This is a genomic window from Streptomyces sp. NBC_00820 (assembly GCF_036347055.1).
In the GTDB taxonomy this organism is placed as follows: domain Bacteria; phylum Actinomycetota; class Actinomycetes; order Streptomycetales; family Streptomycetaceae; genus Streptomyces.
In genome coordinates, this window is sequence record NZ_CP108882.1 from 452,667 (window position 1) to 566,474 (window position 113,808).

Annotated in this window: 98 protein-coding genes and 6 pseudogenes (2 of these 104 running past the window's edge); 58 read left to right on the forward strand and 46 right to left on the reverse strand. The window is 71.7% G+C overall.

What is annotated here, in order from left to right; translation table 11 throughout:
• Positions 1-141 (forward strand): annotated as a pseudogene (locus OIB37_RS02145) (aldo/keto reductase) (its annotated part extends 216 nt beyond the left edge of the window); the annotation flags it as partial.
• Here OIB37_RS02145 and OIB37_RS02150 read toward each other — a convergent pair.
• Positions 89-1,058: pseudogene (locus OIB37_RS02150) on the reverse strand (ABC transporter); the annotation flags it as partial. The pseudogenes OIB37_RS02145 and OIB37_RS02150 overlap by 53 nt on opposite strands.
• A 140-nt stretch (positions 1,059-1,198) precedes the next feature.
• The gene (locus OIB37_RS02155; protein ID WP_330455772.1) at positions 1,199-2,188 is read right to left on the reverse strand and encodes an ArsR/SmtB family transcription factor; all 990 of its coding nucleotides are present in this window, start codon (positions 2,186-2,188) and stop codon (positions 1,199-1,201) included.
• A gap of 56 nt (positions 2,189-2,244) precedes the next feature.
• On the opposite strand from OIB37_RS02155, the gene OIB37_RS02160 reads away from it, so the two are divergent.
• Positions 2,245-3,558, forward strand: a complete 1,314-nt coding sequence (locus tag OIB37_RS02160) for an MFS transporter (RefSeq protein WP_330455773.1) — start codon at positions 2,245-2,247, stop codon at positions 3,556-3,558.
• A 490-nt stretch (positions 3,559-4,048) separates the two neighbouring features.
• Complete coding sequence (locus tag OIB37_RS02165) at positions 4,049-4,567, forward strand: SUKH-4 family immunity protein (RefSeq protein ID WP_330455774.1); 519 nt, start codon at positions 4,049-4,051, stop codon at positions 4,565-4,567.
• A gap of 6 nt (positions 4,568-4,573) precedes the next feature.
• On the opposite strand, the gene OIB37_RS36230 is transcribed toward OIB37_RS02165, so the two are convergent.
• Together OIB37_RS36230 and OIB37_RS02180 are read right to left on the reverse strand one after the other, a co-directional pair.
• Positions 4,574-5,643 (reverse strand): IS630 family transposase gene (locus OIB37_RS36230; RefSeq protein ID WP_443058248.1). Its coding sequence is split into 2 segments (ribosomal slippage): positions 4,574-5,190 and positions 5,190-5,643, totalling 1,071 coding nucleotides; the frame shifts between segments, so codons are not numbered across the junction.
• Positions 5,644-5,751: 108 nt separating this feature from the next.
• On the reverse strand, positions 5,752-5,889 hold the full coding sequence (locus tag OIB37_RS02180) for a hypothetical protein (RefSeq protein WP_330455776.1): 138 nt from the start codon (positions 5,887-5,889) through the stop codon (positions 5,752-5,754).
• 410 nt (positions 5,890-6,299) lie between these two features.
• On the opposite strand from OIB37_RS02180, the gene OIB37_RS02185 reads away from it, so the two are divergent.
• The 3 genes and pseudogenes from OIB37_RS02185 (at position 6,300) to OIB37_RS02195 (ending at position 9,398) form a co-directional block, all read left to right on the forward strand.
• On the forward strand, positions 6,300-6,467 hold the full coding sequence (locus OIB37_RS02185) for a hypothetical protein (RefSeq protein WP_330455777.1): 168 nt from the start codon (positions 6,300-6,302) through the stop codon (positions 6,465-6,467).
• A gap of 114 nt (positions 6,468-6,581) precedes the next feature.
• Positions 6,582-6,869: pseudogene (locus tag OIB37_RS02190) on the forward strand (D-sedoheptulose-7-phosphate isomerase); the annotation flags it as partial.
• Between the two features lie 2,082 nt (positions 6,870-8,951).
• A complete protein-coding gene (locus OIB37_RS02195; protein WP_330462093.1) occupies positions 8,952-9,398 on the forward strand; it encodes a hypothetical protein in 447 nt (148 codons plus the stop codon).
• Positions 9,399-9,410: 12 nt separating this feature from the next.
• Here OIB37_RS02195 and OIB37_RS02200 read toward each other — a convergent pair.
• Positions 9,411-9,536 (reverse strand): annotated as a pseudogene (locus OIB37_RS02200) (IS256 family transposase); the annotation flags it as partial.
• A gap of 88 nt (positions 9,537-9,624) precedes the next feature.
• Positions 9,625-9,924, reverse strand: a pseudogene (locus tag OIB37_RS02205) (recombinase family protein); the annotation flags it as partial.
• Between the two features lie 259 nt (positions 9,925-10,183).
• Here OIB37_RS02205 and OIB37_RS02210 point away from each other — a divergent pair.
• A complete protein-coding gene (locus OIB37_RS02210; protein ID WP_330455778.1) occupies positions 10,184-10,792 on the forward strand; it encodes a flavin reductase family protein in 609 nt (202 codons plus the stop codon).
• On the opposite strand, the gene OIB37_RS02215 is transcribed toward OIB37_RS02210, so the two are convergent.
• Positions 10,771-11,592, reverse strand: a complete 822-nt coding sequence (locus OIB37_RS02215) for a glycoside hydrolase family 16 protein (RefSeq protein WP_330455779.1) — start codon at positions 11,590-11,592, stop codon at positions 10,771-10,773. The genes OIB37_RS02210 and OIB37_RS02215 overlap by 22 nt on opposite strands.
• Before the next feature lie 275 nt (positions 11,593-11,867).
• Between OIB37_RS02215 and OIB37_RS02220 the strand changes: the two genes are divergently transcribed.
• Complete coding sequence (locus tag OIB37_RS02220; RefSeq protein ID WP_330455780.1) at positions 11,868-12,722, forward strand: class I SAM-dependent methyltransferase; 855 nt, start codon at positions 11,868-11,870, stop codon at positions 12,720-12,722.
• Between the two features lie 242 nt (positions 12,723-12,964).
• Here OIB37_RS02220 and OIB37_RS02225 read toward each other — a convergent pair whose 3' ends face one another.
• Both OIB37_RS02225 and OIB37_RS02230 read right to left on the reverse strand, forming a co-directional pair.
• Positions 12,965-13,747 carry a cache domain-containing protein gene (locus OIB37_RS02225; RefSeq protein ID WP_330455781.1) on the reverse strand — a complete coding sequence of 261 codons (783 nt, stop codon included), beginning with the start codon at positions 13,745-13,747 and terminating at the stop codon, positions 12,965-12,967.
• 37 nt (positions 13,748-13,784) lie between these two features.
• Positions 13,785-14,525, reverse strand: coding sequence for a FadR/GntR family transcriptional regulator (locus OIB37_RS02230; protein ID WP_330455782.1), 741 nt, complete (start codon positions 14,523-14,525; stop codon positions 13,785-13,787).
• A gap of 110 nt (positions 14,526-14,635) precedes the next feature.
• Between OIB37_RS02230 and OIB37_RS02235 the strand changes: the two genes are divergently transcribed.
• The 6 genes from OIB37_RS02235 (at position 14,636) to OIB37_RS02260 (ending at position 20,428) form a co-directional block, all read left to right on the forward strand.
• Positions 14,636-15,667 carry an ABC transporter ATP-binding protein gene (locus OIB37_RS02235; RefSeq protein WP_330455783.1) on the forward strand — a complete coding sequence of 344 codons (1,032 nt, stop codon included), beginning with the start codon at positions 14,636-14,638 and terminating at the stop codon, positions 15,665-15,667.
• A 109-nt stretch (positions 15,668-15,776) separates the two neighbouring features.
• Complete coding sequence (locus OIB37_RS02240) at positions 15,777-16,976, forward strand: ABC transporter substrate-binding protein (RefSeq protein WP_330455784.1); 1,200 nt, start codon at positions 15,777-15,779, stop codon at positions 16,974-16,976.
• A 3-nt stretch (positions 16,977-16,979) separates the two neighbouring features.
• Complete coding sequence (locus OIB37_RS02245; protein WP_330455785.1) at positions 16,980-17,873, forward strand: ABC transporter permease; 894 nt, start codon at positions 16,980-16,982, stop codon at positions 17,871-17,873.
• Positions 17,874-17,882: 9 nt separating this feature from the next.
• The gene (locus tag OIB37_RS02250; protein ID WP_330455786.1) at positions 17,883-18,698 is read left to right on the forward strand and encodes an ABC transporter permease; all 816 of its coding nucleotides are present in this window, start codon (positions 17,883-17,885) and stop codon (positions 18,696-18,698) included.
• Between the two features lie 88 nt (positions 18,699-18,786).
• Positions 18,787-19,293 (forward strand): hypothetical protein, encoded by a 507-nt coding sequence (locus OIB37_RS02255; RefSeq protein WP_330455787.1) that lies wholly within the window; start codon positions 18,787-18,789, stop codon positions 19,291-19,293.
• A 211-nt stretch (positions 19,294-19,504) separates the two neighbouring features.
• Positions 19,505-20,428 carry a DMT family transporter gene (locus tag OIB37_RS02260; RefSeq protein ID WP_330455788.1) on the forward strand — a complete coding sequence of 308 codons (924 nt, stop codon included), beginning with the start codon at positions 19,505-19,507 and terminating at the stop codon, positions 20,426-20,428.
• A gap of 284 nt (positions 20,429-20,712) precedes the next feature.
• On the opposite strand, the gene snpA is transcribed toward OIB37_RS02260, so the two are convergent.
• A complete protein-coding gene (gene snpA / locus OIB37_RS02265) occupies positions 20,713-21,381 on the reverse strand; it encodes a snapalysin (RefSeq protein WP_330455789.1) in 669 nt (222 codons plus the stop codon).
• Positions 21,382-21,567: 186 nt separating this feature from the next.
• Between snpA and OIB37_RS02270 the strand changes: the two genes are divergently transcribed.
• Together OIB37_RS02270 and OIB37_RS02275 are read left to right on the forward strand one after the other, a co-directional pair.
• On the forward strand, positions 21,568-22,530 hold the full coding sequence (locus OIB37_RS02270; RefSeq protein WP_330455790.1) for a LysR family transcriptional regulator: 963 nt from the start codon (positions 21,568-21,570) through the stop codon (positions 22,528-22,530).
• A gap of 284 nt (positions 22,531-22,814) precedes the next feature.
• Positions 22,815-23,348 (forward strand): hypothetical protein, encoded by a 534-nt coding sequence (locus OIB37_RS02275; protein WP_330455791.1) that lies wholly within the window; start codon positions 22,815-22,817, stop codon positions 23,346-23,348.
• Positions 23,349-23,916: 568 nt separating this feature from the next.
• Here the strand turns inward: OIB37_RS02275 and OIB37_RS02280 are convergent.
• The 3 genes from OIB37_RS02280 to OIB37_RS02290 all read right to left on the reverse strand — a co-directional run bounded on the left by OIB37_RS02280 (position 23,917) and on the right by OIB37_RS02290 (position 26,320).
• Positions 23,917-25,038, reverse strand: coding sequence for an FUSC family protein (locus OIB37_RS02280; protein WP_330455792.1), 1,122 nt, complete (start codon positions 25,036-25,038; stop codon positions 23,917-23,919).
• A 263-nt stretch (positions 25,039-25,301) separates the two neighbouring features.
• Positions 25,302-25,718, reverse strand: a complete 417-nt coding sequence (locus OIB37_RS02285; RefSeq protein ID WP_330455793.1) for an SsgA family sporulation/cell division regulator — start codon at positions 25,716-25,718, stop codon at positions 25,302-25,304.
• A gap of 329 nt (positions 25,719-26,047) precedes the next feature.
• Positions 26,048-26,320: a hypothetical protein gene (locus OIB37_RS02290; protein WP_330455794.1), complete on the reverse strand. Its 273-nt coding sequence runs from the start codon at positions 26,318-26,320 to the stop codon at positions 26,048-26,050.
• Between the two features lie 293 nt (positions 26,321-26,613).
• Here OIB37_RS02290 and OIB37_RS02295 point away from each other — a divergent pair, with 293 nt between their 5' ends.
• Positions 26,614-27,930: a hypothetical protein gene (locus OIB37_RS02295; RefSeq protein ID WP_330455795.1), complete on the forward strand. Its 1,317-nt coding sequence runs from the start codon at positions 26,614-26,616 to the stop codon at positions 27,928-27,930.
• 79 nt (positions 27,931-28,009) lie between these two features.
• Here the strand turns inward: OIB37_RS02295 and OIB37_RS02300 are convergent, their stop codons facing one another.
• Together OIB37_RS02300 and OIB37_RS02305 are read right to left on the reverse strand one after the other, a co-directional pair.
• Complete coding sequence (locus OIB37_RS02300) at positions 28,010-29,575, reverse strand: hypothetical protein (RefSeq protein WP_330455796.1); 1,566 nt, start codon at positions 29,573-29,575, stop codon at positions 28,010-28,012.
• 167 nt (positions 29,576-29,742) lie between these two features.
• Entirely contained in the window at positions 29,743-31,221 is a 1,479-nt protein-coding gene (locus OIB37_RS02305) for an FGGY-family carbohydrate kinase (protein ID WP_330455797.1), read from the reverse strand.
• A gap of 223 nt (positions 31,222-31,444) precedes the next feature.
• Here OIB37_RS02305 and OIB37_RS02310 point away from each other — a divergent pair, with 223 nt between their 5' ends.
• From OIB37_RS02310 to OIB37_RS02370, 13 genes are all read left to right on the forward strand, one after another.
• Positions 31,445-32,098 (forward strand): DedA family protein, encoded by a 654-nt coding sequence (locus tag OIB37_RS02310; RefSeq protein WP_330455798.1) that lies wholly within the window; start codon positions 31,445-31,447, stop codon positions 32,096-32,098.
• Positions 32,099-32,810: 712 nt separating this feature from the next.
• Positions 32,811-33,506 (forward strand): heparin lyase I family protein, encoded by a 696-nt coding sequence (locus tag OIB37_RS02315; protein ID WP_330455799.1) that lies wholly within the window; start codon positions 32,811-32,813, stop codon positions 33,504-33,506.
• A 36-nt stretch (positions 33,507-33,542) separates the two neighbouring features.
• The gene (locus OIB37_RS02320; protein WP_330455800.1) at positions 33,543-35,564 is read left to right on the forward strand and encodes an outer membrane protein assembly factor BamB family protein; all 2,022 of its coding nucleotides are present in this window, start codon (positions 33,543-33,545) and stop codon (positions 35,562-35,564) included.
• Between the two features lie 117 nt (positions 35,565-35,681).
• Entirely contained in the window at positions 35,682-36,782 is a 1,101-nt protein-coding gene (locus OIB37_RS02325) for a substrate-binding domain-containing protein (protein WP_330455801.1), read from the forward strand.
• A gap of 174 nt (positions 36,783-36,956) precedes the next feature.
• Positions 36,957-38,210 carry an ABC transporter substrate-binding protein gene (locus tag OIB37_RS02330; RefSeq protein WP_330455802.1) on the forward strand — a complete coding sequence of 418 codons (1,254 nt, stop codon included), beginning with the start codon at positions 36,957-36,959 and terminating at the stop codon, positions 38,208-38,210.
• A gap of 97 nt (positions 38,211-38,307) precedes the next feature.
• A complete protein-coding gene (locus tag OIB37_RS02335; protein ID WP_330455803.1) occupies positions 38,308-39,204 on the forward strand; it encodes a carbohydrate ABC transporter permease in 897 nt (298 codons plus the stop codon).
• Positions 39,201-40,154: a carbohydrate ABC transporter permease gene (locus OIB37_RS02340; protein WP_330455804.1), complete on the forward strand. Its 954-nt coding sequence runs from the start codon at positions 39,201-39,203 to the stop codon at positions 40,152-40,154. The genes OIB37_RS02335 and OIB37_RS02340 overlap by 4 nt, the downstream gene beginning before the upstream one ends.
• A gap of 145 nt (positions 40,155-40,299) precedes the next feature.
• Complete coding sequence (locus OIB37_RS02345) at positions 40,300-41,271, forward strand: hydroxyacid dehydrogenase (RefSeq protein WP_330455805.1); 972 nt, start codon at positions 40,300-40,302, stop codon at positions 41,269-41,271.
• 28 nt (positions 41,272-41,299) lie between these two features.
• Entirely contained in the window at positions 41,300-41,980 is a 681-nt protein-coding gene (locus tag OIB37_RS02350; RefSeq protein ID WP_330455806.1) for a ThuA domain-containing protein, read from the forward strand.
• A gap of 181 nt (positions 41,981-42,161) precedes the next feature.
• Entirely contained in the window at positions 42,162-43,316 is a 1,155-nt protein-coding gene (locus tag OIB37_RS02355) for a Gfo/Idh/MocA family protein (RefSeq protein WP_330455807.1), read from the forward strand.
• Positions 43,313-44,461: a dihydrodipicolinate synthase family protein gene (locus OIB37_RS02360; RefSeq protein WP_330455808.1), complete on the forward strand. Its 1,149-nt coding sequence runs from the start codon at positions 43,313-43,315 to the stop codon at positions 44,459-44,461. Before OIB37_RS02355 ends, OIB37_RS02360 begins: the two co-directional genes overlap by 4 nt.
• A 158-nt stretch (positions 44,462-44,619) precedes the next feature.
• Positions 44,620-45,456 carry a sugar phosphate isomerase/epimerase family protein gene (locus OIB37_RS02365; protein WP_330455809.1) on the forward strand — a complete coding sequence of 279 codons (837 nt, stop codon included), beginning with the start codon at positions 44,620-44,622 and terminating at the stop codon, positions 45,454-45,456.
• A 327-nt stretch (positions 45,457-45,783) separates the two neighbouring features.
• Positions 45,784-47,010: an AI-2E family transporter gene (locus tag OIB37_RS02370; RefSeq protein ID WP_443058249.1), complete on the forward strand. Its 1,227-nt coding sequence runs from the start codon at positions 45,784-45,786 to the stop codon at positions 47,008-47,010.
• A 196-nt stretch (positions 47,011-47,206) separates the two neighbouring features.
• Here OIB37_RS02370 and nadE read toward each other — a convergent pair whose 3' ends face one another.
• On the reverse strand, positions 47,207-48,037 hold the full coding sequence (gene nadE / locus OIB37_RS02375) for an ammonia-dependent NAD(+) synthetase (RefSeq protein WP_330455811.1): 831 nt from the start codon (positions 48,035-48,037) through the stop codon (positions 47,207-47,209).
• Between the two features lie 206 nt (positions 48,038-48,243).
• Between nadE and OIB37_RS02380 the strand changes: the two genes are divergently transcribed.
• Positions 48,244-48,984 carry a peptidase E gene (locus OIB37_RS02380; protein WP_330455812.1) on the forward strand — a complete coding sequence of 247 codons (741 nt, stop codon included), beginning with the start codon at positions 48,244-48,246 and terminating at the stop codon, positions 48,982-48,984.
• A gap of 79 nt (positions 48,985-49,063) precedes the next feature.
• Positions 49,064-49,822 (forward strand): hypothetical protein, encoded by a 759-nt coding sequence (locus OIB37_RS02385; RefSeq protein WP_330455813.1) that lies wholly within the window; start codon positions 49,064-49,066, stop codon positions 49,820-49,822.
• Positions 49,823-49,890: 68 nt separating this feature from the next.
• Here the strand turns inward: OIB37_RS02385 and OIB37_RS02390 are convergent, their stop codons facing one another.
• The 11 genes from OIB37_RS02390 to OIB37_RS02440 form a co-directional block, all read right to left on the reverse strand.
• Positions 49,891-50,736, reverse strand: a complete 846-nt coding sequence (locus OIB37_RS02390) for a lysozyme (protein WP_330455814.1) — start codon at positions 50,734-50,736, stop codon at positions 49,891-49,893.
• A 151-nt stretch (positions 50,737-50,887) separates the two neighbouring features.
• Positions 50,888-52,750 carry a M1 family aminopeptidase gene (locus tag OIB37_RS02395; protein ID WP_330455815.1) on the reverse strand — a complete coding sequence of 621 codons (1,863 nt, stop codon included), beginning with the start codon at positions 52,748-52,750 and terminating at the stop codon, positions 50,888-50,890.
• A 417-nt stretch (positions 52,751-53,167) separates the two neighbouring features.
• Entirely contained in the window at positions 53,168-53,824 is a 657-nt protein-coding gene (locus tag OIB37_RS02400) for a maltokinase N-terminal cap-like domain-containing protein (protein WP_330455816.1), read from the reverse strand.
• 64 nt (positions 53,825-53,888) lie between these two features.
• Positions 53,889-54,551, reverse strand: a complete 663-nt coding sequence (locus OIB37_RS02405; protein ID WP_330455817.1) for a spherulation-specific family 4 protein — start codon at positions 54,549-54,551, stop codon at positions 53,889-53,891.
• On the reverse strand, positions 54,548-55,453 hold the full coding sequence (locus OIB37_RS02410; protein ID WP_330455818.1) for an NAD-dependent epimerase/dehydratase family protein: 906 nt from the start codon (positions 55,451-55,453) through the stop codon (positions 54,548-54,550). The genes OIB37_RS02405 and OIB37_RS02410 overlap by 4 nt, the downstream gene beginning before the upstream one ends.
• Positions 55,454-55,460: 7 nt before the next feature.
• Positions 55,461-56,174 (reverse strand): nucleotidyltransferase family protein, encoded by a 714-nt coding sequence (locus OIB37_RS02415; protein ID WP_330455819.1) that lies wholly within the window; start codon positions 56,172-56,174, stop codon positions 55,461-55,463.
• Positions 56,175-56,224: 50 nt separating this feature from the next.
• Positions 56,225-57,226, reverse strand: a complete 1,002-nt coding sequence (locus tag OIB37_RS02420; protein ID WP_330455820.1) for a GDP-mannose 4,6-dehydratase — start codon at positions 57,224-57,226, stop codon at positions 56,225-56,227.
• 217 nt (positions 57,227-57,443) lie between these two features.
• Positions 57,444-58,919 (reverse strand): hypothetical protein, encoded by a 1,476-nt coding sequence (locus OIB37_RS02425; protein WP_330455821.1) that lies wholly within the window; start codon positions 58,917-58,919, stop codon positions 57,444-57,446.
• A complete protein-coding gene (gene pelF, locus OIB37_RS02430) occupies positions 58,916-60,436 on the reverse strand; it encodes a GT4 family glycosyltransferase PelF (RefSeq protein WP_330455822.1) in 1,521 nt (506 codons plus the stop codon). The genes OIB37_RS02425 and pelF overlap by 4 nt, the downstream gene beginning before the upstream one ends.
• Before the next feature lie 85 nt (positions 60,437-60,521).
• Positions 60,522-62,654, reverse strand: coding sequence for a hypothetical protein (locus tag OIB37_RS02435; protein ID WP_330455823.1), 2,133 nt, complete (start codon positions 62,652-62,654; stop codon positions 60,522-60,524).
• Positions 62,655-63,067: 413 nt separating this feature from the next.
• Positions 63,068-63,595 carry a hypothetical protein gene (locus tag OIB37_RS02440; RefSeq protein ID WP_330455824.1) on the reverse strand — a complete coding sequence of 176 codons (528 nt, stop codon included), beginning with the start codon at positions 63,593-63,595 and terminating at the stop codon, positions 63,068-63,070.
• 535 nt (positions 63,596-64,130) lie between these two features.
• On the opposite strand from OIB37_RS02440, the gene OIB37_RS02445 reads away from it, so the two are divergent.
• Positions 64,131-65,054, forward strand: a complete 924-nt coding sequence (locus OIB37_RS02445; RefSeq protein ID WP_330455825.1) for an SGNH/GDSL hydrolase family protein — start codon at positions 64,131-64,133, stop codon at positions 65,052-65,054.
• Positions 65,055-65,227: 173 nt separating this feature from the next.
• On the opposite strand, the gene pgm is transcribed toward OIB37_RS02445, so the two are convergent.
• Positions 65,228-66,868, reverse strand: a complete 1,641-nt coding sequence (pgm, locus tag OIB37_RS02450) for a phosphoglucomutase (alpha-D-glucose-1,6-bisphosphate-dependent) (RefSeq protein ID WP_330455826.1) — start codon at positions 66,866-66,868, stop codon at positions 65,228-65,230.
• Between the two features lie 297 nt (positions 66,869-67,165).
• On the opposite strand from pgm, the gene OIB37_RS02455 reads away from it, so the two are divergent.
• From OIB37_RS02455 to OIB37_RS02475, 5 genes are all read left to right on the forward strand, one after another.
• Positions 67,166-67,777, forward strand: a complete 612-nt coding sequence (locus OIB37_RS02455; RefSeq protein WP_330455827.1) for a DUF4328 domain-containing protein — start codon at positions 67,166-67,168, stop codon at positions 67,775-67,777.
• Positions 67,778-68,092: 315 nt separating this feature from the next.
• A complete protein-coding gene (locus tag OIB37_RS02460) occupies positions 68,093-68,635 on the forward strand; it encodes a GNAT family N-acetyltransferase (protein WP_330455828.1) in 543 nt (180 codons plus the stop codon).
• 333 nt (positions 68,636-68,968) lie between these two features.
• Positions 68,969-72,871 carry a type IV secretory system conjugative DNA transfer family protein gene (locus OIB37_RS02465; protein WP_330455829.1) on the forward strand — a complete coding sequence of 1,301 codons (3,903 nt, stop codon included), beginning with the start codon at positions 68,969-68,971 and terminating at the stop codon, positions 72,869-72,871.
• On the forward strand, positions 72,858-73,415 hold the full coding sequence (locus OIB37_RS02470; RefSeq protein ID WP_330455830.1) for a DUF5663 domain-containing protein: 558 nt from the start codon (positions 72,858-72,860) through the stop codon (positions 73,413-73,415). The genes OIB37_RS02465 and OIB37_RS02470 overlap by 14 nt, the downstream gene beginning before the upstream one ends.
• A complete protein-coding gene (locus OIB37_RS02475) occupies positions 73,412-73,846 on the forward strand; it encodes a DUF4760 domain-containing protein (protein ID WP_330455831.1) in 435 nt (144 codons plus the stop codon). The genes OIB37_RS02470 and OIB37_RS02475 overlap by 4 nt, the downstream gene beginning before the upstream one ends.
• Positions 73,847-73,907: 61 nt before the next feature.
• On the opposite strand, the gene OIB37_RS02480 is transcribed toward OIB37_RS02475, so the two are convergent.
• Positions 73,908-74,774, reverse strand: coding sequence for a chitosanase (locus OIB37_RS02480; RefSeq protein WP_330455832.1), 867 nt, complete (start codon positions 74,772-74,774; stop codon positions 73,908-73,910).
• 327 nt (positions 74,775-75,101) lie between these two features.
• Between OIB37_RS02480 and mgrA the strand changes: the two genes are divergently transcribed.
• Both mgrA and OIB37_RS02490 read left to right on the forward strand, forming a co-directional pair.
• A complete protein-coding gene (mgrA, locus tag OIB37_RS02485; RefSeq protein WP_330455833.1) occupies positions 75,102-76,148 on the forward strand; it encodes an L-glyceraldehyde 3-phosphate reductase in 1,047 nt (348 codons plus the stop codon).
• Between the two features lie 193 nt (positions 76,149-76,341).
• A complete protein-coding gene (locus OIB37_RS02490; protein ID WP_330455834.1) occupies positions 76,342-76,962 on the forward strand; it encodes a DedA family protein in 621 nt (206 codons plus the stop codon).
• Between the two features lie 42 nt (positions 76,963-77,004).
• Here the strand turns inward: OIB37_RS02490 and OIB37_RS02495 are convergent, their stop codons facing one another.
• The 5 genes and pseudogenes from OIB37_RS02495 to OIB37_RS02510 all read right to left on the reverse strand — a co-directional run bounded on the left by OIB37_RS02495 (position 77,005) and on the right by OIB37_RS02510 (position 82,279).
• Entirely contained in the window at positions 77,005-78,735 is a 1,731-nt protein-coding gene (locus OIB37_RS02495) for an MFS transporter (RefSeq protein ID WP_443058250.1), read from the reverse strand.
• 155 nt (positions 78,736-78,890) lie between these two features.
• Positions 78,891-79,496: a MarR family winged helix-turn-helix transcriptional regulator gene (locus OIB37_RS02500; RefSeq protein WP_330455835.1), complete on the reverse strand. Its 606-nt coding sequence runs from the start codon at positions 79,494-79,496 to the stop codon at positions 78,891-78,893.
• Positions 79,497-79,695: 199 nt separating this feature from the next.
• Positions 79,696-79,866 (reverse strand): annotated as a pseudogene (locus OIB37_RS36235) (MASE1 domain-containing protein); the annotation flags it as partial.
• Between the two features lie 223 nt (positions 79,867-80,089).
• Positions 80,090-80,920, reverse strand: coding sequence for a PP2C family protein-serine/threonine phosphatase (locus OIB37_RS02505; protein ID WP_330455836.1), 831 nt, complete (start codon positions 80,918-80,920; stop codon positions 80,090-80,092).
• A gap of 126 nt (positions 80,921-81,046) precedes the next feature.
• Complete coding sequence (locus tag OIB37_RS02510; protein ID WP_330455837.1) at positions 81,047-82,279, reverse strand: hypothetical protein; 1,233 nt, start codon at positions 82,277-82,279, stop codon at positions 81,047-81,049.
• Positions 82,280-82,564: 285 nt separating this feature from the next.
• Here OIB37_RS02510 and OIB37_RS02515 point away from each other — a divergent pair, with 285 nt between their 5' ends.
• Complete coding sequence (locus tag OIB37_RS02515; RefSeq protein ID WP_330455838.1) at positions 82,565-84,019, forward strand: glyceraldehyde-3-phosphate dehydrogenase; 1,455 nt, start codon at positions 82,565-82,567, stop codon at positions 84,017-84,019.
• 152 nt (positions 84,020-84,171) lie between these two features.
• Here the strand turns inward: OIB37_RS02515 and OIB37_RS02520 are convergent, their stop codons facing one another.
• Positions 84,172-85,125, reverse strand: a complete 954-nt coding sequence (locus tag OIB37_RS02520; protein WP_330455839.1) for a LysR family transcriptional regulator — start codon at positions 85,123-85,125, stop codon at positions 84,172-84,174.
• A gap of 149 nt (positions 85,126-85,274) precedes the next feature.
• Between OIB37_RS02520 and OIB37_RS02525 the strand changes: the two genes are divergently transcribed.
• Together OIB37_RS02525 and OIB37_RS02530 are read left to right on the forward strand one after the other, a co-directional pair.
• The gene (locus tag OIB37_RS02525) at positions 85,275-85,844 is read left to right on the forward strand and encodes a TetR/AcrR family transcriptional regulator (protein WP_330455840.1); all 570 of its coding nucleotides are present in this window, start codon (positions 85,275-85,277) and stop codon (positions 85,842-85,844) included.
• Positions 85,845-85,909: 65 nt separating this feature from the next.
• A complete protein-coding gene (locus OIB37_RS02530) occupies positions 85,910-87,112 on the forward strand; it encodes a GDSL-type esterase/lipase family protein (RefSeq protein ID WP_330455841.1) in 1,203 nt (400 codons plus the stop codon).
• Positions 87,113-87,197: 85 nt separating this feature from the next.
• Here the strand turns inward: OIB37_RS02530 and OIB37_RS02535 are convergent, their stop codons facing one another.
• Both OIB37_RS02535 and OIB37_RS02540 read right to left on the reverse strand, forming a co-directional pair.
• Complete coding sequence (locus OIB37_RS02535) at positions 87,198-87,857, reverse strand: class F sortase (protein WP_330455842.1); 660 nt, start codon at positions 87,855-87,857, stop codon at positions 87,198-87,200.
• A 118-nt stretch (positions 87,858-87,975) separates the two neighbouring features.
• Entirely contained in the window at positions 87,976-88,569 is a 594-nt protein-coding gene (locus tag OIB37_RS02540; RefSeq protein WP_330455843.1) for a hypothetical protein, read from the reverse strand.
• Between the two features lie 487 nt (positions 88,570-89,056).
• Between OIB37_RS02540 and OIB37_RS02545 the strand changes: the two genes are divergently transcribed.
• The 5 genes from OIB37_RS02545 to OIB37_RS02565 all read left to right on the forward strand — a co-directional run bounded on the left by OIB37_RS02545 (position 89,057) and on the right by OIB37_RS02565 (position 93,362).
• Positions 89,057-89,932: an SCO6745 family protein gene (locus tag OIB37_RS02545; RefSeq protein WP_330455844.1), complete on the forward strand. Its 876-nt coding sequence runs from the start codon at positions 89,057-89,059 to the stop codon at positions 89,930-89,932.
• 266 nt (positions 89,933-90,198) lie between these two features.
• Entirely contained in the window at positions 90,199-91,035 is an 837-nt protein-coding gene (locus tag OIB37_RS02550) for a fructosamine kinase family protein (RefSeq protein ID WP_443058251.1), read from the forward strand.
• A gap of 202 nt (positions 91,036-91,237) precedes the next feature.
• Positions 91,238-91,429: a putative ATP-grasp-modified RiPP gene (tgmA, locus tag OIB37_RS02555; RefSeq protein ID WP_330455846.1), complete on the forward strand. Its 192-nt coding sequence runs from the start codon at positions 91,238-91,240 to the stop codon at positions 91,427-91,429.
• Between the two features lie 17 nt (positions 91,430-91,446).
• Entirely contained in the window at positions 91,447-92,430 is a 984-nt protein-coding gene (gene tgmB, locus OIB37_RS02560; protein WP_330455847.1) for an ATP-grasp ribosomal peptide maturase, read from the forward strand.
• 35 nt (positions 92,431-92,465) lie between these two features.
• On the forward strand, positions 92,466-93,362 hold the full coding sequence (locus OIB37_RS02565) for a Gfo/Idh/MocA family protein (RefSeq protein ID WP_330455848.1): 897 nt from the start codon (positions 92,466-92,468) through the stop codon (positions 93,360-93,362).
• A 21-nt stretch (positions 93,363-93,383) separates the two neighbouring features.
• On the opposite strand, the gene OIB37_RS02570 is transcribed toward OIB37_RS02565, so the two are convergent.
• Complete coding sequence (locus OIB37_RS02570; protein ID WP_330455849.1) at positions 93,384-93,713, reverse strand: hypothetical protein; 330 nt, start codon at positions 93,711-93,713, stop codon at positions 93,384-93,386.
• Between the two features lie 45 nt (positions 93,714-93,758).
• Positions 93,759-94,667 carry a GNAT family N-acetyltransferase gene (locus OIB37_RS02575; RefSeq protein ID WP_330455850.1) on the reverse strand — a complete coding sequence of 303 codons (909 nt, stop codon included), beginning with the start codon at positions 94,665-94,667 and terminating at the stop codon, positions 93,759-93,761.
• A gap of 354 nt (positions 94,668-95,021) precedes the next feature.
• On the opposite strand from OIB37_RS02575, the gene OIB37_RS02580 reads away from it, so the two are divergent.
• Positions 95,022-96,140 carry a PP2C family protein-serine/threonine phosphatase gene (locus OIB37_RS02580; protein WP_330455851.1) on the forward strand — a complete coding sequence of 373 codons (1,119 nt, stop codon included), beginning with the start codon at positions 95,022-95,024 and terminating at the stop codon, positions 96,138-96,140.
• 45 nt (positions 96,141-96,185) lie between these two features.
• Here OIB37_RS02580 and OIB37_RS02585 read toward each other — a convergent pair whose 3' ends face one another.
• The gene (locus OIB37_RS02585; protein WP_330455852.1) at positions 96,186-96,626 is read right to left on the reverse strand and encodes an Lrp/AsnC family transcriptional regulator; all 441 of its coding nucleotides are present in this window, start codon (positions 96,624-96,626) and stop codon (positions 96,186-96,188) included.
• A gap of 4 nt (positions 96,627-96,630) precedes the next feature.
• Entirely contained in the window at positions 96,631-97,980 is a 1,350-nt protein-coding gene (locus OIB37_RS02590) for a transaminase (RefSeq protein WP_330455853.1), read from the reverse strand.
• Between the two features lie 345 nt (positions 97,981-98,325).
• Between OIB37_RS02590 and OIB37_RS02595 the strand changes: the two genes are divergently transcribed.
• Positions 98,326-98,793, forward strand: a complete 468-nt coding sequence (locus OIB37_RS02595) for a hypothetical protein (RefSeq protein ID WP_330455854.1) — start codon at positions 98,326-98,328, stop codon at positions 98,791-98,793.
• Between the two features lie 4 nt (positions 98,794-98,797).
• Here the strand turns inward: OIB37_RS02595 and OIB37_RS02600 are convergent, their stop codons facing one another.
• Complete coding sequence (locus OIB37_RS02600; RefSeq protein WP_330455855.1) at positions 98,798-99,193, reverse strand: hypothetical protein; 396 nt, start codon at positions 99,191-99,193, stop codon at positions 98,798-98,800.
• Between the two features lie 307 nt (positions 99,194-99,500).
• On the opposite strand from OIB37_RS02600, the gene OIB37_RS02605 reads away from it, so the two are divergent.
• The gene (locus OIB37_RS02605; protein ID WP_330461754.1) at positions 99,501-100,799 is read left to right on the forward strand and encodes a serine hydrolase domain-containing protein; all 1,299 of its coding nucleotides are present in this window, start codon (positions 99,501-99,503) and stop codon (positions 100,797-100,799) included.
• Between the two features lie 141 nt (positions 100,800-100,940).
• Here the strand turns inward: OIB37_RS02605 and OIB37_RS02610 are convergent, their stop codons facing one another.
• The gene (locus OIB37_RS02610; RefSeq protein ID WP_330455856.1) at positions 100,941-102,503 is read right to left on the reverse strand and encodes a helix-turn-helix domain-containing protein; all 1,563 of its coding nucleotides are present in this window, start codon (positions 102,501-102,503) and stop codon (positions 100,941-100,943) included.
• 125 nt (positions 102,504-102,628) lie between these two features.
• On the opposite strand from OIB37_RS02610, the gene OIB37_RS02615 reads away from it, so the two are divergent.
• From OIB37_RS02615 to OIB37_RS02625, 3 genes are all read left to right on the forward strand, one after another.
• Positions 102,629-103,249 carry an L-threonylcarbamoyladenylate synthase gene (locus tag OIB37_RS02615; protein ID WP_330455857.1) on the forward strand — a complete coding sequence of 207 codons (621 nt, stop codon included), beginning with the start codon at positions 102,629-102,631 and terminating at the stop codon, positions 103,247-103,249.
• Positions 103,250-103,530: 281 nt separating this feature from the next.
• Positions 103,531-104,286, forward strand: a complete 756-nt coding sequence (locus OIB37_RS02620) for a dienelactone hydrolase family protein (protein ID WP_330455858.1) — start codon at positions 103,531-103,533, stop codon at positions 104,284-104,286.
• Between the two features lie 202 nt (positions 104,287-104,488).
• Complete coding sequence (locus tag OIB37_RS02625; protein ID WP_330461755.1) at positions 104,489-105,655, forward strand: glycoside hydrolase family 64 protein; 1,167 nt, start codon at positions 104,489-104,491, stop codon at positions 105,653-105,655.
• Between the two features lie 78 nt (positions 105,656-105,733).
• On the opposite strand, the gene OIB37_RS02630 is transcribed toward OIB37_RS02625, so the two are convergent.
• On the reverse strand, positions 105,734-108,139 hold the full coding sequence (locus OIB37_RS02630; RefSeq protein ID WP_330455859.1) for a M4 family metallopeptidase: 2,406 nt from the start codon (positions 108,137-108,139) through the stop codon (positions 105,734-105,736).
• Between the two features lie 535 nt (positions 108,140-108,674).
• Between OIB37_RS02630 and OIB37_RS02640 the strand changes: the two genes are divergently transcribed.
• From OIB37_RS02640 to OIB37_RS02650, 3 genes are all read left to right on the forward strand, one after another.
• Positions 108,675-108,818 carry a hypothetical protein gene (locus tag OIB37_RS02640; RefSeq protein ID WP_330455860.1) on the forward strand — a complete coding sequence of 48 codons (144 nt, stop codon included), beginning with the start codon at positions 108,675-108,677 and terminating at the stop codon, positions 108,816-108,818.
• Positions 108,819-108,870: 52 nt separating this feature from the next.
• Positions 108,871-110,373 (forward strand): metallophosphoesterase family protein, encoded by a 1,503-nt coding sequence (locus OIB37_RS02645; protein WP_330455861.1) that lies wholly within the window; start codon positions 108,871-108,873, stop codon positions 110,371-110,373.
• A 92-nt stretch (positions 110,374-110,465) separates the two neighbouring features.
• A complete protein-coding gene (locus OIB37_RS02650) occupies positions 110,466-111,494 on the forward strand; it encodes an LLM class flavin-dependent oxidoreductase (RefSeq protein ID WP_330455862.1) in 1,029 nt (342 codons plus the stop codon).
• Positions 111,495-111,533: 39 nt separating this feature from the next.
• On the opposite strand, the gene OIB37_RS02655 is transcribed toward OIB37_RS02650, so the two are convergent.
• Positions 111,534-112,451 (reverse strand): TauD/TfdA dioxygenase family protein, encoded by a 918-nt coding sequence (locus tag OIB37_RS02655; RefSeq protein ID WP_330461756.1) that lies wholly within the window; start codon positions 112,449-112,451, stop codon positions 111,534-111,536.
• A 321-nt stretch (positions 112,452-112,772) separates the two neighbouring features.
• Between OIB37_RS02655 and OIB37_RS02660 the strand changes: the two genes are divergently transcribed.
• Positions 112,773-113,381 (forward strand): DNA polymerase ligase N-terminal domain-containing protein, encoded by a 609-nt coding sequence (locus OIB37_RS02660; RefSeq protein WP_330455863.1) that lies wholly within the window; start codon positions 112,773-112,775, stop codon positions 113,379-113,381.
• A gap of 78 nt (positions 113,382-113,459) precedes the next feature.
• On the opposite strand, the gene OIB37_RS02665 is transcribed toward OIB37_RS02660, so the two are convergent.
• Positions 113,460-113,808: the 3' portion of a peroxiredoxin gene (locus OIB37_RS02665; RefSeq protein WP_330455864.1), read on the reverse strand. Its footprint extends 119 nt past the window's final position; 349 of the gene's 468 nt are visible here — the last part of the coding sequence; its start codon lies off the right edge, out of view — the gene reads right to left on this strand; it ends in the stop codon at positions 113,460-113,462.

Genomic DNA, 113,808 nt, shown 5'->3' on the forward strand with positions numbered 1-113,808 from the left:
GGACGCCGGGAGGAGGTCTTCCTCGTCAGCAAGGTGCTGCCCGGCCACGCCGACCGGAAGGGCACCGTCGCCGCCTGCGAGGGCAGCCTGCGGCGGCTCCGTGCGGAACGGCCAGCACTTCCGCGATGTTCTTGCCGCGGTAGGTGACTTCCAGCGTTTCGGCGTTGTACCGGGCGCCCTCGCAGGTCGGGCACGGCGCGTAGGTGGCGGGCAGGAACAGCAGTTCCACCGCGACGAATCCTTCGCCCTGGCAGGTCTCGCACCGTCCTTCGGGCACGTTGAAGGAGAACCGCCCGGCCGAGTAGCCGCGCGCCCTGGCCTCGTCCGTCGCCGCGTACAGCTTTCGCACCGCGTCGAACATCCCCGTGTACGTGGCCAGGTTGGACCGGGGAGTCCGCCCGATGGGCCGTTGGTCGACCAGGACCAGCCGGTCGAACGACTCGACCCCCGACGCGTCCTGGACGTCGACCTCCAGCCGCGCCTCGCGGCTCCTCGAGTGCGAGTCCCAGGTGGCCGCGGACGACCTCGGCGAGCACCTGCGTCACCAGCGTCGACTTTCCGGAACCGGACACGCCCGTCACCGCCGTCAGCACGCAGAGCGGTACGGCGACGGACACGTCGCGCAGATTGTGGCGGGAGACGCCGCTCAGGTGCAGCCAGCCGTCCGGTGTGCGCGGGCGGTGATCGAGCGGCTGGGCGCGCCCGAACAGGTACTGGCTCGTGGCCGACTCCCGGACCCGCTCAAGACCGGCGACCGGGCCGCTGTACAGCACGCGTCCTCCGCCCTCGCCGGCGCCTGGGCCGATGTCGACCACCCAGTCAGCCCGCCGTACGACGTCCATGTCGTGCTCCACGACGAACAGCGAGTTGCCCGCCGCCTTGAGGCGGTCCAGCACGTCCAGCAGCGGTTCCGCGTCGGCCGGGTGCAGGCCCGCGGAGGGTTCGTCGAGGACGTAGACGACGCCGAACAGCCCCGAGCGCAGCTGGGTGGCGATCCGCAGGCGCTGCGCCTCGCCGGGCGACAAGGTCGTCGAGCGGCGCCCGAGGCTGGAGCGGCCCTTTTCGGCAGGCTCAAGGATCGCAACGCACTCCACATGATGCGTCATCGAAATCACGTCACGTTCAGCGAACGATGAAGAAACCCCAGGCCGCCCGCTACCTGCCCGTATGCCCCGCTGACAACCCATTCAGACGCCCTCTAATGGCACAGTTCGCCGCCCAGTCGGGTCCGGGCGTACCGGACGGTGCGGCCGCTGCGGGTGCGGCTGAGCAGGCCGGCGTCGTAGAGGACGGCGAGGTGCTGGCTGACGGCGCCGGGGGTGACGTCGAGGCGGTGGGCGAGTTCCGTGGTGGACGCGGGTTCCGCCAGCAGGAGCAATAGCCGGGCGCGGGGGCGGCCGAGGAGCCGTACGAGGGCCTGGTCGGTGACCGGGGGCGGTTCCTCGGAGAGGGTGGCGCGGCCGCGGGCCGGGTAGAAGAGCATCGGCGGCCGCGTGGAGTCGATCAGCGCCTGGGCACCCCGGGCGAACAACGTGGGCAGCAGCACCATGCCGCGCCCGGCGATACTGATCCCCGTTCCGTGGCGCGGAGCCTGCGCATTGGGGCGCCCGGTGCGCAGCCGCAGATGGCCGCCGGTCCAGGTGAGCCGTGAATCGATCCCGGACAGCATCGCACCGGCGCCTTGTTCCGCCAACGTCCGTCCCTGATAGGCGAGATCGGCCTCCATAATGCTCTGCACGCGTGGCCACCAGTCGGTGACCAGACAGGTGTGCCAATAGGTGTCGAGCGCGTCGGCGGTCCGGGCGAGGAGTGCGGCGGGATCGGCGAGGCCATGGGCGACGACCGGCGGCAGCGCGCCCTCGGTGCGATAGGTGGCGCGGAAGTCGGCGGCGACGACGCCGGGCGGAGTGGCGCACACCTGCTCCAACTCGTCGGCGAAGACCGGGCGGACCCGGACGGGTCGCGGGGTGAGAAAGTCCGGCACCGACCGCCAAGGGGCGACCAAAGCGCTGAGCACCTCGTGATCGAGGGAGTCCAGGCAGCCGCGGATGCGGCGCAGCCAGGGCCGGTGGTGCGGATAGCGCGCGGGGTCGTTCAGAGAGCGCAGCGAGAACACCGCCTCCTGGAACGGGGAGTAGGAGAAGGCGGTGGTGGCGAGGTCGTCAACGCCGAAGCGAAACTCGATCATTGAGTAGGAGGCTAAATGATTGTCGGTACCGCGTGACCGGCGGTTCGCTGATCGGCATGACGACGACATCACCCTCCTCGGCCTCCTCGGACTTTGATCCATCGGGGGCGTCGCCACCTGAGCGCGCCACCCGGGCCGCAGGACTGCTGCCCGCCGACCCGACGCTGCGCCGCGCCACGCTGTTCACCCTGATCGACTCCGTCGGCGCGGGTCTCTACTTCCCGCTGGGTGTCCTGTACTTCACGCGTATCGTCGGCCTCGACGCGACCGCGGTCGGGCTCGGCCTGTCGGTCGCGGGACTGATAGGGGTGGTCGCCGGCATCCCCGCGGGCCGGGCTGCCGACCGGTGGGGTGCCCGGGAGGTGGGGGCGCTGTTGTGGGGCGGCGCCGCGGTGGCCACGGCGGGCTACGTCGTGGTGGACTCGTACGCCGGATTCCTCGTCGCGGTGGTGTGCGCGACCGTGCTGCGGATGGCCAGTCACGGGGTGCAGAGCGCGATCTACGCGGACGTGCTGCCCACGGCCACGCGCGTGGAGGCGCGGGCCTATCTGCGGGCGGTCACGAACGTGGCGATGGGGGTGGGCGGCCTGTTCGGCGCGATCATCCTTCAACTCGACACGCGAGCCGCGTATGTGACGGCGATCCTGCTGAACGCGCTCACGTTCCTCGCACCGGCCCTGATGGTGCGCCGCCTGCCGCTGGCCGCGCATGCGCGGGACCGGGCCCGGCTCGCGGACGATGCCCCGGCCGCCGACCGCTGGCGTGCGGTGCGCGATCTGCCGTACCTGACGGTGACCGTGCTGAACGCGCTGCTCTGCGTGCAGTTCGCCCTGATGGAGGTCGGGCTGCCGCTGTGGGTCGTCGAGCGGACCGAGGCACCTCGCTGGACGGCTGCTCTGCTGCTGATCACGAACTGCGTGCTGGTGGCGCTGTTCCAGGTCCGGGTGGCCCGGCGGGCCGCCCAAGTCCCCAGCGCTGTGCGGGCGATGTACTGGTCGGGGCCGCTGCTCGCGGTGTCCTGCGGGGTGTACGCGCTGTCGTCCGGGTTGTCGCCGGCGTGGGCGGTGCTCGTGCTGGGCTTCGGCAGCGTGGTGCAGGTCCTCGCCGAGCTGCTGTCGGCCGCGGGCGGCTGGACTCTCGGCTACGAACTGGCCGACGCCCGTGCCCACGGCGTCTACCAGGGCGTGTTCCAGGCGGGCATGTCGACGGGCGTCATGGCGGGCCCGGCGCTGGTGACGGCGACCGCGATCCAGCACGGCACGGCGGGCTGGGCGGTGCTGGGCGTACTGTTCGCGCTGGCGGGCTTCACGGTGCGCCCGGCGGTGCGGTGGGCGTTCCGGGACGGAGCGTGGCGGGGCGAAGCCGCGTGACCCGTGACGACGACAGTCCGCGAACCCGCATGCCCGGTCACGGCGACCGCCCGCGGACCGGCACCCCCGGTGACGTCGCTCCGCGGACGGCTGGCCAGGGGATCCGGCTCCGAGGAGTGATCCTGCCGTGGCCTCCACCTAGAAAGCGTCTGGAAAGCCTGTCAGCGGGTCATACGGGCAGATAACGGGGATGTGGCACACATTCGGGGGCTGGGGTGGGCGAGCCGCACGCCCGTTACTCGTCCGCGTGACGCGCACGATTCCAAGCACTCTTGCACCATCGACTGAATCGGCAGTCCACCTGACCAGCGGTGCAGGTCGTCTGGCACATCATCAGAACGAGCGCCGGATGATCGTCAAGATGACTCTGTGAGCGTCAATTCGGCGTCAAGCTACTGAACTTGATTGAGTGATGTCGGGGCCCGCCGCAGGGTGGCAGGGGCCAGCTCGCGCCTTCCCGGTGTGGCCGGAGCACGAGGATGATGTTCGCGTGATCCGAGACTTCCCGCCGTTGCCGTTGCCATTGCCCCAGTACGCCGTGGTCCGTATCGGCTGCTCACCAGGGGTGCCTGCCGAGATCGCCGCCGATCTGCGGGAAGTCGGCGTCCCAGCAGGGCTGATCGGATATGAGTACCAACCGCTGACTGAGGCGACGCTCCTGGACGGGAACGGTGAGAGCGGGTTGGTCGTCTTTGGGTCCAGTGGCCTGTTCGGTCGGCTTGGCGTCGATGTGGCTTCGCGTCGCGTCGTGCAGATCCCCAAGATCGGGTCCGCGACCGCCTGGCATGTGAACAGGGACCTCGAAGCCTTCCACCGGTGCGTCGCGGGCATCATCGCCCGCTTCCCGTTCTACGAGGAAGACGAGGAGGACAGGTTCCAGGAGGTGGCGGACGAGCTTCGTCGGCTCCTCGCTGCTCTCGATGCCACCGCACTCGCAGACAACGGGTTGTGGGAGACCTTGTGTGATGACGTGGCGATGGGCGACTACGCGAACTGGGAGGAGGAATGAGTCGCGTCAGTCCTCCAGGGTCAGGCCGGTGGTTGCGAGGCAGCCGTCGACGAGTTCTGGACGGTACTGGATCCTCTTGAGCCGACGTTTCACGGCTCGGGTGATCTGAGTGAGGTCCGCGGCGGGGAGGTTGCCGATCTCGCGTTTGACCAGTGACCAGATGCCCTCCTGTGGGTTGAGGTCCGGGGCGTAGGCGGGCAGGTGGAACACGGTGAGCCACTCGGCGTTCGTCTCGATGAACGCACGCATGCCAGCGGTCAGGTGCAGGCGGAGGTTGTCCCAGACCAGGACGATCGGGCCGCCGAGCTGGATGCGGACGCGGACGATCAGGTCGCGGAAGTCGCGCCAGCCGAAGCCCTTCGGTTCGTCCTTGCGGCCGTGATACTCGCGGATCGCGTAGATCAGCCGGGACCGCTCGCCCGGCTTATAGCAGGTCATGCCCGCCATCGACACCCGCCCGGAGCCGCGGCCCCTCACCCTCACGACCGGGGTCTGGCCGATCCGGACCCAGGTTCTGGCGCGCGGCGGAGTCATCGACTGCCCGGCCTCGTCTTCGAAAACGATCCAGGCCCCGCGCTCCGCCGCGATGCTCTTACCCGCGGCCAGGTCTCCTTCTTCCATATTTCGACCGCGTCGTCATCGCGCTCGATCGCCCGCCGAGTGGGCTGCTGCCAGCTCCAGCCGTGCCGCTTCAGCAGCCGCCAGGTGCCCTCGACCGTGTAGGAGACGTGGAACAGCCGGCCGATGAGCGTCTTGATCCGTGCCAGCGTCCACCGCTGGTCCGTCCAGCCGTGAGCCAGCGGACCACGCTCCAACTCCCGCTCCAGCCTGGCGACCTGGACTTCGTTGAGCCGAGGTCTTCCCGGCGACCCCTTCGACAGAACCCCGGCCTCACCGCCCTCGCGCCAGGCCCGACGCCACCGCTCAACCGACCGCACACTGATCCGCAGGGCAGCGGCAACCTCCGCGTTCTTCTGCCCGCTCTCGAAACGCTCCACGGCCTGGAGCCGCAGCCACTCCCGCGTAGTTCTCTCGGCGTCGGTCAGTCCGCCGCCCTGAGCTTGAGTAAGCCCCAGCGCGGCACGGCTGCGGCGCAGAGCACAGGCCAGCCGGCCCACGGCGGTGCCAGCGTCCGGCACCTTCTTGAGGCGCCGGACCTTCCGAACGGTAGTCAAGGCGCGGGGTCAGATCGGGGTGGCCCGCAGCACGACCAACGCCGCGCGCAACAGCGAGGTCGGCCTGCTGGTGGTACAGGCCCACGTCACAACAGCGCCGAGGAGGCCGGCGCAGCCGACGCCGAGGACGGCGTTGGTGGGCTCCATCCCCGTTTAGGACAGAGAGGCGGCGCAGGGGCCTCTTCACCCAGTAGGTGAGGGAGAGCCGGCCAACGGAGGCGAGGCGGACGTCCTCACTCTCGGGGTCGTCGGCGTTCCATTGGCGGAAGCCCCACGGATCACCCGCGGCGGCGTTCAGGACGTCCCACACAGTGTCTTTGACGTGCTCGGGCGGGGTGTCGAGAACCTTCGCGGCCGGCGAGGAGAAGCGGACCGCTTACGGCTGTCCGGTCATCGGCGCCTTGCCCGCAGCTCCGCTAGGTCGACGAACTCGCTGTCGTCGTAGCCGGAGGCGACGAACGCGTCGACCGCCGGGGTGGACCCCGTTCACGGCGATCGCCCGCCAGCTCGTCCCTGCAGCCACCACGGACGAGTTGGACAGCCTGTGGAGCGATGGGGTGCACCTGACCGAGCTGGGCGACACTGTGCTGCTCCGGCAGGCCGAACGGATCCTCGCCGAGCACCGGATCGTGGAGAAGCTCTTCGACTACCCGCTCTTGGAGCGCGACGCCGCTCTTGCCGCGTACGGGCCGATGTTGGCCCGGTACCGACCGACCGGCTCCTGAAGACTCCGGGCCGCCCGGCGCTGGTCGGCCACCGCCGGCGCCCCGACCCATCGCCTCTGCCCGTTTCGTGACCTTCGAGGGAGCTGACCCGTGACCCTGCCGGGACGCGCACACATACAGGCGCTCTCCGCCGCGTTACCCCTACTCGACACCACCCGCCTCCAAGCCTGGGGCCACCTCCTGGCCAAGCGGCTCCCCGCAGGCGGGCGGCTGTTGGTCGCGGGCAACGGCGGCTCGGCCGCCGAAGCACAGCACCTGACCTCCGAACTCGTCGGCCGCTTCCGCGCCGAGCGGGCACCGCTGTCCGCGATCGCACTGCACGCCGACACCTCCTCGGTCACCGCCATCACCAACGACTACGGACCTGACGAGGTCTTCGCCCGGCAGGTCCGCGCCCCAGGAATGAAGCTGCGTGTGGCCATCTCACGTGGCGTGCTCAGCATCGGTCAGGGCGGTTGGTGGGGATATGAACTGAACCCGGTGAGCAGAATTCTGAACTCTCAGCCCCTCGGCTCCCCCCAGCGTGTAGCTGCCGACCGGTGGCGTTAGTTCGGAGAAGCCACGTCGAATACCAGGTCGGCTCTCCGGCCGGGCCGGTCCACACGAGCGTCTCGCGGCGAAACCCGACCCGCAGCATCGCCGGACCGCCGGCCAGCAGGGTGCAGTGGCTGCAGGACCAGAGTTCCCTGTCAAGGAGTATGTTCAGCTTGGAAGTCTCGTGGCGGGCGCGCCCGCCACGAGACAACGCGCTGGGGCGCCCGGGAGAATGAAGTGGCCGTCTTTCCCTTCAATGCATTGCTCTTCTCACGCATAGCACACGAAGCCTCTGGCGGAGGTGGTTCTTCTTGGCCGAAAACCCATCCGCCAGGGCTTCACCACGCTGTCAGGCCAACTGCCGCACCATCTCCGCAGGTTGAAAAAGCTCACGGCTTAGACACAACACAGCTTGAACTTACTGGCCACGTTGAACGTCACCCATGTTTGATCGGGCCTGTTATACAACGTCAAGACAAAGTTGCGAGGCTGAGAGGTGACCTGACTAAACGGAAGCCCCTTCTGCTTCTCAAGGGGGGCGGTGCTGCAGCGAGTTCCCTCAAAGAGGCGTAGGAGCGCCTTCGCCTCAATTGTGCCAGAAGTGGTGCGTCGCACCGTGAATCGCACCCATCCCCTGGTGTCACCGCCTGCACACGCCTCGGTTGACCAGCTTTTCGCTACGTGCTCTCCGGCCCTCATGGCGAACACATGCGAGAAGTCTTGGTAGTGGGCGTAAGCGGTTCCAAAAGGAAACTCCAAACCGCTGTACACCTTGAGCTTTCCCTGAACGGTGATGTTGGAGCCAGCGCTAGGCGGCAAGGCGGCAGCCTGCATCACGTCGGCGAACGGGATGGGGGTGAGCAGCACTGCCGCTGCGAGGGCGCGTCCAAGCATTTCGAACCTCGCGGATTGGACTTGGCGCGATAGGCATTGATACGGATTGTTTGGAGCAGTCGCCGCATGAGTGCGTTGCCTAGCGTGTCGCCCCAGGGAGCCGCTATCGGGGGCCACATGCATCATTGCATGCCGCCGCAGTGGCGATCCCTTGCATCATCGTCTCGGCCTTATCGCTGCGGGGTGAAGGATCCCGCAACTCCAGATTGCACCCCTTGGCCAAAGGATGCCACTCGCTGGAGAAGCGCACCGAAAACCCCTAGGACGACCGGAGCGAGCTGGACACCGCGCTCGCAGCCCTCCAGGCCATCCGTGAATGCCTGGCCGGCGCCTTAAGGACTCGTACGCGATCTTGCTGACGTGCAGCGGCTCATACGAGGGTGCTGTTGAGCAGGTTGCCGCTCCCGGCACCAAGGTCGGCCACAGGCTTCGCCGGAGTCATGCCGGTATGAAGCTCGGCCACCAGGGTGGAACGTTGCCCGGACACAGCGGGGCGGGGTGCGAGCCCGGCATGCCGAGCCATGTGACAAGGAACCAGGCGAACCACGGGGTGAAGACGAACCCTGCAGTCAGGGATTTCCCGCGATGACGTTTCCCGAGGGTGCTGTGCAGGCTGGCTCGCGAGCAGGAGGCGTACGAACAGGCGCAGGTGGAGTTCAGCCCAGACGCTTCGGAAGGCCGTCTGTGAACCCACACCCCGGCCGGTTTCAGCCGGCTACACGTGCACAGCCCATGGAGGCTCTGCGGCGGCAGGGCTCAGCCTTATCCTTCCGTCGCCCGGACAGCGAGCTGGGATCCCTGGAGTAGCTGGGGCCTCGCCGCGGTCTGGCGGGATGCAAAGGCGAACGGCGCTACGTCCCTCAGGGGTTGCTGCGGCTCCCCGAGATGCAGTGGAGGAGATCCAGAGCGAACCTGGTAACAGGGGACTCCATGAGACGTTCACGCCAGGGGTGCGACAATTCCACAGCCTGACTCCAGGCATTGCGAGGCATCGGCATGCAACTCGGACGCTTCCTAGCAACTGCCCTCCTGTTGGCTCCCATCCCTTTTGCAGGCATGACGGAGCCCGCTTCAGCAGCTGCACAACACATCATCGTTCTCCAAGGAAAGATCGGGGCACGTGACGGGGCCGATGTCTGGGGAGGTCACTCGGTTACGAAGGAAAGTCCCTTCCGGGAAACATTCGTTCTCACGCACAACGACCGACAATGGAAAAAGACCTTCAAAGTGTGTGCAGGCAATGAAGCCAGAGCGGTACTGTACGTGCGGGCATATCTGCGTGATGACGAGCAGGTGTACGTGCGGCCGAATGTGTGGCTGTATGAGGGCCATGACTGTGACTCCAGTGATCTCGATGCGAACGTTTGGCCCGCGAGTCAAGTGATGCCCGGAGGTCGAGGCAGCCGCTCGTGGCAGATATGGCTGCCATCTGAAGAGGAGAATCTCGGTGTGCGGGATGCTGCCTACGCGGACGTCACGTTCACCCATGCCCTTTTCCCGTGATGGCTTGCGATAGACCTTGGGGTGGACACCGTCGGCCCACACGTACACGTAGTCGGATCCGGACAGGTCCCGGTCCTGGAAGGCGACGTGGTCGTCGCTCCACTGCTTGGTCAGCCGGGTCACCGTGGCCGGCGAGAGCCAGCTGGAGCTCGAACTGGACCTGGGACCAGGTCTTGGAGCTGACGATGGCTGTCCAGCACCCTGCGAGGGTGTGCTCGACAATGTCGATCAAGTCTTCGAGGTCCCGCGGCTGGCGGACCAGGCGGTCGAGGTCGTAGAAGATGACGCCGCCGATGACACCGCCGGCCAGGTCGGCGAGCAGGCGGCGGAACTCGGGGCGGACGACGACCCGGTCGACGCTGCCGTCGGCGCGGGTGATCTTGCGCTTCTTGAACGCCGAGGTGTCGTTCTCCTTGTAGATCTTTGCGAACGGTCCCCACGCCAGACGACAGCGTGTGTCCTCGGCATCCTCCTGCTGGCGGTCCACGCCCGCTTCGAGGCCGAAGTGGTCGGACGAGATGCGCAGGTGGGCGCCGGGGGACGAACTTGGACAGCTCGTCGTACAGGTTGAGGGTGACGCGGCCGCCGCGCGCGTGTGCGGGGATCTCGAAGTCGTCCCAGTCGAACGAGGGGGCGTGCGAAGGGATCGGTTGGGTCATGACGGTGGTGCTCCAGGGCTCGTGCCTGCCGGCATCGGGCGCTTTCCGTCGGAACCAGGGGCTCGGCGGTGCTGCGATCCGGGTCTACGATCCGCCGCCCACGTGCTGACCTGGATACTTACAGGCATGCGCGTCGACTTCGCCCCTGAGAACATGCCCACCCGCGACTTCTACCAGCTGCTCACCTCCGTGGTCGTACCGCGGCCGATCGCCTGGGTCTCGACCCTCACGGCGGACGGCGAGACGGCGAACCTCGCTCCGCACTCGTTCTTCACCGTCTCCTGCGTCGATCCGCCCATCGTCCAGTTCACCTCGGTGGGCCGGAAGGACTCCCTGCGCAACGTGGAGGAGACCGGGGAGTTCGTCGTCAACCTGACTCCCGAGCCGCTCTTCACGGAGATCAACGCGACGGCGACCGACTTCCCCCGACACGAAGGGGAGTTCGACGCGGTGGGCATCGCCCGCGAGCCCTCGCTGCGGGTGCGGCCGCCGCGCGTGGCCGACTCTCCGGCCGCGCTGGAATGCACCCTGCACGCGACGCTGCGGCTGGGCGATTCGACGGTGGTGTTCGGCCGGGTCGTGCACGCCGTGGTCAGCGAGGACGCCCTGGTGGACGGCCGGCCGGACATCCGGCTGCTGCGCCCGCTGGCGCGGTTGGGTGGCAACGAGTGGAGCACGATCGGCGAGGTACGCGATCTGGCGCGCCCGCGGTATCAGGACCGGCCGCGCGACTGAGGCCGGGCCGGCCGCTCGTCGCCTCCTTCCGGTCCTTCCGGGCCCGCCGTCTCCCGGTCCTCGGCGGCGGGGCGGTCGTACGGCTCTCCCCCGCCCGGTGACGGACGCCGGACGACGAGTCCGCTCACCTGGAACGACATCTCGGTCGTCCCCGGATCGGGCGCCGGGTGCCAACGCCCGCCGCACACAGACAGGTTGACGATGAGATAGGCGCGCCAGGAGCGTCCCGTGCCCCGGTGGTCGGCGAAGACCCGCTCGCCGTTCACCCACCAGACGACGGACCGCGCGCCGAACTCGGTGCGCAGGTCGATCCAGGCGCCGGGGGCCACGGCGCGGCCGCGGAAGTAGCGCTCGCCGCCGCGCACGTGGTTGGTGAACTCCAGGAGGTCGGGGTTGTCGGGGTGGTACTCGAAGACGTCGATCTCCTGGCCGCCGTCCCGCCAGGTCCAGATGGCCGGCCAGGCACCGGTCTCCCGGGGCAGTCGTACGCGGGTCTCCAGTACGTCTCCCGGCCGGAGCATGAACCCGTCTTCGCTGCCCTCCGTGGTCAGCAGGCCCGTGTTCCACATGCCGTCGGGACGGCGGGTCGCCCTGAAGAAACCTCTGCGGCTGTGGTCCGCGTCGGCGACGAGGTGATCCAGCTTGTCGTCGCCCCGGTTCTCCGGGCCGCCGTCGGGGTACGCCCACGAACGGCCCGCGACCCACTGCCGCCGGGACGCGAAGTCGGCCGTGAACACCACGTCCGGGCCGGACGGGACGCGCGGAGGCGGGACCGGGGCACCCGCTGTCGGTTCGTGCATGTCCCATGTCTCACCGCCTCACGGCCGGACATGCGCCCGGCCCGGGACATCGCCACCGGAATGACCCGTCCGGGTGAACCGGACCCGCCCTGGGCGCGCCGGTCGGCCCGGGGCACGCGTCGCGCCTGGACCTACGCTGGACCAGACGGTCGGTGACCGGGCCGGTGGTCGGTGACCACCGGCCGGTGTGGCGACCGGTGTTCGAACGACCATGGATCAGCGCTCAGCAATCAGTGATCAGTGATCAGTGATCAGCGATCAGTGAGGAAGCCGAGATGGACCACGCCGGGCAGGGCGTCGTGTGGAAGGGCGTGCCCGAGACACTGCTGTGGAACCTCTACCAGCGTGCCTTCGAGGCGCGGCAGCCGGACACGGTGCTGGAGGACCCGAAGGCGGTCGAGCTCGTCGAGCGCCTCGACTACCCCTTCGAGGAGAACTTCGGCGCGCCCTCGCCGCTCCTCGCCCAGGGGCAGGTCCTGCGCGTGCGCACCTTCGACGACGCCGTCAGGGCCTTCCTCCGGGAACACCCCGACGGCACCGTCGTCAACCTGGCCGAAGGGCTGGAGACCCAGTTCTGGCGGGTGAACAACGGCCGTGCGCGCTGGCTGGGCGTCGAGCTGCCGGAGACGGCGGAGGTGCGCCGCGCGCTGCTGCCGGACGAGGAGCGCCGTCGGACCCTGGGGCGGTCGGCGCTCGACCTGTCCTGGCGGGACGGGGTGGACGCGTCCCGCGGTGTGCTCGTCACCGCGCAGGGCCTGCTGATGTATCTGCGTCCCGCCGAGGTGCGGGAGCTGATCGACGGATGTGCCGAGGGGTTCCCCGGCGGGGCCCTGGTCTTCGACGCGGTGCCGCGCTGGTTCGGCGAACGGACGATGCGCGGCGAGATGAAGACGGCGCAGGGGTACGTCACTCCCCCCATGCCGTGGGCGCTCGACGCAGGCGAACTGGGTGAGGTGCGCACGGCCCACCCGGCCGTCGCCGAGGTACGTGAGCCGCCCCTGCCGCGCGGGCGCGGCACGTACTACGGCGCCGTGTGGCCCCTGCTGCGGCGGCTGCCGGGCGTGCGCAACATCCGGCCGACCATGACGGTCATGGCCCGCTTCGCACCGGCCGCTCAGGGCGCGCCCTGATCCGAGGTGCCGACGCGTACTGCCGGCCGTGAGCCGCGGCGCCGGCGCGTACCGCCGGGCGTGAGCCTCGCCCGCGGCCGGCATCCGCCGCGGTGACGGTCCCTGGGCTCCGGGCCGTTCGGCCCCGGACCGGTCCGCGGCCGAACGGTTCAGGCCCCGGCCCGCACATGGACGAGCCGTTCAGCCCGTGGCCTGCACGAGGACGATCCGTTCAGCATGTGGCCCGCGCATGGACGAGCCGTTCAGCCCGTGGCCTGCACGAGGACGAGCGGGATGCCGTGGCAGGGCACCAGGCGCAGGCCGGCGTGCTCGCCGGGCACGGTCCCCGTGAGCAGCCGGCCGAAGTCGGGGCCCTTGGTGAGCGAGCCGGCCAGGTGGGCGGGGTCGGCGGAGGCGGCGACCCGGCCGCGGGCGTTGACCAGGTACGCGGGCCGGGGCAGCCGTCGCAGCAGGGGCAGGACGGCCGCTTCGAAGTGCCGCAGATACACATCGGCGGCCGCCACTCCGGCGAACCGCCCCTCGACCTCGACCGGCGCGGACAGCGTGAGGCTGTACTCGTCGGAGCAGAGGTAGTCGACGTAGGGTCCGGCCACGGCGCGGCGCCCGGTGTCGCGGGGCAGCGCGAACCAGTCCCAGTGCGTGTAGTCCGCGTATGCCGACTGCCCGGGGTCGAGGTCGGGCAGCAGGGGCCGTACGGTGCCGTCGGCGCCGGACTGCCACCACTCCAGCCAGGCCGGGACGTCGGCGAGCAGGCCAGGTGCGGCCACGAAGCCGACGCCGGAGACGAGTTCCTGGCGGGCCAGGCGGGCGTGCAGACCGGGACGCAGGGCCGCGAGGTCCGCGCTCGTGGGGCGGCGGCCTCCGGCGGTCACCCTGGCGAGCAGGGCCGCCGTGTCGGCGAGGGTGGCGGTGACGGTCTCGAACACGGCCTCCAGCGCGCCGCCCACCCGCGCGGCCACCCATGCCCCGGTGTCCGTGTCGAGTGTCGCGGCCGCGGAGCGGTCCGGCCCGGTGCTCCAGGCCATGGTGTCCTCCAGCGGACGGGAACCGGACGCGGCGCGGTCAGAGGGTGAGGCGTACGGCGACCAGTCGTGCCGTCGACTCCCGGACGCACCGCTCGGCCAGGGTGCCGGCCGTTTCGTGGGCCCCATCTTGCACGGCCGAGATCACGGAGCGGTGACGGTCCGACACTTCTTCACGATATTCGTCCGTCGCCAGGACGAGGCAGAGCAGGGCGCCCACTTCGCTCTGCAGCTCGACCTGTTCGCGGGTGAGCCGGGCGGACTGGGCGGCGGCCGCGAGTTCGACGTGGAAGCGGCCGTACAGGCGGCTGCGGGCGGACACCTCTTCGGCGTGCGTCAGCTCGTCCGCCGTGCGGCGCAGTGGGCGCAGGTCGGCGGGTTCGGTGCGCTGGGCGGAGAGGCGGGCGGCGGCGCCGGACAGGGCGGCCCAGTGGTCGCCGAGGTCGCGCAGTTCCTCGGTGCTCCATCCGGACAGGCGTGCCCTGAGCCGGTCTTCGGCGGGGGCCTCGGGCACGGTGACGAAGCTGCCTCCGCCGCGGCCCCTGCGGGTGGTGACCAGACCCTGCTGGCGCAGGGCCATGAGGGCCTCGCGCAGGGTCACGGTCGAGACGCCCAGCTGGGCGGCCAGTTCGCTCTCGCCGGGCAGTTGCTCGCCGTCGGCGAGGAGGCCCAGTTCGATGGCGTCGCCGATGCGCCGGACGACCGCGTCCACGCGCGCCCCGTTCTCCACCGGACTGAACACGGCTCTGCGGGCGCCGCCGTCCACCTCGTGCTGTCTCACGGTCACCACCTCGTACGTTGACTCAAGCTTTACCCTAAGGGGATCTTGAGCTTTGAACTATGACTTCATATGTTTACGCGCAACGTTGAACGCGCCAGAAAGGTTCCCGCATGGAGGGAATAGCGATCCGGCTCCAGGATGTGCGGAAGTCCTTCGGGGACACGACCGCCGTTGCCGGGGTCGACCTGGAGATCCGGGACGGGGAGTTCTTCTCCATGCTCGGCCCGTCCGGTTCCGGCAAGACCACTGTCCTGCGGCTCATCGCCGGGTTCGAGAGCCCCACCGGGGGCCGGATCGAACTCGCCGGGCAGGAGGTCACGGGGCTCGCCCCGTTCGAGCGGGACGTGCACACCGTCTTCCAGGACTACGCCCTGTTCCCGCACATGACGCTCGAACAGAACGTCGCCTACGGCCTCAAGGTCCGCAAGGTGCCGAAGGCAGAACGTCTCGCCCGCGCCCGCCAGGCGCTCGCCGAGGTACGCCTGGAGGGGTACGGCGGCCGCCGGCCCGCCCAGCTCTCCGGTGGCCAGCGCCAGCGCGTCGCGCTCGCCCGCGCTCTCGTCGGCCGCCCCCGTGTCCTGCTGCTCGACGAGCCGCTGGGCGCGCTCGACCTGAAGCTGCGCGAGCAGATGCAGGTCGAACTCAAGGCGATCCAGCGGGAGGTGGGCATCACCTTCGTGTTCGTGACGCACGACCAGGAGGAGGCCCTGACGATGAGCGACCGCATCGCCGTCTTCGACCAGGGCCGCATCGCGCAGGTCGGCACGCCGGCCGAGATCTACGAACGCCCCGCGACCGCGTTCGTCGCCTCCTTCGTCGGCACCTCGAACCTGCTAGACGGGGAGGCGGCCGAGCGGATCGTGGGCACGGCGGCCATGCACAACATCCGGCCGGAGAAGATCCGCGTGCTCAAGGAGTCCGACGGGGCCGACGAACCCGGGCACGACAGCGTCGCCGGCACGGTCGCCGAGGCGGTCTACCTGGGCGACGCCACGCGCTTCCTCGTCGACCTCGACGGAGGCGGGCGGCTCACGGCCCTGCAGCAGAACCTGGAGACGTCCTCCGAGGACGCCGCCGCCTACCGCGGCACCCGGGTCCGCCTCCAGTGGCACCGACGGCACGCCGTCCGCATCCCCTCCTGACCCGCCGCTCCCCCGCACCCCCGCGCCTCTGGCACCACCCGCTCCACCCGCTCCCCCGCTCCTGGCACCACCCGCTCCACGCGAGATCCCCTCACCCCTGGAGAACGTCGTGCGTCTCACCCGTACCCTGCGCGCCACGGCCGGCTGTGCCGTGCTGCTGCTCGCCGCCGCCTGTGGCTCCTCCGGCTCCGGCGGCGGTTCCTCCGCCACCGGCCTCAACCCGCCCGACCTCAAGGCCCCGGCCAAGCTGGGCAAGACGGAGGGCGCGGTCAACCTGATCGCCTGGGCCGGCTACGTCGAGGACGGCTCCAACGACCCCAAGGTCGACTGGGTCAGCGACTTCCAGAAGCAGACCGGCTGCCAGGTCCACTCCAAGGTCGCCACCAGCTCCGACGAGATGGTCAAGCTGATGAAGACCGGCGAGTACGACGCCGTCTCCGCCTCCGGCGACGCCTCTCTGCGCCTGATCGCCTCCGGTGACGCGGCTCCGGTCAACACCGCTCTCGTCCCCAACTACAAGGACATCTACAGCGGGTTGAAGAACGGCGCCTGGAACTCCGTACGCGGGAAGATGTACGGCATCCCGCACGGCCGGGGCGCCAACCTGCTGATGTACAACACCGAGAAGGTGACGCCGGCACCGACCTCGTGGTCGGCCGTCTTCGGCGACGCCGCGGCACACAAGGGACACGTCACCGCGTACGACTCCCCGATCTACATCGCCGACGCGGCCCTCTATCTGAAGGCCACCAAGCCCGAGTTGAAGATCAAGGACCCGTACGCGCTGGACCAGAAGCAGTTCGACGCCGCCGTGGACCTGCTGAAGAAGCAGAACGCGGACATCGGCGAGTACTGGGGCGACTATCTCAAGGAGGTCTCGGCCTTCAAGAGCGGCGACTCGGTCGTGGGCACCACCTGGCAGGTCATCGCCAACCTCGCCGCCTCCGAGGGCGCGAAGGTCAAGGCGTTCGTGCCGAAGGAGGGCTCGACCGGCTGGTCGGACACCTGGATGGTCTCCGCCAAGGCCAAGCACCCCAACTGCGCCTACAAGTGGCTCGACTGGATCGTCTCCCCGAAGGTCAACGCCGAGGTCGCCGAGTACTTCGGCGAGGCCCCGGCCAACTCCAAGGCCTGCGCCGAGACCAGCGACAAGAACTTCTGCACGGTCTACCACGCCGCCGACGAGAACTACTGGAAGCGGATCGCCTTCTGGAACACGCCCATCGAGCAGTGCCTCGACGGCCGCGAGGACGTCCGGTGCGTGCCCTACGCCAAGTGGGTGCAGGCCTGGACCGAGATCAAGGGCTGAGGCGTGACGACCGACGTGACGTCAGCCGCCGGACGGGGCACCGTCCGGCGGCTCGCCGGGACCCTGCACCGCAGGCCCCGGCTCCGGCTGACCCTGCTGCTCACAGCCCCGCTGCTGTGGCTCGCGGTCCTCTACCTCGGCTCGCTGGCCGTGCTGTTCGTCTCGGCCTTCTGGACGACGGACTCCTTCACCTCCCAGGTGGTGAAGGTCTGGTCGACGGACAACTTCCACGAGCTGTTCACCACGCCGGTCTACCGCCAGGTCGTACTGCGCAGCGTCGGCGTGGCGCTCGCGGTCACCGCCCTGTGCGCCGTGATCGCGTTCCCGGTCGCCTTCTACACCGCGCGGGTGGCCCGGCCGAAGTGGCGTCCGCTGCTCGTGGTGGCCATCCTGACGCCGCTGTGGGCGAGTTACCTCGTCAAGGTGTACGCGTGGCGGCTCATCCTCTCCGAGGGCGGCCTGGCCGACTGGACGCTCGCGCCCCTCGGGCTGAGCGGCCCCGGATTCGGCCTGCCGGCCACCGTCCTCGCGCTCACGTACCTGTGGCTGCCGTACATGATCCTGCCGATCCACACGGCGCTGGAGCAGCTGCCGGACAGTCTGCTCGACGCTTCGGCGGACCTCGGCGCGCGGGCGGGCCGCACCTTCCGGTCCGTGGTGCTGCCCATGGTGCTGCCGTCCGTCGCGGCGGGTTCCGTGTTCACCTTCTCGCTCAGCCTCGGCGACTACATCACGGTGCAGATCGTCGGCGGCAAAACGCAGTTGATCGGGAACCTCGTGTATTCCAACATCGAACTCAACCTGCCCATGGCGGCCGCGCTGGGCACCGTGCCCGTGGTCGTGATCGTCCTGTACCTGCTGGCGATCCGCCGTACGGGCGCCCTGAACAGCCTGTAGGAGCGCACCATGCATCTCAGCCGCACCGCGCGCGCCGCCCTGCGCGTCGGCGCCGGACTCGGCTTCGCGGTGATCTACGTGCCGCTGCTGCTCGTCCTCGTCAACTCCCTCAACCCCGACCGCAGCGCGAGCTGGCCACCGCCGGGACTGACCCTGCGCTGGTGGTCGGTGGCCGCCCACAACTCCGGTGCGCGGGAGGCTCTTTGGACATCGGTGAAGGCGGGTCTGGGCGCCACGGCCATCGCGCTGGTGCTCGGCACGCTCATCGCGTTCGCCGTCGCCCGGCACCGCTTCTTCGGCCGCGGCACGGTCTCCTTCATCGTGGTCCTGCCGATCGCCCTCCCTGGCATCGTCACGGGCATCGCCCTCAACTCCGCGTTCAGTACGGTGCTCGCGCCGCTGGGTGTGGGGCTCGGTCTGTTCACCGTGATCGCCGGCCACGCCACCTTCTGCATCGTCGTGGTCTTCAACAACGTGGTGGCCCGGCTGCGGCGCACGTCCTCGTCGTACGAGGAGGCCGCGATGGACCTCGGCGCGACCACCTTCCGGGCCTTCGTCGACGTCACCTTCCCGCTGATCCGCTCCGCGCTGCTGGCCGGCGGTCTGCTCGCCTTCGCGCTGTCCTTCGACGAGATCGTCGTGACGACCTTCACCGCGGGCCCCGGTGTCGAGACCCTCCCCATCTGGATCTTCGGCAACATGACGCGCCCCCAGCAGGCGCCCGTGGTGAACGTCGTCGCCGCCGTGCTCGTCCTGCTCTCGGTGCTCCCGATCTACGCCGCCCAGCGGCTGTCCGGGGACACGGCGACGTCGAGCAGGGTGTGAGGGGTCTCTTGGCGACGCCATGGGTTTCGTGGCGACGCCATGGGTGAGGAGTGCCGGGTGGAGTAGCAACCGGACGGAGGAGTGCCCGATGATCGCGGAAGAGGGCCCGGCTCCGGCCCGGCTGCTACGGTCCGCCTACGAGGCCGTCTCGGCAGTCGTGGCGGACCTGGGCTCGGCGAACGGCCGGCGCTGGGTACGGGTCAACGCCGGCATGTTCCTGGACTTGGGCCGGCTGCGCGGCCTCTTCCTGGAGACCCTGGCGGCCGCCGTGCACGCGGGTGCCTCGGCGGACCCGGACCGGCGGGTGGCCACACAGGGGCATGTGCTGACGGCCGGCGACCTGATGACCACCCTCGCGGTCGAGGCGACCGTCCACCACCTCGACCTGACGGTCCGGCTGCCCCTGGCCCCGGGCCCCTCCTCCGAAGGTCTGACCGCCGTGCGCGCCACACTCGACTGCCTTCTGGGCCGGCCCGCGCTGCCGGGCTGGAGCGACCGCCACTACGCCCGCGTCGGCACCGGCCGCACCCCGCTCACCGACGCCGAACGCACCGCCCTGGGCGCGGCGGCGGACCGGTTCCCGCTCTTCGGGTGACGACCGTCCGGCTCCCCCTGCCCTGCCCTGCCCTGCACGGTGTGGCCGGGTACGCCGTTCGGGCAGGGGGGCCGCCGCGGCCGGGTGGCGGCCGGCCGCTCGTCCGGCCGCGGTCGGGGAAGGCGGCCCGGCGGCGGGATGGCGGGGGCTTTCGTAGGCTGAGGGTGCCCGAAGCTCCTCCGGGAGGTGTGCCCCGAGGCGGGAGACAGTCGTGATCGAACTGGCCGCGGCGTTCGCCGTCGCGGGAGCGGCGAGCAACGCCGTGGGGACGGCGTTCCAGCGCAAGGCCGCCTCCGTGAGCCGCCACAGCGGTCTGCGGCTGCTGGCGGAACTCGTACGGCAGCCCGCGTGGCTGTTGGGCATGGCCGGGGTGATCGGCGCGGCGGTGTGCCAGAGCCTGGCCCTGGTCAACGGGCCGCTGGCCCTGGTCCAGCCGCTCTTCATCCTGGAGCTGCCGTTCGCGTTGCTCGCCATGGGCTGGATCATGCACCGGCACCTTCCCGCCTACGGCTGGTGGGGCGTGGCGGCCGTCGTGGCCGGCCTGGCCGTCCTGCTCGTCGCCGCGGCGCCGCACGGAGCCACCGACCAGGCCGCGCTCGTCCGCTGGATCCCTGCCGTGATCCTGTGCGTCGGCGCGATCGCCGCGGCCGTGGTCCTGGCCAGGCACGGGCACTCTCCCGCCCGCCGTGCCGCCTTGCTGGCGGCGGGCTCCGCGATCGCCAACGCCCTCACGGCCGCGCTGCTGAAGTCGGCCACGGGCACCTTCGCCGACCACGGGTTCCAGGCGTTCCTGCGGTCCTGGCAGACGTACGGTTTCGCGCTGGCCGGCGCGGGGGCCGTGCTCCTGCTGGAGAACGCACTCCAGGCCGGCCCCCTGGCCGCGGCACAGCCCGCGCTGACCATCGGTGACGCCGTGGTCAGTCTGGTCCTCGGCGTCACCCTGTTCGGGGAGACCATCCGGACGGGCTGGTGGCTGGTGCCCGAGGCGTGCGGAGCGGCGGCCATCGTCGTGGGTGTGCTGATCCTGAGCCGGGCCGTCCAGAACCTCATCGAGCGGCCACCGGGCGGCACGCTCTCCAAGTCCCGGCCGGCCAGGTCCGACCAGGGCCGCCGAACGGGCGACGACAGCAGGTGAGTACCCCGAACGGCCGCTCCTCGGCGCACTGATCCCGGCGCCACCGTCTCGCCCGTGCGAACAGGTCTGTGATCCGCCCGGCCACCGGGCCCCGACCCGAGTGAGGACCCGGCCCCCGACCGCACGCCGCCCGCCCCGGCGCAGGGCCGGGGCGGGCGGTCGAGGCGCGGGTCCTTGCCCGCCGTCCCTGCGCGGTAGGGGCCGCCGCGCGCGGCGGGCGATCCGTACCGTCGGGGAAGGGCGGCGCAGCCGGTGGGGGGTGGCGGCGGGCCGGGGACCGTCGGTCAGTGCACCTTGTTCAGCTTGTCCAGGGCCTTCGCGAGCCCGGCGGCCCACAGCTGGTTCACCCGGGAGCGCTCGGTGGCGTTCGGGTAGCGGTTGGTGCAGGACGGGCCGGGGCCGCCGCCCGACATCAGCTCGCTGCACGGCCCGCTGTAGTGGTCGGGCAGCCCGAGGACGTGTCCGGTCTCGTGCGCGGTGACGCGGATCGAGTCGTACTGCTGGTTCTGCGCGTAGTCGAGGAAGATGTAGCCGCTGCCGTGGCCGTCCGTGGAGGCGTACGAGCCCTGCGGGTCGCTGCCCTCGTAGTAGGCGAAGTCGGCGCCCCCCGAGGTCGCCTGGAGCTTGACGTTCGTCACCGAGCTGTTCCAGATCGAGGCGGAGCTCGCTATCTGCGAGCTGAAGCTCGGCGCCTGGGAGGCGTTGTAGTAGACGGTGACCGACTTCAGGTTCGGGTGGGCGGCCTGCTTCTCGGCGACCGACTTGAGCACGGCCTCGAAGAACGCCTTGTTGTCGGCGGCGTCCCCGGCCGAGCGGGTGTACCCGGCGTGCGGGGCGGCGGGCGCCGTGGCGGTGGTCTGGGCGCCGGCCGGGGTCGCGGTGCCCAGCGCCGCGCAGGCCAGGCCGAGGCCCAGCGCGATCAGGCTTCTGGTGGTCGTACGGGAAGACGACATGTGGGGGGACTCCTTCTCGTTCGTGTGGGGTGGTGAACGATCGGTTGCCCACGAGTCTCGGACACCTCAACAGCCGACGGATGATGGCAACTTGGGATAGCACGAAGCTATCGCGGGCAACTCGCGTGCTTCCGTCGGGATTTGATCGTCTGGCGTCGGACCGGCCACCGCCATACGCTCCCCCGCATGGAGCTAGAGGTCAGACACTTCCGCGTCCTCTGCGCCATCGCCGACGCCGGCAGCCTTCACCAGGCGGCACGTGAACTCGGCCTGGCGCAGCCGTCGTTGAGTACCCAGTTGCGCCGTATCGAACAGGAGCTGGGCGGCCGGCTCTTCACCCGCTGCCGTACCGGCTGCCGCCCCACACCTCTCGGGCACCTCGTGCTCAGCCGCGCCCGGCCCCTGGTCACCGAACTCGCCGCGCTCGTCGCCGAGACGAGGGCCGCGGCCGCCCGCGCCGCCGGCGGACCCCGGCCCCGCATCGGCGCGACCGCCAGCCGCGCCCTGCCGGGCTGGCTGCGCCGGCTGCGCTCGCGGACACCACCGGCCGAGCCCACGCTCCAGATGGACGCGTCCGCCAACGCCCTGCTGCGCATGGTCGCGGAGGGCCGGCTCGACCTGGCCTTCGTGCACGAGATCGAGGGCAGTCCGCTGCGCATCCCGGACGGGCTCCGTCTGCGCGTCCTGATGGAACGGGAACCGCAGTTCGTCTCCCTCGCCGCCGACCACCCCGCCGCCACCGGGGACGAGGTGCGGCTCGCCGATCTCGCCGCCGACCGCTGGATGGTCGACTCCACCGCCGACGGCGAATGGGACGGGCTGTGCCGTGTGCTGCGCGGGGCCGGGCTCGAACCGGAGATGCTGCACGGCGACTACCTCACCGCCTACTCCCTGGCCGCCATCGGCGAGGTGGTGACGGTCAGCCAGCCCACCGCGCACCCCCGCTCCGACCTGGCCATCCGCCCCCTCCAGGGCGACCCCATCGGCGTACGGCTGCTGCTCGCGGCCCGCACGGAGGCGCAACTGGACAACGGCTACTCCGAACTGGAGGAGGCCTACTGGGAGGCCGCCCACCAGGCCCCGGCGTACCGGGAGTGGCTGGAGCGGGCGGACGGCGCGGCGCACCCTTGCCGGATGGCGCGGGCCTGAGGGCGCGAGGGGCACGAGGGGCCGCCGTGGCCGGCCGGCAAGTTCCGTGGGGCGCCGGTACCGATGGGCACCCGGGGCCCGTGGGCGTCGAGACCGGTGGGCGACGGGGCCGGTGGGCGACGTTTGCGATGAAGCGGGCATGAGGGGCATGACGTACATCACGGGCCATTTGGTTTACCGTTCAACCACATCGGGCGTAGGTTCACCAGTGCCCCACACCAAGGGGCACACCCCGCCCGACTCCGTTGACGAGAGGGGCGGGGCCGAGCAAGGAGGAAAAGATCATGAGTCGCACCTTCGTGCGCAGGGCCGTCGTCGCAGCCGCATCGCTCGCTGTCGCCACCGGCTCCCTTCTCGCGGCGGGCGGTACCGCCTCGGCCGCGACCGAACAGGTCGGCCACCGTACGGCCGTCGTCACCCATGACGGCGGCAGCCACGGCGACCACGACGGCCGCCGTCACGGTCACGACGACAGCCGGGACGACCGCCGTGCCGACGACTACCGCGGCGACCACCGCGGCGACCACCACGGACGGGACTCGTACCGCGAGGACACCCGCCGAGGCGACGGACAGCGCGGCCACAGCGCCGCGTACGACCGTCACCGGGACCGGCACCACGGGGACGACCGCCGCTGGGACGACCGCCGTTGGGACGGCCACCGCTCCTGGGAGCGCAGCGGCCGTGGCTGGTACACCCAGGACCACGGGGACCGGTACCGGTACGACGGCCACCGCTTCTACCGCTGGGACCAGGTCCAGGACTCCTGGGCACCCTGGCACACGGGCGGCGACTTCGACCGGGGCGTCTTCGGCTGACCGTCACCGACTCCTCGTGCGGCAGGGTGGGGCACGCTGACGCACGAGAGGCCCGGCCCCTCGGGACGAGGACCGGGCTGCCCGCACGGACACCGGGGAACGTGTCCGTGCGGGCGCGGGGTGGCATCCGCGGCAACGTCCGGGAGACCGGACGGACACCGTCCACGGATGCCACCCTGTCGGCTTTCCGCAAAGACCCCCGTGCGTCCGGCACGGGGGTCGCGCCGCGGTCCGACTCCGCCACCGGGGAGGGAACTTCACGGAGGACTCCGCGCATACGGCCACGGGCGCAGGGAGCTTGGGTCGCGGTGCGACGAAGTCGGTTCGGACACCGCGCCGGCGCCGGGCCCGCATCCGGGAAACCGGGATCCACGCACCGCCTTCGACCACGGAGGCTCGGCCAGCACCCACTACCCCCACCCCCACCACGACCACGACCACGACCACGACCCGCTGTCCGGAAGGCCCGGTGGCCCGCTGGAGCCGGCCCGAACCGCGGAAGAGGTCCTGCCCCACACCGCCGGCCCCACCGTCACGTCCGCCGCAAGGGCCGCGGGCGTGCGGTCGTTCAGGCGGCGGAAGCAGCCCCCGACCGGGGACGCGCGGAGGCCGCGGTGAGCCGGTCGGCGTGGTCCAGGTCGGCCAACAGGCGTTCGACGTCGGTCATCAGCGATCCGTACACATGCCAGGCGCCCGGCTCGGGGAGGGCGCCGTGGGCGATCAGGTCGGTCATCGCCTGGTGCCAGACGGCGGCTTCGCCGATGCCCTGACGCAGCCTGTCACGGGCGGCGTCGACACGACCGGGCTCGGCGGTCGAGCTCAGGGCGGCGAACGAGGTCACCGCCTGTCCGGCCGCCTCCAGGGTCGCCGCGTACCGCTCCAGGAAGAGTCTGCCCAGGTGGTGGTCGGTGTGCCGGTCGTCGACGTTGTCGGCCAGCGTCCGGGCGATGCCGCGGACCTGGAAGGAGACACGGTGCAGGGCGTGGAGCGCCTCGCGGTGGGCGGGCACCTTCCCCCGCCCGTGCACGGCGCACCGCGTGTTCCAGCGCAGGCTCTCCTGGCCCCGGTGGACGTCCTCGTGTGCCTGGACCACCAGTTCCTCCAGGTGCCTTCCCTGCTCCAGCCAGGTGTGCGCACGGTCACCGTGCTGCCGTTCGCGCAGTCCGCGGGCCATGTCACCCAGCAACGTCCCCATGGAAGCCGCGAGTTCGCGCACCGAGGCGTCGGACGCCTCCAGGTGCAACGGCGGCAGGACGAGCGCGTTCACCACGATCCCCACCACCGCTCCGGCCAGTGTCGCCAGGACCAGTGCGACCACGTGCCCCATCGGGGCGGCCGCGGCCACGGTCAGGGCGAGGACCGCCGTCGAGACGACCTGGAGCCGGCTGTCGGTGCTCCGGTGGCCGCCGGCACCGGCGAACAGCGCGATCGCCAGAACCGCCGCGACGCTGCCCGCGGTCGAGCCGAGCAGCCATACGACCGCCGCGGCCAGGGACAGCCCGGCCGCCCGCGTGCCCACGCTCCGGGCGGCCTGCGTCACCGAGCGGTGGACCGTCGGCGCGCTGACCATGAGCAGCGCCGTGGCCACGGCGGTGTACTCCTGCTGCCCCGGCAGCCACCACGAGGTGATCTCCCATGCAAGGAGCGCCGCGATCAGGCCCTTGACGCCCTGAATCAGCACTGCGGCCACCCGTCCGCGGTGCGGCGTCCGGGCGGCTCGCAGCGACCGCGCGACACCGCATGCCGAGAGCCCTCGCCGCAGACGGTTGGTTGAAAGTTGCATAACTGAAATAATGGCACGTTTTGTACGTTTTGCACCAGTGTTCTGGGCCACTCCCGAGCGCCCGCGAGGCAACACGGCCGCACGAACACGCCTGAGGCCCCGACGAGATGAGGGGGCCTCAGGCGAGATACAGGCGCGGGAGCGGATGCGGATGCGGGTACGGGCGCGAGTCACGCGGCTCCGTGCAGCAGCCGCGACAGCGCGGCGTCCAGGCGGAGTTCGTCGCTCTCCCCACCCGCGGGCACGAGAAGATACGTGCGCTCCAGCCACTCGGCCATGGCCGGGAGCGAGGCCCTGAGGCGGGCGCTTCCATGGGGCGACGACAGGGTCAGGTTCAGCACGGCGTCGGGGCCGCTTCCCTGCGGCCAGACTCGGACGTCTCCCAGCCCGCTCCGCTCCCGCATGCCCAGCGCCAACAGGTCGCGGGCGAACACCCAGGAGACCGGGGCGTGAACTCCGGTATGGAAGGTGATGTGCACGGCGAACGGGTCGCGTCGCCGGTACGCCAGACGGGTACGCAGCGCGACCGGCTCCTCCGGCGCGAGCAGGAGCTCCATGGGCAGTGTGTGTTCTATGCGGTCGGCCATGGCTCGACTCTCCGATTCGACATCAGCGGGTGGGAACAAGATGCCGGTCCCGGTGCGAGACCCGTGCACGAAGTGCTATTGGTCGACCGGGACGGCTCACCGGGGCTCGCGCGGTCCGCGACCCCGGGGAGTGGACGTCGCCCGCGGCCGGCCCACCCCCTCACCGACGACTGCCCGCCCCGCACGGGTCACGGCCTCGGCCGCCGGGAAAAGGGGCGGCATCCCGTTTCGCGATCGCCGCTGTCCCTTGAACGATCAGGGATGCCGCCCCGGCTGTGGGGCACGGCGTGCTCGCCGTGCCGTGGTGGTCGTCCGCGCGCTCCCCGGCGCTAGCGACCCTGGACGAGCAGGCCGTGATCGTGGGCCCACCGGACCTGATCAAGGACCCAGGCGCGATGGACGTCGTAGCCCCGGTCATGACCGATGCGGCCGCCGTGAACCGCCTCACCGACGCGACCGTCGGAGACCCGGACGAGGCCGGAGTGCGCACTGCCCGGAAGCTCCGCCGCCGAGGCGGCGCCTCCCACGGCGAGGATTCCCGCCATGGCGACGGTCACGGAGACAGCCACACCGGCAGCGCGACGCGCGATCCTGGACGTCATTGTCTTTCCTCCTTGCTGGCCCCATGCCCACGAAGGATCATGGCGGTTTCGCCCTTTTTCACCCGGGCACTGGAGACAGTACGCCATATTGGTTGAACAGTGAACTATCTCGGTTGTGAGGTCCGCCATGCCCCGGGAAGCCGCCGCGTCGGAATGCGGCCGCCCGGACGGGAATCCCGTACACGACCCCCACTTCCGTACAACCCTTCTCCGGAAACGGAGGTCTCCCTGCACGAACACACGTTTCCCGGAACTTCAGCCGTCCGTAGCCGCCGCTTCACGCAGAGGAACCCATGGCACCCATCCTTCCTGGCCCCCACCCGCTCCGGCGGGCCGCCGGAGCCGTCGGCACCGTCGCTCTCCTCGCCCTGGGTGCCGCGCCCGCCGCTGCCGCCGGACCGGCACCCGGTCTGGTGCTGGGCAAGATGCCCTCCGTCGACGGGCTGAAGCCGGGCGACGGCTTCCCGGTGCAGCCGACCTTCACCAACACGGGCGGTACCGCACTCGACAAGGTCTGGGTGACGTACACCGTCACGCACGGACTCTCCTGGACCGAAGTGCCGTCCAACTGCGATTCATGGGAGGTGCCCCCCTTCGACGAGGGACTCGCCGCCGAGGTCGTGAGCTGCGAGTTCGACCAGGCGGTGGACCCCGGGGTCGTCTACGCGCCCGAGGCGCCGCTGGCGGGCAAGGCCCTCCCCCACGCCATGGAGGACAACCTCTCGGTGCTGGTCAGCACCTACGAAGCGGGGCCCGGGGACTCCGGTGCCACGCCCGTGCACGGCACGGGCCCGGCGGTGAAGCTCGTCCGGCGTCCCGACGACACCCCGCCCGCCCCGGGTTCCGCCCAGCAAGCCGACTGGGACCGTGCGAGCGTGAAGGTGCGGACGCGGAACACGGCCGACTTCCAGGTGACCGGCGGGCAGTTGAAGGGGCACGTGGGTGACACGGTGCCGCTCGGCGTGAAGTTCACCAACGCCGGGCCCGCCTGGGTGTACGGGGACATGGACACCACCCCGACGCGGGTGATGGTCAAGATGCCCGCCGGTACGTCGGTGACGAAGACCGACGGGCGCTGCAGAAGCGTCGGTTCGGGGACGTACGAGTGCGGCACCGGCAATTTCTGGGTGGACGAGAACAGCACCGCGACGTACGACTTCAGCGTGCGGATCGGCAAGGCGGGGGCGAAGGGGTCCGTGACGCTGGCCGGGCCGTCCCGGCCGTTCGATCCCGACAAGGCCAATGACGCGGCCGACATCACCGTCGACGCGGCGGGTGCCGGCTCCACGGGCGGCGGCACCGGTGACAGCGGCTCGACGTCCTCCACCGGTGGTTCCGGCACCGACTCCACCGGCGGATCCGGCTCGGGCTCCTCGGCCGGCTCCACGACCTCCGGGTCCACCTCCGGGTCCACCGGCGGCTCGTCCGCGTCGGGCGGCTCGGCATCCTCGGCGACCGGCGGCACCTCGGGTTCCTCCACCACCGGCGGGGGCCTGGCGGCCACCGGCTCCGGTTCGGTCCTGCCGCTCACGGCCGCCGCGGGCGCCGCCGTGGCCCTCGGCGCGGGGACCGTCCTGATGGTGCGGCGCCGCGCCGCCCGTCAGCGCTGACGGCCCCCGCACATGCCAGGCCCCTCCGGCGTACGACGCCACGCGGGAGGGGCCGGGCACGGCCGGAAGGGTGTCCGGGTCAGGTGCCGGACCCGAACGTCCGTGTCGTGTAGGCACATTCCGTGTAGATGTAGCCGGACCGGAGCCTGGCTGTGTCCGAGGCGGGTGCGGCGGTGCTGCCGCCGTGCGGCTTGTGCACGAAGTACGTGGTGCCGACGGGAAGGCTGAGCGTGCGCTGCGGGTAGTGCCTGCCGCTGTCGCTGCACGGCTTGAAGCCGATCGTGATCGTACTGGCGAGGGAGTACGACGTGCAGCCGCCGCACCCCTTCAGCGTGAAGCTGCCGGTGACCGGGCCGGTGTAGAGAACGGTGACCTCGTCCGGACTGTCGTTCTTCACGGTGACGGAGATGCTGCCGCCGGAGGCCGTGGTGGGCAGCTTCTTCCCGGCGGCCGGAATGGTCTGCGCCACCTCGGCGCCTATCGCGATCTTCTTGGCCCGGTCCCGGTTCGCGCCCCGCCCGGTGTCGGCGACGTACTGCTCCATGGTCTTCTGGGCCGCGTCGAAGTCGCCGTCCTTGTACTGGTCGACGCCGCAGGCGTACGCGCCCGCGTCCCCGCTCCGGTCGGCGCGGTCGGCGACCCTGGTGAGGTCGCTGGCCGCCTGTCCCGCCGAGCGGGTCAGATCGCCGATCTGCGCGTCGAGGCCGTGCAACTGCTCGACGGCCGCGCAGGGCCCGCCGCCCCCGACCGCCTTCTCCGCCTTCCGCACCGCCGAGTCGACGGCGGGCACGACCTTGGCCGCCGGCTCCGACTCCGGGAAGGTGCCGAGCAGGTCGCCGAAGCGGGTGGCCCAGTCCGTCCCGCCGCCCGCCAGGCCGGTCGAGCCGCACTCGTACAGCGAGTTCGCGAGCCGTTCGTCGGGCCAGCGACTCAGCGAGCCGAGCTGCTCGCCCGGCATGACGCGCGGCACCGTACGCAGGTACTTGAGCGGCTCGATCGCCTCGCAGTACGCGTTCCGCGCGTACGCCGCGCCGACGGTGGTGTAGTACGTCCGCATGCGGTCGGGCACCTTGCCGGCCGCCCGTGACCCGGAGTGGTTCACCGCGAGGTCCCGGTAGACGCCCAGGGCGGTCCGGTAGTCGGACCGGGAGGAGGCGAACGGGCGCCGGCCCGCCGTCGTCACCAACTCGTCGGCGTGCTGGAGGCGTTCGAGGAGCGCCTGCTGGACGGCCTCCTCGCGGGCGTGGTCGTACCAGACCGCTCCGCCCGCCGGTACGGCGAGCAGCAGCACGCCCAGGAGGAGTGCGAGGGGCGCGCGGCCGGGCCAGACCGTCCGGGTGCGCAGTCCGGTGAACGCTCCGTGAACGGCGGCCAGGACGAGGAACAGGGCGTAGAAGGCGAGCGCGAAGGCCGGGACGCCGTCGGCGTCCGCGGGCAGCGCGACGAACAGCAGGACGGCGGTCGCCGCCCAGCACGTGGCCATCGCCACCCGTCTGCGGACGAGCGCGTAACCGAGGCCGAGGCCGCTGAGGTTGAGCAGCCCGACCGCCACCGCCCGCAGGGCGTCCGGCGGGGCCGGCGGCGGCCCCTGAGGCATCGGCGGTACGGCGAATCCCGGGCTCGGACCGTACGGATGTCCCGACATAGCGGCTCCCCCCGTCAACTGCCCCCGTATGTCTGCGGATCGGCAGTGTAGGACCGTGGCCGCACACCCGACAGGGGGCGCGTACACGACAGTCCCTTGCGGTCGGGGCGGAGGATGCCGCCGCGTCCGGCGGTGTGCGGCGGTGGACGGCGGGTGCGAGGCGTCGGTCAGCGCTGTTGTGACGCGGCGAGCGCGTGCACGGTGTCCGCGGTCTCCGCGTACAGCCGCCGGTACAGGCCGTACAACTCGTCGTATACGGGCTTGAGTTCGGGACGCGGCAGGACCGTTTCGCGCACGGGGTTCCAGTCGTCGACGGAGGCGTCGCCGACGAGCTGCGCGGCGAGCAGCGCGTCGCCGTAGGCGGCGCCGATGGTGGTGGTGCGCAGTTCCTGGGGGCGACCGGTGATGTCGGAGACGATCCGGGTCCACAGGGAGCCCTGGGTGCCGCCGCCGACGGCGACCACCCGGCGGATGTCCCCGCCGGCCTCCTCGATGGTCTCGATGTTGTGGCGGACGCCGAAGCCGGTGGCCTCGAGCGCCGCCCGGTAGAGGTCGGCGCGGGTGTGGGACAGGGTCAGTCCGGCGACGACGCCCCGGGCGTCGGGGTCCATGAGCGGGGTACGTTCGCCGGCGAAATAGGGAAGCATCAGCAGGCCGTCGGCCCCGGGCGGTGAAGCGGCCGCCTCGCGGGTGAGCGCGGCGTGGTCGGCGCCGGCGAACAGGTCCCTCAGCCAGTCGGTGACCGCTCCCGAGGTGGCAAGGCCCCCGGCCAGGTTCCGGGTGCCGGGCAGGGCGCCGACCGTGCCCCACAGCGAGGGGCTGGTGAGCGGCTGGTCCACGGTGTGGAGGAGGAACATGGTCGTGCCATACATGAGCATCAGGTCGCCCGTGTGGTGGGCCCCTACGCTCAGGGCCTCGGCCCAGGCATCGATCGTGCCGGTGGTGACGGGGATGCCGACGGGCAGCCCGGTCTCCCGGGCGGCCTCGGGGGTGACGGTGCCCGCCGGTTCACCGGACCAGCGCAGCGGCGGCAGGTCGAGGCCGGGGGCGACCTCGACGGCCCAGGGGGCGTACCACTCGTGCGCGTGTGTGTCGTACAGCGGGGTGCACTGGCTGGCGGAGTGGTGGTCCAGCACATAGGTCCCGGTGAGCTTTGCGACGAGCCAGTTGCCGGGCATGTACAGGCGCCGGGCCCGGGCGTAGACGTCCGGTTCCTCCTCCGCGATCCAGGCGATCTTCGGCCCGGCGGCCTGTGTGCTCAGGGCGGAGCCGCAGCGCCGGATGATCTCCTCGGCGCCGAGTCGCTGCTCGATGCGCCGGATCTGGCGGACCGAGCGGGTGTCCACGCCGTAGAGGACGGCGGGGCGCAGCGGCTCGTCGTCCTCGTCGGTGAGCAGGACGCAGGGGCCCATGCCGCTGACGCCGACCGCGGTCACGGTGGCGTCGCCGGGGCCGGTCAGCTCGCGGGTCAGGGCCGCGCACTCCTGCCACCACACGCGGGCGTCCATCTCGAAGCGGCCGGGGCCCGGTCTCCCGGGGGTGTGCACCCGTACGGCCGAGCGGATCACCTCGCCGTCCAGGCCGACCAGGACGCCCTTGCTGCTGGAGGTCCCGATGTCCACACCGATGACTGCGTCGCGGGGCATGGCGTGGACGGTCGCAGAGATCGTCATCGGGGTCAAGGGAACGGGGCGGGGCCGGGTCCCCTGCCGTACGGACGGGTGGGCGACCGGTGGGCGGCCGGGCGAGCCGCCGGGTGGACAGGCGGCTGGACATGCGGCTGGACGGTCGGGCGGCCGGGCGGTCGGGCCGCCTTCACGCGACACTTGTCACGACGCGACCGATCGGCAGGGCGGGAGGCGATGCGCGGTGATCGCCGTCAACCCCACGGACAGCGCCTCCCTGCTGGCCGCCTTCGGCGCGCTCGGTGTGCTGGTGGTCATCTTCGCGGAGTCGGGCCTGCTCGTCGTCGGCTTCTTCCTGCCCGGGGACACCCTGCTGTTCCCGGCCGGCGTGCTGTGCGCGGGCCACGGCGACCAGGCACCACGGCTGGAGCTGTGGCAGGTGCTGCTGTGCGCGGCCGTCGGGTCCGTGGCCGGCGGTCAGGTCGGCTACATCCTCGGGCGGCACGGCGGACGGGCGCTGCTGACCCGCACCTCCAACCGGCGGGTGAAGGAGGGCGCGGCCCGCGCGGAACGGCTCCTGGCCCGCTACGGCTACCGCAAGGCCCTCGTGATCGGCCGCTTCATCCCCATGGTCCGCTCCGTGCTCCACCCGGCGGCAGGCGCCCTCGGCGTGCCCGTGCGTACGTTCACCATCTGGCAGGCGGTCGGCGGCCTGCTGTGGTCGCAGAGCATGGTCCTCGCCGGGTATCTGCTGGGGTCGTCGGTGTCCGGCGTCGACAACTACCTGCTGCCGCTGGTCGCCGTGATCGTCGTCCTGTCCCTGCTCCCCCTGCTGGTCGAGATGTACCGCACGCGGCGCGCCCGGCGGGCCGAACAGGAGGAACAAGTGGGGGAATGAGCAGGCGTCCGGGCGTGCGAGCCGGCACGGCGGTCAGCGAGTCGGTCGGCCCGTCGACGGGAACGTGAACCCGGCGGGCGCCTCCCCGCGCGGCGATGGCGAGGCGCCTTGCCGGGCGAGGGCGCTGTCGACGAGGTCGCGAGCGAAGAGCCCGATGCCGTTACCGTCCCTGAGCGACCGCGCACGGCCTTCGTGCTGGTGCCGCCTGCGTCAAAAATGCGATGACGCGCTTCCTGGTCCGAGAGGTGCAGCCCGCGGCCGCTCGCTGCCGTGGTGACGTTTCCGCCGCCCACCACATCGCATCATTCGGCATCGCATCTCATCGAACGAAGGCTCCAGTGTGCCACGTCCATCCTCTGGTTCGACGGCCACTGCCTACCTGGACCAGCAAAGACATGCCTATCAGGTACCTCCAACCTGAGATCCCATGAATTCCTGTCGTTGGCCTTTCGATATCACTCGGAACGTGTCAGCCTGCTCGGCACGCGAATCCCTTCGATTTTGGCTCGAATGATTTCGTTCTACCGCCTACACAGCCGGCGGTCGCACGCGCAGTGAGCCCGAGCCGGATGCAGCGACCCCTTTCTGTGCGGCAGCGCTGCTGGTTCCCGTCCTGGCGTTCCAGGCCCCGGCTCAGGCCCACGGAGCCACTGCGGCAAACTGCGGGCAGAGCAAGCCGGGGCACGGCCTGACCGCCACGGAGATCCTGAACGTGGACTACGAGAGCGGCGCCCTGGACTCGGGAATCCCGGGCCTGCCCACCACCCACGCGACCGCGCCGGACGCTTCCGCCGTCGTGCGGCCGGGACACCGGAGCTCGTACGCGGTCCAGCACACGGTCACGCTCGACGATCCGGGCTACTTCTCCGACGGCGCACCCCGCAGCGAGAGCGCGACGGATCGGCTCCCCGACGGGACCTTCCACACCGGGGACACCCACCGCTACGAGTTCAGCGTGCTGCTGAAGGACTGGCAGCCGTACCGGTCGGGAGACAGCGAGTCGGGCGACATCATCTTCCAGGGCAAGTACTCGGGCGGCCAGCCACCCGCGTTCTACCTCATGACGAAGCGCAACGCGGTGGCGTTCCGGTCGCCGCAGATGAACCGGCAGACGACGGTCGTGCCGGATTTCCGGCCGTACGTCGACCAATGGATGAACTTCCGCGTGGACGCGCGCTGGACCACCGATCGGACCGGCTGGTTCGAGGTCTCCGTCGAGCTTCCGGGGCAGTCCGCCTACCAGCTGATGGCCTCGTACGACGACGTGGCGACCTGGCAGCCCAGCTCTCCCGCCGACCACGGCTACCTCAAGTGGGGGCTCTACCGCCCCTCGGAGTCGCTCGCGAACGGCGACGTCCCCACGCGGACCGTTCAGCACGACGACATCCGCGTCCTCGGACTTTCCTGACTCGAACCCGCAGCGGCAACACCTCAAGGAGTACGCATGACCGACAGTCCTTTCCCGAGCAGGCGCCGACTGCTGCAGGCCGGCGGTGCCTTCGGGCTGGCGATGGCCGCCGGACCGCTTCTGACCACCCGAGCCGATGCCGCGACCGCTGAAGCCGGCACCACGACCGTGACCGACCTGGGGCCGGGTCTGGTGCAGTTCTCGCTGATGAGCGGGCTAATGGTCGGCGACACCGTCTACATAGGGTCGCGCAACCTGAACCCCTCCCGCGTGATCGGGTTCCATCTGCCGAGCCGGAAGGTGGTGTCGCACACCGAACTCGACGCGGGGCCCGAGCCTTCCATCCAGGCGCTCGCGGCGGACCCCACCGGCCGGTACCTCTACATCGGCGTCCTGCTCAAGGCCGATCAGGGCAAGCCGAACCTCTACCGGTGGGACCTGACGACGCCGGACGAGCCCGCCGTGGCCGTCGGCAGGACCGAGGACCGCGACATCCGTGATCTGGCCGTCGCACCCGACGGCATGGTCTACGCCGTGGGCGGCATGCCGGACAAGCCGCCCGTTCTGTGGGAGTACGACCCGGCCACCGGAACGGTCGTCAATCTGGGCACCCCCGATCCGAACGCGACGCTGGCCAGGGCGGTCGCTGCCACGCGGAGCACCGTCTTCTTCGGGGCGGGCAGCATCCTGGCCGGCGGGGGCGGCGCGAGCAAGGCCTCGCTCTACGCCTACGACCGGGCGACGCGCACGTTCACCTCGGTCGTGCCCAAGGAGATGGAGAAGGACCCGAGCCTGCGTGAACTCGCCGTCATCGGCGGGAACCTGGTCGTCGGCACCTCGGGCGGCGTCGATCCCGCCAAGTTCGCCGTGATGGACCTCGCGGACCTCTCCCAGTACACCGTGGTGACCACGCAGGGCAAGACCGTCAAGTCCTTCAGCGCCGACGCGGACCGGATCTACTTCGCCTCCGAGGCGGGTGTGCAGGCCTACTCGACGGCGGAGAAGACGATCTCCCCCCTGGCGTTCAGCGGGCCTGACCTCGGCGAGATCTGGGGTGTGGACCACACCGACGGGAAGCTGGAGGTCGTCTCGGGCTACGGTTTCGTCGCCGAGATCGACCTGTCCGCAGGCACTTCGGTGGTCACCGACCTGGGCCAGGCGGGCGCGCCCGCCGGCGCTCAGGCAGGCATGGGGATCGCGGCCGGTGGAGGTTACGTCTACCTGGGCGGCAACGGCACCGTCTCCCGGCGCAGCCTGCGGACCGGCCAAGTCGTCAATCTGCGGGCCCCCGGCGAGGCCAAGGACGCGGAGGTGATCGACGGCCGCCTGTACACCGGCCAGTACGACGCGCAGGGCATCTGGCGGTACGACCCCGCCGACGGAGGGCAACCGCGTCAGGCCGCCCGGTTCGCCAGTGAGCAGAACCGGCCGCTGGACACCTCCTGGGACCCCCTCAACAAGCTGCTCCTGGTCGCCGTGCAGTCCGACACCGAGGGCGGCGGAGCCCTGTGGACGTACTCCCCGAAGACCGGGAAGTCGGCCTCCTTCGTCAACCCGATCGACGGCGTCCAGCTCGTGCGGGCGGTGGCGAACCGGGGTGGCGTCGCCTACCTGGGCGGCGACAACGCCGCCAGGACGGGACCGCGCGGCACCGTCGTCGCTGTCGATCCCGTCACCGGCCGGGAGACGTGGCGCCTGGAGACGGGGCAGCCGGCCGGGGTGGCGGCCCTGGCGGTGCGGGGCCACCACCTCTACGGGCTGACCAGGAACGGCAGGTCGTTCGTCATCGACCTGCGCAACCGGCAACTGGTGTTCACCGCCGACGTGAGCAGCGTCTGCCAGGGCTTCGCCGCCCTGGTCACCAACCGCGGCACGGTCTACGGCGTCTCGACCACCACGCTGTTCCGCTTCGACCCGAGGACGTTCGCCGTCAGCACGGTCGTCACCGGCATCAACGGCGTCTGGTACAGCGGCCCGCACGTCAACGCCCACGGAGGCAAGCTCTACACGCTCCGCGACCACAACCTCGTCGAGGTCGACGACCGGCCGTCGTACTGAGCCGAACGGCCGCCGTCCACGAAGTTCCGCGATCCGGCCGCCGGCGACCTTTGATTGATATCTTTCGGCTGTCGAGTGAAGGGGGATGAGTCACTCGCTACCGAGAGGGGACCGAAGGTGTTGGCCGACGAGCGTAGGGAAGCGATCCTGCGCGCTGTGGAGCGCCAGGGTTCGATCACCGTGAAGAAACTGGCGGAGGAGATGGGCGTCTCCGCCGTCACCCTGCGCCAGGACGTACGGGAACTGGCCGACCGGGGACTGCTGTCCCGGGTGCACGGCGGCGCAAAGGCCCTGACGTCGGCGCCGGCCCCGGCCGATGCCACCGCGGTCGAGGCTCCGGCCGCCGCCGCGCCGCCCGCGCAGGAGCGGTACACCGTCGGGCTGGTGGTGCCGCCGGGCGGCTACTACTACCCGGAGGTGATCCGCGGCGTCCAGGACGCGGCCGGCTCGCGCGGCGTCCGTGTCGTGCTGGCCGTCTCCGGGGAGTCCCTGTCGGACAACCAGGAGCAGGTCCGCCGCCTCATGGCCGGCGGCGTCGACGGCCTGCTGCTGATGCTGCACCCGGGCCTGCGCCCGCTGGACGAGGCCGAGCAGTGGCTGAGCGGCCTTGACGTGCCGGCCGTCCTGGTGGAGCGCCGGGCGGGGCTGCGGGCCGGCCGGCTGGAACAGGTGGCCTCCGACCACGCCTACGGCGCCGCACTGGCCGTACGTCATCTCGCCGGCCTCGGGTACGACAAGGTGGCCCTTGTCGCCCGGGCCGAGAGCCCCAACACGGCTCTCCTCAGCGCCGGATACGCCGAAGCCGCGAAGGTCATGGGGCTGACGCCGGGGCCGGAGTACCGCATCACCACCACCGGTGACGCGGCTCCGGCCGACGCGCGTTTCGAGGAGGTCGTCCGGGCCGTGGAGGCCGGAGAGGTCCGGGCGGCGCTGGTGCACAACGACATCGACGCCATCGCCCTCCTCGGCATCCTGCGCGCCCGGGGGCTGCGCGTGCCGGAGGATCTGGCTTTGGTCACCTACGACGACGAGGTAGCCGAGCTGAGCGAGATCCCCCTCACCGCGGTGGCCCCTCCCAAGCAGGCGGTGGGGTCGTGGGCCCTCGACCTGGCGGTGCGACGGCTGACCGACCCCGCCACGCCGCTGGCCGAGATCCTGCTCCGTCCGGAACTGCGGGTGCGTGCGTCCTGTGGGGCCGACCGCATGGCCGAGGCCTGACCGCCCCGGCCATGCGATGTCGTATCGCTTTCGTTTCTAACAAACGAAAGCGAACGTATTGACGCGATGTCGTATGTTGCGAATGATTGCGGTGACACCCAAGCGAACGATCGGTGGCACAGCATGTTTCGCAGACGCCTGACAGCTCTGACCTGTTCCGTGGCGACACTCGGCGTGCTCGTCACGGGATGTGGCAACCCGGACGACAAGGGAACCGCGGCAGGACCGAAGACCGGCGCCGTCACCTTCTGGTCCTTCGTCAAGGGCTCCGACCAGGTGGCCGCGGCCTTCAACCGGACCCATCCGGGCATCAAGGTGACCTTCGAGTCGGTGCCCTCGGGCCAGGAGTACTACTCCAAGCTCACCAACGCGGTGAAGGCCGGCACCGCCCCGGACGTCGCGGTGGTCGAGTACCCCGAGCTCCCGGAGTTCGCCGCCCAGGGCGAGCTGGAGAGCCTGGACGGAAACCTCGGCACCCTCGTCAAGGACCACTTTCCCAAGCCGGTACGGCAGTTGGTCGAGCTGGGCGGCACGACCTGGGGCGTTCCCCGCGACGCCGCGCCGCTGATGCTCTACTACCGCAACGACTTCTTCAAGGACCACCGGATCGCCGTTCCCAAGACCTGGGACGCGTACCGGAACATGACCGCCCAGGTGAAGCGGGCCGACCCTAAGGCCCGCGGCGGGGTCCTGTTCACCGACAACCCGGGGCTGCTGACCGCCCTCGCCTGGCAGGCCGGAGCCCAGTGGTTCGGCACCCGGAAGGACGCCTGGAAGGTGTCGCTCACCGATGCCCCCTCGCGGAAGGTGGCCGACTACTGGGGCGACCTCGCCCGGCACGACCTCGTCAGCTCGTCGAGCACGCTCGACCCGTTCTGGACGAGCGTCCAGCAGAACAGGACCGTCGCCTACGTCTGCGCGAGCTGGTGCGCGGGAGCCCTGCGGGCGACCGTCGCCGACCAGGCGGGCAAGTGGTCGGTGGCCCCGGTCCCGACCTGGGACGGCAAGCCGGCCTCCGCGATGTACGGCGGCTCGTCCTTCGTCATCCCCAAGGGCGCCGAGAACAGCGGAGCCGCCGCGGAGTTCATCAAGTGGATCACCACCGACCCCGAGGGCATGAAGGCGTGGGTCTCCTCCGGCACCAGCAGCATGTTCCCCGCCGACCCCCGGCTCGTGCCCGTCGCCAAGGCCGCCTTCCCGACCTCCTACTTCGGCGGCCAGGACGTGTACGCCGTGGGCAGCGCGTCCTACGACGCGGTCGCGCCCGGCTGGACCTGGGGCCCCGTCATGGGAACCACGAACACGGCCGTCGTCGACCAGCTGCCGAAGGTCGCCCATGGCGACGCGAGCCTCTTCGGCATCCTCGAGGGCGCGCAGCGAGCCACCGTCAAGGACATCCGGCATCGCGGCATGCGGCTCGCCCCGTAGCACGCGAACCCCTGGTGGCCCTGCCGCCCGCTCCGCCGGGCGGGGCCACCGTCCGGCCCAGCCCCCGCACTCTCCCGCACCCATCGAGGAAGCCGGTATGGCAAGCCCGTCAGCCCGTGCCCAGCGCCGTACCGCCGCGCTGCTCCTGGCACCGTTTCTCGTCCTGTTCAGCGCCGTCACCATCGCCCCTCTGCTCTACGCGGGCTGGATGAGCCTGTTCACCACCCGCACCTCCGGCCTCGGCTTCGGTGGCACCAGAGAGGTCTTCGCCGGCCTGGACAACTACGCGAACGCGTTGTCGGACCCGGCGTTCCGTGACGGTTTCCTCACCGTCGCCGTGTACGTCGCGGTCTACATCCCGGTGATGATCGGCGGCGCGCTCCTCCTCGCCCTGCTGCTGGACTCGGCACTGGTCAAGGCCCGCGCCTTCTTCCAACTGGCCCTGTTCCTGCCGCACGCGGTACCCGGACTGATCGCGGCGCTCATCTGGGTCTACCTGTACACCCCGGGGCTGAGCCCGGTGATCGACCTGCTCGGCTCCGGCGGGATCCACGTCAGCTTCCTGTCGGCGGACAACGCGGTGTTCTCCACGGCGAACATCGCGGTCTGGGAGTGGACCGGCTACAACATGGTCATCTTCTACGCCGCCCTCAAGGCGGTGTCGGGCGAGACCCTGGACGCGGCGAGGATCGACGGCGCCGGCGGCATCCGTACCGCCCTGTCGATCAAGCTGCCGATGATCCGCCCCTCCATCGCGCTGGCCGTGCTGTTCACCGTGATCGGATCGGTCCAGCTCTTCACCGAGCCGAAGGTCATCTACAGCGCGTCCAGCGCGATCGGCAGCGACTGGACGCCCAACATGTACGTGGAGAGCGCCGCCTTCACCCACAACGACTTCGGCCTCGCGGCAGCCGCCTCGCTGCTCATCGCGCTGTTCGCCGCGGTCCTCTCGTTCCTCGTCACCCGTTTTTCTCGCAGCAGGAGCCGGCCGTGACCAAGCCCACGACACTCACCGCCCCGGCGCCCGCCGCGGCCCCGGGCCGCACGAGCGGGAGCGGGCCGGCCGCCCGGCACACCCCGCCGCGCCCCAGGAAGCGCCCCTCGGACCTGCTGTCCAGGACCGGCGTGACCGCCATGCTGGGTCTCGCCACCCTCTACACGCTGCTGCCGATGCTCTGGCTGGTCCTGTCGTCCACCAAGAGCCGCCAGGACCTCTTCGCCACGAACGGCTTCGCACCGGGCAGACACTTCGCGCTCTTCGACAACCTCGGCCACCTGTTCCGGGCCGACAACGGCATCTACCTGCGCTGGATGGTCAACACGGTCCTGTACGCCGGTCTCGGCGCGCTGCTGGCCACGGTGTTCAGCGTGGCTGCCGGATACGCGTTCGACAAGCTGGCCTTCCCGCTCAAGGAGAAGCTCTTCGCCTTCGTCCTGCTGGGCGTGATGGTTCCCGGCACGGCACTGGCGATCCCGCTGTACCTGATCGCCGCCGAGGTCGGTCTGGTGAACACCTTCTGGGGTGTCTTCCTCCCCGGCCTCGTCTTCCCGTTCGGGGTCTACCTGGCCCGGGTGTTCAGCGCGGCCTATGTCCCCGGCGAGGTCCTGGAGGCCGCCCGGATGGACGGGGCCGGCGAGTTCAAGACCTTCTGCCGGATCGCCTTCCCCATGCTCGCGCCCGCCTTCGTGACCATCTTCCTCTTCCAGTTCACCCAGATCTGGAACAGCTTCTTCCTGCCCCTGGTGATGCTGTCCGACAAGGACCTCTACCCGGTCAACCTCGGTCTGTACGTCTGGTACGGGTCCGCCCTCTCGCAGGGCCATCCGCAGGACTACCTCCTGGCAGTCGTCGGATCACTGGTGTCCGTGGCTCCGCTGGTCGTCCTCTTCCTGATGCTCCAGCGGTTCTGGAAGTCCGGCATGACAGCCGGCGCCGTCAAGTAGGCCCATCGTCATGAGGATCCCCATGCCTTCCACGCAGCAGCCTTCCCCCCAGCCGCATCCCGGCCATTCCGCTCGGCCGCATCCCGGCCAGTCGCCGTCGACGCGGTCGCCGTCCGAACGGCCCCGCCCGCGCGCCTTGTTCGCCATGGGGCGACGGCACCACGACGCGCTCTTCCCGCCGGCCGCGATCCAGCGGCTGACCCGTCACGTCGACATCGATCCGCGGCTCGTGGCCGAGGACTTCGACCGGATTCCGGACCTGGCGGCCGTCGAACTCCTGATCACCTCCTGGGGATGCCCACCCCTCGACGACGCCGCACTGGCCCGCATGCCGGCGCTGCGGGCGGTCGTGCACGCCGCGGGAAGCGTCAAACACCATGTGACGGACGCGTGTTGGGACCGCGGACTGCTCGTCTCCACGGCGGCCGCGGCCAACGCCGTACCCGTCGCCGAGTACACGGTCGCCGCCGTCCTGTTCGCCAACAAGCGAGTAGTGGAGATCAGCGGGCTCTACCGCGAACACCGAGCCGCCCTGGACTGGGCGACGCACTTCCCGGGCTTCGGCAACTACCGCAGGACGGTCGGCGTGGTGGGCGCCTCCCTGGTGGGACGCAGAGTGCTGGAACTGCTGCGCCCCTTCGACTTCGACCTCCTGCTGGCCGACCCGCACCTCGACCCCTCGCGTGCCGAGGCGTTGGGGGCCCGGCTCGTCGACCTCGACGAGATGCTCGCCGTCAGCGACGTCGTGTCCCTCCACGCCCCCGCCCTGCCCGAGACCCACCACCTGCTGGACGCCCGCAGACTGTCGCTCCTGCGTGACGGCGCCACCCTCGTCAACACCGGGAGGGGCTCGCTCATCGATCCCGAGGCCCTCACCGCCGAGGCTTCCTCGGGCCGCATCCACGCCGTCCTGGACGTCACCGACCCCGAGGTCCCGCCGCCGACCTCACCGCTGTACTCGCTGCCCAACGTGCTGCTCACCCCGCACATCGCAGGATCGCTCGGCGGCGAACTCCTGCGCATCACCGGCAGTGCGCTGGACGAGGTGGAACGCTACTGCGGGGGGCTGGAGTTCGCGCATCCCGTGACCCGTGAGGCCCTGGCCATCTCGGCCTGAGGCCGCCCCAGAAGATCGGAGTGCCCGCATGTCCCGGACCGGCCGGCTGTCGGACGTCCTCGTCTACACCCGTACCACCGGCTACCGCCACGACTCCATCCCCGCCGGCACGGCCGCGCTGCGCGAGCTGGGCCAGGCGTACGGCTTCGCCGTGGAGGCGAGCGAGGACCCCGCGGTCTTCACCGACGCCTCCCTCGCGGGGCGCAGCGCGGTGGTCTTCCTGTCCACCAGCGGCGAGGTGCTCACCCCGGACGGTCAGGCGGCGCTGCGGCGCTGGACGACCGACGGCGGCGGCTTCATGGGCGTCCACTCCGCCGCGTGCACCGAGTACGACTGGCCGTACTACGGCGACCTGCTCGGCGCGCGCTTCGCCGGCCACCCTGAATTCCAGCCCGGCACCGTGCTGGTGGAGGACCGGAGCCATCCGGCCATGGCCCACCTGCCGACGCGGTGGGACTGGAACGACGAGTGGTACGACTTCCACGGCAGCCCGCGCTCCGACGTGCGTGTCCTCGCCGGCATCGACGAGTCCGGCTACCGGGGCGGAAGCATGGGCGCCGATCATCCCCTGGTGTGGTGCCGGGAGTTCGAGGGCGGCGGCCGCTCCTTCTACACGGCCCTGGGGCACGCGAGCGACGCGTACACCGACCCGGCCTTCCGCCACCACCTCCTGGGCGGCCTGCGCTGGACGGCCGGCGCGGCGATCTGACGCCGTTCGGGCTCGGGAACGCCCCGCGACGGCACGTCCCCGGGCCCGGGACGCACATCCCGGCCCCTCGCGGGCGGCGGGCCACGTCCCGGCACTGTTGACCGAGCCCCCGAGGCTCAGTTTCATCGATGAAAACGCTTTCCACGCCTGGAGAGCCCTGATTCCGAGGAGAGATCCACCTATGTCCCGCAGGGTGATCGGCATCGTCATGAACGGTGTCACCGGCCGGATGGGCCACCGGCAGCACCTGGTCCGCTCGATCCTGGCCATCCGCGAGCAGGGCGGCCTCGACCTCGGCGACGGCGAGGTGCTGTGGCCGGAGCCGATCCTGGTCGGCCGCGACGAGCACAAGGTCGAGCAGCTCGCCGAAGAGCACGGCCTGGAGCACTGGACCACCGACCTGGACCAGGCCCTCGCCCACCCGCTGGCCGAGATCTACTTCGACGCCCAGCTGACCCAGGTCCGCGAACAGGCGCTCCGCAAGGCCATCGAGGCCGGCAAGCACGTCTACACCGAGAAGCCGACCGCCGAGTCCCTGGACGCCGCCCTGGAACTGGCCCGCCTCGCCCGCGAGGCCGGGGTGTGCAACGGCGCGGTGCAGGACAAGCTCTTCCTGCCCGGCCTGCTCAAGCTCAAGCGCCTGGTCGACGGCGGCTTCTTCGGCCGGATCCTCTCCGTGCGCGGCGAGTTCGGCTACTGGGTCTTCGAGGGCGACTGGCAGACCGCCCAGCGCCCGTCCTGGAACTACCGCGCCGAGGACGGTGGCGGCATGATCCTCGACATGTTCCCGCACTGGCGTTACGTGCTGGACAACCTCGTCGCCCCCGTCCGGTCCGTCTACGCGCACACCGCCACCCACATCCCCGAGCGCGTCGACGAGCGGGGCGACACCTACCGGGCGACCGCCGACGACGCCGCGTACGGCATCTTCGAGCTGGAGGGCGGCATCACCGCCCAGATCAACTCCTCCTGGGCCGTGCGCGTCGACCGTGACGAGCTGGTCGAGTTCCAGATCGACGGCACCGAGGGCAGCGCCGTCGCCGGCCTGCGCGACTGCCGCTTCCAGCACCGCGCCGCCACCCCCAAGCCCATCTGGAACCCGGACCTCCCGGTCACCGAGCCCTTCCGCGACCAGTGGCAGCGCGTGCCGGACAACGCCGAGTTCGACAACGGCTTCAAACTCCAGTGGGAGCTGTTCCTCAGGCACGTGGTCACCGGCTCCGCGTACCACTGGGACCTGCTGGAGGGCGCCAAGGGGGTCCAGCTCGCCGAACTCGGCCTGCGCTCCGCCCGCGAGGGCCGCCGCTTCGAGGTGCCCGCACTGGAGATCCGATGACCGAGCTGCATCTCCCCGGCATCGGCGCGTACCGGATGGCCGAGCCCGCCGAGCCGTTCCTCCCGGCCGGGCCCGCCGTCTCCCGTAGCGTGTTCGCCGCCGCGCACGTGGTCGCCGACCCGCTCGGCGACAACGCCCCCGGCGCGCCCGCAGCGGTGGACTGGGAGTCCACCCTCGCCTTCCGTCATCACCTCTGGTCGCTGGGCCTGGGCGTCGCCGACGCGATGGACACCGCACAGCGCGGGATGGGTCTGGACTGGGCCGCCACCCAGGAACTGATCACGCGCTCCGGTGCCGAGGCCAGAGCCGTCGGCGGCCGCCTCGCCTGCGGCGTCGGCACCGACCAACTGGCCGACGCCGAATCCTCGTTGCCCGAGATCCTGGCCGCCTACGAGCAGCAGCTGGAGGTCGTGGAACAGGCCGGCGCGCAGCCCGTGCTGATGGCCAGCCGGGCCCTCGCCGCCGCAGCCGTGGACCCGGAGGACTACCTGCGCCTGTACGGCCGGCTGATCGGCCAGGCCCGGCAGCCGGTCATCCTGCACTGGCTCGGCGAGATGTTCGACCCGGCGCTCACCGGCTACTGGGGCTCGGCCGACCTCGACCTGGCCACCGAGACCGTCCTCGCGCTCGTCAAGGAGCACGCTGCGGGGATCGACGGCATCAAGGTGTCCCTGCTGGACGCCGACCGCGAGATCGCCCTGCGCCGCGCCCTGCCCGAGGGAGTCCGCCTGTACACAGGCGACGACTTCAACTACCCGGAACTGATCCGCGGCGACGAACACGGCCACAGCCACGCCCTGCTGGGCGTCTTCGACCCCATCGCCGCCAAGGCCGCCGCCGCCCTGCACGCGCTGGACGCCGGCGACCTGGACCGGTACGACGCGCTGCTGGCGCCCACCCTTCCGCTGGCCCGGCACCTGTTCGCCGCGCCGACCTTCCACTACAAGACCGGCATCGTCTTTCTCGCTTGGTTGGCCGGACACCAGGACCACTTCACCATGGTGGCCGGCGCCCAGAGCGGCCGCTCGGTGCCACACCTGGTGGAGCTGTTCCGGCTCGCCGACGCCGCCGGCGTCCTGCCGGACCCGGATCTCGCCGCCGACCGGATGCGCCGCTTCCTCGCGGTCACCGCGCCGACCGGCTGATCCCACCGTCCGAGGCCACCGTGCCGACCGGCTGATCCCCACCGTCGGCGGCCGCCGCTCGGGGCGGGTCGGGCGGCGACCGCCTCCACCGCCCGGGAAACGTGTCCGGCGATCCCCGCCGGCCCCAGCACCTCGCACGACGAAAGGAGCCCGACACCATGACCGCAACGGCGCGGCTGTCGCTCAACCAGATCACCACCAAGCGGTGGAGCCTGCCCGAGGCGGTCCGGGGCTGCGTGGACGCCGGGATCCCGGCGATCGGCCTGTGGCGGGACAAGGTCGCCGAGACCGGAGTGGCCGAGGCCGCAAAGCTGGTCCGGGACGCCGGCCTCGCGGTGTCCACCCTGTGCCGCGGCGGCTTCCTCACCGCCCCGGGGCCGGAAGGCGGCCAGGCCGCCCTGACCGAGAACCTGCGAGCCCTGGAAGAGGCCGCCCAACTCGGCGCCGACACCCTGGTCATGGTGGTCGGCGGCCTTCCCGACGGCAGCCGCGACCTGCCCGGCGCGCGCGCCCGCGTGGCCGAGCTGCTCGGCGAACTCGCCCCGCACGCAGGCGACTTCGGCGTCCGCCTGGCGATCGAGCCGCTGCACCCGATGTTCTGCGCCGACCGCGCGGTGGTCTCCACCCTCGGCCAGGCGCTCGACCTCGCCGAACTCTTCCCGGCCGAGCAGGTCGGGGTAGTCGTCGACAGCTACCACGTCTGGTGGGACCCCGAACTGGCGGCACAGATCGCCCGGGCCGGGGCCGGCGGGCGGATCGCCTCGTACCAGGTCTGCGACTGGACGCTGCCGCTGCCCTCCGACGCACTGCTCGGCCGGGGCCACGTCGGCGACGGCCACATCGACTTCCGCGCGATGACCGACCAGGTCACCGTGGCCGGCTACACCGGCTGGATCGAGGTCGAGATCTTCAACGAGCGGATCTGGGACACCCCGGGCGAGCAGACCCTGCGCACCATGGTCGAGCGTCACCTCGCGCACGTGGCGGCCCCGTGAGAATCGCCCTCGCCCGCGACTCCTTCAAGGGCACCCTCGCCGCCGTCGAGGGCGCGTACGTTCCACCCCGACGGCACCGCGGTGGTCGAACTCGCCACCGCCGGCGGCCTACCGCTGTGGAGGGCGCCTCGCGCCGCTCACCGCCCCCACCCGCGGCACCGGCAAGGTGATCGCCGCCGTCCGGGCCGCCGGGGCACGCGCTGGCGTCGCCGGACGGCACCACGCCGGGCAGGGGGGGGCACCCGTAACCGGTGCGGGTGCGCTGGACAGGCCGCCTGCCCGGGCGACGCTTACCGTTCTCTAGATGTGACCCACGGTCGTGTCCGGGTGCGAGGCGGAGAGGAGGTGGGCGGTGTGGGGCGGTGGCGGGGGCGCCGGCGTCGTGCGGCGGATCCGCGCCGTGAGGTGCCGGGCGGTCGGCCGGATCACTCCGAGGGGCGTACCGAGGTCTCCGGGTCCGGTGCGCCGACGGTGACGACCGAGCGCACCGTACCGTGGCTGCGGGTCGCGGCGGCGTACTCCTGGCGCCTGATCCTCGTCGGCGTCGTCGTCTACGGCGTCTTCACGATCCTCGGCCGCTTCCAGCTGATCGCCGTAGCCCTGTTCCTCGCCCTCATCATCACCTCAGTGCTGCGCCCGGTCGCCGATCTGCTGGACCGTGTGCTGCCCCGGCCGCTGAGCGTCGCCGTCGCCCTGGTCGGCAGCATCCTGCTCCTGCTGGGCCTGCTCGCGCTCGTGGGCGACGCGGTGGCCGGCGAGTCGGGCCGGCTGGCCGGGGAGTTCCGGGGCGGGGTGCACCGGGTCGAGACATGGCTGCAGCGCCCGCCGTTCCGGCTCAGTCCCGGAACGCTGTCCGATCTGCAGAGCCAGCTGACGGACTACCTGTCCGCGCACCGGGCCGGCGTGCTCAGCACCGCCGTCTCCGGGCTGGGCCGCATCGTGGAGCTGATCACGGGCGGCGCGCTCGCGCTGTTCGCCTCCGTCTTCTTCATCCACTCCGGCGAGCGCATGTGGTGCTGGGCCCGGGACCAGCTGCTGCCCGGCGGCGCGCGCCAGGCCTGGGACCGGGCGGGGCACGCGGCATGGCGGACGTTCTCCGGGTACACGCGCGGCATCATCATCGTGGCCGCGACCAACGCCGTACTGGTCGGCATCGCGCTGTTCGTGCTGCGGGTGCCGCTCGCGCTGCCGCTGACGCTGCTGGAGTTCTTCGCCGCGTTCGTGCCCCTGGTGGGCTCACCGGTCGCGCTCGGGGTGGCCACGGTGGTCGCCCTGGCCGGGCGTGGTCCGTTCACGGCCGCCGCGGTGGTGGTGCTCATCGTCCTGATCGGCCAGCTGGAAGGGCATGTGCTGCATCCGCTGGTGATGAGCTGGGCGGTCCGTCTGCACCCGCTCGTCGTGGCCGTGTCCGTTATCGCGGGCAGCATCGTGGCGGGGGTGATCGGCGCCGTCGTGGCGGTGCCGTTCGTCTCCGTGATCTGGGGGGTGCTGAGCGCGCTCCGGGCTCCGCCGGCGGAACAGCCATCGCCGGGCGCGGAACCGAAGTCCCCCTAGAGCGCGGCGAGTTGAGGTCACGCGGGCTTGCGTGACCCGAACCGCGAACCGGGGACCGGTTGTCCACCGTGCGCCTCGCGCCCTTGCCGGCGCCGTCGTCGCGCCGGTCCGGCCGGGCGGTCTCCGGCGGGAGCCGGGGCACAGCGTGCGCCCGGCCCCGCCGGAGACCGCCTCCGCCGGGACGCGGCGTACCGGATCAGGGAGCGATCGGGAGCCCGCGCTTGTGCTCGGTGAGGCGGTAGCGGTCGACGATGGTGCCGAAGGCGGCCTCGGCGACCGGCTTGCCCTCCAGCAGGTCGTCGATGTCGTCGTAGGTGACGCCGAGCGCCTCCTCGTCGGACTTGCCCGGGTTCAGGGTCTCCAGGTCCGCGGTGGGGGTCTTCCACACCAGTGCGGACGGAGCGCCCAGGGCCTCGGCCACGGACCGTACGCGGCGCTTGGTGAGGCCGGTGAGCGGAACCACGTCCGCCGCGCCGTCGCCGAACTTGGTGAAGAAGCCGGAGATCGCCTCGGCCGCGTGGTCGGTGCCGACGACCAGGCCGGCGTGCGCGCCCGCCACCGCGTACTGGGCGATCATGCGCTGCCGGGCCTTGATGTTCCCGTGCACGAAGTCCTGGTGATGTGCGTCACGGAAGACGGTGCCGCCGGCCACGACCGCGTCCATCGCGGCGTCGCTCGCGGGCTTCACGTCGACGGTGAGGACCTGGTCGGGCCGGATGAAGTCCAGCGCCCGCTGGGCGTCGTCCTCGTCGGCCTGGGTGCCGTACGGCAGCCGCATCGCGAAGAACGTCGCGTCCTGCCCGGCCGCGCGGACCCGCTCGACCGCGAGCTGGCACAGCCGGCCCGCCGTCATGGAGTCGACGCCACCGCTGATGCCCAGCACCAGCGAACGCAGGCCGGTGGACGTCAGCTGGTCGGCGAGGAAGGCGACCCGGCGCTCGACCTCCCGCTCCGCCTCGAACGACTCGCTCACCTGGAGATCCCGGGCGATCTCCTGCTGCAGCGACGTGGACGCCAGGTCGGTCACGGTTGTTCCTCACCCTTCCGAGGTGCCGGCAGCTCCGTCCGAGTCGTGTCGGTGCGCGCCGTCACCCGTGGTCATCATCGGGCCGGAGGCCCTTTTATCTGAGCAAGGGTATGCCGAACGCCGTTCGACACCGTCGCGCGGGGGCCGCGAGCACCGCTTCCGGCGTGGGCCGGGCCGAGCACGTCCACCGCGATACGATCCCGCGCGTGACGGCCCTGGAACCCACCATCCTCGCCACCTCCGGAGGACACCGCACAGGCGGACGCACCCGGGTGCTCTTCGACGCTCTGGTCCACCACGCGGTGGAGCTGTCCGGCGTCCATGGCAGGCGCCCCCGGATCCTGTACGTCGGTACGGCCGTGGGCGACTCCGAACACATGGCGGCGCGGATGTCCGAGGCGGCCCGGGTGGCGGGCTTCGATCTCACCCCGCTGCTGCTCTTCCCGATGCCGAACGTCGACGACATCGAGGGCACCGTCCGCGCGCACGACGTGGTCTGGGTGATGGGCGGCTCGGTGGCCAACCTGCTGGCCGTGTGGCGCGTGCACGGACTGGACGGCGTCATGCGCCGCGCCTGGCAGGCGGGTGTCGTCCTCGCCGGTGTGAGCGCCGGTTCCCTCTGCTGGTTCGAGGGCGGCGCCACGGACTCCTTCGGCCCCGAACTGCGCGCGGTGACCAACGGCCTGGGCCTCCTGCCGTACGCCAACGGCGTCCACTACGACTCCGATCCCGGCCGGCGCCCCCTGATCCACCGCCTCGTCGCGGACGGCACCCTCCCCACGGCCCACTGCACCGACGACGGGGTCGGCCTGGTCTACCGGGGCACCGAACTGATCGAAGCGGTCACCGAACTGCCCAAGAAGGACGCCTACTTGGTGACCCGTGAGGGCGAACAGGCGGTGGAACGGCGCATCGAGCCCCGGCTGCTCCCGACCCCGGCGCCCTGACCGCCCCGACACCGACGCCCGTCCGGGACCGGCTCGCGTGCGCGGAGGCGTTGTCAGTGGTGGATGGCAGGCTTGGCACATGGTGATCGACGGATACGACGACGACTGTGTGGTGGCGGGGGAGGAACTGCTCGGCCTGCCGGGGTTCTGGGCCGCCAGTCTGCTGATGGCGTGCGGGGAGGACGACGAGCGCGGCGAGCCGTCGCCGGACTGGTTCGGCGCGGACCCGGCCGACGTGGACGCGGCCTGTGAAGCACTGTCGGACGCGGAGCGGTGGCCGGCGTTCCGGATACCGTTCGCGGACGGGCACACCGCGGTGGTGCTCCACCAGAACTTCGAGGACGATCCGGGAACCGAGTACGTGGTGGTCCACCCGGAGTGGGGCCGGCCGGGCTTCCTGGCCACCATCGACGGTCACGACTCCGGCCCGGGGCTCGCCTGGCGCGAACTCCTGCACATCGCGCACACCCCCGTGACGGACGCTCCGGGCATCCACGACGTGCACGCCCGTCTGCTTCTGCTGCTGCCGGCGCTGGGCGACGCCGACCTGCCCGACGACGCGGCCGCCGTCGTCGCGGAGGCGCTGATATCGGCCGGGGTGCCGGCGGAGAACACCGCATGGCTGGCCGCGCATCTGCTCGACCACTCGTGGTTCGCTCCCGCCACGTGGGCGTTCCCCGGGGCCTCGCCGCTGACGGGCGGCGCGGAGCCGTACGAGGGCATCCTCGTGTGCGACGGCCGGTTGAGCCCGCGCCGCGCGACACGGCTGGCGCAGGGCATCTCCCGGGAGCACAGCGACCGGTTGGCGAGGGCACTCGGCACCTGGGCGGCTGCCTGAGCGGGGCCCGGCGGGGCGTCGGCCTTGCGCCGGGTCAGCTCTTGCGCCGCGCCAGTTCTCGCGCCGCGTCAGTTCTTGGCGAAGGTGCGCAGCTGGTCCAGGCTGCCACGGAACTTGTCGTGGTCACCGACCTTGGGTCCGGAGGACGTGTACTGCCACATCGTGTACGACTCCCAGCCCGACGGGAGGGTCCCGGCAGACGAGGCGTAGCGGGCGATCCACAGGGGGTTGGCGCCGAAGCCGCCGTAGTTGCCGGTGCACTCGCTCCACCAGCTGGTGGCCGTGTAGACGACGGCCGCGCGGCCGGTGCGCTTCTTGTAGCGGTTCAGGAAGTCGCGGATCCAGCTGACCATGGCGCTCTTGGACTTGCCGTAGCACGAGCTGCCGTACGGGTTCCACTCGATGTCGAGGACTCCGGGCAGGGTCTTGCCGTCGGCGGACCAGCCGCCGCCGTGGTCGACGAAGTAGTCGGCCTGGGCGGCGCCGCCGGTGGTGTCGGGGGTGGCGAAGTGGTAGGCGCCACGGATCAGGCCTGCCGCGTACGGGCCGTCGTACTGCTGGGTGAAGTAGGGGTTCTTGTAGTACGTCCCCTCCGTGGCCTTGGCGTACGACCACTTGACGCCGTCGCCCCACAGCCCCTTCCAGTCGACGTCGCGCTGGTGGCTGGAGACGTCGACGCCCTCGGTATGGGTCGCCCTGGCGTCGGCGGGGGTCCGGGCGGCGGGAGCGGTGCCGTCGTGGGCGAGGACGCCGACCCCCATGAAGGCGCTGCCGCGCGGGGGTGTTCGCCCGCCGGAGTCCGGCGTGGCGGTGGCGGTCGGCAGACAGAGCAGAAGGCCGGTCAGGACGCCGATGATGCACCGGCGCGCGCCTCGGCCGCGATGGGGTGGATCGTCTCTTCGCACGTTGTCCATCTGACCCGCCGCCGGGAGATATCGCACTCCGGGTTCCGCCCTACGAAGACGTCATGGGGCGGAGGTTGGGCCGATCGGGTGGACGGAGGGCGGTCCGCGAGAGGTCGTGGGCGACGCCGCGGGGGCGCCGCCCACGACCGGCCGGGCGGGGTCAGCCGTCGATGCGGTGCTGGGTCCAGAAGGAGGTCAGATCCGTGCTCGTGGCGGCCTGGGCGGCGGCCTTGAACTCGGCCGTGGTCGAGACGCCGTACCAGTGCGCGGTGGCGTAGTTCTTCAGCAGTGTGGCCATGGCCGTGTCTCCGAGGAGGCGGCGCAGGTCGTGCAGGGCGCACTTGCCGTAGCCGTAGACGACGGTGGAGTAGCGGGTGGAGTGCGCGTCCCAGTAGGCCATGGAGTTGGTGATCTTCTCGGCGCTGGAGGCCCACGAGACGCTGGACCAGCAGCCCGAGCCGGTCTTGCCCTGCGCCAGGTCGGTGGCGTAGTCGGTGAACGCCTCGTCCAGCCAGGGGCTGGTGTACTCGTCGTCACCGACGATGCCGTACCACCACTGGTGGGCGATCTCGTGGGTGAGGGCGGTGGTGCTGACCAGGTCGAGGACGAAGCCGGGGTACTCCATGCCGCCGAACCAGTAGTTGTTGTCGATGACCGCGTCCAGCTCGCCGTACGGGTAGGCCCCGAAGCGTGCCGCGTGCGCGTCCACGGCGGACCTGGCGGTGCTCAGCATGGACTGGGCGCTGGAGGAGCTGATGCCCGAGACGGAGTAGACGTTCACCGGGACGCCGGCGGCCGAGGTGCCGGAGATCTTGGTGAAGGGCCCGGCGCCCCAGGCGAAGTCACGGACCTTGGACGCGGTGGCGGTGGTGACCGTACGGCCGCTGGAGCCGGGAGTGTCGGTCGACGTGCCGGTGGCCGGGACCAGCAGGGTGGTGGGGTGGTCGAGGGTGACCTTGAAGTCGGCGGCCAGGGAGTAGAACGACTCGCCGTTGTTGGTGTACGGGTCGAGGTGCCAGCCCGCGCCGTCGCGCACCGCGAGGACGGGCAGGGCGTTGCCGATGAAGCTGAAGGCGCCGTCGTGGCCGAACCGGTCGGCGCCGCTGGGCACGGTGATGCCGAGGTCGAAGCCGATGGTGGCGCTCTGCCCCTGGTTCAGCGGGGCCGGCAGGGTGATCTTCAGGGCGGTGCAGTTCACCGAGAGGGCACCCGCGGTGCCGCCGGTGACGTTGGTGACCGCGATCGGCATCGCCGAGCAGGTGCCGTGGTAGTTGTCCCACAGCCGCAGGTAGACCTCGTTCAGCGCGGTGGCGGAGGCGTTGGTGAAGGACACGCTCTCGTGTCCGTTCCAGACGAAGCCGTTCGTGTCGCTGCTCAGGTTCACGGTGTACGAGGGTGTGGCCGGCGTGCGTGTCGAGTCGGCCGGGGGCGGGGTGCTGTCGCCGGAGGTGTCGAGGGCGATGTCGTCCAGGACGAAGCTCGTCTGGAGGCTGGAGTCCTCGGTCCCGGTGAAGGACAGGGTCACGGTCTGGCCCGCGAACGACGACACGTCCAGCGACTTCTGTACGTAGCCGGTGTTCTTGTCGAGGTTCGAGTAGGTGGCGAGTGTGGTGCCGCCGACCTTGGCGGTCAGCTTGTCGTAGGCGGTGGACGAGGTCGTCTCGGCGGTGTCGATGTGCAGCCAGAAGCTGAGCGTCGCGGTGCTGCAGCCGCTCGGGATCGTGACGCTCTGCGAGAGCGTGTCGGTGTGGGTGCTGCCGACGCCGTCGAGCCAGGCGTAGGCGGTTCCGCCGTGGGCGCTCTCGCCGGCGCGGCTGGTGATGACGCCGGACGAGGACGGGGTCCAGGGCGAGGTGCCGTTCTCGAAGCCGCCGTTGGTGACCGCCTGCGCCGGAGTGCAGGCGGCGGCCACGGGGGCCGGGGCGGTCCGGGCGGCGGCGGGGGTGCCGGGGAGGGAGAGGGCGGCCAGTGCGGCGACGACGAGCGCGCCGGTGCCGAGTGCCCTGTGGGGGGTCGATCTCACACGCTGCTCCTTTGCGGCGGCCGGGATCCCGGCCTGCTCGATGGCCGCCCGGCCGGCGGGGGTTCACCGGGGCGGCCGTGGATTGCGGTTGCGTGATCGCTGTTCTCGATTGCGCCGCGCCCTCATGGGGTCAGGGCGGGGACTGCCGAAAGAGTGACAGATTTGAACAGGGCATGCCAGAAGGGGAAGGGAAGTGGGGGATCGTGCTCCTGATGCCGAAAGGGGTGAGGGGCAGGCGGCGAAAAGCACCGCAGGGGGCCTGGAAGGCCTCGATGCGCCGGGCCGGTAGGGCTCGGGACCCGGGAACCCGGACGGCTCGGAGACCCGGGGACCGGGAAGGCTCAGCTGCGCCGGGGCCGGGCTCCCAGTCCCCAGCTCCCGGCTCCCGGCTCCCGGCTCCCGGCTCCTGAAGTCGGATCAGTCCGCGTCCAGCACCATGAAGACCGCCCGCAGGCGGGTGCCGTCCGGGGTCGGCCAGCCGCTCGCGACATGGCCGGCAGCCCCCGGCGCGGGCAGCGGCGGGTTCTCGGGTACTGGCGTCAGCACGCGCTGGACGCGCAGGGTCGTGTGATGGGGTGCGGGGATGCGGGTGCCGTGTTCGTCGTCGACGGGGTCCGGGGTGAACGCCGTGCCCGGAAGGGGCTCACCGGTGTACGAGCGGGTCACCTCGCGGTCGGGCGTGTCGCTGATGCTCTGCGCCATGGCCCGGGCCCTCCCCTCGATCAGGGCGTGGAGCTCGGTGGTCAGCACCGGGTCGTGGCAGCCGTCGTAGACCCAGCGTTTGCCCAGCACTCCGTGTTCCGTGGTGCCGATGAGGGCGTGCTCGGCTCCCTCCAGCGGCACGCCGCGATAGGTGAGCGGGATCAGGTAGGCGGTAGGTGCGGGGGTGGAGGTGTCGGTGGCCACCATGAACTCGATGCCGACCTCGCCCTCCGGGTCGTCCAGCCGGAAGCCGCCGGACCGCTCCAGCGCGGGCGCGCCGGAACCGCCCCGGTACCAGGGGCGGGTGGGCAGCCAGGCGGTGAGGAGTTCGACCTTGGTGGGCGTGAGGGTGGTGCGGTGGATGACGGCCATGCGGCGGGCCTCCCTGGGCGGTGCGACAGCTGACCCCGGCAGCTTTCCACACCGGTTGCTTCGCTCACTCCCCCGCCCTCACCAGCGCGGGAGTCAACTCGGCCCAGGGGTTGGGCGGTTCGCCCGTCACCGGTCCACAGACGCCGGCGCCGCGTTCGTGTGCGGTGCGCACGGCGAGCGGCACCAGGGCCTCGGGTACGCCGTAGACGAGGTGGCAGATCCGGTCGGGCGGGTGGCGTGCCGCCCAGGCCGGTCGGGTGAACGCCGAGACGTACGTGGACCAGTGGCCCTCGAAGGTGACGGTCAGGTCGGCAAGGCGGAGGTAGCCGGGTGCCGGGTGGACGCCCGGGTTGAGGACCACCGGCCCGGTTCCGAGCCGTCGTACGTCCCTGACCAGACGTCGGCAGGCGGGCAGGCCTTCCTGGGTCGCGGTGACCCGGTCGAGGAAGCAGCCGTCGGCCGCGTACCACTCCTGGTGGCGGCGCACGTCCGCGGTGATGTCGGCGTGTTCCCGTACGCCGTAGTCGGTGTCGACATAGCCCAGCAGCCGGGCGCCGGCCGCGCGCAGGGCGCGTGCCACGGCCGTGAAGGCGGGGTCGGGGCCGGTACCGGGGCCGCTCGCGGGGTTGAGGACGACGGCGTGGGTGCGGGCGGCGGCGGTGATCAGGCGGTGCCAGGCGCCGGGGTCCTCGGCCGGATGCACGTACAGCGGTATCAGCAGGGTCACGGCACGCACCCCCTCTCGGTCGTGGCGGCCCACAGCGCGTCGAGGGAGTCGTCCAGGCCGTGTGCGGGCCGCCAGCCGAGCGCGCGGTCGGCGGCGGTGATGTCGGAGCACTGCCACGACACCCGCGCGGAGCGCGCCGAGCCGCCGGAGTTCTCCTCCAGCCGCCCCCGGAACCCCGCGCGGCGGGCGAGTCCCCGTACCAGCTCGCGTACGGGTACGGCCGTTCCGCCGCCGATGTTGAGGACGGGCGGCAGGGACCCGGGGGTGGTGATGGCGAGCGCGACCGCCCGGGCGACGTCGCGTACGTCCACGAAGTCGCGGTGGGCCGACAGGTCGCCCAGCCGCAGGGCGGATTCGGGTGCCCGCCCCGCCGTCCGCAGCAGCGCGGCGAGCCGTCCGGGCAGGCTCGCGACGGGCGCTCCGGGGCCCACCGGGTTGCCGACGCGGAGCACCACACCGTCGAGGGCCGCGGAGGTCACCGCGACGGTGCCGGCCAGCTTGGTCACGCCGTACGGCGTGACCGGGCAGGCGGGTGCCGCCTCGGTCACCGGGGTGCCGGGCGCGCCGGGCCCGTACTCGGCGGCCGAGCCGAGGTGGACCAGGCGGGCCGTGGGCGCCGCCTCGCGCAGCGCGGCGCACAGTACGGCGGGCCCTCGGGCGTTGACCTCGGCGAGGGTCACCGGATCGCCGCCGGTGGCGCCCGCGCAGTTGACCACGGCGTCCGGTGCGGCCGCGGTCAGGGTCCTGGCGAGCTTTTCCGGCGGGTCGGTGGCGAGGTCGACGGGGTACCGGGCGGCGGCGGAGCGGCCGGCGGCGAGGACCTGCGCGCCGGGGAGGGCGCGCAGCCGCTCGGCCACGTGGCGGCCCAGGTATCCGGTGCCGCCCAGGACGAGAATGCGCATGTGGTACTCAGGCTCCCTTGAGCAGAAGCGACTTGCGGGTGGTGAACTCGGCGTTCGCCCGGTCGTAGTCGTCGGGGCGGCCGATGTCGAGCCAGTAGCCGTCGAAATCGTAGGCGTGCGGCGGGTTCCGGGTCCGCAGCAGGTCGAGGACCAACTCGTCGAAGCCCAGCGGCAGTCCGGGGGTGTAGCCGTCGAGGGTGGCGCGGCTGAGGCCGTAGACACCCATGGAGACCCGGTAGTCCATGCTGGGCTTCTCGGTGAAGGCGACGACCTTGCTCGCGTCGGTGGTGAGCACTCCGAAGTCGATGTGCACCTTGCGGGCGTAGGTGGCGATGGTCAGCGGCGCGCCGGACGCCTCGTGCCGGCGCAGGACGTCGGCGTAGTCGAGGTCGGTGAGCACGTCCCCGTTCATGACGAGGAAGGTCTCGGGCAGCCGGTCGCGCAGGGAGAGCAGCGGGCCCATGGTGCCGAGGGGGCTCTCCTCGGTGGCGTAGTCCACGTTCATGCCCCACTGGGAGCCGTCGCCGACGTAGGCGCGGATGATCTCGCCGAGGTGCCCGATGGCGAGGGTGCAGCGGTCGAAGCCGGCGGCCGACAGCTGACGCAGCACGATCTCCAGGATGGCGTGCTGGTCGCCGATGGGGACGAGCGGCTTGGGCAGGGCGGTGGTGTAGGGGCGCAGCCGGACGCCCTTGCCTCCCGCCAGGATCACGGCGTGCATGGGATTCCTCCTTCAGGGACGTTGCGGGTGTGCGGACGGGGCGGTGCGGTTCAGATGTTGTAGATGCCGGTCTTGTAGCGGGCCAGGTTGGCCGGGTCGCGGAAGAACTCCACGGTGTGCGCGAGGCCTTGTTCGAGGGTGTGGCCGGGCTGCCAGCCGGTGGCCGCGGCGAGCCGCGAGGCGTCGGCGACGAGCCGCATCACCTCGGAGTTCGCCGGCCGGACGCGCTCGGGGTCCGCGCGGACGTCGAGCGGGGTGTCCATGACCTTGCCGATGAGCGCGACGAGGTCGCCGACCGAGATCTCGCCGCCCGTACCGGCGTTGAAGGTGCGGCCGACGACCTTCTCGGCGGGCGCGGTGCCGACCGCGAGGAAGGCCCGCGCGGTGTCCTTGACGTAGGTGAAGTCGCGGGTGGGGCGCAGGTCTCCGAGGGTGATCGTGCGCTCCCCCGCCGCGACCTGGCCGATGACGGTGGGGATGACCGCGCGCATGGACTGGCGTGGCCCGAAGGTGTTGAAGGGCCTGAGGGTGACCACGGGGGTGCCGAAGCTGGCGTGGTAGCTGTCGGCGAGCCGGTCCCCGCCGGCCTTCGAAGCGGCGTACGGGGACTGGGTGTTGATGGGGTGGTCCTCGGTGATCGGCACGGCCTGGGCGGTGCCGTAGGTCTCGCTGGTGGAAGTGTGCACCAGGCGGGGGGTGCCGAGGGCGCGGACGGCTTCGAGCACGTTGAGGGTGCCGGTGACGTTGGTCTCCACGTAGCTGTGCGGTGCCCGGTAGGAGTACGGGATCGCGATGAGGGCGGCCAAGTGGTAGGCGGCGTCGGCTCCTTCGAGCAGGCCGCGGACCGAGCCGGGGTCGCGTACGTCGCCGAGGACGATCTCCACCTGGTCCAGGACGTCCGGGGCGAGGGTCTCCAGCCAGCCGTAGGAGGAGAAGGAGTTGTACTGGGCCATGGCTCTGACCCGGTACCCGGAGGCGACGAGGGTCTCGGTGAGGTGCGAACCGATGAAGCCTTCGGCTCCGGTGACGGCGGCGAGCGGTGCGGAGGTCAACTCGGGTGTCCTTCCGGTTGGTTGCACAGGTGTGGTGCGTACAGGTGTGGTGCGTACTGGTGTGGTGCGTACTGGTGTGGCGCGTACTGGTGTGGCGCGAGCACGTGCGGTGCGGGCAGGTGTGGCGGTAACAGGTGCGGGACGAGCGGATGTGGCGCGTACAGGTGCGATACAAGCGGGTGCGGTACGAGCGGGTGCGGTACGAGAGGCGGACGCGTCAGGCGTGCCGTGCCGGGCGGCCGAGTAGCCGCAGCACACAGAGCAGCAGGCACAGTTCGGCCGCGCCGCAGCACAGTGGCAGCGCGGCGGTGCCCGGTGGCTGCCGCAGCAGCAGGGCCGCCGCTGCGGTGGCCGCCGCGGCCAGGCAGATCACGGCCGGGGGCCAGGCCGCTCCGAAGGCCTGGAGGAGCAGCGCGGTCCACAGGGTGGCGGCGAGGAGCACCAGGGTGGCCGGGTCCGCGCCGGTCAGGAGGGCGGCGGGCAGCAGCGGGAGAAGGTAGGCGAGCAGGCACAGGCCGAGGACGCCGGTGGAGCGCAGCAGGAATCCGGCGGGGGTGGCGGCCGCGCGCAGGGCGGCGACGGACAGTCCCCGGTAGCGGTAGAGCAGCCACTCGGCCGGCCCCATGCTGAGGGTCAGCACGATCACCGCGTACGGCTCCCGCCGCCCCTCCAGCAGCACGAGCAGGCCGGCGGCCAGCCCGAACAGCCCGTACGGCAGGGACCGTGGCAGTCCGGGCCGCCTGGCGTCGGGCACGGCCGGGGCCGTGCGGGCGGTGCGCAGTGCCCAGCCGGTGGCGGCGAGTGTCGCGGCGAGTGCCGTCAGGGCCAGGGCGGCCCGGAGGGCGTGGCCCGGTTCCCACCACGGCAGTACGGCGGCGCCGGCGATCAGCGGGGTGAGCGCTGCGAGGAGCAGGCGCTCGCGGGCCAGGACGAGCAGGACGCCCGCCGCCGCCAGATACAGCGACTGTGCCGCCACCGCGAGGAGGGCCGCTCCGGTCCCGGCGGGCAGGGCGGAACCCCGCGGAGCCGAGCCGGACAGGACGATCCCGCGCAGGACGGACCAGGGCAGGACGGCGCCCGACAAGGCGGCGGCGGCCGTGGCGAGGGCGGCGCCCAGCGGCGCACCGGCCAGCAGGGTGCCGGCCGCCTCGCGCCGCCCGGTGGCCATCCGCAGGTGGGCACGGTGGCCGAGCGCCTGTCCCCACGCCCAGGAGACGAGTCCCGCCACGATCAGTCCGGCGGCGTGCCGGCCCGGGTGCCACAGGGGCGCGGTGAGCAGATAGGCGAGCCCGGGCAGCGCGAACAGAACCCCGCGCAGGAGACAGCGGACCGTGTCCGGACGCCAGGGGTCGGCCGTCGGCGCCGGTTCGGGGAAGGTGCGGGGTACCTGTTCGTAGAGGGCGGTGGCGAGCGAGAACAGGTCGGGGTGGCCGTATCGTTGCCCGATCACGTCGGCGGTCAGTCCCTCGGCCTCCAGCAGCGCGGCGACCTCGTAGGGATGGACGGCGGGGCCGATGCGGTCGGCGAGTTCGGCCGCCAGCCGGCTGACTTCTTCGCCGGCGGCCTGTCCGGGCAGCCGCAGCGCGAGGGTGTGGTCGTCGCCGCGGCGGTGCCGCGCGGGCGGGCCGGCGAGGCGGAGGGCCAGGGTGTCCCCTTCGGCTCCGCCCGGTTCGAGGGCCATCGGTCCGCTCATCCGGCCAGGCTCCCGGCGCCGGTGACGACGTCCTGCGCGGGCGCTTCCGCCGCCGGCAGCGCCGTAAACGTTTCTGCACGGGTGGGCAGTTCGAGGTAGATGGAGCGGAAGGTGTCGATGGTCTGGCGCAGGGTGAACTGCTCGATCACGCGCAGCCGTGCCGCCTCCCCCATGGCCCGGCGCCGGACCGGGTCGGCGAGCAGGTCCAGGGCGGCGGCGGCCATCGCGGCCGGGTCACGGGGCGGGACGACGAGCCCGGTGTCGCCGACGGCCTCGCGTACGCCGCCGACGTCGGTGGACACGGTGGCCCGGCCGCAGGACATGGCCTCGATGAGGGTGAACGGGAAGCCCTCGCTGATGCTGGAGAGCATCACGACGTTGCCGGCCGCGTAGGCGTCCTTGATGTCGTCGACGCGCCCCTCGAAGGTGACGGCGTCCGCGTGGCCCAGTTCGGCGGCCAGCGCCTCGCAGCGCTCCCGGTAGGCCTCGCCGCCCCGGGGTGTGCCACCGAACAGGCGCAGCCGGGCCCCGGGTATGCGGTCCCGGACGAGAGAGAAGGCGCGGATGAGGGTCTCCAGGTCCTTGATGGGGTCGACGCGGCCCGCCCAGCTGAGCGTGGGCGAGGCGGGCTCGGGTCCGGCCGGCGGGAAGGCGGCCGGGTCCACGCCGTTGTAGACCGTGCGGATCGCGCTCGGGTCGGCGCCGCCCTGTTCCTCCCACAGCCGGTTGTAGCGGTTGCCGGGGGTGATCAGGGCGGCCCGGCGGTAGCTCTCCTCGGCCAGCAGCCGGAAGAAGCCGAGGATCACGGCCTTCACCGGCCAGCGGTACGGGGCGGTGCGGTAGCCGAGGTAGCGCTCGCGCAGGTAGACGCCGTGCTCGGTGAGCAGCAGCGGGACGCCGTACCGCTCCAGGGCGGCGAGTCCCGGCAGGACGGCCACGCCGCCGCTGACCGCGTGGGCGACGCCGCCCTGCGGTGGCGGCGCGGCCAGGGGCCGCAGGGCGTGTTCCAGCAGGGCGGTGGCGGTGACGGCGTCGTGCAGGGTGGGGCGCGCCTCGCGGACGGCGAGGCCGGACCGGTTCCACACGGCGGCGAGGAGGGCGACGGCCTGGTCTCCGCGCAGGAACGGGCTGAGCGTACCGTCGGCGGCGGCCCTGGCCATCGTGTACAGGGCGGGTGCGAATCCGTCCTCGGCGCACGGGTCGAGCAGGGCGGTCAGGAACCGTTCGTAGGCGGCGGTGAGCCGGTTGCGGGCGCGGCCCCGGGGCGGCCGGCCCTCGGGCGGCGCGCCCCACATGGGGACGGCGCGCACGGCGCGGACATGGCCGGGCAGGTCCCAGACGACGGGTTCGCGTCCGGTGCCGGTGACGGCGATGACGTCGAAGTCGAGGTCGGGCATGCCCTGGACGAGTTGGTCGCACCAGACGCTCACACCGCCATGGCTGTGCGGGTAGGTGCCTTCGGTGAGCAGGGTGACGCGCGTCGCGCCGAAGCCGCGCGCGCCGTCGTGAACGTGCATCGATGTGCTCCACGGCCGAGGTGTGGGGTGGTCGTGACGGTCCCGGCCGCGGGTGGCGGCCGGGGACTGCGGGTCGGTGCGCCGTTCAGTTGTCCGGAACGTACGGGACCTGCTCGGTCACTCCTGCGGGGACCTTGGCGTCCGGCGCGGGTGTGGTGGCCCGCTGCGCCGTCCTGGCCGCGCGGGCGGCGGGTGACAGGGCGGAGGAGGGCAGGGTGAAGGTGCGCGTCGTGCCGGAGGCGGCGGTCCAGCCGGAGCTTGCGCCCGCGTAGGCGCTGCCGAAGGCGGTGCCGCCGAGGGTGGTGCCGGTGGGCAGGGTCGCGGTGGCGGCGACGCCGTCGGGTGCCTGGACGGTGACGGTGTCACCGATGCGGTAGGCGGTGACCTGACCGGCGTCGACGGCGCTCTTCCAGGCGGCGCGGCGCTGGAGTTCGCCGCCGATGTCCTTCATCCGCAGGTTCACCAGCGGGGTGTCGTCGGCGAACAGGGCGTCGTAGCCGTCGAGTACGCCGTCCAGGACCGGGTAGGCGATGCGGTCCTCGGCGAGGTTGGACTGGTGGATGAAGTGCGGCTTGGGGTCGCCCGAGAGCACGTGGCCGAGGGCGATACGGGTCTCCAGCGGCACGATGTAATCGCCGTAGCCGGTACTGGTGTTCAGCGGTGCCGGCAGGCAGGTGCTGGTGGCGGGGTTGTCCTCGCAGATGCCGCTGCCGCCCTGGGCGCGGCTGGTGTACAGCCAGTTGTACTCGTCGACCTGCTCGGTGGTCCGGCCGGCGTTGTAGAAGACGTTCATCGGGTAGCGGGAGACGGTGGTGGCGGGGCCCACCCGGCGCTGCTGGGGGTCGCGGGAGTTGTCGGAGGCGAGCCAGCCGATGCCGTTGTCGGCCAGGGCCGGGGCGAGGTTGGGGTTGTCGGCGGGCTGCTGCGGGAGGATCTTCAGCCCGGAGTGCTCGCCGGTGACCAACTCGTCGTTCTGCAGCGGGAGTCCGGCCGCCTGCCCCCAGGCGCGGTTGGTGGCGATCTCGTCGTCGATGGCCGTGCGGCTGACCCACTTGGTGCCGCCGCCGACGCCTGTCTGGCAGGTCCAGGGGACCACGGTGGTGTTCTGTTCGCAGCCGAGGAAGGCGTGGGTGTAGGTGTGGTTGACCCAGCGGAACTGGTTCCGGTCGGCGATGACCCTGTCGGCGAACTGGTCGACGCCGTCGTTGTCCGCACGCTGGTCGACGCTGCCGGCGCCGTTGTAGACCAGGTCGAGGGTGAAGTGGTGCGCGCTCTGCCAGGCGGTGGCGTGGTCGACGTCGGCGGGGGTCATGCGGATGGGGCTGGGAGTGCCGGCCCCGTTGACGCAGTCGACGTCGCCGGGAGTGCAGTTGAGCTGGGTGTCCCAGCGGTCGTCGGCAGCGAACACGTCGTCGACGTGCACGGCGAAGTAGTTGCGGGAGGCGCCGAGGTGCACGCCACCGGTCATCCACTCCACGATGCCGCGGGCGAGCAGCCGGAACTGCTGCTGGTACTGGTTGTAGACGAAGGTGACGACGAGTTCACGCCGCCCGTCGTGGCGGTACTCCCCCACGAGCGAGCCCTGCTGGGAGGTGCCCGGGATGGGCGCCTGGACGTACGGGGTGAAGTCGGCGCCGGCCGCAGGGGTCGAAAGGTAGGCGTAACTCTCGCCGACGGTGGGCGAGTTGTCCTCGAAGGGGACCGCGCCGTCGAGGTAGCCGAAGGCGCCGGCCCGGCCGGCGGCGGTCACCTGGGCCTGTACGCCGTCGATGCTGCCGGAGTAGCCGCCGTACACCGGGTACTGCAGGCCGGCTTCGGGGCGGGCGTAGGTGTAGGCGTCGACCTGGGGGATCGCGTAGGTCTGCTCGTAGGCGGTGAGCGCGGCCATCTCGGCGGAGCCGGCGGCGAACGGGTTGTCGTTGGGCAGCACCACCGCCTGGTACTTGGCGCGGGGGCGCCCGTCGACCGTGTCGGAGAGGAATCCGGCGTCGATGGTGGGCCGGTCGGCCCGGGTCAGGTCGACCTTGGTGAACGGCGTTCCGGCGGTGTCGAGTTCGGCCGCGATGGCGTCGGTGGCCGGGCCGCCGTCGCTCACCAGCAGGACTCTCAGGTCGACACGGGGCGCCGTGGTGCCGGCCTGGGCCGGACCGGCCGGCAGGCCGAGCGCGGCTATGAGCGCGCCCACCGACAGCACGGTGGTGCGAATCGTCCGCTTCATGCGGTGAAGTCCCCTCCCCAGGGCAGGGGTGAGCACTGCTCCCATGGAGCGGACGCACCCCCTTGCGCGACGCCGGCGTCCCCCTCAGAAGCCAGTCGTCCACACATCCGTTGCGTCACATGGTGATGCCTCTGTGTAGCTTTTGTGGTCGAGTTACGAAACCTGACGGAAAAGCGCAGGTGTCCATCGATGTCCCGAGGGAACCCGATGGGCCGGTTTCCCCTCGCCTTCGCGCAGCGGGTTCGCGACCGGCGCACGGCTCCGACCTGCTGGTACCGACCCCGGACGACGCACCGGCGGACCGCTGTGGTCCGCCGGGCGGGATGTCCGTGACCGAGACGGGGCGCCCTCCTGGCCCGACCGCTCGTTTCCGGTCAGCCGGACCGGGGGCGGTTTGGGCCGGGACCGGACCGTCAGGAGCAGAGCACGCGCGTTTCCGGCGTGTAGACGGGGCCGCCGCTGCTGTTGGAGCTGTCGCTGAACTCGGCGTAGAAGTACGAGTAGAAGCCGATGTTGCCGTTGCAGCCGGAGTCGGGGGCGACCTGGAGGGTCAGCGTGACGGTGCGGCTCTGGCCGGGCGGGATGGTGGCGCCGTAGTCGCCGCCGAGGTTGGCCGGGCCGGTGCCGGAACAGGGGGTGCTGCCGGCGGCGGTGGCGAGACTGCACCCGGTGAAGCTGTACTTGAGGTCGGGGCGCTGGGTGGTGAGCCAGGTCGGGTCGATGGTCTGGTAGACGAACCAGACGTCGTAGGTCCTGTTGTTCGTGAGGGTCATCGACAGGTTCACCGTGCCGCCGGGCGTGGTGGTGGCGCTGTCGGCGGTGAAGGTCAGCGCGGCCGGCGCGGGGTCCGCGGCACTGGCGTTCGGCGCCAGACCGAAGAGGGCGAGGGCGAACGCGAGGACGGCGGTGAGACCGAGGCGTCTCAGCAGAGGTGATCGCATGGCCCGGGAGGCTAGGCACGCGGTGAGCGCGACGTCTGCCCCGCCGCCGGGGTCCCGCACACCGATCGGCCGAAAGCGTCCGCGCCGTGCGGGCGGTGCGGTGAATCCGTGACGACGGCCCGCGAATTGCATACATGCAAGCCGCGGGCGGTTGGTCCGAGGCGCCGGGGGGCCCACCGGGCCGGTGGGGTCACCGGACGGCATTGGCGCGGAGACGACCCCCGCGGGCGGCCGGAACGCGTGCCACCGCTTGTGAACCGGGGAACCTTTCGGCCAACCGCCGCTTTCCGGCCCAGTGGTGAGGGTTCCCCGGCTCTCCGCGGGAGCCCTCCGGCTCCGCCTCCCCAAAGTGCACCGACCCGCTCACCCGAAGTCCCGCGACCGTCCGCCGCACCGCCCGCGCCCGGGTACGAAGTTGGTTCCCGCTTCTGGTCCGCGACACCTACCGGGCGGTATACATGCCCAGTTGAACGCCCGAGCGCCCCTCGTCCGGGGTGGGCTCGGCACGGCGTTCCGGTCTCAGGGGGAGGATTACATGGCGAACGACACGCGTGCGGGAGACATGGCGAGAGGCAGGCGGCGCGCCGCCGTACTGGGGGCGGCACTGGGGGGCTGCGCCCTCGTCGCCGCATCCACCACCCCGGCCACCGCGCACTCCTCCGACAACCGCCACGGCCACGGCCTCACCTACGCCGCCCTCGGCGACTCCTACACCTCCGCGCCCCTCGTACCGACTCAGGTGGACGCCAACTGCGCCCGTTCGGACCGGAACTACCCCTCACTGGTGGCAGCCGACCAGCGGGTCGCCACGTTCAAGGACGTCAGCTGCTCCGGGGCCACGACGAACGAGATGTGGAAGGCGCAGGGGACGAACGGACCCCAGCTCGACGCGGTGGGCCGCGACACCGACCTGGTGAGCGTGCAGATCGGCGGCAACGACGTCGGCTTCGGATCGATCATCGGCACCTGCGCCCGCCTCGTCGCCCAGGACCCCGCCGGCAATCCGTGCGAGCGCTTCTACAACGCCTCCGGGTACGACCAGTTGGCGCTCACCGTCGCGCAGACCGCGCCGAAGATCGACCGCGTGCTGAGGGCCGTCCGTGACCGGGCGCCGCACGCGCGGATCCTCCTCGTGGGCTACCCGGACCTGCTGCCGGACGACGGCAGCGGCTGCTTCCCCTCGGTGCCGTTCGCCCGGCAGGACTTCCCTTATCTGCGGGACACCGAGAAGCGGCTCAACCTGATGCTGCGGCTGGTCGCCGCGTGGAACCGGGTGGAGTACGTCGACACCTACGGCCCGACGGCCGGCCACGACATGTGCAAGGCGCCCGCCGACCGCTGGATCGAACCCCTCCAGCCGGCGTCCCCGGCCGCCCCCGCCCACCCCAACGCCAAGGGCGAGGCGGCCATGGCGCAGGCCGTACTGAACCGTCTGGAGCGACACCACGGACGGAACTGAGCGGGGAAGGATCTGAGTTCGGACAGAACTGAGCTCGGACGGGACTGAGCGCGGACGGCTGACCACGGCCGCATCCGAACGCGACCGGTACCGACCACGCCGCCCCGTATCCGACCCGCACTGCGGCGGCCGCCACGCACCCCGCGCGGAGGCCGCCGCACGCTCACCCGGGGTCAGCCCTCGAGCGCGTTGTCGACCACGGCCTTGGCCTCCTCCTGCACCTGGGCGAGGTGGTCGGGGCCGAGGAACGACTCTGCGTAGATCTTGTACACGTCCTCGGTGCCCGAAGGGCGGGCCGCGAACCAGGCGTTGGCGGTGGTGACCTTGATGCCGCCGATCGGAGCGCCGTTGCCGGGCGCCTCGGTGAGGATGCCCGTGACCGCCTCGCCCGCCAGGGTGTCGGCGGTGACCTGGGCAGGGGACAACTTGCCCAGCAGCGCCTTCTGTTCACGGGTGGCGGGGGCGTCGATGCGCGCGTAGGCGGGGGCGCCGAAGCGGGCGGTCAGGTCGGCGTAGTGCTCGGACGGCGTCCGGTCCGTGACCGCGGTGATCTCCGAGGCGAGCAGGGCCAGCAGGATGCCGTCCTTGTCCGTCGTCCACACCGAGCCGTCCCGGCGCAGGAAGGACGCGCCGGCCGACTCCTCGCCGCCGAACCCGAGGGAGCCGTCGACCAGTCCGTCCACGAACCACTTGAACCCGACCGGCACCTCGACGAGCCGGCGGCCGAGGTCGGCGGCGACCCGGTCGATCATCGAGGAGGAGACGAGGGTCTTGCCGACGCCGGCCCCCTCGGACCACTGGTCGCGGTGCCGGTACAGGTACGAAATGGCCACCGCGAGATAGTGGTTGGGGTTCATCAGACCCGCGTCCGGAGTGACGATGCCGTGCCGGTCGGCGTCGGCGTCGTTGCCGGTGGCGATCCGGAAACGGTCGCGCTGCTCGATCAGGGATGCCATCGCGTACGGCGAGGAGCAGTCCATGCGGATCTTGCCGTCCCAGTCCAGCGTCATGAACCGCCAGGTCGGGTCGGTGTGCGGGTTGACCACCGTCAGGTCGAGGCCGTGCTGTTCGGCGATCCGGCCCCAGTAGGCGACGGACGCCCCGCCGAGCGGGTCGGCTCCGATGCGCATGCCCGCGGAGCGGACGGCGTCGAGGTCCAGCACGCTCGGCAGGTCGCCAACGTAGGTGCCCAGGAAGTCGTAGCGCCGGGTCGTGGGCGCGGCGAGCGCGCGGGCGTACGGAATCCGCCGTACGTCCTTGAGGCCGTCGGCGATGATCTGGTTGGCCCGGTCCTGGATCCACGAGGTCGCCTCGGAGCCGGCCGGTCCGCCGCTCGGGGGGTTGTACTTGAAGCCGCCGTCACCGGGCGGGTTGTGCGAGGGGGTGACGACCACTCCGTCGGCGAGGCCCGAGGTACGGCCCCGGTTGTGGGTGAGGATCGCGTGCGAGACCGCGGGGGTGGGGGTGTATCCGTCCTCGCTGTCGATGAGCACGGTGACCCCGTTGGCGGCGAACACCTCCAGGGCGGTGACCCTCGCCGGCTCCGACAGGGCGTGGGTGTCGGCGCCGAGGAACAGCGGCCCGTCCACGCCCTGGAGGGCGCGGTACTCGCAGATGGCCTGGCTGGTGGCGGCGATGTGGTCCTCGTTGAAGGCACTGGTCAGGGACGAACCCCGGTGTCCCGACGTGCCGAAGGCGACCCGCTGCAACGGGTCGGCCGGGTCGGGGTGCAGCGCGTAGTACGCCGTGACCAGCCGGGCCACGTCGACAAGGTCCTCGGGACCGGCCGGCCGGCCGGCTCGCTCATGCGGCATGAGTCCGTTCCTTCGCATCGGTGTGTTCGAAAGCTCGGGCTCATCTTTCCTTGTCAGAGGCCTGGCGTGCGAGTACGCCACCGGCGGGGGGAGCGAGTCGGGCCGCCTGCCCTATGATCTCGTCCTCCGATCTTCGGACTCGGCTCCCGTGACCTCCGCCATGCCCTCCGGGGCCTCCGGGACCTCCATGGCCTTCGTGACCCCCGCACTCCCGCCTGTCCGCACGCCCGTTCCTCCGCACGCCCGCTCCTCCGCGCCACGCCCGCGCGTGACGCCCCGACAGACAGGTGTCCCACCATGTCCACACCCACCGTCAGAGCCTTGTGGCCGCTCGCCCGCGCCGCCCAGGCGGCCATCGCCGTGGCAGCCGTCGCGGACATCGACCGGGTGGTGACCCTGCGGGCGCGCTTGCTGCATCCGCACGAGGCGTCGCCCGGCACGGCCGGGCTCATGCCCCGGCTGATCGTCAGCGTGACGTTCCTCGCGGCGGTCCTGTTCCTGGTGTGGTTCTCCCGGTGCCGGCGCAACGCCGAACTCCTCTCCCTCACACCCCTTCCCGGCTCCGCGGGCTGGGCCGTCATCGCCTGGCTGATCCCGGTCGTCAACCTCTGGGTTCCACGTCAACTGGTCCTCGACGTTCACGGTGCCCCCGGCAAGCCCGAGGGGCGCGACCGGACCCTGGTGAACGTCTGGTGGGCGGCCTGGACCGGACACGTGCTGGTGGCGACCGCTGTGACCTGGCTGCACAAGGAGACATCGCTCGTACTCCTCCTCGTCGCCGAAACCCTCGAACTGGCCGCCGGAGCCCTGGCGATCGTCGTCATCCAGCGCGTGACGGCACGCCAGGCCGCCGCCTCGCGCGCCCTGTTCCCCGTCCCGGACGCGGCGCACCTGCCGCCGCTCGCCTAGAGCCTCCCTTCCAGATCTTGCCGGGGGCGCGGGGTCTGGCACGCACTCCCCCAAGCTCTGCGAGCAGGGGGTACCCCCAGCGGCGTTGTCGTCACTCTCCCCCAAGCTCTCGGCTTCGCTCGAGCAGGGAGGGACCCCCATCGCGCCGCGTCGACTCCCTCCTCCGCCTTGCAGCTGCACGCACCAGACCCCGCTCGGGTCGGCCAGAAGGCACCGCAGACCGGAGCCGGCCTGATCCGGAAGAAAGGCCCCAGGGCGTGTCGAAAGCGCCTGGTGAGGGTGGCGGAGAGCCCGGTCGCGATCCACAATGTCTGGATGACCACGCTTGAGACTCCCCGTCTGATCCTGCGTCGCTGGCGCGAGGAAGACGTCGCGCCCATGACTGCCGTCAACGCCGACCCCGAGGTCATGCGGTGGATCCGTGACGGTGGTGTCCGTGACGAACAGCAGACTCGCGGCGGTATCCAGGCATGGGAGAGCGAGTGGGAGTCACAGGGCTTCGGCCTGTTCGCCGTGGAGATCCGGTCCACCGGCGAGCTGGCCGGGTTCACCGGCCTTTCGGTACCCCACTTCCTGCCGGAGGTACTGCCGGCGGTCGAGGTCGGCTGGCGGCTGGGACGTTCCCACTGGGGACAGGGCCTGGCCACCGAGGCCGCGAGAGCCGCTGTGCGCTTCGGGTTCGAAGAGCGAGGGCTGGAGCGGATCGTCAGCATCGCCCAAGTGGGCAACGACGCCTCCGAGCGGATCATGACCAAACTGGGGATGCGTCCGGCCCGTGAGACCGTCAGTCCCGCCCACGGTCGTCGAGTACGGGTGTACGAGTTGTCGTCGGACCAGTACGTCACGACCACTCGTTGACGGCGGCGACGAGGGCGGTGGCCTCATGGCGGACCGCGAGTTCGCCGGCCCCGCCGCCACGGCTCGATGTCTCTCTTACGCGCACCAAAGGCGTGCCGTCCCCACGGCACATTTGTCCAGCTGATGATCTTCGAGGCTTCCGCGCCACAGATCCCACATGAGACAACACAGGCTCCATTGAGTTGTTCCGGGCTACTATGCGAGAGGGGGAGACTTTCCACTGCTGAGCGACGTGCCGACGCGGCGACCCTGCTCCCCTGCCCGCGTCCGGCAACCCCGAGGTGGCAGATGGCGGAGAACTCGTCGAGACCGGCGTCCAGGGTTCCCGACCATGTGCTCCGAATCGCCGCCGTCCAGCTCGACTACACGCCCAACACCGAGAGCAGCAACAACAAACGCTGGTTTCCCGACGAGCCCCTCATCGACTGGCGGCAGACGAACCAGGCGGCCGAGGCCAGGTTCTCCGTGCGCAGCGGGCCGATCGACGCGCACCAGCCGACACGTCACCGCACCCAGTCGGTGATCAAGCAGTTCCGCCGCTACCGGCAGGAACAACTGGACCGCAAGCTCAAGCAGATCCTGGAGTTCTGCGTCCGGCGCGACGTCGACATCGCGGTCCTGCCCGAAGCCCTCGTGCCCGCCGCGCTGGTGCCTGTCCTGGTCCACGGCTTCCGCAGCCGGCTCGCCGTCTTCGCCGGCCTCGGCACCCTGCGCCCCGAGGACGCCCGCACGCTCCAGGAACTCGGCTTCGAGAACGCCGCGGAGGAGATAGGCCGCAACGCGGCCGTCTACGTCGACGCGAACACCATCGAGCTCGTCACCAAGCGCGACCGGGCGACCAACGAGGTGATGGAGCGCGGCTCGGGCACCGCCAGGGTCGAGTTCCGCAAGGGCAGGTTCACGCGTGACGTGGGTCTGGCCGTGTGCCGTGACTACGTCAACGCGCCCCGGACCTTCGACACCGAAGTCCCCACGCCCGACCTCGTTCTGGTGTCGGCCCTCACCAAGCCGACCGAGGACTTCATCCGCACGCCACGCAACTTCGCGGTCGCTTTCGCCAACCACTCCGTCCAGGGCGGCAGTGCGGTGCTCGCGCCTCAGCTCCAGGGATTCTTCCTCGACATGGAGCGACGCGGGACCGATCCTCTGCCGCCCGGCGAGTCCATCGTCGTCGTGGACTACGAGAAGTTCGGCGAGACGCCCACCCAGACCATCGAGCCCGGCAACCGGCTGGTCCACCGCGCCGCCCTGGTCTACGACGACCCCTCCCCCACCGACCCGGGCGGCTCGCGCAGCTCGCTGACCCGGCAACTGGCCGACCTCACCCTCACCGGCCTCAACTTCGGCGACTACGACGAGCTCCTGAGCGTCGCCGAAGCACGGTTGCAGGGCATGTCGCCGCAGACACCCGTCCTGCTCAGCGCCGTGGAGGAACTGCGTCGCAACGCCGGAACCCTCAGCAGCCAGCTGGACCTGGACCTGTTCACCGGCCACGTCATCCTGACCGACGTCAAGTCCGAGGCGGAGCTGCAGTACGAGGTCCTCGGCAAGCTGCTCCGGGAGTGGCACCACCTCATCGACCCGGACAGCAATCCCGACCTGCCCGAGGGGATAAGCCTCTACTACGAGAGAGGCCGCACCCTGCGCAGCCGGCTCTCCGCGCAGATCCGCACCGCCCACCGTGACTCGCCGCTGGTCACCAGGGAGAACGAGGGGCGCGCGTCCGACGGCGCCACCGCCGCCTCGGCGGAGGAGGAGAACGACGGCTTCTCCCTCTTCTACAGCGTCCGCCTCGGCTCCTACGGCTCCGACAACGCGGTGCGGAGTCTGGAGCAGCAGCTCGGCGCGCTGCGCACCCTCTCGGCAGCCGACGACGACACGGTACGGCTCATCTACCAGACCCACACGGCGCGGCAGACGAAGGGACATCTCGCTCCGTTCTTCGACGTGATCGGCATGACCGAGTCGACGGAGGCGGACACGCTGGAGGACCTCGGCGAGGGGGTCGGCCAGCAGCTCGCCACCGCGTTCCGCAGCACCTGGGACGTCAGCGCGGGACCGGAGAACGGCACGCTCGAGGCCGACACGGTCGTGGAGCTGCGCCTGCGCCCCGAGGCGGTCCCCTGGATCCGGGAGGACTGGAGCACCCTCGTCGACTACCTGCGCACCCTTCGCGTGCCGGTCACCGTGCAGATGACGTGCCGCCGGCTCGGAAAGGGCGACGGGGAGGAGGAGCGTGAGCCCTCGCCGGCCGAGGCCGTGCTGAACGCCTTCGCCACGGCGGCACACCACGCGGAGCCCACCGGGTTCTTCTCCGCGTACGAGCGGGACGCCGCGGCCTTCCTGGAGCGCGCCGCCCGGGAGGAGGCGGACGAGCGGCGCAATCTCACGCTCCTGGTCCACGTCGGCTCCGCGGACGCGCTTCCGGACTCGGTGCTGTGGGCGATCGGCAACTGGCTCTTCCGGTCGATGCCGTTCGACATCGTGCGCGGCGACGAGGCACGGGAGCCCCTGGCGCCCGGAGCCGCGCCGGAGAACGCGCCGCGGATGACACCCTCGGAGATCCTGCGGATCTTCCATCCCCCCTATGGTCGGATGGAGTCACGCGGACTCGACACACGGCGGGAAGCCAGCGTCCCGGTCCCCGCGCCCGCGCTCCCCACCGAGGGCCTGCTCCTCGGTACCGCGCGGACCGAGGGGACCCGTGAGGACCGTTGGCTCGACGTGCGGCTGGACCGGATCGCCCGGCTCCGGCACACCTACGTTCTCGGCCCCACCGGATCGGGCAAGACCAACCTGCTGAAGAACCTCGCCCGACAGGACATCATGGACGGCCACGGCCTCGTGGTCATCGACCCGCACGGCGACCTCGTCGACTACCTGGTCAGGCACACCAGAACCCGGGACGGCGAGGTGCTGCTGCTGGACTTCGGCGACCCCGAGTACCTACCGGTGCTCAACCCCCTGGACCTGGACGTCCAGTCGGCCAACGAACGCAACCTGGCCATCGAGCGGTTCATCGGCCTGATGGTGCGGCAGTCCCACCACACTTTCTACGGGCCGCGGTTCGAGAGCATGATCAGGCTGGTGCTCGCCTCGGCCACGCACGCGGTGTACCCGATCCGTCCGGCGTCGGTGCTGGACGTCGGCACGATCCTGCGCAACAACGAGGTCAAGTCGTGGGTGCAGTATCTGCTGCGGGACGTGCCAGGCCTGCGGGAGCGGTGGGAGACGTTCGACAAGCAGAGCGGCTCCGACTTCGCCGAGCTGCTCGACTGGGCCCTGTCGAAGTTCAGTGAGATGGAACAGGACGGGACGCTGCGGCACGTGCTGGCCAGCGGGGAGTCGACCGTCTCGCTCAGCCGCTTCGTGCACAACGGCGGGGTGGTGCTCGTCAAGATTCCCGAGTGGGAGATGAGCGCATCGTCGGCGGCACTGCTCGGCGGGTTCATCCAGGAGCACATCCGGCAGACGGTGTACCGGCGTTGGCGGCAGCCGGAGGGAACGTCCAAGCCCTTCTTCATGTACGTGGACGAGTTCCAGGCCTTCTCGCTCGGCGGCTTCGAGGACATCGTGGCCGAGGCCCGCAAGTTCGGCCTCGGACTGGTCCTGGCCCACCAGAACCTCTACCAGCTCAACTCCTTCTCGCGCTTCACGGGTTCGTCCTCGGAACAGCTGATCAGCGCGATCCTGGGCAATGTGGCCAACCGCATCGTCTTCGGGCTGTCCCACCGGGACGCCGCGGAACTCGCCAAGGACTTCGACGTCGACGTCAAACGCCTGCTCAATCCGGGTCTCCACCGGGCCACCGCGCAGGTCCTCCTCGGCCAGCAACAGCGCACGTTCACGCTGGCGATGACCGACGCCGACTCCGACACCGGCCTCCCGGACCAGTACGACCACATCCGTCGGCAGATGATCGAGAAGGGCTACTGGCGCCGCCGCGAAGACCTCCGCGCCCAGGACGAGGCACGGGCGCGCAAGCTGAAGCTGGAGGTCAGGCTCTGGCAGAAGGCCCGTCGCCGGCAGGCCTCGCAGCAGCCGGGCAAAGTGCCGCCGCAGTCCAGGGAGATGCCCCGGGAGGAACCGCTCACGCCGTGGCCGAGCGAGGGTGCCCCCGGGACCGACCACGTGCACGCGTGGGAACAGGTGCTGAGGCGGTGGCTCCAGCGCGAGCGGACGCCTCCCGGGAACGACGAGCCGAGGAAGGACGGGAGGCCCGATGATCACCCTTGACGACGCGCTGCTGCGGGAGATCGGGCTGGGAGGCCTCGCGGAGCCCCACGTCAGGCTCATGCTCCGCTACATCTACGAGGTGCTGGAGCAGCGGGTCGGGCTGGCGTTCGCCGAGGAGATGACGGAGGAGGAGTTCGAGGAGTTCGAGGCCTTCATCGACGCCAACGACGAGGCCGGGGCGATGGGCTGGCTCAGCAGGAAACGGCCGGACTACCCGGAGGTCGTGACCGCGCAGTTCGAGAAGCTGAAGAACGAACTGCGCGAACAGGCAACCGCGTTGGTCAGGATATCCGCGCTGTACCTGCCCGAGTGGACACCCGTGGTGGCCGAGGACGGCGTGGAGCAGGCCGGGGGATCCGAAGTCCCCGCCCCGCGCGCCGAAGCCTCTCCCGGGGAAACCGCGGTACCGGCCGGGGAGGGCCGGACACCGGTCCCGGCCGTAGAACCCGAAGTACCGGCCGGAGAATCCGAAGTACCGGCCGTAGAAACCGAATTGCCGCCTGAGATCTTCAACGCTCCGGGCCAGGGGGGAACGCCCGAATGACCACGTGGATACTCGCACTGTCCTCACCGGCCGTCGCCGTCGTCATCGCCCTGTGGGGCTTCCGGCGGGGTGACCGGGCAGACCGTCTGCGAATGCTCTTCGAGATCCAGGAGCGCTATCTCGCCCAGCGGGCCCGGGACGGCCGCCGGCTCATCCACACCCGTCTCGCCGGGCGGGGAGCGGACGGGGTGCGGACGTGCACCCGGGAGGAGCTCACCAGCATCGGCCACACGCTCGCCGTCATGAACATGATCGCAATCAGCGTGGAGAGCGGCCTGGTGGAGGAGAAGCTGGTCCAGCGGAGCCTGGGGCGGTCGTTCGCGAGCGCGGTCGACGGCGCGGCCGACTACATCGATCACGTGGAGCACGAGCGGGGATTCCGCCCGTACGCGTACGCGCAGCGGCTCGCGGCGAAGTTCAGGGCCGGATAGCCCCGGCCGGCCGTCGGCGCGGCCCCGGCCCCGGCACGCGCCGGAGCCGGGGCCGCCGTCCTCAGCCGATGTGGTAACTGTCGCCGTACACCTTCCAGTCCAGCGGTGTGCGGAGATCGAGGTTGCCGTTGCGCAGGAAGACCCGCTGTTCGGTGTCGACCCTGGTGGTGTCGCTGTGGGCCTCCTCCTGTTTCATGGCCCAGACCCTGGCGTCGAGGAAGGCGCCCAGGTACGTCGTCTCGTCGCCGCCCCGCGCAGGGGGTACGGCGGTGCGCAGGGCCCGCTCGCGGATGCCGGAGAAGCTGGTGGGGTCGCCGCCGTCGCCGTGCATCACGATGGCGTCGTAGTAGACGAACTGGCCGAGGGCGCGCAGGCCGTCCGACTTGCCCCGGGTCACGGCGGGGTCGAAGTAGACGCGGTCGCGTTCGTCGTTCTGGGCCTGCTGGAACACGGTGTCCTGGGCGGCCTTGCGCCAGTCCCTGGGGTAGTTCGGGTCCAGACCGTCGTGCGAGTCGGTGCCGTCGACCTCGCGCAGGGCGGGCAGGTACCGGGCCAGGACGTTGCCGGGCCTGCGGTCGGCGTAGAGCTGTACGAGGTCGAGCATGTCGCCGGTGCCGGAGCAGAAGCCGATGATGCCGGCGGTGTAGCCGCGGCCGTCGTCGATGTCCTCGATGTACTTGTACTGGGCCTTCCAGTCGAGCGAGGAGTTCTCGGCGCTGGAGACCAGGCGCATGGCGATCTCCTTCTTCGCGGGATCGTCGAGGTCCGGCGCGGCCGCCGGTGCGGGCGCGGCCGCGGCGCACCGGGAAGCGCCGAGCAGGGTGCCGGACGCCACGACACCGAGCGCGGCGACGACGGCCCGGCGGGAGATTCCGGGCAGGTGCGGGGTGGAAGCGTGGGCTGCCGTTTCGCGGTCTGCGTGCACCACAGGGACTCCAAGGAGGGGTGGGGGGTGGGGAGTTGCTCTGTCACGCACTGGTAGGAAAGTTTCCTATCAAGTGCGGGCGAGACCGGTAACCCGTCGCGCGAGAAGTTCGTAGGATCGGACAGGGCGTGGGGTCGCCGATCGGACGGCCGCCCGGCCACGCCTCCCAGCATGACAGCCCGCCGCGGGGACCCCGCGAACGATTCAGAAGCCCCGGTGCTCAATCCCATGACGGGCAGTGGTTGGACTTACGAATCTTGAAGGCGCAGGGTGGAGGGGACCCTTTCACATACAAAGGGCACCCCTACGGCATCACCCGGAGAAGACCCGATGAACCACGTCGCGGACCCCGAGCGCTACAACGGCACCATGCGCTACCGGCGCACCGGTCGCTCGGGACTGGACCTTCCGCTCCTGTCCCTGGGCTACTGGCACAACTTCGGCGACGACCGCCCCTTCGAGACGCAGCGCGAGATCGCCCTGCGCGCCTTCGACCTGGGCATCACCCACCACGACCTGGCGAACAACTACGGCCCGCCCTACGGCTCGGCGGAGATCAACTTCGGCCGGCTGATGAAGCAGGACCTGGCGCCGTACCGGGACGAGATGGTGATCTCCACCAAGGCGGGCTGGGACATGTGGCCGGGCCCCTACGGGCAGGGCGGCGGCTCCCGCAAGTACGTCCTGGCCTCGCTCGACCAGTCCCTCAAGCGCATGGGCCTGGACTACGTGGACATCTTCTACTCCCACCGGCTGGACGCGAGCACGCCGCTGGAGGAGACGATGGGCGCGCTCGACACCGCCGTCCGCCAGGGCAAGGCCCTGTACGTCGGCATCTCCTCCTACGACGCCGAGCGCACCCGGCAGGCGGCCGCCATCCTGCGCGAGCTGGGCACGCCGATGCTGATCCACCAGCCGTCGTACAGCATGCTCAACCGCTGGATCGAGACCGACGGCCTGCTGGACGCGGCCGAGGAGGAGGGCTTCGGCGTCATCGGCTTCACGGCGCTCGCCCAGGGCCTGCTGACCGGCCGTTACCTGGACGGCGTCCCCGGCGACTCGCGGGCCGCGCAGGGCAAGTCGTTCGACCCGGCCTGGCTCACGGAGGACATGCGGCAGCGGCTCAACGCCCTGAACGACATCGCCGCCCGGCGCGGGCAGACCCTGGCCCAGATGGCGCTGGCCTGGGCGCTGCGCGACGAGCGGGTCACCTCGCTGGTCATCGGCGCCTCCCGCGTCGAGCAGCTGGAGCAGAACGTGGCGGCGCTGGAGAACCTCGACTTCAGCGCCGAGGAGCTGGCCGAGATCGACAAGTACGCCACCGACGGCGGCGTCGACCTGTGGCGGGACGCCCGTCTGGGCACCCTGGGCGGCTGACGCACGGGTCCCGGCGGCCTCCCGTCGCCGGGACGCGGAGCGGACCCCACGGCCAACCCTTGGCCAACCCGTGGCCGGCCGCTGCCACCTCCGGCACCCGGAGCCGGCAGCGGCCGGCCACGCCGCTCTCCGCCGGAGGCGGCCATGGCGTCTGTTCGGCGGAGTACGGCCCCTGGCGACGTACCGTGACTCCATGAGCCCTCCCCTCCCGGGTCCACTCGATCATCTCGCCCCGCTGCTCAGCCACTACGGCTACTGGGCGGTGGGCGGTGTGGTCCTGCTGGAGGACTTCGGGCTCCCGGCGCCGGGCGAGACGATCCTGCTCGCGGCTGGGGTCTACGCGGGCGCCGGGGAGCTGAACATCTACGCCGTGGCGGGGATCGCGTTCGCCGCGGCCGTGATCGGCGACAACATCGGCTATCTCATCGGCCGCACCGGCGGCAGGGCCTTCGTGACGCGCTGGGGCAAGTACATCTTCCTCACGCCGAAGCGCTTCGAGGCCGCCGAGAACTTCTTCGCCCGGCACGGCGGCAAGATCGTCACCGTGGCCCGGTTCGTGGACGGTCTCCGCCAGGCCAACGGCATCATCGCCGGCACCACGCGCATGCCCTGGCCCCGTTTCCTCGCCTTCAACGCGCTCGGCGCGGCCCTGTGGGTGGGCCTCTGGGCCACCCTGGCCTATGTGGCGGGCAGCCACATCACGACCGTGTACGACGAGATCGTCCGGTACCAGCGCTACGTCCTCATCGCGCTCGCCGTCGTGGTCGCGGCCCTGGTCGTACGGCATCTGGTACGACGCCGCCGCAAGTCCTGAGGCCCGCGCTCCCCGACCGCGCGCCGCGGCGGGAGCAGGCGTTCAGGGGGAGGACGACGTACGGCGCTGCGCCCGGCCGGTCGCGGAGCCGCCCCCGGGGGCGCCCTTCGAGACATCCACCGGGGCGCCCTTCGAAGCCGTCGCGGCGTCCTCCGAAGCCGCCGGGGCTTCCTTCGGCGAGTCGTCGTCCGGGCGATCGTGGCCGCCTCGCAGAGCGGAGGCGAGCGCCGAGATCAGCGCCATGGCGGCGGCGACGCCGAAGACGATGGTCAGGCCGTGGTGGAAGGGGCCGGAGACCAGTTCGGGGAAGAAGGTGTGGCCGGTCAGGGTGGCCTGCCGGCTCGCGGACAGGTGGCCGAGGGTGCCGGCGCCGAGGAGGTGCCCGATGGGGTTGTCGCCGAGGAACGTCGCGAAGAGGGTGCTGACCGGTGGCAGTCCGGCCGCCTCGTGGGCGGTGGCGGCGGGTACGCCGTGCGCCTGGAGGCCGGTACGGAGCGCCGAGGGCAGGGAGGCGGCCAGGCCGGACACCATCAGCGAGAAGAAGACGCCGATGGACAGGGCGGTGCCGGAGTTCTGGAAGGTCGAGCGCATCCCGGAGGCCACGCCACGGTAGCGGGGCGGCACGCTGCCCATGATCGAGGAGGTGTTGGGCGCGGAGAACATGCCCTGGCCCAGGCCGTTGAGCAGAAGCAGCGCGGCGAACGTGTCGTAGTCGAAGTTCACGGGCAGCGCCAGCAGGCCGAGGAAGGACCCGGCGACGACGATGAGGCCGGCCGTGGAGAAGAGGCGGGAGCCGAAGCGGTCGGACAGGTAGCCGGAGAGCGGCCCGGCTATCAGGAAGCCGAGGGTCAGCGGCAGCATGAAGATGCCGGCCCACAGCGGGGTGTCCTCGAAGTCGTAGCCGTGCAGCGGCAGCCAGATGCCCTGCAGCCAGATGATGAGCATGAACTGCAGGCCGCCCCGGGCGATCGCGGTGAGCAGGGCCGCGAGGTTGCCCGCGGCGAACGACCGTACGGTGAACAGGGACAGCCGGAACATGGGCTCGGCCACCCGGGTCTCGACCAGGCAGAACACCAGCAGCAGGAGCACGCCGCCGGTCAGGCCCGCCAGCACCCAGGGGTTGGTCCAGCCGGTGGGGTGGCCACCGTAGGGCTGGATGCCGTAGGTGATGCCGGCGAGCAGGACGCCGGCGCCGGTGGCGAAGGTGATGTTGCCGAGCCAGTCGACGCGGCCGCGCACGCCGGACGCGGTCTCGCGCAGGCTCAGATACGACCAGATGGTGCCGGTGACGCTGATGGGCACGCTCACCCAGAACACCGCGCGCCAGTCGACGGCGGCCAGCAGACCGCCCGCGAGCAGCCCGAGGAACTGCCCCGCGAGGGCGGTGATCTGGTTGACGCCGAGGGCCATGCCGCGCTGCCGGGCGGGGAAGGCGTCGGTGAGGATGGCGGCGGAGTTGGCGGTGAGCATGGAACCGCCGAAGGCCTGCACGACGCGCCACAGGATCAGCCACAGGGCACCGGCTCCGGCCCGGAACGGGTCGAGGGACAGTGCGACCGAGGCGCAGGCGAAGACCAGGAAGCCGAGGTTGTAGATGCGGACCCGGCCGAACATGTCGCCCAGCCGGCCCAGGACGACCACCAGCACGGCCGAGACCAGCAGATAGCCGAGGATCATCCACAGCAGATAGCCGATGTTGCCCGCGGCGAGGGGATCCAGGCCGATGCCGCGGAAGATCGCCGGCAGGGAGATGATCACGATGGAGGCGTCCATCGTGGCGATCAGCACGCCGAGCGTGGTGTTGGACAGCGCCACCCACTTGTAGCCGGGGCCGGGCGTGGTGTCGCGGTAGCGGGCGGAGCGGGCGAGCAGCCACCCGCGCGTGCCGCCGACCGAACGGGTGGCCGTCCGCGCGGGCCCGTACCCGTTCACAGCCGTTCCGCCAGTCGGTCGAGGAGCGGCAGGGCGGCTCGCAGGGTCTCGCGCTCCCCCGGGGTGAACTCGTCGAGGGCGTGGGCGAGCCGCGCGACGGACTCGGAACGGCGCTCCGCCAGCATGGCCCGGCCCTCGTCGGTGACCGACACGATGGCCCGTCGTCCGTCGGCGGCGTCGGGGCTGCGGCGGACCAGCGCGCGCTGTTCGAGACCGGCGAGGGTGGTGGCCATCGCCTGGGGGCGGACGCGTTCGAGTTCGGCGAGCGAACCGGGCGAGTCCGGTCCCCCGGCGGCGAGTCGCGCCAGCACCGAGATGCCGGAGAGGGAGACGTCTCCCACCGCGTGTGCCTGCCGCAGGCGGCGCACCGTCCGGCCCATGGCCAGCCGCAGGGCCGCGGCCAGCGACACCGACTCCCGCGAGGGCTCCGGGTCCGGCGAGGGTTCCGGGTCCGGCGAGGGTTCCGGGTCCCGCGAGGGCTCCGGGTCCCGCGAGGGTTCCGGGTCCCGCGAGGGTTCCGTGTCCCCGCGTGGGCCCGGATCACCGGAGCGTCCCGGCTCCCCTGCCCGGCCGCCGGAGGGGCGGGTACCGTCCGCGGTCATGTCCTCCACGTCCATAGTTACTAACATTAGATTTATCAGCCTGGACTGTTCAACAGGACGACGGACATCGGCCGGCGACGGACGCCGGACATCGGCCGATCCGAGTGGCCGAGGGATCCCGCCGGCCCACCCGTCCAGGCCGGATCACCTGGCTCCGCCGGGCCGTGGCCGGTCGTCGGTCTCCGGGTACGGGCGGGCGCAGGGCGGCGACGGCGACGCCGGTGGGCGGCCAGATGGGGGTGACCACGGCGCCGTCGACAGCGAGCCGGCGCAGCAGTCCGAGCCGCCCCGCCGCGTAGTAGCAGGCGGCGACGGCCAGGACCCGGACGACGTAGCCGCCGGTCCGACGCGGATCCGGGAAACCCACCACAGCGCCATCTCACACCGCGGGCCCGCCATCGGCGAGGCGAGTGCCACCGGGCCGGGTTCTCTGGCCGCACCTCGGGTACGGCCGCTCGCGGGCCGCCGCTGCCACGCCGGACACCGCCTCCAGCGGCCCACGTCTCCGGCGGACCGCGCCCCCGGCCGCCCGCACCCGGCAGTCCGCGCCCGCACGGCCGCACGGCCCGGGTCGCCGCGTCCACGGCTGCGTCCTACGGCTGCGGGCCCGGTTCGTCGTGCCCCACGACGAGGACGGCGGCATCGTCCTCGTGTCCCACACTCTCCGCGCCCCTGATCACGGCGGCGGCCAGGGCGTGGGCCTCCAGTCCGGCGACGGCGGCGATGCCCGCGAGGCGGACCACCCGGTCGAGGCCTTCGTCGACGCTGAGCGAGGGGCCCTCGACGACACCGTCGGTGAGCAGGACGAACACGCCGCCGGTGGTGAGTCGGTGCCGGGAGACGCGGTACTCCATGCCTCTCGCGATGCCGAGCGGCGGCCCTCCCTCGTCGTCGACGACGCCGGACTTGCCGTCCGCCGTGGCCCAGACGAACGGGATGTGTCCGGCCCGCGCGCTCTCGAGGATCCCCGTGACCGGGTCGAGGCGGATGAACGTGCAGGTGGCGAACAGTTCGCTGCCCAGGGAGATCAGCAGATCGTTGGTCCGGCCGAGGAGTTCGCCCGGCTCGCCGGTCACGGAGGCGAGGGCGCGCAGCCCGGCTCGGACCTGGCCCATGAAGGCGGCGGCCTCGATGTTGTGGCCCTGCACGTCGCCGATGCACAGCCCGACCCGGCCGTCGGTCAGCACGAAGGCGTCGTACCAGTCGCCGCCCACGTTGAGGCCGTGGCAGGCGGGCGCGTACCGCACCGCCAGGTGCACGCCGGGCACCCGGGGCAGGTCCCGCGGCAGCATGCCGCGTTGCAGGGCCGTGGCCAGCTCGACCTGCGCGCGCTGCAGCTCGGCCCGCTCGCGCGCCTGGGCGGTGAGCCAGCCGAGCCTGGCCAGCAGTTCGTCGCCGTCGTCCGTGGTGCGCTTGCGGTGCATCGGTCACTTCCGGCTGAGCGGGAGTCTTCGAGAGCGAACACTTGAATTTTACCGTTATGAGGTGATCGCACCTCGGCGGAACGCGATCTCCACGGCTCCGCGCGCGACCCGCCGGCCCCGCTCCCCCTACAGCGGAGAGTGGGCAACGACCATCACATAGGCCCCGTAGAGCAGGGATACGACGGCCAGGGCGCCGCCCACCAGCAGGGCCCGGGCGGGGCGGACCCGCCAACTGCGGGCGAGGGCCCGGGCCGGCGGGACGAGGAGCGGGAAGACGGGCAGCAGGAAGCGCGGCTTGGAGGAGAAGGAGCCGGAGCCGCCGATGACGAGCAGGATCAGGACGCCCGCGAAGACGACGAGGACGAGCGGGGCACGGTCCAGGCAGAGCAGCCCGAACAGCACCAGGCAGACGACGACGATCACCAGCGCCATCGGGTAGACGACGCCTCCGCCGTACAGGAACAGCGCCCCGAGGAAGCGCACGGCGCCGGCACCGAAGTCGAAGCGCGAGTCCCAGGCGCTCTGCACCCGGAAGTACCCCCCGAGCAGGTCGCCGGTCCGTAGCCCCACGCAGAGCACGTAGCCGAGCCAGCCCAGCGGGGCGAGCAGGGCACCCGCCCACAGCCGGGCCGGTACCCGGCCGCGCCGGCGCAGCGCCTCGTACACGGCGGCGACGCACACGGCCACCGCCACCGCGAATCCGGTCGGCCGGGCCAGACCGGCGAGCGCGGCCAGCGCACCGGCCCACAGCCAGCGCCCCTTGAGCACGCAGTACAGGGACCACGCGGCGAGCGCGGCGAAGAGGGATTCGGTGTAGGCGATGGTCAGCTCGACCGCGTGCGGCAGTACGGCCCACAGGGCGACCAGGGCGGTGGCGACGGCACGACCGTACAGATGGTGACCGATGGCGTAGACGCCGTACGCCGCGACGATCGCGGCGCCCCAGGCGACCATCAGGCCGGCCTGGCCGGGGGTGACGAAGGGGAGGAAGACGGTCACGGCCCGGACGAGTGCGGGATAGAGCGGGAAGAACGCCCAGTCGGTCTGCACCGCGCCGGCCGGCGTGATCCAGATGAGGCGGCCGTAGCCGTGGGTGGCGATGTGCAGGTACCAGCGCGAGTCCCAGGAGTGGGCGAGGATCCTGCCCGCCGGGTGCCCGTCGAGGTGGGCGCCGACAATCACGGCGGCGACCCCGGCCAGCCTGACGGCCGCGAACAGCGCGAGCGCGAGCGGCGCGCCGCGCGGAACCCGGCCACGGGCGACGCGGGGCAGCACCGGCCGTGCGACCCGGGACAGCGCGGGGCGGAGGAGGCCGGACGGCGCGGCCCGTTCGGGCCGGGATGCGGAAGACGTACTCACTCTCCGACCTTGGTCACGCCCACACGGCCGTGCAATCCACGACCCGGGTTTCGCGCGGTCTTTAACCCTGATTCAGGAACGGGGGCGTCCGGGGCGGGTGTCGGGGACGGGAGTCGGGGACGGGAGTCGGGGTGGAGTCGGGGACGGGCGCCGGAGGTGTCCGGCTGCACCCGGAACGTAAATCAGGGCAACCCGGACCGTGGTGACCCTCACACAAGATCCCCGGAGAGATCAAAGTAGGGTGTGGCTACCATATGAGCGCCGCCTAGCTCGAAAGTTAGATCTGTGACTGTCAACGACGACTCGTTCACCAACTGGATGCACCGCGAGGAAATCGCGGAGTCGATGATCCCGCTCATCGGGAAGCTGCACCGCGAGCGGGACGTGACCGTCCTGCTGCACAGCCGCTCCCTGGTGAACAAGTCGGTGGTCAGCATCCTGAAGACGCACCGCTTCGCCCGGCAGATCGCCGGCGCGGAGCTGTCGGTCACCGAGACCATGCCGTTCCTGCGAGCCCTGACCACCCTCGACCTCGGGCCCTCGCAGATCGACCTCGGCATGCTCGCCGCCACCTACAAGGCCGACGACCGCGGCCTGAGCGTGGCGGAGTTCACCGCGGAGGCCGTCGCCGGCGCCACGGGCGCCAACAAGATCGAGCGCCGCGAACCGCGTGACGTCGTCCTCTACGGCTTCGGCCGCATCGGCCGGCTCGTCGCCCGCCTGCTGATCGAGAAGGCCGGCTCCGGCAACGGCCTCAGGCTGCGCGCCATCGTGGTGCGCGGCGGAGGCCCCCGGGCCGCCGGTGACCTCGTCAAGCGCGCCTCGCTGCTGCGGCGCGACTCCATCCACGGCCAGTTCCAGGGCACCATCACCGTGGACGAGGACAGCAGCACGATCCTGGCCAACGGCAACGCCATCAAGGTGATCTACGCCGACGACCCGTCCGCCGTGGACTACACCGAGTACGGCATCCGGGACGCCATCCTCATCGACAACACCGGTAAGTGGCGCGACCGCGAGGGCCTGTCCAACCACCTGCGCCCCGGCATCGAGAAGGTCGTGCTGACCGCGCCGGGCAAGGGCGACGTCCCGAACATCGTGCACGGCGTCAACCACGACACGATCAAGCCCGACGAGCAGATCCTGTCCTGCGCCTCGTGCACCACCAACGCGATCGTGCCCCCGCTGAAGGCCATGGACGACGAGTACGGCGTGCTGCGCGGCCACGTGGAGACCGTCCACTCGTTCACCAACGACCAGAACCTGCTGGACAATTACCACAAGTCCGAGCGTCGCGGCCGTTCCGCGCCGCTCAACATGGTGATCACCGAGACCGGTGCCGCGTCCGCGGTGGCGAAGGCGCTGCCCGACCTCAAGGCTCCGATCACCGGCAGCTCGATCCGCGTCCCGGTCCCGGACGTCTCGATCGCGATCCTCAACCTCCGGCTGGCCCGCGAGACCACGCGCGAGGACGTCCACGACTACCTGCGGGACATCTCGCTGACCTCGCCGCTCAAGCGCCAGATCGACTTCACCACGGCGCCCGACGCGGTCTCCAGCGACTTCATCGGCTCGCGCCACGCCTCGATCGTCGACGCCGGCGCCCTCAAGGTCGACGGCGACAACGCGATCCTCTACCTCTGGTACGACAACGAGTTCGGCTACTCGTGCCAGGTCGTCCGGGTCGTCCAGCACGTCTCGGGCGTGGAATACCCGACGTACCCGGCCACGGCGGTCTGACGCCCCGGGCTCACCGACACGGTACGCACGCGGCCGCCGACCGGGGTTCCGGTCGGCGGCCGCGTGCGTTCGCGGGGGGGGCGTGCGCGGGAGTGGGCGCGTGCGTGCGCGGGGAGGCGTCTCGTCCGATAAGGCCGGTGCCTCCGCGCCCGCTACGCCCCCGCGCCGGTCCAGGTGCGGGAGGCCCAGGCCCTCAGGTGCGGTGCCTGGGCGACGAGATCGCGGTAGGCGGCGGTGGCCGACTGGAACAGCGCGTCCACCACGTCGTCCGTGACCGCGTCGGGCCGCCACGCGAGCACGTACCGGCACCACAGGGGCGAGCCGGCCAGCGGCTTGACCAGGACGTTCGGGATGGGGCGCAGCGTCGGCTGCACCATGGAGACACCGAGGCCGTCCGCGATCATGCTCTGCAGCTGGGTCGGGTCGCCGAGGAACTCGTGCACGGCGACCGGGGCGAACCCGGCGGCCGCGCAGGCGTCGTGGAACACGCCGGGCCAGCCCGCGCCGTCGTCCGGGGTCAGGAACCACTCGTCGGCGGCCAGGTCCGCGAGCTGGACCTGCGCGCACTGGCGCAGGCGGTGCCGGGCCGGCAGGGCGACGAAGGTCGGCTCGGTGACGATCCCGCGGTGCCTGACGGCGGCCGAGTGACGCAGTTCCATGCCCGGGTAGTCGGCGGCGATGGCCACGTCGGCCGCGCCCTCCTCCAGCAGTTCCACGATGCGCGAGGAGGCGTAGACGCTGGTCATGGTCAGGGACAGTTCCGGCAGCCGGGTGCGGGCGCGGGACATCGTGCCCGAGAGCATGGGTGAGTTGGTCGCGGCCACGCGCAGCGTCCGGCGCGCGCGGGCCGCGGCCGGGCGGTGACCGATGGCGTCGGCGCGGGCCAGCACGTCACGTGCCTGAGCCACGACCTCGGCGCCGTACGGCGTCGCCCGCGCGCCGCTCGCGTCCCGGTCGAAGAGCGGCTCGCCCAGATGGCGCTCGATGCGCCTGAGCTGGGTGCTCACAGCCGGCTGCGTGTAACCCAGCAGCGCGGCGGCGCGGCCCACACTGCCCGTGTCGGCGATCGCGCACAGCACACGCAGATGCCGAAGCTCCAGCTCCATTCGCTCCACTCCCCCGTTCCCGTCCACGGCCGGTCCATTGTGCCTCCACCCGCGCCGGTCGCGACCCTCCACCCGACTACAGCCTCGCTGTATTTGCCTAAAGGTTTTAGGCGCACGCATAATCGCTTCTGGACAATGGGAGGTACTTCATGGCGCGTGCGGGTCTGACGACGGAGCGTCTGGTGCGGGCGGGAGCGGAGCTGGCCGACGAGGCCGGCTTCGAGCAGGTGACGGTGTCGGCGCTGGCCCGGCGGTTCGACGTGAAGGTCGCGAGCCTGTACTCGCATGTGCGCAACTCGCACGACCTGAAGAGCGGGATCGCCCTGCTCGCCCTGGAGGAGCTGGCCGACCGGGCCGCCGACGCCCTCGCGGGCCGGGCAGGCAAGGACGCCCTGACCGCCTTCGCGAACGCCTACCGCGAATACGCCCGGGAACACCCCGGCCGTTACGAGGCGGCCCGGTACCGGCTGGACCCGGAGACGGCCGCCGCGAGCGCCGGCGGGCGGCACGCGGAGATGACCCGGGCGATCCTGCGCGGCTACGACCTGGCCGAACCCGACCAGACGCACGCGGTACGCCTGCTGGGCAGCGTGTTCCAGGGTTACGTCACCCTGGAGTCGGCCGGCGGGTTCAGTCACAGCGCGCCGGACTCCGAGGAGTCGTGGACGCGGATCCTCGACGGCCTCGACACCCTGCTGCGCGGCTGGCCGGCGCCCTGACCGCCTCCGCTCCCCCACCGGGTGCCCCGCCTCACGACCTTCCCGACTCCTCGACAGGCTCACTCATGCCCACCACGCCCACGCCCACCACGCCGTACGCCTGGATCACCACGCCGCTCACCGCCGCCCTCGTGCGCGGCGCCCAGGACCTCGAGCGCACCCCGCGCGGGCTGCTCCCGCACCGGCTGCCCGCCTGGGCCCGCGCCCAGTGCGCCGACCCGCAGCTGCTCATGGCGGAATCCCAGCCCTCCGGCGTACGGCTGGTCTTCCGTACCCGCGCCACCGCCGTCGAGCTGGACACCCTGGCGACCAAGCGCGTCTACGCCGGGGCCCCGCCGCGCCCGGACGGCGTGTACGACCTCCTCGTCGACGGACGCCCGGCCGGCGCCGCGAGCGTCAGCGGCGGCGACACCCTGGAGATCGACCTGACCACCGGCTCCGCCGAGCTGCGGTCCGGCCCGGTGGGGACCGTCCGCTTCACCGGCCTGCCGGGCCACGCCAAGGACGTCGAGATCTGGCTGCCCCACAACGAGACCACCGAGCTGGTCGCCCTGCGCACCGACGCGCCCGTGGAGCCCGCGCCGGACCGGGGCCGCAAGGTGTGGCTGCATCACGGCAGTTCCATCAGTCACGGCTCCGACGCCGCGACCCCGACCACCACCTGGCCGGCGCTCGCCGCCTCGCTCGGCGGGGTGGAGCTCATCAACCTCGGGCTGGGCGGCAGCGCCCTGCTCGACCCGTTCACCGCTCGCACACTGCGCGACACGCCCGCCGACCTGATCAGCCTCAAGCTCGGCATCAACCTGGTCAACGCGGACCTCATGCGGCTGCGCGCCTTCGGCCCCGCGGTCCACGGCTTCCTGGACACCGTCCGCGAGGGACACCCCGACACCCCCCTGCTCGTGGTGTCACCGATCCTGTGCCCCATCCACGAGGACACACCGGGCCCCAGCGCACCGGACTTCGCCGCCCTGAGCTCCGGGCGGCTGCGGTTCCGGGCCTGCGGGGACCCCGCGGAACGGGCCCAGGGGAAGCTGACGTTGAACGTCATCCGGGAGGAACTGGCCCGGATCGTGCGGGAGCGGGCCGCCGCGGACCAGAACCTGCACCTGCTCGACGGACGCGACCTGTACGGGGCCGCCGACTTCGCCGAGCTGCCGCTGCCCGACGGCCTCCACCCGGACGCCGCCGCGCACCGCCGCATCGGCGAGCGCTTCGCCGAGCTGGCCTTCGGACCGGGCGCCCCCTTCGCGGCCTCCGCCAGCTGAGCCGTCGAGCCCTGGCGGCCCCACGCCCCCGGCAGGCGCCGCACCGGGCCGCCGGCCCGTACCCGGCGGGGCCGGCACCGCCGCGTCACACGAGATGGGCGAAGACCACCAGGTTCTCCGTGTAGTCCTTGGCCGAGTGGTCGTAGTCGCCCGCGCAGGTGATGAGCCGTACCTCGGGGCGGGCCGCGTCGTCGTACACGCGCTTGCTGGGGAAGTCGTCCTTCTCGAAGGTCTCGGCGCTGTCCACGACGAAGTTCGCCGTACGGCCGTCGGCCCGTTCCACGGAGAACCGGTCGCCTCGCTCCAGGTCGTCGAGGTTGGCGAAGACGGCCGCGGAGGTCGTGGTGTCCACGTGCCCGGCGATGATCGAGGTGCCCTTCTCGCCGGGTGAGACGCCCTTGGAGTACCAGCCGACCAGGTTGGTGTTGCCGGCCGGCGGGGGCTCGAGCTGGCCCGAGGCGCCGATGACGAGGGCGGTGAAGGGGGCGTCCACGGTGATCTTCGGGATGCGCAGCCGGGTGGGCGCGGAATGGGGCAGCGCCTGGCCCGCCTTGGCCGGGTCGGTCGTCGCGCCGCCGGCCCGGAAGGTGCCGGAGGCGTCGTGCGTACCGCGGTGGCCGCCGAGCACGCTGAATGCGAGGACGACGATCGCCACACCCCACAGCGTCAGCCGCCCGCCGCGGCCCGGGTTCTGCTCGTGCGACGCCGGTGCGGCGGAGCGCGGGGAGGAGGGATCTGCTGCCATCGGACACCACCTCACTCGGGCACGGCAGCACAGGGACCGGACTGCGGGTGGCGCGGGCCGCCGGCACGGAAAGCGCCGGCGGCGGCCGCAGCACCCGGGATACGGGACACGGGGACGGTCAGGAGGCCGAGCCGCCGGTCCTGCGGCGCAGCGCGTACAGGCCGGTGACGCCTACGGCGAGTACGGCGAGGCCGCCCGTGGTGACACCCGAACCGGCCAGGGCGCCGCCACCGGTGTGCATGCCGCCGCGCGGCTCGTCACGGCCGCTGTCGCTGTCGCGGTCGCCGCCGCCCGAGTCGCCCTTGTCGCGCCCGCCACCGCTGTCGCTGTCGTCGTCACCCTTGTCCTTGTAGGTCTCGGGGTCGAACCTGCTGTCGTCGTCGGACCCTCCGCTGTCGCTGCGGACCGTCGCGAGGGCACCGCCACCGGTGTGCATGCCGCCGCGGGGCTCGTCACGGCCGCCGCTTCCCTTGTCGTAACCGCTGTCGGAGTCGTCGTCGCTGTCGGAACCCTTGCCGCGGTTGCCGCTGTCGGAGCCCTTGCCACTGTCGGAGCCCTTGCCGCGGTCGCCGCCGGAATCGCTGTCGTGGTCGCTGCTGTACGAGGAGTCGTCCCGGCTTCCGCCGTCCGCCGCGAGGGCGGCACCGGGCGTCGCGAAGGCGAGCGCCGCGGAGGCGGCCGCCGAAGCGAGAAGAATGCGGGCAGAGCGCATGTCGGTGTCCTTCCGCCGTGACCGGGCAGCGGATCCGTCATCAGCTGAAGAGACCGGCCTCGACATGACCCACCGTCGATCAGGCCGCTGCCGCGCACCATCCAGGCCGCCCAGCCGGGTCACCGCTCCACCCGTCTGTCCCAGCGACACGCCGCAACACCCCCCGTTCGGCCCCTGCGGAGTCACCCGTCAGCACGCCCCCGCTCCGGGCACGAACGAGCGTCGCGCGCCCCGGGGAACGGCGGTGCCGAAGGTATGCCCGGCGGTGTCCAGCCGCGCCGCTCCCAGTACCGATTCCCGTACCGATGCCGGTGCCGCCGTCCTCTCGTGGCGTGCCCGGGTGCCGCGACCGGGGCGGGCGGGGCGGGCTCGTCGCCCCCTGCGGCCGGTGTCCGTGGGCGAGTTCGGCACCCCCCTTGTCATGACAATCGTCAAAGCCCAGGCTGGGTGCCGACAGTACGCAGGAGCGGCACGGTAGGAGGACTCGGTGGCGGACGGATTCGCGCGGGCGATGTGGGAGCGGTACGAGCCGGTGCACAGTCTCGTGTACTTCACGCCCGAGGCGATGGGGGTCGCGGACGGGCTGGGGCTGCGCGGGTACTGGATGGGGTACTTCGCGCTGCGGGCCGCGCCGCTCGGCGCGGTGGGGCCGGCCGTGGTGACGAGCAGTTTCTTCGTCTTCCACCCGGACCGCGTGCGCCGCGCGCTGCCCGACGCCTGGGCGTACGCCGCTCCGGGGGACGCGCTGTTGGGCCGGTGGGAGGCCATGGACGCGGCGATGACCCGCATGCTGGGGGCGGACGTGGCCGCGTCGGCGGAACTGGCCGAGGCCGCGGACCTCGCCTGGGAGGCGGCGGCCGCCGCGGACACGACGGGCCGGGTCCTGGCCGCGGCGAACCAGGCGCTGGAGCGGCCGCGGCGGCCCACCGTCCGGCTGTGGCAGGCGTTGACGACCCTGCGCGAGCACCGGGGCGACGGGCACTTCGCGGTCCTGGTGAGCCAGGGGCTCGGGCCGGTGGAGGCCATGGTGCTGAAGGCGGCCGCCGGGGAGTCCGACGGCCCGTTCCTGCGCGAGACGCGGAAGTGGGAGGCGGCGGCGTGGGAGGCGGCCGGGGAGCGGCTGCGTGAGCGTGGCCTGCTCGCGGCGGACGGATCGCTCACCTCGGCCGGGACCGCGCTGCGGGCGCGGGTGGAGGCGTCGACCGACGCGGCCGCCGAGGGCCCCTGGACCGCGCTCGGCGCGGACCGCTGCGCCCGTCTCGCCGAACTGCTGGAGCCGTTGACGCACACCGCCGAGACCTCGGGGCTGTTCCCGCCCGGCAATCCGGTGGGACTCACCCGGCAGCGGTTCGCGGGCAGGTGACACCGGCCCGGCTCCCCGTGAGTCAGGCTCTGGTGCGTCAGGTCCCGAGGGGTGGGGTCCGGCCGGTCGGGCTCTGACCGGCCGGGACCGGCAGGGTCGGCCCCGGCCGGTTACGCGTCCCGCCGGTCACCGGCGGACCGTCCGGACGGCCGGCGGCTCCGGCCGTCCGGATTCCGTCGTCGCAACGGCCGAAGTTCGCTGCGTGGCGGCCCTTTTGCCGGACGTACGCTGGGCGCGTGGTCGAGCGAGACGAGGATCCAGGGCAGGTGGCGTCACGGCTCACCGGGCGCCGGGTCACGGGTGCGTGGCCGCCGTCCGGGTCACCCGCCGAGGTGACCCTCGCGGACGGTACGACGGTGATGGTCAAGCGCGGTGACGGCCCCGGCGCGGTCCGCGCCGAGGTGGCGGGACTGCGCTGGCTCGGCGCGGCGGGAGCCGTGCGGGTGCCGGAGGTGCTCGGCCATGACGAACGGTGGATGGTCTCCGAACGCGTACGGACGGGACAGCCCGCTCCCGGGGCGGCGCTGCGTTTCGGCCACGCCCTGGCGACGCTGCACGCGGCCGGGGCACCCTCGTTCGGGGCGCCGCCGCCGGGCGGGCCTGCGGCGGCGTACATCGGTCTCGCGCCGATGCTCAACGCGCCGGGCGCGGACTGGCCTTCCTGGTACGCCGAACACCGGGTGCTGCCCTACCTGCGGGACGCGGTCGACGCCGGAACCGTCCGGCCCGGCGAGGCCGCCCTGGTGGAACGGGTGTGTGAACGGCTGCCGGAGCTGGCGGGACCGGCGGAGCCGCCCGCGCGGCTGCACGGCGACCTGTGGAACGGCAATGTGCTGTGGGGTGCCGACGGCGAGGTGCGGCTCATCGACCCGGCCGCGCACGGCGGGCACCGGGAGACGGACCTGGCGATGCTGATGCTGTTCGGCTGTCCGCATCTGGACCGCGTGCTGGCCGGGTACCGGGAGGCGGCGGCGCCGGCCGACGGCTGGCGGCGGCGGGTCGGCGTGCATCAGCTCTTCCCACTGCTGGTGCACGCGGTGCTGTTCGGGCGGGGGTACGCGGAACAGGCCCTCGCGACGGCGCGCGACGTGCTGGGGGCGTGAGACGGCGGTCGTGACGTCCGTGGGGCCCGCCGGTGCCTGTTCACAAGTTCGCCGGTTCCTGGCGCAGCCTCCTCACCTTTTTCGGCGTCCTTGTACCTGACGCCCCCGACCGCCCTTCCCCCGGCTCCGGTTACGGAGGGTGAGGAACCCAATCGCCCGTTCGAATCGTATAAGGACGTGAAGGCCGAATCAGGGAGAGAACATGCAACCGTTCACGCTCAACTACGCGCGGCCCGCTGTGCAGTTGGACGTCACCGCTCCGTACGCGTATGACGCCGGACTGCAGTTGAACGTCCTCCCGGACGGGCGGATCGCCGCCACCGACCACGCGACCCTGCGAGCCCTGGGGACGACGACCTCCACGGCGGGGTCCAAGACACACTTCGACGACTGAACGCGGGCCCGCTGAACATGACCGTGCTCATCCTGACCAGTGAAGAGGACGTGACGGCGGACCTGGTGGTGCTCCGGCTGGGCGAGGCGGGCGTGCCCGTCGTCCGTCTCGACCCCGCCGACCTCACCCACGGGGTCGCCCTGTCGGGCGAGTACATGCAGGGCACCTGCGGCGGGCATCTCTCCGTCGGCGGGCGCCTGGTGAGCATGAGCGGCGTGCGCTCGATCTGGGTGCGCAGGCCCGGGAGGGCGGCCCTACGCGCCGCCCAGCCGTCCGCCTGGCTGACGGAGGAGTCCACCCAGGCGCTGTACGGCATGCTGCGCTGCACCGGGGCACGCTGGATGAACCACCCGGACGCGGCCCACCGCGCCCGTCACAAGCCCTGGCAGCTGTGGCTGGCGCAGCGCAGCGGGCTCGCGGTGCCGGCCACGCTCATCACCACGTTCCCACAGGCGGCCCGGGAGTTCGCCGAGCGTTTCCCGGACCTGGTGGTCAAGCCGGTCTCCGGAGCGCATCCGCAGGAACCGCCGCGCGCGGTGCCGACCAGCCGGGTCGCGCCGGACACCGACTTCACCGCGGTCGCCTACGGTCCGACCCTGCTGCAGCGGCGGGTCGCCAAGCGGGCCGACATCCGGCTGACGGTCGTGGGGGACACGCTGCTGGCGGCCCGCAAGCAGGCCGATCCGGATGCCCACCCCGACGACGTGGACGTGCGCTTCGCCCCCTCGGCCTCTCCCTGGCGGCCCGTGGAGGTGCCCGCGCAGGTCGCCGGGGCCGTACACCGGTACATGGCGGGTGCCGAACTGGCCTACGGTGCCTTCGACTTCGCGGAGGACACGGACGGGATCTGGTGGTTCCTGGAGTGCAATCAGTCGGGCCAGTTCGGGTTCGTCGAGCTGGACACCGGTCAGCCGATCGCCGCGACGATCGCGTGGTGGCTGGCCGGAGACGGAGAACCGTCGCAGCCGTATGTCAACGGTGAGCGGGACACGGCGCCTTGACGCCGTGGAGCCCGGATCGGAGAAGGGAACGCGACATGCGCATCGGACTGCTGGGAACGGGCCCCTGGGCCCGCGCGGCCTACGCCCCCGCCCTCGCCGGGCACCCCGGCCTGGACTTCGCCGGAGTGTGGGGCCGGCGCCCGGAGGCGGCCGGCGCCCTCGCGCGGGAGTACGGCGTGCGGGCGTACGACGACGTGGACGCCCTGCTGGCCGAGGTGGACGCGGTGGCGGTGGCACTGCCTCCGGCCGTGCAGGCCGCTCTGGCGGTGCGTGCGGCACAGGCGGGCCGCCATCTGCTGCTGGACAAGCCCCTGGCGGTGGAGGCCGCCGAGGCGAGGGCCGTCGCCGAGGCGGCCGAGCGGGCCGGGGTCGCCTCGGTGGTGTTCTTCACCACGCGTTTCCAGAAGGAACCGGACGCGTGGATCGGGGAACAGGCCGCCACGGCGGGCTGGTTCACGGCGCGCGCACAGTGGCTGGGCTCGGTGTTCACCAGTGACAGCCCCTTCGCCGACTCGCCGTGGCGGCGCGAGAAGGGCGCGCTGTGGGACGTGGGCCCGCACGCGCTCTCCGTCCTGCTTCCGGTCCTCGGTGACGTACGGCAGGTCCTGGCGGCGGCGCACGGGCCCTCGGACACCGTGCACCTGGTCCTCGACCACGCCACCGGTGCGTCCAGCACCCTGACGCTGAGTCTGACGGCGCCGCCCGCGGCGGCCGGCGCCGACGTCGAGCTGCGCGGTGAGAGCGGGGTGTCCCTCCTGCCGAGGAGCACGGAGGGGGCGGTCCCCGCTCTCACCCGCGCCGCCGACGCCCTGCTGACCTCCGCCCGCACCGGCCGCCCGCATCCGTGCGACGCGGCGTTCGGTGTCCGCGTCACCGAGATCCTGGAGACAGCGGAGTCCCACCTGGCCGGCGCAGCCTCCGTCTCCGCCTAGAGCCTTCCCGCGGTCCGCCGCCTACCCGTCCTCGAACGGCTCGTCGCTCCACCGGAACCAGGCCCGGTCCCCCTCGATGTGCAGCAGGAACTCGGGGACCGGGCCGTCCGGTGAGGACAGAGACACCCGGGCCTGTATCTCGTCGTAGGCGGACTCCCACTGGGCCCAGCCCGCGTCGTCCTCCGGGTCGGCCAAGGCGAGTTCACGGGCGAAGAGGTCCCGCACGGCGGCGAAGCCGGGGCCGGCGGTGAACCGTCCGGACAACCAGGGGAAGCCGGCCTCCTCGATCCGTATCTCGCCGACCGCCACCTCTCCTGCGTGCACACGCCAGACCGCCCCGTCGTGGCCCATCGGCCTCCCCCTCGTTCCGCTTCCGCTCACCGCTCCGTCAGCATGTCACCCGGCACTGACATCGCCTTCGGCCCAGAAGTTGAGACGCTCGCGGACGACGGGATAGCCGGCCTGGGTGAAGTGGGCGGCCATCGGGAAGTTGCCCTGGTCGGTGGCGGCGGCGATGAAGTCGGCGCCGCGTTCGACGAGGTGGTGGGTGCACTCGGCGAGGAGGTCGTAGGCGTAGCCGTGACCGCGCTGCTCCGGCAGGACACCGATGAAGCCGACGCAGGGACCGGAGGGATTGCGGGCGGGAACGTGGATGCCGACCAACGCGCCCTCGGGTGTGCGGGCGACCCGCCACCACTCGCGCGGTGACGGCATCCACCGGAAGACGTCGAGTTCCTCCCGGGCCGCCTGGTCCACTCCGCCCTGTGCGACGGCCCGGCGGGCGTGGGCGTCCAGCGTGACGGATTGGATGCGGCACAGGGCGTCGTAAAAAACGGCGTCGTCCGGCTCCGGCGAGAAGAGGAGGCGGCCGGGGCGTTCGGGCAGACCCCGGTCGGGGGTCCAGCGGTACACGAGGCGTTCCGCCAGCGGTTCGTACCCGGCCAGGCGGGCGGCCGTGGTGCGGGTGGCGACGGCGGCCCGCTGCCCGGGGACGTCCCGCCAGCCCGGGGGCAGGTCGAGTTCCAGTTCGTCGGACCGCCAGGGCGCGCTCCTCAGGAGTTCGGCCCCCGCGTCCTCCTCGCCCTCGGCGACGTCGAACCAGTTGATCAGGAGCGGCCGGTCGTCGTCGGGGCGGCCCCACCAGGCGGCACGGGCCACCGGCCGGCCGGCGCGGAGGGCGACGCGTTTCCAGTCAGGGCGGTGATGGGTGCTGCGGTGCTTCTCACGGAAGCCCAGCGGGTCGGGCAGCATGTCGAACAGGTGCGCACTGCTCTCGTCGAGCGTGCGGATGACCGGTGCGGTCATGGTTTTCCTCCGGGACGCGTACGTGGTGCAGCGCTCCCGGTCCGGTCAGACGTGGCACGCCCGGGAAACGGGGAGGGAGGAGCGCTGGATGACAGGGACCTGCATGACGCTCGCCTCCTTCCGTCCGTCTCGGGCGTGGTGGTCACGGTAGGCGGGCGGGCGGGCGAGCGTCCACTCCTTTTCCTGAACCGTCCTCCACTTTTCCTGAACCGTCCTCCACTTTTCCTGGGCCGTCCTCCGCCGTCCTGCGTCGCTTCTCCCCCGCCTTCGCGTCCGTGTCCCGGCCGTCCCCCGCCGCGGGCGTCCGCCGTGGTGGACCGCGCCCCCTGCCCGGCGGCGGCGTAGCGTGGGCATGTGAGATCGGTGCGCGGCTGGTCGTCGCGTCGAGGCCGGGAGGACCGCGGCTGGCTGCGGGGCGCGCCACCGCCGTGGTGGGTGCGCGCGCTGCCGGTGCTGCTGCTGGTGGCGGTGTCCCTGGCCGCGAGGGTCACGTCCCACGCGCGCGATCTCGGCTTTCTGCTCGGTGCGATCCCGCCGCTCGCCGTCCTGTCGTACGGACCGTGGGGAACCGCCGTCCTCGGCGGCCTGGTGGTCCTGGCACTGAATCTGCCGGCGACGGAGCTCAACCGTCCCGGCAACACCGATCTGCTCACCATCGTGTTCGTCTCCCTGCTGAGCGTGTTCGTCTCGTTCGTGCGCAGCCGGCGGGACGCCCAACTGAACACGGAGCACGCGATCGGAGAGGCGGTGCAGCGGGCCGTGCTGCCGCCGCTTCCGGAGCATGTCGGTCCGGTCGGGTGCGCGGCCTTCTACCGGGCGGCGCAGGACGGGACGCTGGTGGGCGGCGACTTCTTCGACGTGCGCGACGGGCCGTACGGCGTGCGGGCGGTGATGGGCGATGTGCAGGGGCACGGACTGGCGGCGGTCACGACGGTGGTGTCGCTGCTCGGCGCGTTCCGGGAGGCGGCGCTGGACCAGCCGGAGCTGGAGCGCGTCGCCGCCCGGATGGATCGCAGGCTCTCGGTGGACTCGGCCGGTGTACGGCACGCGGAGCTGTTCGCCACCGCGCTGCTGCTGGAGTTCTCCGGCGACGCGCGCACGGTGCGGGTGGTGGCCTGCGGTCATCCGCCGCCCGTGCTGCTGCACGAGGGGCAGGCCCGGGAGGTGACCGTCCCGCCGTGTCCGCCGCTGGGCATCGGGCTGGTCGGCGTGGACCCACCGAAGGAGGTGACCGTGACCCTGGCCCCGCGGGACCGGCTGCTCGTGGCCTCCGACGGCTTCTGGGAGGCGCGCAACGCCTCCGACGCGTTCTACCCGCTCCCCGAGCGCCTCACCGAACTCGCCGGCACCGACCCCGCCGAGCTGCCGGACGCGGTGTGGGCGGACCTGACGCGGCTGGCGTACGACGTCCGCGACGACGCCAGCATGCTCGTGCTGACGCCCGCGCCGCCGCTCCACTCACCGCTCCCCTGACCGATCGGGCAGTTCGGGCGCCAGGACCCGCCACCGGCACGGACGTCAGCCCACGTCCCACAGGAACCGGTGGGTGTGGATCCCGTAGTACGGGAAGGACTGGATCTCGCGGACGCCTTCGAGGGGGCGTACGACGTCGTTGACGAAGTCCAGCAGGGCCTGCGGGCCCGGCGCCACCACCTCGGCGAACAGGTCGAACCCGCCGGAGGTGAGCACCGCGTAGACGACCTCGGGGCGTTCGGCGAGGACGTCGGCCACCGTGCGCGGGTCGCCGTCGGCGGTGATGCCGAGCAGCGCCATGGCCTGGCCGCCCATGGCCATGGGGTCGGTGACGCCGACGACCTGAACGGCCCTGGTGTCCAGCAGGCGTTGCAGGCGCTGGCGCGCCGCCGAGGCGGACAGGCCGACCTTGGGGCCGAGGTCGGCGTAGGCGACACGGCCGTCGGTCTGGAGTTCGCGCAGGATGGCCCGGTCGATGTCGTCCACGGCTTCAGCCCGCCAGTTCGGTGAGGGCGGCGGCGAACACCTCGGTGTGGGTGTCGACGTCCTGTTCGGTGGTGTCGGGGCACATCAGCGCCATGTTGTGGAACGGGGTCAGCAGGATGCCGCGGTTGGCCAGGTAGAGGTGCAGGAAGTCCTCCAGCTCCGGGTCGGCGGCGGCCTCGGACTCGGTGCCGGTGCGGGGCGCCGGTGAGGTGAAGCGGTACTCGGTACGGGCGCCGAGGCGGCTGACGGACCAGGGCAGTCCGTGGGCCTCGATACCGGCGCGGACACCCGCCTCGAAGCGTTCGGAGAGCTTCGACATGCGGGCGAACGCCTCGTCGGTGAGCACGTGTTCCAGGGTGGCCCGCGTCGCGGCGACGGACAGGGCGTTGCCGGCCAGGGTCCCGCCGACGCCGCCCATGTCGACCAGGTCCAGGTCGGAGCGGGCCAGCAGCCGCTCGGCGAGGTCCGCGGAGAGGCCGTAGGCACCGGCCGGGATGCCGCCGCCGATCGCCTTGCCGATGGTGAGCAGGTCGGGCTCCAGGTCCCAGGCGGCCGTGCAGCCGCCGGGACCGGCCGAGAAGGTGTGGGTCTCGTCGTTGATGAGGAGGGTGCCGTACCGCAGCGTCAGCTCCCGGACGCCGGCGAGGTAGCCGGGCTCGGGCAGGACGATGCCGATGTTGGTGAGCGCGGGCTCCATCAGGACGGCGGCGACGTCCCCGTGGGCCAGTTCGCGCTCCAGCCCGGCGAGGTCGTTGAACTCGGCGACCCTGCTGGTCAGTGTGACGTCGCAGGGGGCGCCGACGTTGCCGGGGCGGGCGGTGCCGGTGCCGTCGGGGCCCACGACGATCAGGGACTCGTCGACGCTGCCGTGGTAGGAGTAGCTGTTCACCAGGATCTTCGGGCGCCCGGTGACCGCGCGGGCGAGCCGGATCGCCCACCGGTTGGCGTCGGTCGCGGTGAGCGAGAAGCTCCAGCGGGACAGGCCGAAGCGACGGGTCAGCTCGGCGCCGACCCACTCGGCGTCCTCGGTCGGCAGCATGGCGGTGGCCCCGCCCAGCTCGCCGAAGCGATGGTGCACCGCCGCCGTCACCGCGGCGGGCGAGTGCCCGGCCATCGCCCCCGTGTCACCGAGGCAGAAGTCGATGTACTCGTGCCCGTCCACATCGGTGACCCGGGCGCCACGCGCCCCCGCCAGGTAGCGCGGAAACGCGCCGGCGGTCTTGTTCATCCAGGTCATCGGCACCCGCCCGAAGAGGTGCTCCGCCCGCGCGTACGCCGCCCGCGAGCGCGGGTTGCGATGTGCGGCCTCGGCGCTCTCGCGGGCCAGGAGGGCGGGCAGACGTGTGCGGTCCATGGAGTACCTCGATGAGTGCGGCGGCGACGGAACGGCGCGAGCGTACGACCGTGTGCGTGGTGGCGACAAGACTTCGCGCGTGAATCGGCTGTCGGCACGCACGAATCGATCGCGCTGCGGACTCGCGTCACTCGACGGAGTGGCGCACCCTTTTACCCCGACTGACGAACCGGCACACGGAACTCGAACGCAACCACTCAAACGCCACTCTTCGCCACCCCTTCCGCCACGTAGAAATATCTACGAGCATGCATATGCCGGGTTGGCGTGCGATCGCACGGAGTGCCCCGGCACAGCCGGTCCCCGCGCTCCCGCGCGGCGAGTGACGATCACCCGGAGCAGTACATGACGAACACGATGTGGACGCGCGGCGTGGAATGGCTCGCCGCGGCCGCGCCCGATCCCCGCGCGTGCAAACGGGACTGGGACCACGGGGAGGGCGTCGCGCTGCTGGAGGCGGGCCGGTTCTGGGACGTCCTGAGCGTGCCCGAGCGACTCGGCCTGCTCGCCCTCGACCTGCTCTGGCTGCCCTCGCCGTACGTTCCGGGGCCGACTCTGGTGGACAGCGCGGCGGAACGGGTCGGGTTCTTCCTCCCGCCGGACCCGGCCGACGGCTGGGTGGGCGCCGGCCTGCGGTACGCGACCAGGGGCTCGTGGGTCGCCGTACCCCCGCCGTACCGGCCGGCCCGCTCCCTGGAGTGGCTGGTCCCACCGGACGGAACCGGCACGCTGCACCGGCCCGGCCCCCTGGAGGCGGCCCTGCGCCAGGCCAACGGCAGGCTGGCCGTGCTGGCTCCGTCGTGGGGACCGTAGTGGCTCACTCGCGTGCGCGTTCACCCTCGGGTCGCGCGCGGGGCGCGAACCGTGCCCGCGCCGTCCGGGGGACGTCCGGGTCGCCGGGTACGGTACGCCCCCGGATCCGCCACTCCGAGACGAGCTGGGCGTAGATCGGCTCACGGGTCCGGTCCACCGGGGCGCTGCGGAGGGTCCGGGCTCCCCGGGCGGTCCGATGGCCGCGGGCCGTCGGGGTTCCGCGGGCCGCCCAGGCCGTCCCGTCCTTGCGTACGGTTCGGCCCACCGGGACCGTGCCGCCCGCCCGGGTCTCACGTTCCGTGTCGCCCGCATCGCCCGCGCCGTCCGGGCCGCCCGTCCGGTCCTTGCGATCCGTGCGGTCCGTGCGGTCCGTGCCATCCACGTCGTCGATGACGTTCATGCCCGGGCAACGCCGCGGACGTGCCGTCGGTGCGCTCCAGGGCGTCCGCTCACCGGCTCGGGTGAGCGGACCCCTCGAACGGAGGGTTCCGCCCGTGCGACAAGCATCCCGCGGCCGGGGCCCCGCGCGCCGCCCGGGCCGGGGCGCCGAGGGCCACCCGTCCGGCCGACGGGCGTGGCGTGGTGAGCGCTCCTATGCTGGGGGGCCAGGGCTCCGACGTCTCGCCCACCGCACGTCCACCTCTCGCGCACGTCCATCTCTCGCGTTCCTGGAGTTCTCGCGTGCTTGGAGTCAGCCCATGTCACGTATGTCAGCACGTCTGCGCGGTCTACGCAGGGGGGTCACAGTCGCCGCCGTGGTGGGGAGCCTGACGGTACCTCTGGCCGGCGCCTCCGCCGGGGCCGCGCCGGCCTCCACGCCCACCACGCTCGCCGGCTCCCCGCTCTCGGTGTTCACCGCCGATCCGCCCGGCCCCACCCCCTCGGCCAGCCCCACCCCCTCGCTCCCGGGCACCGGTGTCCGGGAGCTCACCCCGGCCGTGGCACGCCGGCTCGACGCCGCCGTACGGGACGTGATGCGCGAGGCGGACATCCCCGGTGCGACCGTCGGCATCTGGACGCCCGACAAGGGAAATTACGTCCGCACGTTCGGCGTCGCCGACAAGAGCACCGGCCGGCGCATGACGCCGGACCTGTCCATGCGGATCGGCAGCGAGACCAAGACGTTCACCGTGACCGCGCTGCTGCAACTGGTGGACCAGGGCAAGGTCGGCCTGGACGACCCGATCGGCAAGTACGTCGACGGCGTGCCGAACGGAAACCGGATCACCCTGCGGCAGCTGGCCGACATGCGCAGTGGGCTGTTCAGCTACTCCGACAACGACGACTTCGTCAAGGCCCTCACCTCCGACCCCGAACGCAGTTTCACTCCCCAGGAGTTGCTCGACTACTCCTTCGGGCACCCGGTGCTGTTCCAGCCGGGGCGGAAGTTCTCCTACTCCAACACCAACCTCATCCTGCTCGGTCTGGTCGTCGAGAAGGAGAGCGGACAGCGCCTCGGTGACTTCATCGGGCAGCACATCCTCGAACCCGCCGGTCTGAAGCACACCGTGTTCCCGTCCGGCGCCGAGTTCCCGAACCCCCACGCGCAGGGGTACACGAACCAGACGGCCGACGGGAAGGTCGCGAACGCGACCGACTGGAACCCGTCCTGGGGCTGGGCGGCCGGCGCGATGATCTCCCGGCTGGACGATCTGCGGGTGTGGGCGCGCACGCTGGCGACGGGCGAGCTGCCGGACGGCGGCCGGCTGGTGAGCGCGGCCACCCAGCGGGAGCGGCTCAAGATGCCGCCGACCATGGTCCCGGGCGCCGCGTACGGGCTGGGCATCTTCGACGTGCAGGGCTGGATCGGCCACAACGGCTCGCTGCCGGGCTACGAGTCCTTGACCGTCTACCTGCCGTCGGCGCGGGCGACCCTGGTGGTGCTCCTGAACACCGACATCACCCACAAGGGCCAGGAGCCGGCCACTCTGCTGGGCAGGGCGATCACCACGATCGTCTCCCCCGACCACGTCTTCAACCTGCCCGCCGCCCCCGCGGCCAGGTGAGGTCCGGACCCACTGGGCGCCGGAACCGCGCGCGGGGCCCCGACCGGTCCCCCGTGCCGGTCGTGCCCCGCTGACACGGAACTTACGTGCGACGCGCGGGCACGGCTATCGCGCCGGTGCCCTCTCGGGGGCGGTGAGCACTCACCTGTGCACAGGTGAGTCCGCTTGGTCCGCGTTCGTCCCGCCGAGCGCGGGGGCGGTGAGCGCCCCGGTGGCCAGGTGGGCGAGGACGACCTCGTACAAGTCGGTGCCGCCGGCCAGCAGTTGCCGTTCCAGTACGGGTTCCGCGGCGCGGACGTGCTCGCGCACGGTCTGGGCGTGGACGCCGAGATCCCGGGCGGCGCGTTCGGCGTTCGCGTCGGCCGCGATCCAGGCGCGCAGGGTACCGCGCAGGTCGCGGCCGTCGCCGTCCAGCCTGGCGAGGAGGTCCCGGGCCCAGACGCGCGGCGCGGCCGAGCCGAGCAGCCCGCCGAGGCCGCCGGGCCCGCGGGGCGTGGGCGGGGGCTTGTCCGTGCCGTCAGGGCCGTACGGACCACAAGGGTCCTGTACCGCCTCGTTGTTGAGTGCGAGGCGGACTGCGGCGCGGGAGGCGAGATCGGAGAAGTCGGTGCCGAGGAGCGCCTCGACGCGGTCCATGCGGGCGCGGACGGTGTTGCGGCTGACGCCGAGCACCTTGGCCGCGTTGACGGCGGTGAAGTCCAGGCCGAGCCGGGTGGTGGCGAGCAGCTCGGCGCGGACGTGGTGGGGCAACGTGTCGAGCGGGCGCAGTACTTGTGCGGACCAGGCGCGCAGACCGGTGGGCTCCAGGAGGCGTTCGGGGTGGGTGCGTGCGGCGTAGACGGCGGCCTGGTCCGGACGGAACCGGGCGACGGCGAGGGCGCTGACGGCCTGTCCGTAGGCGGTCGCGGTCCGGGCGAGGCGCTGGCGCAGGCTGCCGCCGAGGAAGGTGTCGGGCCGGCCGTCGAGGAGGGAGCGCAGCCGGTCCCCGGCCGTCGGTGCGGGGCTGACGACGATGACGTGGCCGTCCATGGCCGGGCAGCGCACGACGAGCGCCCGCCCCTCGGTGACGTCCACGCAGGCCTCGGCGAGGGCGTCCCGCTCGGCCGGGGAGCCCTCGACGACGTACACGCGGGCGGTGTCCTGTTCGAGCAGGCCGGGCCACAGGCCCGCGGCGACCCGGCGGGCGGAGACGATGTCCTCCACCATCAGCAGTTGCAGGATCGCCAGCCGCAGGTCGGCCGAGGCGCGCCGCAGACGGCGTCCCGCCTCCGTCAACTCACCCTCTCTCAGCAGGAGTTCGAGGATGCCCGCGGTGCGGTGCACGATCTCGGCGGTGCGCCGGTCGAAGGGTTCCGGGCGGGCCACGGCCAGCACCGCCGCGGCGGCCGCCGGAACCTGTCCGGTGTGCCGTATGCCGACCAGGCGGACCTGACGCCCGCCGTCGTCCAGCGCGGCCGAGGAGATCCGTCCGGTGAGCAGGTCGGCGAGCACGGTGTCGTCGAGCGGCAGTCGCTCGCCGGCGAGGAGGCCGCCGTGCGCGTCCTGAAGGCAGACGGACGCTCCGACGGTCCGCCCGAGCCAGCCGACGACCCGCCGCGGATCACGTCCGGCGGGGCGCAGATGGTCGAGCAGCTGTTCCGCCCAGGTGCCGTCGGGGTCGTACGACCGCTGGGCGCGGGGGTCCTCGTCGGCTCGGCCGGCCACGTCGCCCTTCTCCTCATCGTCGTGTTGACCTCGGCGTTCCGACGCCGGACGTTACCCGAGACACGGGCCGGCCGGATCCCCTGTTACGACAACGAAGCCACCCCGTCACGGCATAAGCTCGGTGAATGGCGAAGTACTTCGACGTGCATCCCGAGAATCCGCAGCCGCGCGGCATCAGCCAGATCGCCGACGCGGTGCGCGCGGAAGCGCTCATCGCATATCCCACCGATTCCTGTTACGCGCTGGGCTGCCGGCTGGGCAGCCAGGGCGGGATAGAGCGGATCCGCTCCATCCGGCATCTCGACGACCGGCACCATTTCACCCTGATGTGCCGGGACTTCGCGCAGCTCGGTCAGTTCGTCCGCGTCGACAACGACGTGTTCCGCGCGGTGAAGGCGTCGACTCCCGGCAGTTACACCTTCATCCTGCCCGCCACCCGCGAGGTGCCGCGCAGACTGCTGCACCCCAAGAAGAAGACGGTGGGTGTGCGCATCCCCGACCACGTGGTCACCCAGGCCCTGCTGGCCGCGCTGGACGAGCCCCTGCTGTCCAGCACGCTGCTGCTGCCGGACGAGAAGGAGCCGATGACCCAGGGCTGGGAGATCAAGGACCGGCTGGACCACGTGGTGGATCTGGTGGTCGACTCCGGCGACTGCGGCACCGAGCCGACCACGGTCGTGGACTTCTCCAGCGGCGAGGCGGAGATCGTGCGGCGGGGCGCCGGGGATCCCTCGCGGTTCGAGTGAGACGTCAGCACGACCACGCGCGCCGTGCGTGCAGGCACGGCGCGCGGCCAAGTACCGTGCGCCGGCAGCCGGCGTGCGCGGTCGGGCAGTGCGCGCGGTCGGCCGTGGAGGGAAGCCGTAAGGGCAAGCCGTAGAGGGAAAGAGAGCGGCAGCGGCCGGACGAGCCCGCCGGGCGGCCCTCCGTTCCCGGCCGTGTGGATCTTGCATGGCAGCATGAGAGCCCACCCAGGCACCGAGGGGCACCCGCCTCCCGGCGCTGATTCCTCAGGAGGCTTCTCGCCATGACCGCCGTACAGGGAACAGCCGTCGACGTCCCGACCGTGGACGGCGTCGCCGACGCCTATCTCGCCCACCCCGCCGACGGGAAGCCGCATCCCGGCGTCCTGTTCTACCAGGACGCCTACGGGCTGCGTCCGCAACTGCGGGCGATGGCCGACCGGCTGGCCGCCGCCGGGTACACCGTGCTGGTGCCCAACGTCTTCTACCGTGCCGGCCGGGCTCCGGTGGTGGAGCTCGCGGACTTCATCGACCCGTCGGCCGATCCGACGATCTGGGAGCGGCTCGGCCCGCTGGTCGGTTCGGTGGGACCGGAGGAGGCCGTACGCGACGCCGACGCCTGTCTCGGCTGGCTCGCCGACAGCCCGCTGGTCAACGACGGTCCGGTCGCCGTGGTCGGCTACTGCATGGGCGCCCGGCTCGCCCTGCGCGTGGCGGCCACACACCCCGGCCGGATCGCGGCGGCCGCCGGTTTCCACGGCGGCGGGCTGGCCACCGACGCCCCGGACAGCCCCCACCTGGGCGCCGGGAACATCGCCGCCGAGCTGTACTTCGGCCACGCCGACCAGGACCACTCCATGCCCGAGGAGCAGATCCGGCACCTGGAGGCGGCCCTCACCGCCGCCGGGGTACGGCACACCTGCGAGGTCTACCCCGGCGCGCGGCACGGATACACGCAGGCGGACACCCCTGCCTACGACCGTGCGGCCGACGAGCGCCACTGGGCGGCGATGCTCGATCTGTTCAAGCGCGCCCTCTGACCGTTCCGGCCCGCCTCGCGGGGTGACGCCGGCGCCCGTCACGCGGCGGGCGCCGGCCGGATCCGTCCATCTCATTGACATGTACGGAACCTGCCCGCCACGCTGAGAGCGCTCTCAGGCAGGTACGGACCAATGTCCGTACGACCCCGACCCCACACGGAGGTGGAGAGTGCCCCACACCCTCGCACGTCCCGCGCTCGCGATGACGGCCGCGACAGCCCTCATCGGAACGGTCATCGCACTCGGCACACCGGACCGCGCCGAGGCCGCCGTGCCGGACACCATCCCCCTGAAGATCACCAACAACTCGGGCCGCTCCGGCCCGGTGTACATCTACGACCTCGGCACCCAGCTGTCCACCGGACGGCAGGGCTGGGCCGACGCCGGCGGCACCTTCCACGCCTGGCCTGCCGGCGGCAACCCACCGACTCCCGCGCCCGACGCGGCGATCACGGGACCGGCCTCCGGGCAGTCCACGACGATCCGGATCCCGAAGTTCTCGGGCCGGATCTACTTCTCCTACGACCAGAAGCTCGACTTCCGCCTGACCACGGGCGGCCTGGTCCAGCCTGCCGTGCAGAACCCCTCCGACCCCAACCGGAACATCCTGTTCAGCTGGTCGGAGTACACGCTCAACGACGCCGGGCTGTGGCTCAACAGCACGCAGGTGGACATGTTCTCGGCGCCCTACGCGGTCGGGGTGCAGCGCGGCGACGGCAGCGTGAGCACCACCGGTCACCTGAAGGCGGGCGGCTACACCGGAGTGCTCAACACGCTGCGCGGCCAGTCGGGCGGCTGGGGCAACCTGATCCAGACCCGCTCCGACGGCACCGTCCTGCGCGCCCTGTCCCCGCTGTACGGCGTGGAGACGGGGGCTCTTCCGGCGAGCGCGATGGCCGACTACGTCAACCGGGTCTGGCAGAAGTACGCGACGTCGACCCTGACGGTCACGCCGTTCGCGGGGCAGCCGAACACCAAGTACTTCGGCCGCGTCTCGGGGAACGTCATGAACTTCACCGACTCCTCCGGCGCGGTCGTCACCAGCTTTCAGAAGCCGGACGCCTCCAGCATCTTCGGCTGCCACGGTCTGCTGGACGCGCCCAACGACGCCGTGCGCGGGCCCATCTCCCGTACGCTCTGCGCCGGTTACAACCGCTCGACGCTCCTCACCAACCCCAACCAACCGGACTCCTCACCGGCGAACTTCTACCAGGACGCGGTGACCAACCAGTACGCGCGCGCCATCCACGCGCAGATGGCCGACGGCAAGGCGTACGCCTTCGCCTTCGACGACGTCGGCAACCAGGAGTCGCTGGTCAACGACGGCAATCCGCAGCAGGCTCTTCTGACGCTCGATCCGCTGAGCTGACATGCGGCGGTCCCGCACGCGGACGGCTTCCGCGTGCGGGACCGTGCTGTCATGCCGGTCGTGCCGGTCGTGCCGGGATCAGCTGGTCGTCAGGGCGGTGTCGTCCACGACGAAGCTGGTCTGGAGGGAGATGTCCTCCACTCCGTTGAACTTGAGGGTGACCGTCTGGCCCGCGAAGGAGGACAGGTCGAAGGTCTTCTGGCTGTACCCGGAGGCGGCGTTGAGGTTCGAGTAGGTCGCCAGGGAGGTCGAGCCGGCGGTCACCGTCAGCTTGTCGTACTGGGTGCCGGTGGTGGTCTCGCTCGTGTCGATGTGCAGGTAGAAGGTGAGGCTCGCCCGGCAGCCGGCCGGGATCGTCACGCTCTGGGAGAGCGTGTCGGTGTGCGACGTGCCGTACCCGTCGAGCCAGGCCTTGTACGAGCCGCCGTGCGCGGCCTCACCGGTGTCGTTGGTGATGACTCCGCTGGTGGCGGTCCAGCCGGTGCCGCCCGACTCGAAGCCGGGGTTGCTCAGCAGCTGGGTCGTGCCGCAACTGCCGGCGGCCCTGACCGTCCAGGTGAACGCGGCCGTGCCGGTCGCGCCGGTGGAGTCGGTCACCGTGACGGTGGTGCTGTAGGTGCCCGCGGTCGTGGGCGTACCGGAGATCAGGCCGGTCGAGCTGTTGACGGACAGGCCCGGGGGCAGTCCGGTCGCGGCGTAGCTCAGCGCTCCCGGGTTGGTGCTGCTCGCCGAGACCTGGAGGTTCACCGCGGTGCCGACGACCGAGGACTGGCTGCCCGGGTTGGTGACCGTGACGCCGTTGGCGGGCGGGTTGATGTGGCTGCCGACGTTGATGCCGGCGAAGGCGTTGCCCACACCCGCGTACTGGGTGGAGTTGGTGCCGTACAGCGCGGCTGCCGCGTTGAGGGCGGCCGTGCGGGCGGCGGCGTAGTTGGTGCTCGACGTCATGTACGACGTCAGCGCCTTGTACCAGATCTGCAGGGCGGCGGCCCGGCCGATACCGGTGACGGCGACGCCGTCGGACGTCGGGCTGTTGTACGTGACCCCGTTGATGACCTTGGTTCCGCTGCCCTCGGAGAGCAGGTAGAACATGTGGTTCGCGGGGCCGGAGGAGTAGTGCACGTCCAGGTTGCCGACACCCGAGTACCAGCTGTCGGCCGAGGCACCGTCCTTGCTGGGCTTGTCCATGTAACGCAGCGGCGTGCCGTCGCCGTTGATGTCGATCTTCTCGCCGATGAGGTAGTCACCGACGTCGGAGGAGTTGTTGGCGTAGAACTCCACGCCGGTGCCGAAGATGTCGGAGGTGGCCTCGTTCAACCCGCCCGACTCACCTGTGTAGTTGAGGCCGGCGGTGTTGGAGGTGACACCGTGGCTCATCTCGTGGCCGGCCACGTCGAGCGAGGTCAGCGGGTCGGCGTTGCCGGAGCCGTCGCCGTACGTCATGCAGAAGCAGCTGTCGTCCCAGAACGCGTTCACGTAGGCATTGCTGTAGTGCACGCGGGAGTAGGCGGCGACGCCGTCGTTCCGGATGCCGCTGCGGCCGAACGTGTTCTTGTAGAAGTCCCACGTCATCGCGGCGCCGTAGTGCGCATCGGCTCCGGCGGTGGCGGCGTTGGACGTGGTGCCGTTGCCCCAGGTGTCGTTGGTCTGGGAGAACAGCGTGCCGGTGCCCGAGGTGCCGTGGTTCAGGTTGTACGTCTTGTGGCCGCCGCGCGCGCCGTCGGTGAGCGTGAAGTTCGACCCCGACTGGGTCGTCGTCAGCGTCACCTGGCCGCTGTACTGGGTGTTGCCGACACCGGTCTTGACCGCCTGGTAACGGTACAGCTCCTTGCCGGTCGTGGCGTCGGTGACGACGTGCAGCTGGCTGGGCGTGCCGTCGTCCTGGAAGCCGCCGATCACGGTCTCCCAGGCGAGTTTCGGGGTGCCGGTGCCGGCCCAGATCACCTTGCGGGCGCTGTCCGTCGCGGGCTTCGCGGCGTCGAGCGTGCGGGCGGCCTTCAGCGCCTTCGACTCGGCGGCGGCCTTGGTGAAGGTCGCGGTGGTGGAGGCGACCTTGATGGTGTGCTTGTTGTTGAAGGTCGAGCTCACCGTGCCGGCGGCCAGAGAGGCGGGCGGGGTGTGCACGACGAGGTCGCCGCCGAGGACGGGGAGGCCCGCGTAGGTGCGCTCGTAACGGGTGTGCAGCGTACCGTCGTTGTCCTTGACGACGTCCCGGGCGACCAGCTTCTCCTTCGCGCCGAGCCCGAGGGTGCGGGCGGTCGCGGTGGTCTTCTGCTGGGCGTCCTTGAGCAGCGCGTGCTGCTGGGAGGGGCTGAGCTTGGCTTCCAGGCCGCCGGAGCGCAGCGGGCTGGGGTGGGGGGCGGCCGGCTTGGCGGTGGCGGGCCCCGCCTGGATGCCTACGGCCAAAAGGGCGGCCGTGGAGACCAGGGCGGCTCCGACCGCGGTCCGCTTTCCGGCGACACGTCTGTGGGGAAGTGGTCTCACTCGTACTCCTCCTGCTGCGGCCGTTTGGGGAGCGGCCGGTGACAGACCGGGCGCACGGTTGTGCTGCCCGGGCGAGCTGAGCTGTGCGGGACCGTGCATCCGTGAGCAGAACGGAAAAGGATCTGCGGAACTGCGGATCTGCGTGCGGGGGGAGAATGTCAGGATTGACTCGTCCATGCCAGACACTGCGGAGGCAATCGAGGGTTTTCCCTATGGCGTGGCGCTGTCGCCCCGTACGGGTTTGGCCCTCGGCGACAGCGGCTGACGGCGGCCGGCCCGGAACCGCCCCCGGCGGCCGGGGGTTTCAGGTCGCCAGCCGGCCATCGAGCGGGCTGCGCAGGTACAGGACGAGGTGTCCGTGGCGGGCCCGGGTGACCAGTCCGGCGCCGTGCAGGACGCCGAGGTGCCGGCTCACCGCACCGGGGCTCAGGGCCGGCCGGCCAGGTCGGTGGTGCTCGCGGGCTCCGTGAGCTGCGCCAGGAGGCGTGCGCGGGTGCGGCCGAGGAGGTTGGTCAGGGCCTAGCGGCGCAGCCTGGTGCGCCTCGCCGCCCTGGACGTGTCCGTCGTCCACCCGGGCCACGGGCGCCCTTTCGGCCGGGAGCGGCTGGACGAGCTGATCGAGCGCCACCTGTGCCGTACCGCGTCCGGGCGGGAGGTGCCGCGCAGCGCGCGAGCGTAGGGGCCCGCCCCGCCCAACCGTCCATGATCCGCGCATTGTTACCGTGCACCGCGTGACTGACTCCTCACGCGACACCGCGCAGGGCGCCGGCTGGGGCGCGGCCGAACCGGGCGCCTACAAGCAGTTGATGCCGGACCACGTCGAGAAGTTGTCGTGGCTGAGCCCGAGGACGCTGTGGGCGGCCCGGAACGGGGTGGTGGCGTCGTGGTTCGGTGATCCGACCGGGCGTACGCGCGGCCGCTGGGTGGCGCGGCGGGCCGCGGCGGGGGCGCCCGCGGACAAGGTGATCCGGCGGGAGGTGCCGGAGCGGTTCTCGTTCATGGTGATCGGGGACACCGGGGAGGGCGACGACTCCCAGTACTGTGCCGTGCCCGGCTTCCTGACGGCAGGTCAGGACACGGAGTTCGCGGTGATCGCGAGCGACGTCATCTATCCGGTGGGCGGCGCGGACGACTACGGCACCAAGTTCTTCCGGCCGTACCAGGGTTACCCGGCTCCGATATACGCGATACCGGGCAACCACGACTGGTACGAGGACCTCGGCGCGTTCATGCGCGTCTTCTGTGCCGACACCCCGCCGCTCGACCCGGAGCCCGCCCCACGGCCGCTGACCGCCGGCTCGTGGCGGGCTCTGCTGTGGCGTCGGCCGCGGCCGGCGGACGAGCAACGCCTGGCCGAGACACGGGCGTTGCGTGCGGCGCCGGGGCAACAGGCCGTGCAGCCCGGCCCGTACTGGGCGATCGACGCCGGGCCCGTGCGGATCGTCGGCATCGACACCGGACTGCTGGGCACGGTCGACGCCGAACAGGGCGCGTGGCTGCGGGAGGTGTCCCGGGGACCGAAGCCGAAGATCCTGATCACCGGTTCACCGCTGTACGTGGACGGTGAGCACCACCCGTGCGCCATCGAGTCAGGGGGCACCGTCGACGACGTCGTACGCGACCCGGCCCACCACTACGTGGCGGCGATCGGCGGTGACATCCACAACTACCAGCGCTACCCCGTCGAGGTGGACGGCCGGACGGTCCAGTACGTGGTCGCGGGCGGCGGCGGCGCGTTCATGCACGCCACGCACACCATCCCCCGTGTCTCGGTCGCGAACGTCACCGAGCGGGAGTTCCGCTGCTACCCGCTGCGCGGCGACTCGCTGGCCTTCTACAGCCGCCTGTACGGCCGCCGGCTGGGGCTGCGCCGCTTCTTCACCCTGACCGAGTCCGAGGCCACGGCCGTGACGGCCGAGCGTCTCGGCATCGAACCGGGGCGCGCGCCCGGCCCGGACACCCGGGTCACCCGGCGCACACGGATCGTCGCGGGGCTGCTGGGCACCGGCCGGCGGCCGGACCACCGGCGCCGGTTCCGGCTGCCGGTGCGGAAGATGTACACCCAGCTGTTCTCCCCGGGATCGGCCACCTACAGCCCGCCGTTCTTCAAGTCCTTCCTGCGGCTGGACGTCACCCCGGAGTCGGTGCGGCTGCGCTGCTTCGCCGCGACCGGCCACCGGGCGCAGGAACTCGACCCGCCGGTCGAGGACGAGGTCGTCATCGCCCTGAAGTGACCGGGCCGCGGGGATCACACGGTTGTCACACTCGCCTGCCAGAATCGAGGCAGAACCGAAGGGGAACTCACGTACGACCACTGGAGGAGCCCGTGCCGTCCACTCCCCGCCCGTTGCGCAAGCTGGGCTTCCTCACCATCGGCCTGTTCGACGCGGCCGACCCGGGCCGGGGCCACGAGTCCACGCTGGAGATCATCGAGCTGGGCGAGCGGCTGGGCTTCGACAGTGCCTGGGTCCGCAACCGGCACCTGCAGTACGGCATCTCGTCCCCCGTCGCCGTGCTGGCGGCGGCCTCCCAGCGCACCCGGCGCATCGACCTGGGCACGGCGGTGATCCCACTGGGCTGGGAGAACCCGCTGCGCCTGGCCGAGGACCTGGCGACCGTCGACCTGCTGTCCGGCGGCCGGCTGAACCCGGGCGTCAGCGTGGGCCCGCCGATGCGCTACGAACAGATCAAGGACGCGCTGTACCCGGACACGGCCGACGCGGAGGACTTCGGCCACGAGCGGGTACGACGGCTGCTGGACCTGGTGCGGGGCAAACCGGCCGGCGGCTTCAGTGGAACGGAGGGCTTCGAGGTCTTCTCGGACGTGGTCCAGCCGCACTCCGCCGGGCTGGGCCGGCGGCTCTGGTACGGCGGCGCGAGCCTCGGCTCGGCCCGCTGGGCGGGCGAGCACGACATGAACTTCCTGACCAGCAGCGTCGTCAAGGCCGAGGACCGGGACGGGCCGCTGGATTTCGCGGAGATCCAGCTGTCCCACATCCGCGCGTTCCGCGCCCGCCACCCCGACGGCGAGGCCGCGCGCGTGTCCCAGGGCCTCGTGGTCATCCCCACCGACTCCGCGAACGCCGACCAGCGCGCCAGGTACCGGGAGTACGCCGCCGAGCGCCTGCCCCGCACGGCCTCCCCGCAGGGACCCGCGCGGCTGCTGTTCGCGCCCGACCTGGTCGGCACCTCCGACGAGATCGCCGAGCGTCTGCACGCGCACGCCGCGTTCCGCGAGGTCGACGAGGTGGCGTTCGCGCTGCCGTTCACCTTCCGGCACGAGGACTACGTGCAGATACTGACGGACATGGCGACCCGGCTGGGCCCCGCGCTGGGGTGGCGGCCGGCGGTCTGACACCGGCCGACTCCGCCGAGGGGCCGCGCCCGGCCGCCGTCACCAGCGCCCCTGCTCCGTCCCCACCACGGCCTGCGACCGCCCGCCGTCCACGCCCACCGGTACGTCACCGGCGAGCATCACCCGGTGCATGGTCCGGGGGAAGCCGAGGTGGGCGTTGTCACCGGGGGCCAGATGGATGGTGGCCCGGTTGTCCCAGAAGGCGACGCTGCCGGGTTCCCATCGGAAGCGGACCGTGTACTCGGGGCGGACCGCCTGTTCCAGGAGCATCTCCAGCAGCGCGGCGCTCTCGGGGCGGGACACGTCGCGGATCTGCTCCAGGTAGTAGCCGTTGACGAACAGCACCCGCTCCCCCGTCTCCGGGTGCACGCGCACCAGCGGGTGCACCGAGGCGACCTGGTGGTCCTGGAGGTGCCGGAGGTACGCGTCCTCGCCCGGCCGGGGCTGGTAGCCGACGCCGAGCCGGTGTTCGGCGCGCAGACCGTCCACGAAGGCGCGGACCGGCGCGGACAGGCCGGCATAGGCGGCGGCGAGGTTGGCCCAGGTGGTGTCGCCGCCGTACGGCGGAACGGTCTCGGCGCGCAGGATGGTCGCGGCCGGCGGGTCGATCCGGGCGCCGTGGTCGCAGTGCCAGCCGCGCAGCAGGGTGTGCCGGCGCCGTCGCAGCCACTCCTCGTGCTCCATGCCGAACCGTCCGCCCAGTTCCAGCCGGTCGGCGGTGGTCTCCACCTCGGGGAAGCCGGCCGGCGAGGCGCTGCCGCGCCGGCCCATGACGACGGGCTTGCCGAAGCGGCGGGCGAACGCGACGTGCCCGGCGTGGTCCAGGTGCTGGCCCCGGAAGAACACGACCTTCCAGCGCAGCAGCGCCCGCCTGATGAGCGCGACCACGGCCTCGTCGAGGGGGTCGGCGAGGTCGACTCCGGTGATCTCGGCACCGATGTACCCGGCGACCGGCATCACCTCGACGCCTTCGACCCGCTCCACCCCCTCGTCCCACCCGGCCTTCTCCGGCGTCCCGGCCCTGTCCGTCTTACCTGCCCCCGCCGCCTTCCCTGCCCTCTCCGTCTTCCCTGCCCGCGCGGCCTGTTCCGCGATGGCCCTGTCCGTCGTCATGCGCGCTCCGATGGTCGTCGTACCGGCTCCAGGGAGATCGTGGCAGCGAAGCGTCGCGTCGGCGACAGGGCCATGGGCGAAAGCACCGGCTGAAGGATCACCTACCGGGTACTCGGAGACCGCAGGGCGCCGCGGCGGTGGAACGGAGACGGAAGGAGCCCGCACATGGCGACGGAGGACCGGCTGCGGACCTACCGCGGCAAGCGCGACTTCGGGCGCACCCGTGAGCCGTCCGGAACGCCCCCGGCACCGGAGGGTGAGCGGCCCCGCTTCGTGGTGCAGATCCACGACGCGCGCCGGATGCACTTCGACTTCCGGCTCCAGGTGGACGACGTCCTGAAGTCCTGGTCCGTGCCCAAGGGGCCGTCGGCGGATCCCGGGGACAAGCGGCTGGCCGTGCCGACCGAGGACCACCCGCTGGAGTACGAGGAGTTCGAGGGCGTCATCCCCAAGAGCGAGTACGGGGGCGGCACCGTGATCGTCTGGGACACCGGGACCTACGAGCCGCTCAGCCACGACCGCCGGGGACGCCCCGTGGACTTCGCCGAGTCACTGGAGCGCGGGCACGCCACCTTCCGGCTGCACGGCACCAAGCTGCGCGGCGAGTACGCCCTGACCCGCTTCCGGGGCGGGGAGGACGAGGAGGATGCCTGGCTGCTGGTGCGCAAGGGTCCGGCGCGGGCGGAGGGGCACGGCACGCCCGACCCCCGGCGGGCCCGCTCGGTACGCACCGGCCGCACCCTCGCTCAGGTGGCCGCCGACGCCGGTGGGTGAGCGGCGGGTGCCCGCGCGGCAGGAGGCGCCGGACCCGGGCCGCCGGTTGCCGTGACCGGGCAGCCGGCTCGGCCGGGCTCAGCCCTTGGCGGCGCGCAGGGCGGCCAGCGCCCGGTCGGCGTGGGTGTTCATCCGCACCTCGCTGCGGACGACCTCCAGGATCGTGCGGTCCTGCCCGATGACGAAGGTGGCCCGCTTGGTGGGCGCGAGCGCGAAGCCCCGCTTGACGCCGAACAGTTCGCGGACCGCGCCGTCGGTGTCGGAGAGCAGCGGCATGCCGAGGGTGTGCCGGCCGGCGAACTGCTGCTGGCGTTCGACGCTGTCACCGCTGATCCCGACGGGCTGCGCGCCGGCCTCGGCGAACTCCGTGGCGAGGTCACGGAAGTGGCAGGCCTCGGCGGTGCAGCCGGGCGAAAGGGCCGCGGGA

Coding starts and splice junctions, on each gene's coding strand:
- OIB37_RS02590 (WP_330455853.1), bottom strand. CDS start 97,980: ATGGACCGCACACGTCTGCCCGCCCTCCTGGCCCGCGAGAGCGCCGAG.
- OIB37_RS02605 (WP_330461754.1), top strand. CDS start 99,501: ATGTCAGCACGTCTGCGCGGTCTACGCAGGGGGGTCACAGTCGCCGCC.
- OIB37_RS02490 (WP_330455834.1), top strand. CDS start 76,342: ATGAGCCCTCCCCTCCCGGGTCCACTCGATCATCTCGCCCCGCTGCTC.
- OIB37_RS02530 (WP_330455841.1), top strand. CDS start 85,910: ATGCCCACCACGCCCACGCCCACCACGCCGTACGCCTGGATCACCACG.
- OIB37_RS02525 (WP_330455840.1), top strand. CDS start 85,275: ATGGCGCGTGCGGGTCTGACGACGGAGCGTCTGGTGCGGGCGGGAGCG.
- OIB37_RS02390 (WP_330455814.1), bottom strand. CDS start 50,736: ATGGACAACGTGCGAAGAGACGATCCACCCCATCGCGGCCGAGGCGCG.
- OIB37_RS02210 (WP_330455778.1), top strand. CDS start 10,184: ATGCGCGTCGACTTCGCCCCTGAGAACATGCCCACCCGCGACTTCTAC.
- OIB37_RS02470 (WP_330455830.1), top strand. CDS start 72,858: ATGATCACCCTTGACGACGCGCTGCTGCGGGAGATCGGGCTGGGAGGC.
- OIB37_RS02535 (WP_330455842.1), bottom strand. CDS start 87,857: ATGGCAGCAGATCCCTCCTCCCCGCGCTCCGCCGCACCGGCGTCGCAC.
- OIB37_RS02320 (WP_330455800.1), top strand. CDS start 33,543: ATGACCGACAGTCCTTTCCCGAGCAGGCGCCGACTGCTGCAGGCCGGC.
- pelF (WP_330455822.1), bottom strand. CDS start 60,436: ATGCACGTTCACGACGGCGCGCGCGGCTTCGGCGCGACGCGCGTCACC.
- OIB37_RS02425 (WP_330455821.1), bottom strand. CDS start 58,919: ATGAGCGGACCGATGGCCCTCGAACCGGGCGGAGCCGAAGGGGACACC.
- OIB37_RS02475 (WP_330455831.1), top strand. CDS start 73,412: ATGACCACGTGGATACTCGCACTGTCCTCACCGGCCGTCGCCGTCGTC.
- OIB37_RS02440 (WP_330455824.1), bottom strand. CDS start 63,595: ATGCGATCACCTCTGCTGAGACGCCTCGGTCTCACCGCCGTCCTCGCG.
- tgmB (WP_330455847.1), top strand. CDS start 91,447: ATGACCGTGCTCATCCTGACCAGTGAAGAGGACGTGACGGCGGACCTG.
- OIB37_RS02195 (WP_330462093.1), top strand. CDS start 8,952: ATGACGGAGCCCGCTTCAGCAGCTGCACAACACATCATCGTTCTCCAA.
- tgmA (WP_330455846.1), top strand. CDS start 91,238: ATGCAACCGTTCACGCTCAACTACGCGCGGCCCGCTGTGCAGTTGGAC.
- OIB37_RS02615 (WP_330455857.1), top strand. CDS start 102,629: ATGGCGAAGTACTTCGACGTGCATCCCGAGAATCCGCAGCCGCGCGGC.
- OIB37_RS02250 (WP_330455786.1), top strand. CDS start 17,883: ATGCATCTCAGCCGCACCGCGCGCGCCGCCCTGCGCGTCGGCGCCGGA.
- OIB37_RS02500 (WP_330455835.1), bottom strand. CDS start 79,496: ATGACCGCGGACGGTACCCGCCCCTCCGGCGGCCGGGCAGGGGAGCCG.
- OIB37_RS02600 (WP_330455855.1), bottom strand. CDS start 99,193: ATGAACGTCATCGACGACGTGGATGGCACGGACCGCACGGACCGCACG.
- OIB37_RS02445 (WP_330455825.1), top strand. CDS start 64,131: ATGGCGAACGACACGCGTGCGGGAGACATGGCGAGAGGCAGGCGGCGC.
- OIB37_RS02385 (WP_330455813.1), top strand. CDS start 49,064: ATGGTGATCGACGGATACGACGACGACTGTGTGGTGGCGGGGGAGGAA.
- OIB37_RS02570 (WP_330455849.1), bottom strand. CDS start 93,713: ATGGGCCACGACGGGGCGGTCTGGCGTGTGCACGCAGGAGAGGTGGCG.
- OIB37_RS02520 (WP_330455839.1), bottom strand. CDS start 85,125: ATGGAGCTGGAGCTTCGGCATCTGCGTGTGCTGTGCGCGATCGCCGAC.
- pgm (WP_330455826.1), bottom strand. CDS start 66,868: ATGCCGCATGAGCGAGCCGGCCGGCCGGCCGGTCCCGAGGACCTTGTC.
- OIB37_RS02160 (WP_330455773.1), top strand. CDS start 2,245: ATGACGACGACATCACCCTCCTCGGCCTCCTCGGACTTTGATCCATCG.
- OIB37_RS02565 (WP_330455848.1), top strand. CDS start 92,466: ATGCGCATCGGACTGCTGGGAACGGGCCCCTGGGCCCGCGCGGCCTAC.
- OIB37_RS02410 (WP_330455818.1), bottom strand. CDS start 55,453: ATGCGCATTCTCGTCCTGGGCGGCACCGGATACCTGGGCCGCCACGTG.
- OIB37_RS02335 (WP_330455803.1), top strand. CDS start 38,308: ATGGCAAGCCCGTCAGCCCGTGCCCAGCGCCGTACCGCCGCGCTGCTC.
- OIB37_RS02415 (WP_330455819.1), bottom strand. CDS start 56,174: ATGCACGCCGTGATCCTGGCGGGAGGCAAGGGCGTCCGGCTGCGCCCC.
- OIB37_RS02460 (WP_330455828.1), top strand. CDS start 68,093: ATGACCACGCTTGAGACTCCCCGTCTGATCCTGCGTCGCTGGCGCGAG.
- OIB37_RS02300 (WP_330455796.1), bottom strand. CDS start 29,575: ATGTCGGGACATCCGTACGGTCCGAGCCCGGGATTCGCCGTACCGCCG.
- OIB37_RS02355 (WP_330455807.1), top strand. CDS start 42,162: ATGTCCCGCAGGGTGATCGGCATCGTCATGAACGGTGTCACCGGCCGG.
- OIB37_RS02255 (WP_330455787.1), top strand. CDS start 18,787: ATGATCGCGGAAGAGGGCCCGGCTCCGGCCCGGCTGCTACGGTCCGCC.
- OIB37_RS02270 (WP_330455790.1), top strand. CDS start 21,568: ATGGAGCTAGAGGTCAGACACTTCCGCGTCCTCTGCGCCATCGCCGAC.
- OIB37_RS02455 (WP_330455827.1), top strand. CDS start 67,166: ATGTCCACACCCACCGTCAGAGCCTTGTGGCCGCTCGCCCGCGCCGCC.
- OIB37_RS02305 (WP_330455797.1), bottom strand. CDS start 31,221: ATGCCCCGCGACGCAGTCATCGGTGTGGACATCGGGACCTCCAGCAGC.
- OIB37_RS02180 (WP_330455776.1), bottom strand. CDS start 5,889: ATGGAGCCCACCAACGCCGTCCTCGGCGTCGGCTGCGCCGGCCTCCTC.
- OIB37_RS02235 (WP_330455783.1), top strand. CDS start 14,636: ATGGAGGGAATAGCGATCCGGCTCCAGGATGTGCGGAAGTCCTTCGGG.
- OIB37_RS02290 (WP_330455794.1), bottom strand. CDS start 26,320: ATGACGTCCAGGATCGCGCGTCGCGCTGCCGGTGTGGCTGTCTCCGTG.
- OIB37_RS02155 (WP_330455772.1), bottom strand. CDS start 2,188: ATGATCGAGTTTCGCTTCGGCGTTGACGACCTCGCCACCACCGCCTTC.
- OIB37_RS02215 (WP_330455779.1), bottom strand. CDS start 11,592: ATGCACGAACCGACAGCGGGTGCCCCGGTCCCGCCTCCGCGCGTCCCG.
- OIB37_RS02360 (WP_330455808.1), top strand. CDS start 43,313: ATGACCGAGCTGCATCTCCCCGGCATCGGCGCGTACCGGATGGCCGAG.
- OIB37_RS02275 (WP_330455791.1), top strand. CDS start 22,815: ATGAGTCGCACCTTCGTGCGCAGGGCCGTCGTCGCAGCCGCATCGCTC.
- OIB37_RS02285 (WP_330455793.1), bottom strand. CDS start 25,718: ATGGCCGACCGCATAGAACACACACTGCCCATGGAGCTCCTGCTCGCG.
- OIB37_RS02225 (WP_330455781.1), bottom strand. CDS start 13,747: ATGGCCTGGAGCACCGGGCCGGACCGCTCCGCGGCCGCGACACTCGAC.
- OIB37_RS02505 (WP_330455836.1), bottom strand. CDS start 80,920: ATGCACCGCAAGCGCACCACGGACGACGGCGACGAACTGCTGGCCAGG.
- OIB37_RS02350 (WP_330455806.1), top strand. CDS start 41,300: ATGTCCCGGACCGGCCGGCTGTCGGACGTCCTCGTCTACACCCGTACC.
- OIB37_RS02540 (WP_330455843.1), bottom strand. CDS start 88,569: ATGCGCTCTGCCCGCATTCTTCTCGCTTCGGCGGCCGCCTCCGCGGCG.
- OIB37_RS02620 (WP_330455858.1), top strand. CDS start 103,531: ATGACCGCCGTACAGGGAACAGCCGTCGACGTCCCGACCGTGGACGGC.
- mgrA (WP_330455833.1), top strand. CDS start 75,102: ATGAACCACGTCGCGGACCCCGAGCGCTACAACGGCACCATGCGCTAC.
- snpA (WP_330455789.1), bottom strand. CDS start 21,381: ATGTCGTCTTCCCGTACGACCACCAGAAGCCTGATCGCGCTGGGCCTC.
- OIB37_RS02400 (WP_330455816.1), bottom strand. CDS start 53,824: ATGGCCGTCATCCACCGCACCACCCTCACGCCCACCAAGGTCGAACTC.
- OIB37_RS02625 (WP_330461755.1), top strand. CDS start 104,489: ATGACGGCCGCGACAGCCCTCATCGGAACGGTCATCGCACTCGGCACA.
- OIB37_RS02660 (WP_330455863.1), top strand. CDS start 112,773: ATGGCGACGGAGGACCGGCTGCGGACCTACCGCGGCAAGCGCGACTTC.
- OIB37_RS02595 (WP_330455854.1), top strand. CDS start 98,326: ATGACGAACACGATGTGGACGCGCGGCGTGGAATGGCTCGCCGCGGCC.
- OIB37_RS02495 (WP_443058250.1), bottom strand. CDS start 78,735: ATGGACGCCTCCATCGTGATCATCTCCCTGCCGGCGATCTTCCGCGGC.
- OIB37_RS02435 (WP_330455823.1), bottom strand. CDS start 62,654: ATGAAGCGGACGATTCGCACCACCGTGCTGTCGGTGGGCGCGCTCATA.
- OIB37_RS02575 (WP_330455850.1), bottom strand. CDS start 94,667: ATGACCGCACCGGTCATCCGCACGCTCGACGAGAGCAGTGCGCACCTG.
- OIB37_RS02295 (WP_330455795.1), top strand. CDS start 26,614: ATGGCACCCATCCTTCCTGGCCCCCACCCGCTCCGGCGGGCCGCCGGA.
- OIB37_RS02655 (WP_330461756.1), bottom strand. CDS start 112,451: ATGCCGGTCGCCGGGTACATCGGTGCCGAGATCACCGGAGTCGACCTC.
- OIB37_RS02345 (WP_330455805.1), top strand. CDS start 40,300: ATGGGGCGACGGCACCACGACGCGCTCTTCCCGCCGGCCGCGATCCAG.
- OIB37_RS02365 (WP_330455809.1), top strand. CDS start 44,620: ATGACCGCAACGGCGCGGCTGTCGCTCAACCAGATCACCACCAAGCGG.
- OIB37_RS02220 (WP_330455780.1), top strand. CDS start 11,868: ATGGACCACGCCGGGCAGGGCGTCGTGTGGAAGGGCGTGCCCGAGACA.